This window comes from Rouxiella sp. Mn2063, from assembly GCF_049319665.1.
In the GTDB taxonomy this organism is placed as follows: Bacteria; Pseudomonadota; Gammaproteobacteria; order Enterobacterales; family Enterobacteriaceae; genus JBMOUD01.
Map to the genome: position 1 here is coordinate 57018 of NZ_JBMOUD010000012.1, position 80748 is coordinate 137765.

Here is an 80748-nt window from a genome sequence, read left to right on the forward strand (position 1 = left end):
TTACCTTAGAGATGAAATAGTTATCATTTACTAGCATAGCAATTTTCAGGCGAGGATGGCTGACAAAAAATGGGAACGCCAGTGGAAACCCATTTTTAAGCAGACTCCTATTCTATGAACGGCTAATGGCGATAGAAAATCCTGCCATAAAAAGTTTTTAGCGAAGAATTTTCTTAAAAAGATCGAGAATCACACTTGGTTTATTCCTAAAGAGGATATTAATGCTCACTGCGTGCGGCGAACTCTGTTAGAATGTTTTCAACTGGCGCACTGCAGTTTGTGCCGAATCCTCGTGGTAATGCCTCATTTGCCTCGTCTGATCATCCACTCTTGAAACTGCACCTGACTTCGTCTGGGTTAGAGTGGATTGGAGCTTTTCTCTATATGTCTTTTGATTCCCTCGGCTTAAGTGCCGATATCCTGCGTGCTGTCGAAGAGCAGGGCTATCGTGATCCGACCCCAATTCAGCAACAAGCTATACCTGTTGTTTTGCAACGTCGCGATCTGATGGCTAGCGCCCAAACCGGCACCGGTAAAACGGCCGGCTTTACTTTGCCTCTTCTGCAATTGCTGAGCACTACTCCAGCCCCAGCCAAAGGACGTCGCCCGGTTCGTGCACTGATCCTGACGCCGACGCGTGAATTGGCAGCCCAGATTGGCGAAAACGTCACCGCGTACAGCAAATACTTAAGCTTGCGCTCTTTGGTGGTGTTTGGTGGTGTGAGCATTAACCCACAGATGATGAAGCTGCGTGGCGGCGTCGATATTCTGGTGGCTACACCGGGACGTTTGTTGGATTTGGAGCACCAGAACGCGGTTGATTTATCAAAAATTGAAATTCTGGTTCTCGATGAAGCTGACCGCATGCTGGATATGGGGTTCATCCATGATATCCGTCGCGTGTTGGCTAAATTGCCTGCCAAACGTCAAAACCTGCTGTTCTCTGCAACTTTCTCCGATGATATTAAAAATCTGGCGAACAAGTTGCTGACCAACCCTGCATCGGTAGAAGTTGCGCGTCGTAACACTGCGTCTTCTCAGATTGAGCAGAGCGTGCATTTCGTTGATAAAAAACGTAAAAGAGAATTACTGTCGCAGATGATCGGTACCGGTAACTGGCAGCAAGTGCTGGTGTTTACCCGTACTAAGCACGGTGCTAACCATTTGGCCGAACTGCTTAACAAAGACGGTATTACCGCGGCGGCAATCCACGGCAATAAAAGCCAAGGTGCGCGTACTCGTGCGCTGGCAGATTTTAAAGACGGTGGCATTCGCGTGCTGGTAGCAACGGATATCGCTGCTCGTGGTCTGGATATCGACCAACTGCCGCACGTAGTGAACTATGAATTGCCAAACGTACCGGAAGATTACGTCCACCGTATCGGCCGTACCGGCCGTGCGGAATCGACGGGTGAAGCTATCTCTTTAGTTTGTGTGGATGAACACAAATTACTGCGTGACATCGAACGTTTGCTTAAGCGTGAAATCCCACGCATTGCTTTGCCAGGCTATGACCCAGACCCAACTATCAAAGCCGAGCCTATCGTTAACGGTCGTCAAGGCAGCGGTGGTCGTGGTGCACCTCGTCAAGGCGGCGGCGGCCAACGTTCTGGCGCGCCGCGTCAGGGTGGCAACGGTTCTGGTGCACCGCGTCAGGGCGGTAATGGTGCCGGTGCAGCGCGTCAAGGTGGTAACGGACAGCGCAGCGGCGCAAACGGCTCCGGTGAGAATCGTGGTAATGGGGAAAATCGCCCATCACGTCCTCGCTCCAGTGCTGTGCACGCAGGCCAACGCCGTTCAGCGGGCAACCGTAAACCTTCTGGTGAGTAATTAGCAGCCGTTGGGTATGAATAAACCGCCTTTTGGGGCGGTTTTTTTTTCGCCGAAATTCCGGGCGTGATTTACAGCCATATCCGGTAAGCACAGCGGCGGGCACCCTGTAAGATATGCTCAGTGCGTTCTACATTGGCTTCCAGCGTTTGGCTAAAGACGTCTCGCTCCGCGCGACAAAATCCTTGGCAGGTGGTGGCTGCGGCGCAGATTGGGCAATGATTTTCGACCAGCAGATAGCTATTGTCATCCTGCTTTTCCCATTCGGCCATGTAGCCTTCACGAGTGCGTATTGCCGTCAGGCGCTGCAAGCGCTCCTCTAGCGACTGCGCGCCTTGCATTGCTTGCAAATAGCTTTCTCGTGTTTCACTTTCTCGGGCTGTAATCAACTGATCTAGCGCTTGCTCGCCCAGAGAGCTACGGATCATTCTCAGCAGCTGCACGGTTAAATCGGCATGGCTATCAGGAAAGCGTGCGTGGCCTTGTGGTGTAAGCTGCCAATATTGCACCGGACGGCCAACGCCGTGCGTGACGGATTGCGCCTCAACCAGTCCTTCTTTGGCTAACTTAACAAACTGTTGCCGAGCGGCTTCCCCGGTAGTACCTAAGATTTTTCCCGCATCGCTGGCTTGTAAAGCACCGCGCGTTTTCAACAGCATCAGCAAGCGTTCTGCCACGCTTTGTTTACTGGTTTCTTTATTTTCCAAGTGATCGCTTGACATATTACCTGCTCACATCCTAGATTACTGGGGAATTGCATTATTCCAAGTTTTTTCTTGTTTTAATGTAAAGCAATCGGGTCATCATCTCAACCCGATTTTTCGCGTTCATTACTAGGGACATCGGATATGTCAGAACATCAACACAGCGGCTGGCGAGATTTGTTCAACGCTGAAAACCGCGGTAACGCCATCACGTTAAGCAGCGGCGTTGTGCTATCTGCCACTAACAGCTATATCGTGATCACCATCTTGCCTTCGGTAGTCGAAGAGATCGGCGGGATGGCGTGGTATGCCTGGAACACCACGCTTTATGTGGTTAGCGCCATTATGGGGGCGGCGTTCTCCGCTCGGGTGATGCGTAAGCTCGGGCCAAGAAACGCTTATCTCACCGCGACCGGCATCTTTATGCTCGGTGCATTAATTTGTGCTCTGGCACCGGCGATGCAAGTGTTGTTACTCGGGCGCACGGTTCAAGGGATGGGCGGCGGGCTGCTAACGGCGCTCTCTTACGCGATGATTAATCTGGTGTTTAGTGAACGGCTGTGGCCGCGAGCGATGGCGCTAATCTCGGCGATGTGGGGCATCGCTACGCTGGTGGGACCGGCGGTCGGCGGTATTTTTGCTGAACTTCATGCCTGGCGTTATGCCTTTGGTTTATTGGTACCGGTGACGCTGCTGTTTGCATTATTGATATGGAAAAGCCTGCCTGCCCAGAAGGAGAAATCAGCCAACTCAGACAAATTGCCCATCCCTCAGTTGGTGTTATTGGCCGGATCGGTGCTGGTCGTCTCCGCTAGCAGCTTGTCACCGAGCGGTTGGGTCAATCTGGTCGGTTTTATCGTGACGCTGATGATGGTTGTCATGCTGCGTAAGCTGGAATTGACCTCACACATGCGCTTGTTACCGAAAAACTCTCTAACCCTTGCCTCGCCGCTATGTTGGCTTTATCTGACGATGGCATTGATGATGATTGGTATGGAATGTGAAATCTACATCCCGTATTTCTTGCAGCATTTACATGGTCAAACGCCGCTAATCGCCGGTTATATAACAGCGGCGGCGGCTGGCGGTTGGACAATAAGTGAAATATGGAGTTCTGGCTGGGTTGGCGAGCGCGCGCGTAAGGCTATTATTTGGGGGCCGGTGGTGATGGTTATCAGTCTGATTTTCCTGCTTATCTTTATGCCAGTTCCTTTTAGCCTTCATGCTCTGAACCTTAGCGGTATTGTCATTGGCCTGACATTGCTTGGTTTTGCTACCGGCTTAGGCTGGCCACATTTGTTGACCCGAGTATTACAGCGCGCTGAACCGGCCGATAAAGATATCGCAGGGGCGTCGATCACCGTAGTGCAATCTTTCGCCGTGGCGATGGGCGCGGCGCTGGCCGGTACCATTGCTAACCTCGGTGGCGTTAACTTGCCGGACAATCAAGGTACCAGCAATGCGGCATTCTGGTTATTACTGCTGCTGATTGTTGCGCCAGCCGTTGCGATGTTTACCGCGTTGCGGGCAACGCGCAAACCTGCATTAGTGCCAAGTGAAGAGGCGTTGGTCTGTAAATAATAACGCCGTTGCTATCGCACGCCGTTCCCCCGTATTATTGCCCGTCATTTTTATAGGGTGAACGGCAATGCGTGTATTACTGGCTCCGATGGAAGGTGTGCTCGACTCGTTGGTTAGAGAACTGCTTTCTGAGGTAAACGATTATGATCTTTGCATCACGGAATTTGTGCGCGTGGTGGACCAACTGCTACCGGCAAAATCCTTCTATCGTTTGTGCCCGGAATTGCATCACGCCAGCCGCACGCCATCAGGGACGTTAGTGCGTGTACAGCTCTTGGGACAGTATCCCGAATGGCTGGCTGAAAATGCGGCCCGTGCGGTAGAGCTGGGTTCTTATGGGGTGGACTTGAACTGTGGTTGTCCTTCTAAGCTGGTCAACGGCAGCGGTGGTGGTGCCACCTTACTCAAAGATCCCGAGTTGATTTATCGCGGTGCCAAAGCGATGCGCGAGGCGGTGCCAGCCGATCTTCCCGTCACCGTCAAAGTGCGGCTTGGCTGGGATTCCGGCGACCGGCAATTTGAGATAGCCGATGCGGTACAGCAGGCTGGTGCGACCGAAATTGCGGTGCATGGCCGCACCAAAGAGGACGGTTATAAAGCCGAGCGTATTAACTGGCAGGCTATCGGCGAGATCCGCCAACGGCTGAATATTCCGGTGATCGCCAATGGTGAAATCTGGGATTACCAAAGCGCGCAGGAATGTATGCAGATAACCGGCTGTGATGCGGTGATGTTAGGGCGTGGCGCGCTAAATATCCCCAACCTCAGTAGGGTGGTGAAATATAACGAACCGCGCATGCCGTGGCCAGATGTACTTAAACTGCTGCAAAAATACAGTCATCTGGAAAAGCAGGGCGATACCGGCTTGTACCACGTGGCGCGGATTAAACAGTGGCTAGGTTATTTACGTAAAGAGTACGACGACGCCACTGAGCTATTTAGCCAAATTCGCGCGTTGAAAACCTCCAAAGAGATTGCTGAAGTGATCAATCGCTGACGCTTTTATCCCGGTTTTCTTCGCCTGCCTGGCACCCTTAAAAGGAGAAAATCGTGGATAAAAAAGACGTTGGGCTGACACATATCGCCTTTGTAGTAAAAGACCTGGAAAGCAGCATCGCTTTCTATAAAACTTACGCCGATATGCAGGTAATCCATCATCGTGGTTTATCAGAGGAGGGGGAGTTGCAGGCTGTCGCGTGGTTGTGTGATATGACCCGCAATTTCGCTATCGTGCTAGTGCAATCAAGCACCTTGAACGATACGCCGCTCGGCCCTTTTGGCCATCTCGGCATCGCGTGCCCGTCGAAAGAGGCGATGGATGCTAAACTCCAACAAGCCCGTGACGCAGGCGTCCTGTTAAGAGAACCGGTTGATTCTGGCCCACCGGTTGGCTACTGGGCTTATTTACGCGATCCTGATGGTAATACCTTAGAGCTTTCTTATGGGCAGGAGATGGCTTATTTGATCGAGAGTAGTTAAGGGGTAATGTTATCCCTTTTGTGCTTGAGGTCATCAGAAAGCCAAGATAGACATTCGACAGGGGATGGACGTAAGAATGAAACATCCCCAATTTCGCCATACAAGCCCCTATCCAATTCCGTTATAAGAACTGTGCCAGAGTCAACAATCTCTGAGTAACTTTCGCTGTAACCATCAGCGTCTAGAAGTGTTGTTAAAAATAATTTTTAGATAAATGATTGTTACGGAGTAGCACTAGTTCTTTTTCGTTTCAGATAGACGGAAAGCCAGCGCAGAAATTCGATTAGCGAGGGGGGGAAAGCAGAAACATCACCAACTTCCGGGTAATTCAGTGCTTGAAAAGCAGGGATTGCCGATTCATTGTCTGGGTGTCTTTTTATGAACTCATCAATTTCTTCTATAAGTTTATTACTTATTCCATCAATTATAATTGATGAATCAACGATTTCTTGATAATTATTTCCATATTCATCAGAATCCATTCCGAAGAATACAAGAAAATACATACGAAGGTTATTGTAATTATTAGCTGGCATACTCTTAACCTGAAATTGGGTAGGATGTGACGATATAGTAAGGTTTACCATTGTAGCTTTTTTTACTTAAAATAACCCTCACTCTATAGGCTTTTTGGGCTTTTTCTGCATTCTCGCTGATTATAATCCCTATATGAGAAGTGAAAGATTGTTCTACTTCTAAGTAAGATGTCTCACCGTCACTGCTAGTATTTTTTGCCCAACGCCTGATTTTCCATCTATTATTTTTTATTGCTTGGCTGACTGCTTTTTCTGCTATGTCTAGAGAAGTAAAGGAACTTGCTGATTTACCTGCGGTAAAAGTTCCAGACTGTTTACCTCTAGCTACTTTATCTAACAGTTCTTGCTCGGACATACCAATATGTTTTTTAATTGTATGTCCACCGCCTCTTATCCCTTTTATCGCTTCATGCCTTATCAATTTAACTTGCCCCATTTTTACTGAGGCAACTTTTGCCGCACCCGCAACAGTGAAGGGGATAGCGATATCAACGGCAATACCAATGTTTTTTGCCGTATCATCATCAGCGCCGAGTTCACTGGCGATCCCTGATGCGGCACGAGCAGTCATTGATGTAGTGTTGCGGCCAGTATAAATTTGATAAGCAGAGGCGCTAAGACTATCAATACTGTAAACGCCAACAATGACACATCCTGTTTTAGTGATACCGGTAGGCTCAGGTACCATACAAAGTGCGCTTGCGCCTGCCAGTTCCAATACACCACCAAGAAAACCTACGCCGCCCCAAATACGATTCGTGAAAGTTTGTCCTTCAGTCACCGTCTCATCTGACATCACAGCAGCAAGCTGTACTGGAAACATCACAATTTTAATACCGTTATCCATAACTTTTCCTTTTTAATAAAAACTCCATTGAATAAATACAATATGCTCAAGCTGATAAATAGCAGGGTATGTTGCGATAATTTAATTCTACTGAGCGTGATTTAAATCATCATTGGGGTGATGTTTTCGGTTTTTTTAGTTCTGTTGTTTTGTTTTTTTAATACATTAATAATAACGTACATAAAAATAGGCCATCGCTATATTTTATTATTGATTATGGTTGTTACGTTTAGTTGTTAATTATTACTCCTATGAATAATCTACTATTCTTAACGATCTTATCTCGGCAAATAATCAGTGGCATATGTTGTTCTGATTGGATAGATGACCGATGTTTTCTCATCGTTTGCCGTCGATGGCCAACAAATCAGCACGGCTGGAGATGTGTTAGCCAAAGGTGGCCTGTTTTTTGTGTGCAATATTTTTTATTTACACTCAGTATTAGTGTGGGATTCGGCAATAAGTTGATTAACTAATATGCAAGTAGTCACTAACTCGTAAAGCCTTGTCAACAAAGGAAGTGTGGAGATAAAATTTGTCACAAATCGCTATGCAAATACGGATGCGTTGAGTAAATTGCTCCCTTATAATCCGCCAGCAATATTCATGTTCCTATTAATGACAACCCATTTAAATACAGAGCAATGCACGTGAAAATCCGTATCTTGGCCCTAAGTTTGTTAGCCTTAAATGCAGGCATGATGATGACAACTGCCGCTTATGCCAGCAGCAAAAATCATCCGGTTGTCGCTCCTATTGTTCAAATTGCTTCCGGCAGCGCCATGGTGGTTGATCTTAAAACCCACGAAGTGATTTATTCTCGAGATCCCGATCAGGTCAGGCCGATTGCCTCCCTGAGTAAATTGATGACGGCTATCGTGACGTTAGATGCAAAATTGCCGATGGATCAAGTGATCCCGGTCGATATTCATCAAACCAAAGAGATGCGCGGCGTCTTCTCCCGCGTTAAAGTCGGCAGCGAAATCAGCCGTCGTCAAATGTTGCAACTGGCGTTGATGTCTTCAGAAAACCGCGCCGCTGCGAGTTTAGCAGCGAGTTATCCTGGTGGTTACGCGGCGTTTATCCGGGCGATGAATGCCAAAGCCAAAGCGCTGGGTATGACGCACACTCATTATGTAGAACCAACTGGATTATCAATCCATAACGTATCTACCGCGCGTGATTTGACTAAGTTGCTGATGGCTTCCCGACTTTATCCGATGTTAAGTGAACTCAGCACTACGCAGGAGAAAACGGCGGTATTTACCCATCCTAATTATTCATTGCCGTTCCGCAATACTAACCATCTGATTATGAATCCGAGCTGGAGCATTCAACTCACTAAAACTGGCTACACCGATAAAGCAGGCCACTGTCTGGCAATGCGCACTACCATTAACGGTCGCCCGGTCACTTTCGTCAGCTTGGATGCTTTCGGAAAATACACTGCCTTTGCTGATGCCAGCCGTTTAAGAACCTGGATGGAAACCGGTAAAAATGTCGCTGTTCCGCAAGTGGCGAAAAACTACCGTAAAGTTAAAGATCAACGCCACGGTAAAACCCACGTAGAAGAAGCCGAAGACTAATCCCTTCCTCTTCTTCGTTTGCCCATCAGTTGACCTTAAAAGCGCATCTTGTCGGCCAAGTGAACAACATTGGTCAGGGGAAATCCACCATGGACGGTGGATTTAGGCAGAGCCGGGCAGGGAGGCCCGTCTCTGCCGACCCGTCAGGCCAAGGTGGTGAACGCGGGCAGTCGCGCAGCGACCCGACAAGCTAAGCGCAGGCGTTGGGTGCAGGGGCTTTCGCCGAAAAGCCCCTGCCGGGCGCTTCCGCATTCTGATTATGTTGCTATGCAGTAAAAAAGCGACCGAACCGCCACCATAGTGATATAAAACCAGCGTAAATTATTTCGCGCGATGCCGAGCGTTCGGCAGCTTTCCGCACATTTCTAAAATGTGCATCCTCCCCCGTGCAGGGTATTTTTTATCCACTATACTTACCTTATCGCCAACTTTACTGATGCCCTGTTACGGCTTCTACCCTCAGGGTAAACAGAAAGCTGTTCAACTTACGCTTAACGCCAGCGATAGGTGTTAGACGAAGGGGATTATCATGGTCAATCATGTCTGGGGGCTGATGTCGCGTCCTGGCCCCGAATTGCAACGCATCCAGCGTGAGCACGAAACCGTTCAACACGTTTATTCTCATCATGTGCTGCTGATGGCGGCTATCCCGGTACTTTGTTCATTTATTGGCACCACACAAATCGGATGGAACTTTGGTGACGGAGATAATGTGCGGATAAGCATGTTGACCTCTGCTTCGATTGCTGTGGTTTTCTATCTATTGATCTTATGTGCAGTGGCGGTCATGGGGAGGATTATCCACTGGATGGCGCGCCGCTATGACAGTCGCCCAACGCTAAGTAGTTGTATTGTCTTTGCCGGTTATGTGGCAACGCCGATGTTCTTAAGCGGTATTGTGGCGCTATACCCACTGGTCTGGTTGTGCTTGTTTGTCGGGATTATTGGCCTGTGCTACAGCGGCTATTTGCTGTATTTGGGTATTCCAAACTTTCTTAATATTGACCACCGAGAAGGCTTCCTGTTTTCCAGTTCAACGCTGGCGATGGGGGTATTAGTGCTGGAAATCTTATTGGCACTGACAGTGATTATGTGGGGTTATGGTTCTCAACTGTTTTAAAGTAACGACTTATCTCATCATATAAAAAATAGGTTGGTACGGTTACTGCCAATTTTTGATTTTACTGGTTTTACCTATGCCAGGATTAAAGCTATTGGTTGGATCAGCCTTTTGGTAGAAGGCTTGCAGATGTGGTTTTGCCAGATACAAATGACCGACGTTATGTTCCGCCGGATATTCTGCACCTTTGCTATCGAGCAGCTCTAGCATCTGATGCTTAAGCTTTTTAGTGTCGACGCCTTTTCTGACAATATAGTCTTGATGGAACACATGGCACATAAAGTGGCCGTAATAGAGTTTACCGACGAGTTGTAAATCTATCTCTGGCGGCAAGGTTTCAAACCAGTCGCTTTCATTGCGGCGCAGGGCGATATCTAGTGCCAGAATGTCTTCGACTTCATCTTCATGGACGGCGTGGTAACGCACCGCAGCTCCCGCAGCGGCAAAGCGGTGTAGGAAGGCTTTTTTCCCTTCATCTTCGCTACAGACGAAATATTCCCCTTCGTGTTCGGCGAAGAATTGATTAAGGAATACTTCGGCTTCATGAATACCTTCACCGGACATTTTTAATAGCAGATGATGCTCAAAACGGTCGCGATAGATTTTCATCCGCGGCGGCAGGTGGTTGGGTAATACGCGGCTAACGCATTGCATCACGCGATCGCTGAGGTTTTTCGGCAAGAAAGGCACTTTGCCGATATGCGCGTCAAACTTTCCTTTGGCCGTAAACATATCCGGCATTTTATCGGTGCCGAGTTTATCGATCATCATGAACATGTCTTTGCCGTAAACCTCGGCAATATCAAAAATATCCCGGTGCATATATTCGCCTGCTACCGGCAAATTATTAAAATCACTCAGAATACGACGACGTAATTCGGTCAATACTGCCGTTTGATTGGTGCCAATATAGAAGACCTGCTGATGTGCTTCCGCTGGGAAAGTATCAAGGCGCACGGCGAATATTGCTAATTTACCTGCGCAGCCCGAGGCTTCAAACAGGCGGCTTTGGTCGGCATTAAAGCGGGCGGGGGTATCGGCATCAACATCACGTACGCGTTGGGCATAATCTTGCGCGGAGGCTAAAGCTTTACCGTACTCAATATCGCTGGCGCTATATTGTTTCTTATCCAGTCGGGTGAGGATCTCTTCTGGTGACTCACCCAAATGAATACCCAAATGGTTAATCAGCTGCAATGTCCCGTCGCTGCCAATTTGTGCATAAAGTGCTAATTCGGTATAAGCCGGGCCACGTTTGACCAGAGAACCGCCGGAATTATTGCAGATGCCGCCAACCACCGATGCACCAATACAAGAAGAACCAATCACTGAATGCGGTTCACGCCCGTAGGGTTTGAGCAACTTTTCTAGCTTATAAAGGGTGCTGCCAGGGAAGCCTATAACTTGTTTTCCCTCATCCAACACCTGAATAGTGTCGAGCTTGAGCGTGCTAAAAATCACAATATCGCGATCGTAATCTTCGCCGCTTGGGGTCGAACCTTCGGTCAAGCCAGTATTTGCCGCTTGCATAATCACGATTTTGTCGGCTTCGACGCAGGCTTTTAAAAGCTGCCATTGTTGTAACAAGGTTTGAGGGAAAACTACGGCCAGCGCATTGCCGCCACCGGAGCGAAAACCCCGTCGATAGCGTTCTGTTTCGCTTGGGCGCGTCAGCACATGGCGGCTACCGCTAATCTGTTTTAGGCGGCTAATTAACGCCTGATTGGCTGGACTGTGCTGTTCTTGAAGGCTCATTTTCTCTCCCTTGTTTTTGATATCGACCCTGGGCCTGATGCTCTGTCTATCATAGGAGTAAATTCCCATGAAAGAAGAGGATGGCCATTTTTTGCTGTGATATCGGTCAAATAACGACCTCTTAGTCACGATTTGGCCATTAAAGCATCATCAATGTGTCATGAAACTCCCGCTTAATAAACGCCATTACGTTCAAGTCACCGAGAGATACCATGATGGCGCAAGCGCAGCTGAAATTAGCACCGACTGAATTTACTCAGGCAGTGCCACAATTGCAGAACAAAGTTCTGGATGTGAAAGGTCTGACTAAATCCTATAAAGCCGGTCGTCGTGTTTTGAACGACATCAGTTTTGATTTACACGCGGGTGAATTCGTCGCGGTGATTGGTCGCTCCGGTGCGGGTAAATCCACATTGTTACACGTACTCAACGGCACCCTGCCTTTAAGCGAAGGTAGCGTTCTTTGCCAATACGAAGACGGTGAGCAGCACCAGCTGGCTGGACTTAGCGGTAAGGCATTGCGTCTTTGGCGTGCAAACTGCGGCATGATTTTCCAGGATTTCTGCTTGGTGCCGCGTTTGGACGTGCTGACTAACGTGCTGCTTGGCCGCTTGAGCCACACCTCAACCTTCAAATCTTTCTTTAACCAATTCGACGATGAAGATCGAGCTCGCGCGATTTCATTGTTGGAGTGGCTGCATATGTTGCCGCATGCGTTGCAACGTGCTGAGAACTTGTCTGGTGGTCAGATGCAGCGTGTGGCGATTTGCCGCGCACTGATGCAAAACCCGAAAATTTTGCTGGCCGATGAACCTGTTGCCTCATTGGACCCCAAAAATACGCTGCGCATCATGAATGCTTTAAAGAAAGTTAGCGAAGAAGGCATTGCCGTGATGGTCAACCTGCACTCGGTTGAGTTGGTAAAAGATTTCTGTACCCGGGCAATTGGTATAGCGCACGGCGAGATTATTTTTGACGGTCATCCTGACCAGTTGAATGACGCCATTTTGCACCAACTTTATGGCGAAGAGAGCGATGCTGTTGGTCTATAAGGCTAGAGCTCATAATAGAGTAAAAATTAATATTAACTTTAAGCAACATTTTCTTTTCACCTTTTAATCATCTACACAAGGTTATTTATACATGAAGAAGCTATTACGTCTGGCAGTATTCGTCGCAGGGGCTATGGCTGCAATGAATAGCATGGCGGCAGATGCTCCAAAAGAATTAAACTTGGGTATTTTAGGCGGACAGAACGCAACGCAGCAGATTGGCGATAATATGTGCGTCAAACAATTCTTGGATAAAGAATTGAATGTCGATACTAAAATGCGCAATTCATCAGATTACTCTGGTGTGATTCAAGGTTTATTAGGTGACAAAATCGACATGGTATTAAACATGTCTCCGTCAGCCTTTGCCTCAGTTTATATTAATAATCCGAAAGCTGTAGATTTGGTCGGTATTACCTCTGATGACACTGACAAATCTACTGGTTACCACTCAGTGGTATTAGTTAAAGCCGATAGTCCGTACAAAACACTGGCTGATTTGAAAGGCAAAGCCTTTGGTTTTGCTGACCCAGATTCAACCTCTGGTTATCTGATCCCGAACCAAGCTTTCCATAAAATGTTTGGTGGTAACAGCGATAACAAATACAACAATACCTTCTCTAGCGTGACCTTCTCTGGTGGCCATGAGCAAGATATTCTTGGCGTATTAAACGGTCAATTCGCCGGTGCCGTTGCCTGGTCTTCGATGATCGGCGACCAATCTACAGGTTGGACTGCTGGTGCTTTCACTCGCGTTATGCGTATGGGCCATCCAGACCTGATGAAGCAAGTGCGTATTATTTGGGAATCGCCAATTATTCCTAACGGCCCAATCTTAGTACGTAGCGATTTGCCAGCTGACTTTAAAGCTAAGCTGGTTACAGCAATCAAAAAGCTTGATACCGACGATCACGCTTGCTTTATGAAAGCTGCGGGTGGCTCATTGCATATTGCTGATACCAAATTGGCTGATTTCCAGCATATTATCGATATGAAACGCGAATTAATGAACGGTTCTCGATAGATTAATTAATACGTACAAACATTACTCCCCTGAGAGATATTTCTTTGGGGAGTAATGCTATGTCTTATAGGGAAATCCTATTTTGAATACCGACTTTCATCATTACTACCAGCAGATAAGAAATAAGCAAAAACGCGAGGCACTGGTTTGGTCAGGGCTGATGTTAGCGCTTTATTTATGGTCAGGTAATATTGCAGAATTTAATCTGAAGACCGTATTGGTCTCCGCACCACACTTTTTTGATTATATCGGTCAGACTGTACCGGTATTGCATTGGAATGTTTTATTTGCCGATGGACATACTAAAGGTTCATTGGCTTACTGGGGATATCGCCTCAACATCCAACTACCGTTAATTTGGGAAACTATTCAACTGGCGATTGCCTCAACAATACTCTCAGCGGCCATCGCTGTGGTATTGAGTTTTGTCGCTGCCAGCAATACAGATTCAGCAAAATGGCTGAAATTCTCAGTGAGAACTTTTGTGGCCTTTTTACGCACCATGCCAGAGTTGGCGTGGGCGGTGATGTGTGTAATGGCGTTTGGTGTGGGGGCGATTCCAGGTTTTATCGCCTTGACGCTGCACACGCTCGCCAGCTTGACCAAACTCTTTTACGAAGCGGTCGAAACTGCCTCGGATAAACCGGTACGCGGACTGAAGTCTTGTGGTGCTGGTCGCCTACAGCGCATTCGTTTTGCACTATGGCCACAGGTACAACCTATTTTTGCTTCTTACAGTTTTATGCGTCTGGAAATCAACTTCCGTCAATCAACCATCCTTGGATTGGTTGGGGCGGGGGGGATAGGACAGGAACTGATGACGTCTATCAAACTTGACCGTTATGATCAGGTCAGTATTACCTTGCTGATGATTATTATTGTAGTGTCAGCGATGGATTATATCTCCGGAAAACTAAGAAAGCGCATTGTAGAAGGAGCATTCTGATGCTGACTGAATCCCTTAGCTCCGCAGCTGTCGCCGAAATCAAACGTAGCAATCCCGAGTTGTTTAGTGCCCAGCGCCGTTATTTGCGCAGTCTGGCATTGATGGGGATTGCAGTATTGGCTTATTACCTGTTTTTCTTCCATTTCTATGGTATCCCGTGGGCAACCACGCTACATGGCTTATCCGAAATTGGCCGCTATTTTATCCGCATGTTCGTCTGGCAGAATGTCTCGCAGTGGCCGTTTATGTACTACTTCTCGCAAGTAGGCATCACATTAGCGATTGTTTTTGCTGGTACCATTACCGCCACATTTTTAGCGTTGCCACTGTCATTTTTGGCGGCGCGTAACGTGATGTCCACGCCGCTATTAAAACCTATCGCGCTAATCGTACGTCGTGTTTTGGACGTGTTACGTGGGTTAGATATGGCGATCTGGGGGCTGATCTTCGTGCGTGCTGTCGGGATGGGACCGCTGGCCGGGGTGTTGTCGATTCTGGTTCAAGACTTAGGGCTGTTGGGGAAACTCTATGCTGAAGGTCACGAAGCAGTCGAACGATCGCCAAGCCGTGGATTACGTGCTTTAGGTGCTAATCCGTTGCAAACACATCGTTTCGGTATCTTTACCCAATCTTTCCCTACTTTCCTAGCGCTCTCGCTCTACCAGATTGAATCCAACACCCGCTCTGCGGCGGTATTGGGTTTTGTCGGGGCAGGCGGCGTCGGTTTGGTTTACGCCGAAAATATGCGTTTATGGAACTGGGACGTGGTGATGTTTATCACCATCATTATGGTGGTTATTGTCATGATCATGGATAAAATCTCCTCCATGCTGCGCGCCAAGTACATCAAAGGTGAAGATATTCCGGTTTACGAAGATGTGAATAAGCGCCCAAAACCGATGGCGGTTAAGCACTAAGACTATGCAAATGGTGTTAATCGTATAACGAAACCGGGGCAGAGTTAGCCCCGGTTTTTCATTTTATGTTATCGATAGACAATTAAGAGCTGGCTGCCAACACCACCAGTTTCTGATTAACAAACTCTTTAATGCCCAAATCTGACAGTTCGCGGCCAAAGCCTGAGCGTTTAACACCGCCGAAAGGCAATTCTGGAGCGGTGTTGGTTAGCGAGTTGACATAAACCATGCCGGTTTCAATTTGTGTTGCCAGTTTACGAGCGCGCTGCATATCTTTGGTAAACAGCGCGCCGCCGAGTCCGTAGTGTGAGTCATTCGCCAGTTTCACCAGTTCCTGATCGTCTTTTACGACGTATATTTGTGCCACAGGCCCAAAGAACTCTTCAAAGTAGGCCGGATTGTCGCGAGTGATATGCGTCAGAATGGTAGGTTCAAAGAAATTGCCAGGATTATTGCTAACGGCTTTGCCGCCAAGATGCAGCTTGGCGCCTTTTTTCACCGCGTTTTCAACCTGTTTGCCAAGTGTCTTCTGCGCTTCGGCAGAAGAGAGCGGCCCCAGCGTCGTCTGCTTATCCAACGGGTCGCCCATTTTCAGCGCCTTAAAGTGTGCGGTGAGTTTTTTTAGGAACTCATCGGCGACTTTTTCATGAATAATAAAACGCTTAGCGGCGGTACAGACCTGGCCAGCATTATTGATACGCGCCATCGCCCCTATTTTGGCCGCTCTGTCGATATCGGCATCATCCAATACGGCAAAAATATCGTTGCCGCCAAGTTCCAGGGTCGATTTTTTCAGTTTGTTGGCCGCTTGCGATGCCACGATAGCTCCGGCTTTTTCCGAGCCGGTTAACGCCACACCTTGTATCCGGTCGTCAGCAATAATATTGGCAACCTGCTCGGTAGAGATAAACAGGTTGGTATAAGCGCCTTTTGGTGCACCTGCATCACTGACCAACTTTTCGAAGGTTTCCGCACAGTGTGGAACAATACTGGCGTGTTTAGTGATAACGCTATTACCCGCCGCCAGATTTGGGGCCAGGACGCGCATTAATTGGTAGAACGGGAAGTTCCAAGGTTCAACGGCCATAATTACGCCGATAGGACTATTTTCTACCCAGGCTTCACCTAACTTGGATGGATAGGGCACCGGTTTGAGAAATGCCTCGGCGTTATCGGCGTAGTATTTCGCAATCTCGGCGCACAGCTTCACTTCACTACGGCTTTGCTCAATCAGTTTACCCATTTCGACACTGACGATTTCGGCCAACTCTTCCACTCGTGAGGACATGATCTCCGAGAGTTTACGCAATACTTGCAGGCGGGGTTTTATGTCACCTTGCGCCCAGTCGGATTTATATAACTGATGCGCAGTTTCCAGTGCTTGTTCGATGTGTTGGCTGTTATGAGTGGGATATTCTTTGATCAGTTTATTATTGAAGGGGTTAATGGTTTGGTATGCCATGTCTTGCTCCTTGTTTTGCCGGCGAGTGCGAAGGTTGTTCTCTTTACAGCAAGCCTGAATTGAGGTGCATTGGCCCGTTATTGTTGCCGGGAATATTGTTCAGTCTAGTAGATAAAGAGGCGTTATTTTTCCGCTGTTTATTTTTGGCAACACTTCATTTTTGATGATTCTTAAACGGTTTCTGTTGTTATGCGCTGTGTAAGGGATTGAAGCTCGTTATGCATTTTGTCTGATTTACTTAACTTTTCTTTTGGCGTGGAAATTAAGCAATTCGCTTCCTCTCATCGCTAAATGATCGACGAGTGATGTGTTATCAGACGGTGGAGAGTGGACAAGTACATCAATCTTTCATTGAATGTGGCGCAAAGCTGTTTATTGTCGATTAATCACAGTAAATTAATGGCAATAAAGAATTTCTTAGAACAGCACAAAAATTAAGGGGTTGTAGGTGAGTAAAGTTCGCGTGGGTATTATCTTCGGCGGTAAATCGGCCGAACACGAAGTGTCGCTGCAATCGGCTAAAAATATTGTCGATGCGATCGATAAACAGCGCTTTGACGTGGTATTGCTGGGCATTGATAAACAGGGCGAGTGGCACATCAATGATGCCAGTAACTACCTCATTAATGCTGAAAACCCAGCGCTGATTGCGCTTAATCGTTCTAATCAACAGGTCGCGTTGATCCCTGGCCAAGAACATGACCAATTGATCGATACCAGCAATGCTGCGGCGTTGTCACAGCTAGATGTGGTTTTCCCGATTGTTCACGGCACGTTGGGCGAAGATGGCTCGCTGCAAGGTTTGCTGCGTATGGCTAATATTCCTTTTGTGGGTTCGGGCGTTTTGGGCTCTGCGGTGAGCATGGATAAAGACGTCACCAAACGCTTGTTGCGTGATGCAGGCTTGCTGGTTGCTCCTTTTGTCAGCGTAACCCGTGCCTCGCGCCGTCAATACTCCTTTGAGCAAGTGGTTGAAAAACTTGGCCTGCCGCTGTTTATCAAACCGGCTAATCAAGGCTCATCAGTAGGAGTGAGTAAAGTTACTGACCAAGCGGGCTTTGATAAAGCATTAGATTTGGCGTTTGATTTCGACCACAAAGTGCTGGTGGAGTCGGCGATTAAAGGGCGTGAAATCGAATGCGCGGTGCTGGGTAACGAGCATCCGCAGGCCAGTGTGTGCGGTGAAGTGATCCTGCATGATGATTTTTACTCGTATGACACCAAATATATTAATGAATCCGGGGCGTCTATCGCTGTTCCTGCCGATTTAACCTCTGATGTACAAGAGCAAATCCGCGCTATTGCTTTGCAAGCATTTCAGGTTCTGGAATGTCGTGGTATGGCCCGCGTCGACGTCTTCCTGACCGAGTCAGGTGATGTGGTAATTAACGAAATCAATACATTACCTGGCTTTACCAATATCAGCATGTATCCGAAACTGTGGGGCGCGAGCGGCTTAGGCTATAGCGAATTAATCACTAATTTGATCGAGCTGGCATTGGAACAGCATCATCAGGATGCTCAGCTTAAAAGCTCGACGCGCTGATAGTCATTCCCCTTTTAGCTAAGGGAAAAACAAATAAAATGGGGCAAAAATGTGCCCCATTTTTCATCTCCTTACGCTGAGTTTTTTCCTACTCGGGTTAAGTGCAATAGCACGGCACCGATTGCCAGCGACAAGCCAGACATTAACTCCATCGCCAGTATTGGCCCAAGATAATCGGCTAAACCTCCCGCCAGTATCGATATTCCTCCTACCGTTAGAATTTGCCAACGCCACGCTCTGGCGCTCGCTGAACTGATATGTTGGCGAGAAAAGTTGGCTAATAACCCGAATGTCACCAGTGCGTAGACCACGTTTGAAGCCAAGTGCGCGATGAAAATCAGCCCAAGTGCCAGCAGCGCTATAGGTGAAAAGGGCAGCAGCCAATAGCAACCGAGAAAGATAAGTAGACAGCACAATAAGAGCTTATTGTTATTGGCGTAATTTTTCAGGTTATCAGCGGGCAATAACAATGGTCCACATAACTGGCCTAATCCACGAGCCAGCAAAAGAGGCAAAGCCATGCTGGTAGCGGTTTCTGTGGGCAGCGATCTTGCCAGCGCTGGCATCAATGCCATTGCGGGCGTGCCGACTGATGCCAACATCGGCAGCATCAACATGCTGCGTTGTTGCAACGGCGATAACTTTCGCCACGAGATTGTGCTGACTGCATTGTCTTGATCTTCTTCCTTCAGCTGCTGTTTGTCCGGCTTTTTGCTGGCCGCTGCGAGAAGCGCAATGGCCAGGATAAAACTCAGTGCATCGAGTGCTAATAGCATCAATGGCGGCAAGTGACCAAAAATCAGCACGCCGACGCCAATACCGACCACTACATTTGCCGCAAAAACCAATGTTTCTAGCGCCGTTGCCGCCGGCAGCTCCTCTTCACGTAGATGATATTTTAATAACTGACTCAGCGCGGGGAAGGACATTCCACCAGAGAGTGCAGCGACTGATTGAGCTAGCAACAGTGAGGTACTCTGTTGATGTAATACTCCCCATCCTAGAAATCCTAAGCTGAATAATCCTATCGTTTCCGCCAGGATCAAGATCTGAAAGGGGGATAATCGCTTACAGAGTTTTTCGCCAATAACACTGCCGAACCAGCCAGGAAGGGTAGAAAGGGTATAGGCCAGGACTAATGTTAGCGCTGGAGCCTGCCATTCAAGCAGCAGTCCCATTGTTAGCACCAGTGTTAAACCGCTGCCCAGAGAAGAGAGAAACAACCCCGCGGCCAATAATTTTAGCCAGCGATAGTGGCGCAATGCGCGCAGCAAAGCGATAAGCATAAAAAATCCTCATAAAACAACAAAACGCACCGTGCCGAAAAGGCAAAGCGACAGAAAAAACCGTTGTTATGAGGTTGATTTACATTGGTAGGATTTTTACAGGTAATCAATGAATAGAATAAAACTAGCACAGACTATCAGCGGAAGAAAATCCAGACATGAAAAAGGCGGTAATAACCCGCCTCTTCTTCATACGACTTGGTACAGATTGTTCAATTCTATCTATTAATAACGTTGCATGTGACGTTGAACAACTTTGTTGCTTTGTTGATCGCTACTTGCCATAGGATTCTGGTCTTGGCTCGATGAAGCCGTCACTGTCATCACATTTTGATTATCACTAACCGCTGATTGCACGTTAGAAGCAGCGAATGTAGTGAACGATGCGCTAACCAGCGCAATAGCAGCGAGAGTCATAGTTAAGTTTTTCATGATCTGCGTTCCTTCTTTTTTGATAGCCACTTAGTCCTCCGTTAACGACCTGATGTCGTTTATCTCTCGAATGACTAAGTGATTATCTGGATTTACAAACTTTTTTGTTAATCTATTCTTGTTAATCAATAAGTTACTGCGTGATGAGTGACAGGGCTAATTTTTCAACGCTAAACCTTATTTATAGATTTCAGCGGTACCGTACAGGTAGTTGTCACCACCGGCAGAAATAATGCGGTATGAGCTTGCACCTTGTTTTTCAGCTTTAGCGGCCAGTTTGTGTTCCAAGCTGCCTAAGTCATTGCCTGCAGTTGCACTTACTACGCCAATGCTTTGTTGGCCTGCTGGTGCAGATTGAACTTCTGTTGCAGCAAATGTAGTGAATGATGCAGAAGCCAGTGCGATAGCAGCGATAGTCATAGCGATGTTTTTCATGATGTTTACTCCAATTTAGATAGTGTTTGCTGAATCTGTTTAGTGACTTATTCAGCTTTCTGATTACGTCGTCGTTATTAGTTAACGTTCGATAATTAAATGTTAGACTTGGATCACATCCGACGCAACACATTTTTTTATCAATCGTTAACTAATTGTGCTGATCGCAATTTATCCAAAAAAACATGCGTGAAAACATTATCTTTCCGATGCTGCTATTCCTGTCACAACAATAAGGTTAGCTAGGAAGGTATTTTGGCTATCGGTTGATGGGTGGTATGGTATTGCTGTCATGTGCCGTTACAGGGCGGCAATATTGATAGCAGGGGGAGCGGTTATTACCATAGTTGTCATAATTGCTAAGATTAGTTTTAAGTTTTTCATGATGTTATGTCTTGATTCTTCAAGCAGATACTTTCGTTGCTTGCAGCGATAATCATTTAGTTAATGATTGATAATTTAATGCTAATCTCCGCTGGACTTATGCGCAACATTTTTTGATAATGATCGTTAATTTATTTGTAAGAAGAATCACTTTGGTGGTTTAGGGGAGGGTGTAATGAGTACTGAACAGACAACACCTGTCCGTAAATGTCGCGGGCGTCCAAAACAATTTGAGCGCGAAACGGCGTTGAAAAAGGCGTTAAATTTGTTCTGGCTTCATGGTTATGAAGCTACGTCACTTGCTGACCTGGTTGAGGCTACCGGGGCGAAGGCACCGACTTTATATGCTGAGTTTGGTAATAAAGAAGGGCTGTTTCGCGCCGCAGTTGAGCACTATCTTGATGCTTTCTATAAAAAAAGCTTCAGACTGCTAGATAGAACGGATTTATCTGTAGAACAGACCGTAGAACAATATTTGCGCACTATCGCGGATATGTTTACTGACCGTGACACACCGAGCGGATGTTTTATCATCAATGCCGCCTCAGGTATGTCTTCTTCTTCAAAAGATATTGCAGAGATGCTGCGTTCACTGCATCTTTCTCAAGAAAGTACGCTGCGTAATTTTTTGGATGAAAAGAAACGTAGCCAAGATTTACCACAAAATATCGACTGTGCGCTGATGGCGAAATATATATCCACTGTCGTGCAAGGGATGTCGGTACAGGCGCGAGACGGCACCAGCAATGAGCAGTTAGCGCGGTTGATTGATTTAGTGATGCACAGCTGGCGGCAACTACTGGCTGTACCGTTATAATTTGTAAAATCAGTAAAGCGCCGGGCGGTTGTTCGGCGCTTTTTTGTTAGTGACATCCTTATTCACTTCGTTATCCCCGCCATTTTCTCTATTGTGATCTATCCCAGCGCTCGCAAAATGCGGCAATATCTTCTGACTGAAATGCATTGAGATTGGCAAACAGTTGTTCTGCAGGCCAGTTCCACCAAGCAATTCTCTGCAAACGTTCAGCAATGTCTTTACTAAAACGCAGGCGGATGAGTTTGGCTGGTACACCGCCGACAATGGTATAAGGCGCGACATCTTTACTGACGACGGCACCGGCGGCCAGAATCGCACCATCCCCAACGGTGACACCAGGAAGCACGGTTACGCCGTGACCAATCCACACATCGTTACCAATAATCACTTTGGCATCGCGGCGCGAGGCGAAAAATTCTGTATCGCGTTTGCCATCAACCACGTAATAGTCGGCGCAGTAGGTGAAACGGTGTTGGGATGCCCGGCCCATCGGATGATTAGGCGCACCTAAGCGGACATTGTTCGCAATGGCAGTAAACTTGCCAATCTCACTATCTGCCACGCAGCAATTTTCTCCGAGATATGAGAAATCACCGAGTAGCGAATACTCAACGTAGCTATTACGCAGAATCTCGCAGGATTTACCAATCTGACTTTCCCGCATTCTGACGCTTGGGTCAATGACGGTTTCAGAGAGTTTTGGGGCGGTGGAGGGATTAACGGACATGCTGTATTCACCTGGTTCGTTTTTATTGAGACAAATTTAAAACGACCAGGTGACACCCTGATTACAGTGCTTATCAGGGAGGTTTGAGCCTCCCTGACGGGGCATTATTTTTTCTCTAGAAAATCTTCGGCATCAATGTCGTAACCTGACGGCTCCCAGCGAATAGCTAGTAACGCGATAAGTCCTAGCAGGGGAGCGAAGGCGATAACCCAGAACACGCCAGTACCCAGCGCCGCGGCCAGCACCGGGAATAGAAACAGTGACAAGGTGGAACTGCCGCGCATTAAGGTTTGGTTAAAGCCAACGCCCATTCCACGCAGTGAGGTTGGGTAGCTTAACGAGGCGAATGTCATGGTATGAGAACCGGGACCGAAACCTTGACCAAATAAGAACAGGGCTAACATCGCGATAGAAATTGCCGCTTCTGCACCATCAGCAGGGCGGCCAATCAGCGCCAAACCGATCAGCGCAATAACCTGGCAGCTATAGCCTGCAACCGACATTTTCCATGCGCCAAGCTTAGGGACTAACCTAACCGCCAGCAAACCGCCGACAAAAGCAAAGCCAAGATTCAGCGCCAGTGAAACCAGAATCGTGCTCATCATTGATTGTGCCAGGAAACTGGACAAAATCACCGGCAGGCCAAATGCCACCGCGTTATAGGCGAACGACGAGGCAATAGATGTCACCGTTGCCAAAATAGTACGACGTAAATAAACACCTTGCAGCAGAGTGGCATAATTCTTCCACGCGGCTTTACGCACTTTAACCTGCGGTTGCAAATCAGCGTCTTCGGCAACGACAGCATTGATATTGTACGAACGGCGTAAAATATCGGCCGCTTCGGAAAGATTGCCCTGATTCGCCGCCCATACCGGTGATTCATTCATGTAACGATGGCGAATCGCGATGATCAGCAGGGCAGGAACCGCGCCAAAGCCGAGAATCAGTCGCCATAACCAATCAGTATGCCCGGCAGGCAATACCGCATAAAGCAGTAGCACTAACAGATAGGAAATACTGATAGCGGCGTACCAGGTTGGGCACCACATCGCGATACGTGAGGCTTTATTTCCGCGTCCCGATAATTTAGAGAACTCGGCTAAGAAAGCCATTGCTACCGGCAAGTCCAGGCCAACGCCTAGCCCCATCACAAAACGAGATGCGCCTAGCACCCATTCGTTAGGAGCAAAAGCACAGGCAAGCGCAGCTACGACGAAGAAGAACATATCTGCCATAAACACGCGGTAGCGGCCAATTTTGTCGGTCAGATAGCCGCCAAACAGCGCGCCAATAATAGCACCAAAGGTAATCGCCGAGGCGACCATGCCCGCGCCAGACGGGCTAAGTCCAAACTCGCGGGTGATATCTTTCATGCCAAACGCCAGCGCGCCTAAATCATAGGCGTCGAGGAAAACGCCGCCGAGCGCGATAGCAATAACGATACGCGCATCGCTGAGCGTTGATGCGCCTTGGTTTACCAGGCGAGTAATATCAGCGGCGGAACGGATGATGGCTGGGTTATCGCCTGCTGCTGAGTGAGAGTGGTTCCCTGAAGCTGCGGCGGAAGAGGCCGCAAAAGAAGTCGACATGTCGAGTATTACGCTTATTGGAAAAATTCGAGAATAGAGGCGCTAGCCCTTCCATCACAAGTCTTTTTCCGTATTTTTCGGTTCTAAATTAGAAGCAGAGGTTATTTGAAATAGAACGATTACTCTGAATCGATTTGGTGGAGGCACGTTTACCTATCAGCACGACCTTTCAACGCTCAAATGCTGGATACATGAGTTGTTTTAACAGACATCTCTCTATTAAATTGAAATCATCGATGCAGAGAGATGCCTAATGGGTTTAGGACGCCTCGTCCCACTTAAGTACCGCTTTGATTATGTTGTTGTGATGCATATCTGTCACCGCCTGATTGATATCGGTGATTGGGTACTCACTGATCAGTGCCTCGAGCGGGAACTGACCCGCCTGCCAAAGTGCAATCAGCTTAGGAATAAATGTCTGGGGTACCGCATCCCCTTGAATGACACCAATGACCTTGCGTCCTCGCGATAAGGTTTCGCTACTGGCTTTGGTTAGCGTCACCATAATGCCATCGTTTTTAAGCACATCGCGGCCCAACTCGGCAAGATGGCTAATACCTGTGGTATCAATGACGTAATCCATGCTTGGGCATAGTGTAATCAGCTCATTTTCACTGTCGGCATCGATCACTTCGGTCGCCCCCAACTGCTGAGCTAATTTTAAACGAGAAGCGTGCTGGTCAACGGCAATAATCGTCGTTGCGCCTGCGACCTTAGCAGCCATAATCGCGGCTAATCCCACCGGGCCTACGCCCATGACTAATACGCTTTGTCCGGGTTGCACATTAAGGCTATTGAACACGGTGCCCGCACCGGTTTGCATACCGCAGCCTAAGGGGGCGAGCAGTGATAACGGTAGGGAAGGGTCAATTTTGATCAGGTTGCGTTCAGTCACCAGCGCATGGCTGGCGAAAGAGGACTGACCAAAGAAGTGGCCTTTCACCTCTGATGGATAAGCGCTGCTGCCATCAAGGCGGCTAAAACCAAGGTTAAGCGTAGAGAAGTGCGCACATTCAGCCGGCCTGCCTTCATCACAAGCTGGGCAAGCGCCGCAGGATTGGTAAGATAGCAATACGTGATCGCCGGGTTTAACACTGGTGACATCCTGACCGACTTGCTCAACAATCCCCGCACCTTCGTGGCCCAAAATAGCGCCTTCGCTGCGGCAACCGATATCGATATGGCTAAGGCCACAGGCCTTTATCCGAACGAGGACTTCGTTTTTTTCGGGGGTGTCGATACGAATATCTTCGAAAGTAAATCGCTGATTACTCCCACGTACGACTGCTGCATTGATGATTTTGCTGCCTGCTTTTGTTGTCATATCCATATCTCCCGTTTAGCTATTTTTGTGAAAAGCTAAGCATTAATTGTTAGTTTACTCCGCGTTGCTCTGCTGCTTTGATGACCGCCATTTTATGTTCACCCACAAAAATTAGGCTATTCTTGTAACGTTCTCATTCTATGAAGAGATGCGTTTTCTTTATCTACAAATCTGGCTTACTAATAATTTATAAGAGGCAATAACATGACAGGGCGTGGGCGAGTTAGGGGAATGGTCAGTGCCGTAGCATTGGCGGTGTTAACTACATTGAGTATGTCGGCACAGGCCGCAGATAACGTAACCGTTGGCTCAAAAATTGATACAGAAGGTTCACTGCTCGGTAACCTGATCGTGCAAGTTCTTGATGCTAACGGCATCAAAACGGTGAATAAATTGCAGCTCGGTACCACGAGCGTATTGCGCGGTGCCATCACCTCGGGTGAGATTGATATCTACCCTGAATATACTGGTAATGGGGCTTTCTTCTTCTCTGACGAAAAAGATCCGGCTTGGAAGAATGCTCAAGCTGGCTACGAGAAAGTCAAACAGCTCGATTACGACAAAAATAAAATTGTCTGGCTCTCACCATCACCAGCGAATAACACCTGGACTATCGCCGTTCGTCAGGATGTCGCCAATGCTAATCACCTCAAAACGTTGGCTGATTTAGGCAAGTGGATTGATGGCGGTGGTGATTTCAAATTGGCCGCATCAGCGGAATTTATTGCGCGTCCAGACGCGCTACCAGCCTTTGAAAACGCCTATGACTTCAAACTCAAACAAAGCCAATTATTATCATTAGCCGGTGGTGATACTGCGGTGACTATCAAAGCTGCTGCAGAAAAAACCTCCGGTGTGAATGCGGCGATGGCTTACGGCACTGATGGTCCAGTGGCGGCATTAGGCCTGCAAACGCTTGAAGACCCAAAAGGCGTACAGCCAATCTATGCACCGGCCCCGATTATTCGTGAAGCGGTGTTGAAAGAGCACCCAAATATTCCTGACTTGCTGAAACCTGTGTTCGACTCACTGGATGCGAAAACCTTGCAAAAACTCAACGCTCAGATTGCCGTTGGCGGTCAGGATGCGAAAAAAGTCGCGGCGAAGTATCTGCAAGAGAAAGGTTTTATTAAAAAATAAAAGCTTGTATTAAAAGCACACAGTAGGATGTCTTTTAATCGATAGCGAAACGATGCCTGTGTTGGTGGCGAGCTGCCGCACAGGCTGGGAGTGTTTTTTTGACGTACGCTGTAAAGAATCGCGTGTTGTTAACGCTGGTAGTCTTGTTAATAGCGGCAGGCAGCGGGCTGGCATTTCTTAGTCACGCACCTAACCGTTTGATCTCTGGGCAGGGAATTTCGCTGTTTAGCCTGCTGCACGGCTTCGCCTTATTGCTCGTGATCCCAGTATTTTTCTTGTTGCTGCTATCTTTTATTTCTCCCTCTCGACGCAGCCATTTATTGGTTTTGCTGATGGCTGAGATTTTGTTGGCCGGACTCGTTGGTTTATCGGGACATACCGCGTTAGTTTTAACCGGCGGTGATGAGGATAGCCTGGCACGCACCTCGTTTGGCTCCGGCTTTTGGAGCTGCGCCGCGCTGGCGCTGCTGATCGCCAGTGATGCGATTAGCCGACTTACCCGCAGCCATAGTTGGCGCATTCTGCTTAATGTGCAGATAGCGGTCCCGGTGATCTTGTTATTGGCTAGCGGGCAACTCTCTCAGCTCTCCCTATTGAAAGAATACGATAACCGCTCCGATGTGTTTAATGCGGCACTATGGCAGCATCTGGGGATTCTGCTCGGAACTTTATTGCCCGCCATTTTGATTGGCGTGCCGCTTGGATTGATTTGTACCAACTCTGCACGTTGGAAAGCGGTGATCCTTCCGCTACTTAATATCATTCAAACCATCCCTTCTATTGCTTTATTTGGCCTGCTATTAGCACCGCTTGCCGGATTGGCTAAAGCTTTGCCTTGGCTCTCTGCGATAGGAATTAGTGGCATCGGCGTGGCACCTGCCATTATTGCTCTGGTACTTTATTCATTATTGCCACTGGTACGCAGCGTCATCGCGGGCTTGGGGTCAGTACCTGAAAATGTATTGGAATCAGCGCGTGGTATGGGCATGAGTCGCTCACAGGTCTTTTTTAAAGCACAAATTCCTATCGCCTTGCCGGTGATCTTATCCGGTATTCGTATTGTCGCTGTGCAAACCGTCGGTATGGCCATGGTTGCCGCGTTGATTGGCGCAGGCGGACTAGGTGCCATTATGTTCCAAGGGCTTCTCAGCAGTGCTCTAGATTTGGTACTGCTTGGGGTGATCCCGGCGATATTGATGGCAGTCATTGTCGATGGTTTATTTAAATTTTTGGTCTCAATCTTGGAAACTTCACGCAAATGATTCATTTCAAACAAGTCAGTAAACATTTTGCGGGCAAAGCCGTGGTTCGGGACCTTACGCTGGACATCGCACAAGGCGAGTTCACCGTGCTTATCGGTACGTCGGGGTCGGGCAAATCGACCACACTGAAAATGATTAATCGTTTGATCGAGCACGATCGCGGCAGCATTACTTTTGCGGGTGAGCCGATAGAAAAACTACGAGCACAAGAACTACGCCGCCGAATGGGCTATGCCATTCAATCTATCGGCCTGTTTCCTCATTGGACGGTGGAAGAGAATATCGCTACCGTGCCGCAACTGTTGAAATGGCCGAAAAATAAAATTCGCGATCGTGTGACCGAACTGCTGGAGCTATTGCACTTAGAGCCAGAACAGTTTCGCCATCGTTATCCGCACCAACTTTCCGGCGGCCAACAACAGCGAGTTGGCGTGGCGCGTGCGCTTGCGGCTGACCCAGATGTGTTGTTAATGGACGAACCTTTCGGCGCGTTGGATCCTGTGACACGAACGGCTTTACAGCAAGAGATTGCGCGTATCCACCAGCTTTTGGGACGCACCATTGTGCTGGTTACTCATGATATTGATGAAGCATTAAGCCTGGCAGATCGTATTGTTTTGCTTAATGAAGGACAGATTGTTCAGCAAGGCACGCCGTTGGAGATGCTAACTAAACCGGCAACGCCATTTGTGCGAGACTTTTTTGGTCGCAGTGATATGGGTATCAAATTGCTTTCCCTGGGCTTGGTGAGTGAGCGTGTTCGTCGCGGGCAAACGGCGCAAGGTGAACCTATTCTCGCGTCGATGACGCTGCGAGAAGCGTTATCGATATTCGTCGCACGCCATACGCAACAATTGCCAGTGATTGATGAACAGGGGCAAGCACTGGGCGTACTGCATTTTGCCGATCTGGTGGCAGAAAGGGAGTCGTGATGAAACAACAATCTACAATGTCAGGATCGTCGCTGCTGCGCTGGGTAAAAGATCCGCTGCCGTGGGTCATTTTATTATTGCTGGCGTTGGTTTTCGGCATGACCTCACTGAGCGGTTTTTTTCACTGGTTATTTCCTCATGTCGATCAGCCCGTTTATCTGCAAGATAGTTTTGCTCAACTGGTTGAGGCACATTTAATGCTGGTGGGCATCTCGAGCCTTCTAGCCATTATTATTGGTCTGAGTTCCGGAATTGCTGTCACCCGAGAGGCGGGCAAAGAGTTTCGTTCTATTGTCGAAACCATTGTGGCGGTAGGGCAAACCTTTCCCCCGGTGGCGGTTCTGGCCGTGGCGATCCCAGCGATGGGATTTAGCGAAAAACCGGCCATTATTGCGTTAGTGTTATATGGCCTGTTGCCGATTGTGCAAGGCACATTGGCCGGAGTGGAGTCGGTGCCTGCTTCGGCGCGTGAAATTGCCAAAGGTGTTGGCATGAGCCCTTGGCAAATCCTTACCCGCGTTGAGCTTCCTTTAGCTGCACCGGTGATTCTGTCTGGCATTCGTACTTCGGTGATTATCAATATCGGCACCGCGGCAATTGCTTCCACCGTCGGCACCCAAAGTCTGGGCTCACCGATTATTATTGGATTAAGTGGCTTTAATACGGCTTATGTTTTACAAGGTGCGCTGATTGTCGCACTGCTAGCGATCATCGTAGACATGTTGTTTGAACGAGGCAGTCGCTGGTTACAGCGCTGGCAACCGAACGCATCTCACATAAAATAATTCGCATTAATAACAAAAACGGCCAGCGGTATCTGCAATACCGCTGGCCGTTTTTGTTATCTTTGGGTCTGGCTTGATACCATTGAATCAGGGTATCTAACCAGAGAGCGTACTCAGGACGCAGGGGACGTTTGCGCAGGCTGGCTGGTCGGTGCCGGAGCACTTGTCGGGTGGGTAACTGGTTCTTCAATAACAATGGCATAACCTGCCACCATCACGCCACCTATTGCGCCGAGTGCCATCAATCCAAAGAGGGCGATAAACAGTTTTTTACCGATGTTACTCATTTTAAATCCAGCGTTGGGTCAACATTCAGTCAGCGATTATAGAACCATTCTACAGCTTGGCCCAGACGTTATTTCTACGAATGATATTTATTCGCAAAAACAATCGTTAAACTTGCCATATTCAAGCTTCATTACGCAGAAGTAGATCTAAATCGCATAATATTATTCTATTTAAAAATATTCTCTTGCTCGAGTATCATGCTTTATCGTTCAATCACTTCCATACCCTTTCGGCTGATAAGAAAATCTTATGTCTCGCTCCACTCGTTTGGCATTACCTCTGATTGCTTCTTTATTTGCACTTTATTTTATTTGGGGCTCAACTTATTTTGTGATTCGCGTTGGCGTGGAAAGTTGGCCACCGTTGATGATGGCTGGAATACGCTTTTTAGTTGCCGGTTGTGTGTTGTTTAGCTGGTTGCTGTTTCGTGGTCATAAAGTCCCAGGATTTCGGTTATGGCTGTCAGCGGGAGCGATAGGTATTCTACTGTTGGCGATAGGTAATGGGTTAGTGACAGTGGCTGAACATATGGATGTTCCTTCTGGCATTGCCGCAGTCATGGTCGCAACGGTACCGTTGTTTACTTTATGCTTTAGCCGTTTCTGGGGAATCTCTCACAGCCGTGTCGAGTGGGCCGGTGTTGCTATTGGTCTGTGCGGCATCGTGTTGCTTAATACCGGTTCCAACCTGAGCGGCAATCCGTGGGGCGCGGTACTTATCCTGATTGCGTCTTTAAGCTGGGCGTTTGGTTCGGTATGGAGCGCACGTATAACATTGCCGGCAGGGTTGATGGCCGGTGCGGTTGAAATGCTCGTGGCAGGCGTGGTGCTATTAATTGCGAGCCACTTCACCGGCGAACACCTGAACGCGATGCCAAGCACACGCAGCTTCCTGGCGCTGGGCTATTTGGTGGTATTTGGTTCGATGATTGCGATCAGCGCCTATATGTTTTTACTAAAAACCGTGCGTCCGGCGATTGCGACCAGTTACGCATACGTTAACCCGGTCGTTGCCGTATTGCTCGGTATCGGTTTCGGTGGTGAATGGCTATCACCGGTAGAATGGCTGGCATTAGTCATTATTTTGAGCGCGGTACTGTTGGTGACGCTGGGGCGTTTCGTTTTTAGAAACCGACATCGCGGTTAGGCGATTTTGGAAAGTCGATAACGGTATAAATTGAAGCAATGGCCGTGCTTTGGCGGCGTTTTAACATCAGAACGGTGTAAGTTTTGCACTGAACCCCAGATCTTTTATCCATGATTTGGAGGTTCGATACCATGAAGCATCCTTTTTCAATTCGTCTGGCTGCGGTTCAGCATTACCTTTCAAAAGCCACCCCAAGCCAAGCCAAGCCAGGCTTGGGGAAACGCCTAAACCTCGAGCTAGATTTCATCTTTATTTTGATGTAATCCCTTAATCAATGTTAACTCTGCGATTGGCGCGGTTGCGAGCAGCGCCGCACTGCCAAGTAGCTGCACAGGTAACCCGATTTGTTGCCATTCTTGTAAGCGAATACGCTGAAGCTTTGTTAAACGTCCCTCGGCCCAAACTAGAATTTGTGCGGCTTGGATACCTTCCAACTGAGGTTCTGCGAGAGGTTGAGCCAGTAATTCGATATGTACGCCATCTTGGCTTCGCACAATGGCTTCGAGCCACAGTTCTGTGCTGTCAATGTCCCCCCATCCAAGTAACAACACGTTAATGCCGGGCGTTTTGCGGGCGGCATTAAGGCAGGTAATAGCATGTTCAATCAACATGCCATCAAGCTGGCTGCACATGAGCAAAGTGGAAGGATGGGATTTCAGACGAGTGCGAAGAGGGCGCAGTACATTGTTGACCAATGCGTTAGCTGGATAGTCGCGGCCAAGCTCATTAATTATCTGTCGTGCTTTGCTGGTTTGGAACTCTTGTAGCGCACTAAGTAAACGCTGTTCCGACTGTGACCAACCGCTGGGCAGCGGTGAGAGTGTGCCTTCTAACAGCGCCTTAATCTGGCCAACAGGAACACCTCGATTAATCCAAGCCAGAATAGTTTGAATGGTATCAAGATCAGTATCATCAAATTGACGATGTCCACCTTCGGTGCGCTGAGGTTTTAATAGACCATAGCGGCGTTGCCAGGCGCGCAGCGTGACGGGATTAATACCGCAGATGCGGGCTACTTCACCAATACTGTATAAAGACATAACAAATCCAATGAGTTTTCAACGAGCCATATTACTGTAGTCGGATTTATAAACTTGTACGAATATAAAATTTTAGTACAAGTTTATAAGGTCAAATCTCTCCCTTCATTTTTCAGGCCGGATCGCGTTGCCTAATTGAATTTTATAGCCTAGTTTATCCATTCACTGTCTGGTCTTGAGTCGTTGGAAATCCATTATGTTAACCATTGGCGAATTGAAATTTGGCGAATTTTCTCGAGATTTTTCGCCCGCAGATATAGATGCTTTGGCTGATACGCTTTTTGCCTGCGTTGAGCAAGGGGCAAGCGTGGGTTTTATCCTGCCTTTTAGCAAACAACAGGCACAGGTGTTTTGGCATAAGTTGCTGCCTGCATTTGCTAGTGGAGAAAAACGATTATTGGTCGCGCGGCTGCACGGAAAAATTGTCGGTACCGTACAATTGGTTGTCGGCGCACCGGCTAACGGTAAACATCGTGCCGAGGTGTCAAAACTTTTAGTCCATCCAGAAGCAAGACGCCAGGGGATTGCCAAACAGCTGATGCAGCGTATTGAGACGTTGGCACTGATTGAAGAGAAGAGTTTGCTGGTGCTAGACACCGATACTCACGGTAGTGCTGTTGCTCTGTATGAAGGTCTTGGCTATCAGCTGGCCGGAGTGATTCCAGATTACGCCCTTTCTGTAGGGGGTGAATTACACGCCACCAGTGTGATGTATAAAAAACTTACCGCATAAGCCTCGTTTTCATATCAAATCTTAATTATCTTTTATATCAACTAGTTGTCTGTTTTTTGTGTTGTCAGCTAGTTGATTTCCATCTTGCTATATTCTGCTTGTAATCGGCCTTCCTTGTCGCGTTTTGTGATCTCTGCTGGAATTTTTTTGAACAGCGAATAAATACTCTTTTTTTTAATTGAACGGTCGTTCAATTAAATATAGGATTCATTTTGTAAAAAGTATGTCAATTTTTAGTAACCATAATGTTATTAGTGATATTCCATTGTTGTATGAAACGGATGGAGCAAAAAATGACAGTGATGAGTCAAAAAACCGACGATGAACATCCTATACGTCTAAACCTGCCAGTATTTATCACCTCTGCAATTGTGCTACTCACGCTTGGTATTCTTATTGTTTTATTTCCGCAAGGGAGTCAGCTTTGGCTAAACCGTGCCCAAACTTGGGTGGCTGACGTGTTTGGTTGGTATTACATGCTATTGATGAGCGCTTGTATGGTGTTCGTTTTCTGGCTGGCTTTCTCTCGTCACGGTCATATTCGTCTTGGGCAAGAGGATGAAAAACCAGAATTTAGCTACCCATCTTGGGTGGCGATGCTGTTTTCTGCCGGTATAGGTATTGCGCTGGTCTATTACGGCGCCTACGAGCCGCTGGATCATTTTCTTTCTCCGCCAGAAGGCGCAGGAGGAACGGTGGAAGCCGCACGCCAGGCGATGGCGATTACTTTTTTACACTGGGGCTTACATGGCTGGGCGCTTTACGCGCTGATTGCTACCGCCTTAGCTTATTTTGCCTACTGTAAAGGTCTGCCCTTAGCGTTACGCTCGGCGTTATATCCCATTTTTGGTGAGCGAATTCACGGTTTACCCGGACATGTAGTTGATAGTTTTGGCATATTAGTAACCGTGATTTCCATGGTGACCAATTTGGGAATTGGCGCGTTATTGGTGAACTCTGGGCTAAGTTATCTTTTCCATATCGACCAAAGTTCACATGTGTTGGTAGTACTTATTGTTGTCATGATGATCGTAGCGACCATTGCGGCCGTTACTGGTGTTGAAAAGGGCATTGCCATGTTGTCCAACATTAACGTTGGCTTCTTATGTCTATTGCTGCTGTTTGTTTTCCTCACCGGCCCGACATTAGATTTAATCAACGGAATGGTGCAAAACGTTGGTGATTATCTGACATCGATTGTCGATAAGAGCTTTGATCTTTACCTCTATGGTAAAGCGCAAAGATGGCAGGGGGCCTGGACACTATTTTACTGGGCATGGTGGGTTGCCTGGGCGCCGTTTGTTGGCTTGTTTATTGCCCGCATATCTAAAGGCCGTACCATTCGCGAGTTGATTTTAGGCGTACTGCTGATTCCGCTGGGCTTTACGTTGGCCTGGCTATCTATTTTTGGCAATACCGCTATCAGTTTAGTGCTGGAACAGGGGCAAGCTATCTTGGGTTCCGTGGCACAAGCCGATCCTCCAATGGCAGTATTCAAACTATTTGAGTATCTACCTTTTACTGAATTCACCGCCGGTTTTACCATTCTAATCAGCTTCTTGCTGTTTATGACCCCGGTTGATTCAGGTACGTTAATGATCGCCAATCTTTCCTGCAAAGGCGGAACATCCAGCGACGATGCGCCGGTATGGTTACGAATATTCTGGGCCGTTGTCACCACGCTTGTTTGTATTGGCTTGCTCTATAGCGGTAACTTCAGCGCTATGCAGACGGCAGTGGTACTCTGCGGTTTACCATTCTCGGTGATTATTTTGATGTATATGGTGAGCCTTTCAAAGGAGCTGAGCCGCAGTAATCCGGGGATGGCCGTTCGAATCAACGGCGGGATTAGTCGTTAGAATCAACAACGGGATTAGTCGTTCGAATCAACGACGGGATTTTTAAAACCAGTACGGTGAATATTTCAGTTGAGGAAGCAATAACCGTTGCTTGTTCGGTTTTGTAAAACCGGAACGGTGTAAATTTCGGTTGAGGAAGCAATGACCGTTGCTTGTTCGGTTTTTAAAACCAGAACAGTGTAATTTTCGGTTCTTCAAATGTGGTGTTCAATGTTGCTCCATTGACCGAACCGACCAAAGAGGAAATGGGGCTTTCCTCTTTGGAATCTCCAGCCCTTTCAATACATTGGCCTCCATTCCAGCGGAGGCCATGTTTCAGAAACCTCAGTGATAGCGCAAATTTCATCCCATCCGGGATGCCCGGCTGCGGGGTCGAGCCAATGATAAAACTATTGTCTCTCACCTCTTGCCGGTGAAATTTTGAGTGCGCTTAGCGGCTTTTAAGGTCAAGTTCAAAGGCAGAGGCAGTTTTTGACGTTAAAAAAGCCTGGTGGCGCACTCAAAATTTCACTGACGAGTGGTGGAGAGATAACGTCTTTATCGTTAGCTCGAACCCGAGGAAGGCATGGCGGAGCCATGAAATTTGCGCCTGTCGCTATGGCACCTGAAACATAGTCTAATTGGAATGAGATATAACACCATGAAAAGGCGCAGGATTGTAAAGGAACGCGCCTTCGTTCCTTTACTCGGTTTAGGCTGCGGGGCAGCATTGAACACCGTACTTCGGAAACCGAAAAATCACTGTTCCGGTTTTAAAAACCGAATAAGCAACGGTCATTGCTTCCTAAATCGAACATTACACCGTTACGGTTTTAAATAGCGATATCAACGCTTCGCAAAAGCGTTAAAAAAAATGCCCGGTCAGCATTCCCTGACCAGGCATTTTTATTCAGCACGTTAACTGCTTAACTTATTTCAGTAAGCCCTGCGCCTTAGCAACAATATTCTCTACGGTGAAACCGAACTCTTCGAACAAAAGCTCCGCAGGCGCCGACTCACCGAAGGTGGTCATCCCAATGATGGCACCATTCAGGCCAACGTATTTGTACCATGCATCCGCGATACCCGCTTCAATCGCCACGCGAGCAGTCACGGCAGCTGGCAGCACAGACTCGCGGTAAGCGGCGTCTTGCTTGTCGAAAGCATCGGTAGACGGCATAGAAACCACGCGCACTTTGGTGCCCGCAGCGGCCAGTTTGTCGGCGGCTTCTACTGTGATACCCACTTCTGAACCGGTCGCAATCAGGATAACGTCCGGGGTGCCTTCTGAATCTTTCAGAATATAACCACCGCGGTAGACGTTCGCCAGTTGCTCAGCGGTACGTGGCTGCTGGGTCAGGTTCTGACGAGAGAAAATCAGCGTGGTCGGGCCGTCGTTGCGCTCGATACCGTACTGCCAGGCAATCGCTGATTCTACCTGGTCAGCAGGACGCCAGGTGCTCATGTTTGGCGTGACGCGCAGGCTGGCGATTTGCTCAACCGGCTGGTGCGTCGGGCCGTCTTCGCCCAGACCAATAGAGTCGTGGGTGTAAACGAACACGTTGCGCAGTTTCATCAGCGCCGCCATACGTACCGCGTTACGCGCGTATTCTACAAACATCAGGAAGGTGGCAGAGTACGGCAGGAAACCGCCGTGCAGCGCGATACCGTTGGTGATGGCGGTCATGCCGAATTCACGCACGCCGTAATGGATGTAGTTACCCGCTGCGTCGTCGTTCAACGCTTTAGAGCCAGACCACATGGTCAGGTTGCTTGGTGCCAGGTCAGCAGAGCCGCCGAGGAATTCAGGCAACACTTTACCGAAGGCTTCCAGCGCGTTTTGTGACGCTTTACGGCTGGCGATGTTCGCCGGGTTAGCCTGCAGGTGCTCAACAAATTTCTTGGCGTCAGCTTTCCAGGTGGCAGGCAGTTCACCGTTCACACGGCGTTTGAACTCAGCAGCCAGCTCAGGGAAGGCTTTTGCATAGGCGGCAAATTTCTCATCCCATGCCGCTTCTTTCGCTTTGCCTGCTTCTTTCGCATCCCACTGCGCGTAGATATCCTGTGGGATTTCAAACGGTGCGTATTTCCAGCCCAGCGCTTCGCGAGTTGCCGCAACTTCGGCGGCACCCAGAGCAGCACCATGCACGTCGTGAGTGCCGGCTTTGTTTGGCGAACCGAAACCGATGATGGTTTTGCACATCAACAGAGAGGGTTTGTCGGTTACTTTACGGGCGTCTTCGATTGCGGCTTTAATGGCGTCTGGATTATGGCCATCAACACCGCGCACAACGTGCCAGCCGTAGGCTTCAAAACGCTTAGCCGTATCATCGGTGAACCAGCCTTCTACGTGGCCGTCGATAGAGATACCGTTGTCATCATAAAACGCGGTCAGTTTGCCGAGTTTCATGGTGCCAGCCAGTGAACAGGCTTCGTGAGAGATACCTTCCATCATACAACCGTCACCCAGGAACGCGTAGGTGTGGTGGTCAACGATGTCGTGGCCTGGTTTATTGAACTGTGCAGCCAGCGTACGTTCTGCGATAGCAAAACCTACGGCGTTAGCAATACCCTGGCCCAATGGGCCCGTGGTGGTTTCAACACCTGGGGTGTAGCCGTATTCTGGGTGACCTGGAGTTTTAGAATGCAGTTGACGGAAGTTTTCCAGTTCTTTGATTGGCAGCGCGTAACCGGTGAGGTGCAGCAGGCTGTAAATCAGCATAGAACCGTGTCCGTTAGACAGGACGAAGCGGTCGCGGTCTGCCCAGTGTGGGTTGGTCGGGTTATGGTTCAGGTAGTCGCGCCATAACACTTCGGCGATGTCCGCCATGCCCATTGGGGCACCAGGGTGGCCAGAGTTTGCTTTCTGCACGGCGTCCATGCTCAGGGCGCGGATAGCGTTGGCCAGTTCTTTACGAGAGGACATATTCAGCTCCGATTAATTACAGTTGAGCGGACAGCATATCTTCCAGCTTCTGCTGGTCGACGGCGAATAGGCGAATACCTTCAGCCAGTTTTTCAACCGCCATCGGATCTTGGTTATGCTGCCAGCGGAATTCAGATTCACTTAATGGTGCCGGTGGATTGAACGCCTCTGTTGATGGGGACAGTTTGCGTTCAAACGGTGCCGTATTGTTTTTCAGCTCTTCTAACAGATTTGGTGCGATGGTTAGACGATCGCATCCAGCCAGGGCCAAGATTTGTTCCACTTTACGGAAACTGGCCCCCATGATCACCGTCTGATAACGATGCTCTTTGTAGTATTTGTAGATAGCGCTGACGGATTTAACGCCGGGATCCTGTTCTACATTGTAGGCGGCATTTGGCTCTTTCGCCTTGTACCAATCATAGATGCGGCCAACAAATGGAGAAATCAGATAAACGCCAGCTTCTGCACAGGCACGTGCCTGTGCGAAGGAGAACAGCAGAGTCAGGTTACAGTTGATCCCTTCTTTTTCCAGCTCTTCCGCGGCTTTGATGCCTTCCCAGGTTGACGCCAGTTTGATAAGAATTCTTGATTTATCAATTCCATGAGCCTGGTACATGCCAATGAGCTTGCGGGCTTTCGCAACACACATTCCGCGATCAAAGGACAGACGGGCGTCAACTTCGGTTGAAATACGCCCCGGTACACTTTTCAGAATTTCCAGGCCAATATTAACAGCCAGTTTATCGCTGGCATTGATCAGTTGGGTTTCTTTATTGCCGCCCTGCAGCCGGGCATATTCCAGCGCTTCTTTTATTAGAGAGTTATATTGCGGGAGTGCGGCAGCTTTAAGAATCAAAGAGGGATTGGTCGTGGCATCTTGCGGTTCAAACTGACGAATAGATTCGATATCTCCACTATCAGCGACAACGGTGGTGACCTGTTTGAGGGCATCTAATTGGTTCATTCCAAGCTCCTTAAGAAAAATCCATGCTGCTATATGTAAAATAAGTCCGAATGTAAAATAAATCCGATTTGTAGGGTACATAAGCTGCATCATTTTATTAACACTTTGAATGCGCTTTTTCTTATCGTTGTGATGGGCTATGGCTATGTTTAAATAAAACAATAGTTTAGGTTTTTTTTGGTTGTTGGATTGTTAAAGCTTGGTGAGCGATCGGGTTGAAACTGACCAGTCATTTATCGCATAGCGATGCGCTAGCAACATAATATTGTACGCATTGTTGCTAGCGAGGATGCAGACCGAAGGGAAAGTGGGTTCGACCTGACGATAGAAGGGGGAAAGTTAACCGCGTTTGGCCTGTACCAGCCATTTATCGAGTTCATTGGCAAACTGTTGGCGATCGCGCTGATTCATGGTGGCCGGCCCGCCGGTTTGGATACCGCTGGCGCGCATGGTATCCATAAAATCGCGCATATTGAGGCGCTCGCGAATGGTCTCTGTGGTGTAACGTTCACCGCGAGGATTGAGCGCCATTCCGCCTTTTTCAATCACTTCAGCCGCTAAAGGGATATCAGCAGTGATCACCAGATCGCCGGTTTCGACCCGCTTGACGATCTCGTTATCCGCGACATCAAAACCGGATTCCACGCGCAAGGTGCGCACAAACTTGGAAGGCGGTGTACGAATCGTTTGGTTGGCTACTAATGTAACCATGATTCCGGTGCGTTCAGCGGCACGAAATAACACCTCTTTAATAACGTTTGGACAGGCGTCGGCATCAACCCAAATTTGCATCAGTAATCCTCCGCTAACCAGTCGCGGACCGGCAAGAAGTCACGATATAACGCGGCTTCCTGACTATCTGGTTCGGGGTGGAAGTTATACTCCCAACGAACCAGCGGCGGCATCGACATTAAAATGGACTCTGTGCGCCCACCTGTTTGTAAACCGAATAGCGTGCCGCGATCCCACACCAGGTTAAATTCAACATAGCGGCCACGACGATAAAGTTGGAATTGGCGTTGGTGCTCGGTCCAGCTCAGTGATTTACGTTTTTCGACGATAGGTAAATACGCGTCGGTGAAACCATTACCTACTGCCTGCATAAAAGCGAAAGCCGTGGTGAAGTCCGGGGTATTCAGGTCGTCAAAGAACAGGCCACCAATCCCACGCGCTTCATTGCGGTGCTTGATAAAGAAGTAGTCATCACACCATTTTTTATACTTAGGATAAACCTCATCACCGAACGGCTGACACAATTGCTGGGCAGTAAGGTGCCAATGACGGGCGTCTTCTGCAAAACCGTAATATGGCGTCAGATCAAAACCGCCGCCAAACCACCACACCGGCGCTTCACCGTCTTTCTCGGCGATGAAAAAACGCACGTTTGCATGGCTAGTCGGAATAAAAGGGCTCAACGGATGAATAACCAGTGACACGCCCATAGCTTGAAAACTGCGTCCGGCCAGCTCAGGGCGATGCGCGGTAGCTGAAGCCGGTAGTGTGGCGCCATAGACGTGGGAGAAATTCACGCCGGCTTGTTCAAATACCGCACCATTCGTCAGCACTCTGCTGCGACCGCCACCGCCTTCTTCACGCACCCATTGATCTTCAGTAAATTGCACCTGCCCATCGGCGGCAGCCAGCTGCTGGCAAATCGTATCTTGTAATGACAACAGGTAGTTTTTAACTGCAGAAATGTTTACTGGCGATGAAGAGATGCTGGACTGCGGTAGGCTCACGGTGAACTCTCTGGCTTAATCGAAGAATCAGTGCCCGGTGTTTCCCCGGGCAAAAGGAGCGACAGTATACTCTCTTTAATGCTCGCGCGTCAGCCTCAGCGCGGCATTTGCTCATGGGTGTCAAAGTATTTGAAGAAATTGACGATCCCCTGAGAAATGGCTTGGGCAATCTCACGGCGAAACGCGGTGGTGCCAAGCAACTGCTCTTCATGGTGATTGGTAATAAATGATGTTTCGACCAAAATCGATGGAATTGACGGTGATTTCAGTACCACAAAGGCTGCTTGTTCGGTCTGTTGACTGTGTAGACGGTGCATTGGGCGGATCTGATCCAATACGTGATGGCCCAGCGTCAGACTGTTTTTGATCGTGTCGGTTTGCACCAGATCAAATAGCACCTGCTGTAAGTAGTTTTTATCCTCTTTGGCATATTTAGAGCCAGCCACTAAATCCGCATCGTTCTCTTTTTGCGACATATAGCGCGCCATGGCGCTGCTTGCGCCACGGTTTGATAGTGCAAATACCGATGCGCCAGCTGCTTTCGGGCTGGTATAGCCATCAGCATGAATAGACACAAACAGGTCAGCCTGATGTTGGTGGGCGATATCGACACGTTGATATAGAGGAATAAAATGGTCGCCATCGCGGGTCATTTTCGCTTCCACGTGGCCGTGTGCATTGAGATATTCCCTTACATAGTGGGCAATCTCTAATACCACGTGTTTCTCTTCTGTTCCTTCATGACCGATAGCACCGGAGTCAATGCCGCCGTGGCCTGGGTCAATCATCACTAATTTCTTTGCACCCGGCGGTTTAGGCTTCGGCGCCGTTTTTGTAATGTGTTGCGTCTGTGCAGCAGCAGCCTGGCGACCTAACGCGCCAAAAGCCAGGCCCAGGCCGGTAAGCAACACTTGTCTGCGGGTTGCAGAACGAGGGAGTGGTTGGAAATTAAGGTATTTATTAAGTGGGTTTAACATCAGACCACGATCTCATCTATGAGCACAATGTGCATCTTATATAGGATCTGTCGCAGACGATCGAGATGATAACTATTACTGTTTATTAACGCTTTCGCGTCATATTGATGCCGTGATGCTCTATTTGCCAGATAACCTGCGGCAGAACTGGGATAAAAAACGCGAAATTTGATATTGCGTATCGGGCCGATCCCGCGATAATTAAGAAATAACTGACTAATAATGGCGAACAATGATGGAAATTCGCATATTCCGGCAAGAAGATTTTGAAGAGGTGTTAACTCTGTGGGACCGCTGTGATTTGTTGCGGCCATGGAATGATCCTGAAATGGATATCGAGCGTAAGATGAACCACGACCCGGAGCTGTTTTTGGTTGCCGAAGTCAGTGGTGAAATCGCCGGTTCAGTGATGGGGGGATACGACGGCCATCGAGGTTCAGCTTATTACCTTGGTGTTCACCCTGATTACCGCGGCCGCGGTATCGCCAATGCGCTAATGAACCGCTTAGAGAAGAAGCTTATTGCCCGTGGATGCCCAAAAATCCAACTGATGATTCGTGCTGAGAATGACACAGTATTGAGCATGTATGAGAAGCTGGATTATGAAGTCCAAGATGTCATTAGTATGGGGAAACGATTAATCGTGGATCAGGAGTATTAATGCTTGAGCGAGCATTGAGCGCTTTATTCAAGTTTGACCGAGCTTGAGGCGGTTTTGTAAAACCGGGAACGGTGTAAATTTCGATTTTTACACCAGTCAGGCGAATGTTTCGGTTTATCAGCGACTGTTCTCAATAGTGCATCGCCGCCTAAACCGACCGAAGGGGCGGTAAGCGCCGCCCCTTCCGGCTTCCCGCGCTTTTTGCTACTTCAACTCCGCATCCAGCGGAGGCTATGTTTCAGGTGCCACGGTGACAGGCGCAAATTTCATGGCTCCGCCATTCCTTCCTCGGGTTCGAGCCTGCTTCGCCGTCTCTCCACCACTTCGTCAGTGAAATTTTGAGTGCGCCACTAGGCTTTTTTAATTCAAATTTGTCTTTGTCTTTCTGTTTGTGCTGTTGATTTAAAAGCCGCTTAGCGCACTCAAAATGCCACCGCTGGAGTGGTGAAAGACAATGGGATTATCGTTGGCTTGAACCCGCAAGCGGGAAGCCTGGAAGGCTGGCATTTGCGCTATCACGGAAGTTTCTGAAACATAGCCTCCGCTGGTTCGGAGGCTAATGTATTGAAAGGGCTGGGGATCCCGAAGGGGAAAGCCCACTTTTCCCCTTCGGTCGGTTCGGTCACTCATGTGACATTAAACACTGCATTTGAAGAACCGAAACATTCATCGTTCTGGTTTTACAAAACCGAACAAGCACGGTTTGCTTGTACAATCGCAACACTCATCGTTCCCGGTTTTACAAAACCGTAAAACCTTCATCTGGTATTAAAATTGCTCTGGCTCCACCTGTTTACAGGTGGTAAATCTTCCTGCTTGAGATTTTTTCTCTTCATTGCACTGATGTTTAGAAAAATAAGGTTTAATATCACCTGCGATATTGCCCCTGACGCGGAAATGAATCCGCCATCAACAAGGAAGCTTTTTCCAGGTTATGAATCCTGATGATTACAATCACCACGGTATGTTGCGTTTGCCGCTGTGGTTCTGGACTATTTTGATTTTGCAGGCCCGTACTTGGTTGATATTCATATTGGCAGGAGCTTCTCGCCAGGAGGGGAATGAGCTGTTGGCGTTGTTTTATCCCGATCAGCATGCTTTTTGGTACGGCATGTTGCTGGGATTACCCCCGGCGCTAATCTTTGTGTTGAGCGGTCGGCGTCATCTTATTCCTCGAGTCTGGCAGGCTGGATATTGGCTGCTGTTGGCCGGGATGTTCGTGACCTTTGCGCTGCAAGCCCTGGGGTTATGGCAAACATCGGGATCGCTTTCGATTGTCGATATTATTTTGGCACTGTTAGATGCCGGAGCCTTGGCCTATTGGTTGCTAAGTCGCCGTTTACGCGCCTGTTTTGACGAGGCTTGCCGTCTGGCGGTGTAATGCTGTCAGCGAGTATATTAATTTTTTGCCGCTTTTTTGCGGCACTTTTCATCTTGGCGGTACTCCAATAGCCGCTAAAAGATGAAACGGTAGTCCATCAGGATGGCCGAAATGGACATGAAAGGAGTGAATTGAATGACTATCCGCCCACTATTGTTGGCGCTGCCGCTGTTACTGACCGGCTGTTCCACCTTGTCGTCAATGCATATGCCACATATGTCTTGGTCAAGTTTTAATCCAATGAACTGGTTTGGCAGTAGCTTTAAAGTAACCGATCAAGGTGTCGGCGGTATTACTGCTGATACGCCGCTAACTGAAGACGCGATTAATGATGGTCTTAAAGGTGACTTTAAGCTGCGTAGCGGTATGTCGATGAGTGCCAATAAGATCCGTACCTTCTATCAGGCGATGGATGATAAACAGGTCAAAATCACGATTAGCGGTGAGCCGAAAGGCAAAGTTACACGCATTGACGTAACAGACAGTGATATTCCTAGCCAGTGGGGCGTGAAGATTGGTTCACCTTTCAGCGATATCTACAGCAAAGCTTTTGAGCATTGTTCGAAAGGTCAGGGGGACGATAGGTTGAATGTCGTTTGCGCTGCGCCAAATAGCCAACATGTTAGCTATGTTTATAGCGGCATGTGGAATGGACCAGAATCGTTGATGCCGTCTGATGATACGCTTAAGTCATGGAAAGTAAGCAAAATTATCTGGCAGGCTAACCGCCAATAATCACCGGTGCCTTGCTTTGTTGTGGCAGAAATCGACAGGTTTCTCACCTAAATGTGCAAGGCAAATAGCCTCGAATCCGGTATGATATCCGACAAAATAATACCCGTTTCCCCCGCCGATATTGCGCTAATTTGCGGGGGAAAAGAAGAAGGCTTGTAGCCCTCTCTTGATTTAAGGACTATTTGATGACTGAGATTCAGAGCGGTACTTTGCTTGAGCATTGTCGTTTTGCCATTTATATCGAAGCTAATGCACAAGGCAGTCTTGATGCGTTACGCGCCGGGGCTCGTACTTTTTGCCATTCACTGCGTGAGATCCAGGCTAAATTCCCTGATGAAAAAGTCGGTGCGACGCTGGCTTTCGGCCATAGCGTATGGCGAGATCTTTCCGCAGGCCAAGGTGCTAGTGAGTTAAAACCTTTTACCCCGCTGGGTAAAGGCTTGGCTCCTGCAACGCAGCGCGATGTTTTAATCCATATCCAATCATTACGTCATGACGTTAACTTTGTGTTGGCGCAGGCTGCATTGGCTGCATTCGGTGACAGCATTCAGGTTGAAGAGGAAACTCACGGTTTTCGCGGCATTGAAGAACGCGATCTCAGCGGCTTTGTTGATGGCACTGAGAACCCGAAAGATGAGCAACGCGCGATTGTTGCTACCATTGCGGAAGGTGAGGAAGACGAAGGCGGTAGCTATGTGATGGTGCAGCGTTGGAAGCACAATCTTAAACAGTGGCAGCGTATGCGTGTTGAGCAACAAGAGCAAATCATCGGCCGCACTAAGTTGACTGATGAAGAGCTGCCATCTGACCAGCGTCCAGATACGTCACACGTCAGCCGCGTTGATCTGAAAGAAGAGGGCAAAGGCCTGAAAATTCTGCGCCAGAGCCTGCCTTATGGCACGGCAAGTGGTGAGCATGGCCTGTATTTCATTACCTATTGTGCACGTTTGCACAATATCGAAAAACAGCTGCTCAGCATGTTTGGTGAGTTGGACGGCAAATACGATGGGTTGCTGCGTTTTACCCGCCCGCTGACCGGCAGTTATTACTTTGCTCCTTCCTTAACCCGTCTGCTTTCTCTGTAATATCTTCTTTAATCCGGCACAACGTTTTTTCCGGCACACAATATTTTCTGGCACACAATGTTGTGCCGGAATCTTCCTCGTATTCCCTTATAGCATTTGAGACTTAAAAATCGCCAAATGGTATATAAAACCGTTACTGCTCTGCCGGTACTTCTAAATACACTGTTAACTATCTAGTGGCCTCTTTGTGCCGCGCCGCATGTGTATTAAGGATGGTAGGGCATGAAAAAACGTGGGATCAAAAAGGCCATTCAGCAAGGGGCACTTGCTGCCGTTCTGTTGGCTAGCGGTGTGGCGTCGGTTTCAGCGACTGAACTGCTTAACAGCTCTTATGATGTTGCTCGGGAATTGTTTGCCGCACTCAACCCGCCGTTTGAACAGCAATGGGCAACGCAAAACGCCGGAGATAAACTGGTAATCAAGCAATCCCATGCAGGCTCATCAAAACAAGCACTGGCGATTCTACAAGGGTTGAAAGCTGATGTTGTCACCTATAACCAGGTGACGGATGTCCAAGTGCTACACGATCGCGGCAATCTTATTCCAGCAGATTGGCAAACGCGCTTACCCAACAATAGCTCGCCGTTCTATTCCACCATGGCCTTCTTGGTGCGCAAAGATAACCCGAAACACATTCACACTTGGGAAGATTTGACCCGTGATGATGTGAAATTGGTTTTCCCTAATCCTAAAACGTCTGGCAATGGCCGCTACACCTATTTGGCGGCACTAGGGGCATTCAATATTCAAGACGGTAATGACCAAGCGAAAACGCAACAGCTAATGGGCCGCTTTATCAAGAACGTGGCGGTGTTTGATGTTGGTGGGCGTGGCGCAACGACGACATTTGTCGAACGCGGTATCGGTGACGTGTTGATTAGTTTTGAGTCGGAAGTGAACAACATTCGTAAAGAATACGGTAGCGATAAATATGAAGTTATCGTGCCGCCGGTTGATATTTTGGCCGAATTCCCCGTCGCTTGGGTGGATAAAAATGTAGAGAAGAACGGTACAGAGAAAGCGGCGAAGGCTTATCTCAACTATTTGTGGAGCCCACAAGCGCAGAAAATCATTACCAGTTTTAACTATCGTGTTTATGACAAACAGGCAATGGCCGCTGCAGCGGGTCAGTTCCCAACCACTAAGCTCTTCAAGGTTGAGGACCAATTTGGCAGTTGGCCACAGGTTATGCAAACCCATTTCAGCAGCGGTGGTCTGCTGGATAAGTTGATTGAACAAGGTCACCAATAATGTTGTTGTCCAGTAAACGGGTATTGCCCGGTTTCACATTGAGTCTCGGCAGTAGCCTGCTGTTTGTCTGTCTGGTGCTGTTATTGCCACTTAGCGCACTGGTTATGCAGTTATCACATATGACGCTGGCTCAATATTGGTCAGTAGTCAGCGATGGGCAGGTCGTGGCCGCTTATAAAGTCACGCTGCTGGCGGCGGCTGTTGCCAGCCTGTTTAACTGTGTTTTCGGCATGCTGATGGCGTGGATACTGACCCGTTATGAGTTTCCGGGAAAAAGCGTTCTCGATGGCTTAATGGATTTGCCTTTTGCGTTGCCAACCGCGGTTGCGGGCTTGACGCTAGCCGGACTGTTTTCAGTCAACGGTTTTTACGGTGAATGGCTGGCCAAGTTTGATATCAAAGTGGCTTATACCTGGCTGGGGATTGCGGTTGCCATGGCCTTTACCAGCATTCCTTTTGTCGTGCGCACGGTGCAACCGGTGCTGGAAGAGTTGGGCCCAGAATATGAAGAAGCGGCAGAAACCCTCGGTGCTTCGCGCTGGCAGAGTTTCCGTCGCGTGGTGTTGCCAGAAGTGATGCCGTCATTGCTGGCAGGAACTGCGTTGTCATTTACACGCAGTTTGGGTGAGTTCGGCGCGGTGATTTTTATCGCCGGTAATATCGCCTGGAAGACTGAAGTGACCTCGTTGATGATTTTTGTGCGCTTGCAAGAGTTTGATTATCCGGCGGCTAGCGCTATCGCCTCGGTGATCCTCGCTGCGTCATTACTACTGCTCTTTAGCATTAACACATTACAAAGCCGCTATGGCCGCCGTTTAGGAGGCAAATAATGGCTGATATTTCGCTGCTAGAACAGGGCCAGCGTCGCCGCATCGACTGGGTTAAATGGCTGTTGATTGGCATCGGCGCCCTGATAACGTTCCTGCTGTTAGTGGTGCCGCTGATTACTATTTTTGGTCTGGCATTTTCTGAAGGTATTGCTGCCGTTGGACGTAATCTGGCCGATACCGATATGCTGCACGCTATCTGGCTCACGCTATTAATGGCGCTGATTACCGTGCCGGTTAATTTGATTTTCGGTACCTTGCTGGCCTGGCTGGTGGCGCGATTTAACTTCCCCGGCCGCCAGTTGTTATTAACCTTAATCGATGTGCCATTTGCTGTCTCACCGGTGGTGGCGGGCCTACTGTACCTGCTGTTTTATGGTTCTAACGGTCCGCTTGGTCACTGGCTTGATGCACATAATATTCAAATTATGTTCGCCTGGCCGGGAATGGTGCTAGTCACCATTTTTGTCACTTGTCCTTTTGTTATCCGTGAATTGGTACCGGTGATGCTGAGTCAAGGCAGTCATGAGGATGAAGCGGCGGTGCTATTAGGTGCCTCCGGCTGGCAGATGTTCCGCCGGGTAACTTTACCTAATATTCGCTGGGCGCTGTTATATGGCGTGGTATTGACCAACGCGCGAGCAATTGGTGAGTTTGGTGCGGTATCGGTGGTATCAGGTTCTATTCGTGGTGAAACCTTTACCTTGCCGCTACAGGTTGAATTACTCCATCAGGATTACAATATTGCCGGTGCGTTTACTGCCGCCGCGTTATTAACTCTGTTGGCGATCGTAACCCTATTTTTGAAGAGTGGCTTGAAGTGGCGTTTAGCCCGCCACAATGTCCAGCTTGGACAGGAGGAACGTAATGAGCATTGAAATTAATGGCATCAACAAATTCTTTGATCGCACTAAGGTGCTCAATGATATTTCGCTCGATATTCCTTCTGGCCAAATGGTGGCGCTACTCGGGCCTTCTGGCTCAGGGAAAACCACATTGCTGCGCATTATTGCCGGTTTGGAGAATCAATCTAGCGGGCAACTGAGCTTTCACGGCAAAGATGTGACCAACCTGCATGCTCGCGATCGCCAAGTGGGCTTTGTGTTCCAGCATTACGCCCTGTTCCGCCATATGACGGTGTTCGACAATATTGCTTTTGGCTTGACGGTCCTACCGCGCCGCGAGCGGCCTAATGCAGCAGCGATTAAACAAAAGGTCACGCAACTCTTGGAGATGGTGCAATTAGCCCATCTTGCTAATCGCTACCCAGCGCAACTTTCTGGCGGGCAAAAGCAGCGCGTTGCGTTGGCGCGAGCCTTAGCGGTTGAGCCGCAAATTCTATTGCTTGATGAGCCCTTTGGCGCATTGGATGCACAGGTGCGTAAAGAGCTGCGTCGCTGGTTGCGCCAGTTACATGAAGAGTTGAAATTCACCAGCGTCTTCGTCACTCATGACCAAGAAGAAGCGATGGAAGTGGCGGATCGCGTGGTGGTAATGAGTCAGGGTAATATCGAGCAAGTCGGTACGCCGATTGAGATTTGGCGCGAGCCTGCAACGCGTTTCGTATTGGAATTTATGGGAGAAGTTAACCGTATTGGCGGTGAGATTCGTGGTTCCCATTTATACGTTGGCGATTATCACTGGCCGCTGGCGATCACTCCATTACATCAAGGCAGCGTGGATCTGTTCTTACGTCCATGGGAGCTAGAAATCTCGGATCAGGAAACACCGCGTTGCCCACTGCCGGTACAGGTGTTAGAAGTCAGCCCACGCGGCCATTTCTGGCAACTGATCGTTCAACCTAAAGGGTGGCACGGTGAGCCTATTTCAGCCGTATTGACTGAAGTAAACGGCCAGCAAGCACCGCAGCGCGGTGATAATTACTTTATTGGTGGACTCAACGGGCGTTTGTACGCAGGCGATAGAGCACTGCAACCCGTTGCGTTAGCCAAGACGGCCTGATAATTTGGTAATATATCGGTAATGTGGCGACTCAATGTCGTCAGTAGTCTGAGGCGGTTATCAAACCGCCTTTTTTATCGCCTAATACTCGTTTATTCGTTTTTAATCGAACGATATATTTTATTGAAATAAGGTTTGCATAGTGAGTACGCTCGAACACTTTATTGGAAATACACCGCTGGTGAGATTACAGCGTCTGTCTCAAGGGCTAGATAGTGAAATCTGGGTTAAACTTGAAGGCAATAATCCAGCGGGATCGGTAAAAGATCGAGCGGCATTGTCCATGATCACGCAGGCCGAACAGCGTGGTGAAATTTCTCCAGGTGATACGCTTATTGAGGCCACCAGTGGGAATACTGGCATTGCGTTGGCGATGATTGCTGCGGTTAAAGGCTACCGGCTGAAACTGCTTATGCCTGACAATATGAGCATGGAAAGGCAAGCATCGATGCGCGCCTATGGTGCGGAGCTGATTTTAGTCACCCGGGAACAAGGCATGGAAGGCGCACGCGATTTAGCGCAAGAAATGGCACGCCAAGGGCAAGGCAAAGTGCTGGACCAGTTTAACAATCCTGATAACTCTTTGGCGCACTTTACGACTACCGGACCCGAGATATGGCAGCAAACGGCAGGACGTATCAGCCATTTTGTTTCCAGTATGGGCACCACCGGAACGATTAGCGGCGTCAGTCGTTATCTGAAGAGTCAAAATGAACAGGTCAAAGTTATCGGTTTACAGCCTGCCGATGGCAGTAGTATTCCCGGTATCCGTCGTTGGCCTGCGCAATATATGCCAGGTATTTTCCGACCGGATTTGGTCGATAGCATTATTGATATGGGGCAGCGTGAAGCGGAAGACACCATGCGACTGCTTGCACAACAGGAAGGCATCTTCTGTGGTGTCAGTTCTGGCGGGGCGGTTGCGGGAGCGTTACAGGTTGCTAAAGCTAATCCGGGAAGCGTGATTGTAGCCATCGTTTGTGACCGAGGCGATCGCTATTTATCAACCGGCGTTTTTTCTGTTTAGCATTGAAATTTAAGACTATTTAATTCTGTCGGGTTGCTGTCAGATTGTTGTCACGTTGATGCCGTGCTGCTGTCGTGTTGTATTGATAGCATTAGCATCACACTGCGAACTGATTCAATTCTACTAATGGTGGTGTTTATGAATAGCAGCAATCTGATACGTGACCTTCGTCTTTCTCGTGCCTGGTCACAGGAAAAACTGGCAGAACTTTCTGCTCTCAGTGTCCGCACTATTCAACGTATTGAAAACGGCGAGCAGGGCAGCCTGGAAACCTTGAGCGCATTAGCCGCTGTTTTTGGTGTTAACGTTGCTGAACTGTCTCCTGCACCTGATGCCAGCTCATCTAATAACGAGGCGCTTGATAAGCGTGTTTATGATGCGCGGCAGCGCCTGGCGGAGGAAAATAAATTCTACCGCCGTCTTTTCGCGGCTGTCGTGGTCTGCGTTATTTTATTCGTAGTGAACCGACTGACATCACCAGAGCAGAACTGGTTTATCTGGCCGGCTATTATTTGGGGACTTTTGCTGCTTATTCGTGGCGTAAGAGTCTTTGTCTTGCGCGACTGGTTGCAGCGCTGGCAGCAGGCTCGATTGCAGAAAATCCTGCGTAAATAGTGTGCAAGGCTCCACCGTCTTACTTTCTCGCAGTTGTGAAAATTAAGCCCGAATCTATGGTGAATAGGTTCGGGCTTTGTTGTTTTTATCTCGGATAAAAAATATCGCTGGGTTCTTCTCTGCCCGGCGCAATCTTTGCACTCAAGTAGTTGCTTCGGAATCTTCACTATTTTGTGATGTCATCTCTATGGCTTTAATCCGATGCTATGGTTAATGAAGCGGGCCGATAGCTTGAATTATCTGGATAATCACGTTCGGCGCGGGTGTGATATGTAAAAATAGAGTAAAAGCTACTGCGCAGAATGAGCTTAGGGGTAAATATGTCTGTAATTCAGTTAGGCGAGAAAAAAATGATGAAAATTCTATTAGTCGATGATGACCTCGAATTAGGCACTATGCTCAGTGAATACCTTATTGCCGAGGGATTTAATGCATCGCTGGTGCTGACCGGAAAGGCTGGCATTGAAGGCGCTATGTCCGGCGAATATAGCGCAATGATCCTCGATATCATGCTGCCAGATATGAGCGGCATTGACGTGTTGCGTCAAGTGCGTAAAAACCGCCGTTTGCCGATTATTATGCTGACGGCCAAAGGGGATAATATTGACCGGGTGATTGGCCTGGAAATGGGCGCTGATGATTATATGCCCAAGCCTTGTTACCCTCGTGAGTTGGTCGCTCGCCTACGTGCAGTATTGCGTCGAGTAGAAGAACAGCATGAGAATCATTCTGATGCATCAATCATTACCTACGGTGATTTAACACTTAACCCAGCGACCCGCAGTAGCGAATGGCGTGGTGCGATGTTTGATTTGACCGCTTCAGAATTCAATTTGCTCGAGCTGCTATTGCGTTCTCCTGACCGCGTTGTCTCTAAAGATGAACTTTCAGAAAAAGGCTTGGGTCGCCCGCGTGAGGCTTACGACCGCAGTATTGACGTGCATATTAGTAATATTCGCCAAAAATTAGCGTCACTGGATGGCGGCGATATTATGACTATTGAAACGGTGCGCAGTATTGGATATCGAATCAGGTAATTTTATGCGCGGCAGATTGTTTTGGAAAATTTTATTAGGCTTTTGGATAACGCTCATTGCCATTACTCAGGTGCTTTGGCTGGTTTTCACTTTCTATAGCCACCATGAGCGTCCTGAGAGCGGCATAGCACAGCGTTACGCCTCAATGCAGGTCAATACCGCGGCGGTAGCTTTACAGGGCGGGGGACTCCCCGCTTTGGATGAGGTGATTAACCAATGGTCTGATGGTGATAAACAGTTGCTCACCGTCGAACCGGTAAGCGCCAGCGATGATCAAGACACCTTAGATAATAAACCCGCTCATAATCTTGGACGAAGAGGAGTCACGCCTGATTTCGTTACGTCAGTACAAGGCCCAGATGGTCAAAGTTATCGGCTTACTTATAATGTTGAACATCTGATAGCCGAGTATGCGCCTAAGCATCGTTCGCAGCGTTTTCTTAATATTCCGCCGCCATTTTTATGGATGGGGGGCGTTGGCGGGCTACTGTTTAGTGCGGTGTTGGCATTCAACCTGACGCGTCCGATGCTGCAAATGCGTAAGGCATTTGATCGGGTGGCACAAGGTGATTTATCAGTACGTTTATATGCCAGTATGGCAAAACGACACGATGAAATATCAGTAGTTGCGCGGGATTTTGACTCAATGGTTGAGCGCTTACAGGTGTTAGTCAAAGCGCGTGAGGAGTTGCTGCACGATGTGTCGCACGAGCTGCGCTCACCGTTAGCCAGATTGCAGTTAGCCATCGGCTTGGCGCGGCAAAACCCTTCTAATGTCGAAAGCTCGTTGACGCGTATCGATCATGAAGCCGGACGGTTGGATAAAATGATTGGTGAACTGCTGGTGCTCTCGCGTACGCAAAATAGCAGTATTCCTGATGAAGAGTACTTTGATTTGCTTGGCCTGGTCGAAGCGGTGGTTTTTGACGCGCGTTATGAAGCACAGATTCCAGAAGTTGAAATTGAGTTGAATGTAAATGACGCCGCAGTGGAAGATTACACGGTGAAAGGTAATGCCGAGTTGATGCGCCGAGCAATTGATAATGTGGTACGTAACGCACTACGTTTTTCTGGCCGCGGGCAAACAGTCAGTGTGACGTTGACCAGCACCGATCATGTATTAAAAGTAGATGTTGCCGATCAAGGGCCGGGTGTGGAAGAAGATAAGTTGTCGAGTATCTTCGACCCCTTTGTCCGGGTGAAATCGCCGCTGTCAGGCAAAGGCTATGGGCTAGGGCTGGCGATTACTAAAAAAGTTGTGGTAGCGCACAGAGGGAAGGTTGAAGCGCATAACGGTGCGTCTGGTGGGCTGGTAATCAGCCTGCAGGTGCCACATTGGAAAGTGACGGCCTAAGCGAAACAAAGAAGCAAAACAGTAGCAACAAAAAACGGCGCATTAAGCGCCGTTTTTATTAATAGAACCTGACTTATTTTTTGATACGGATGATTGGTGTTTCACCAACAACAACGTTACCGGTCAGTTTAGTCAGTTCTTTGATCTCATCCATGTTAGAGATAACCACTGGTGTCAGAGTAGACTTGGCTTTCTCTTCCAGCAGCGCCAGATCGAATTCGATAACCAGATCGCCTTTCTTCACACGCTGGCCTTCTTCAGCGATGCGTTTGAAGCCTTCGCCTTTCAGTTCAACGGTATCGATACCGAAGTGCACGAATAATTCGATGCCGCTATCGGATTCAATTGAGAAAGCATGATTAGTTTCAAAGATTTTACCGATAGTCCCGTCTACCGGAGCCACCATTTTGCTGCCTGATGGCTTGATAGCAATACCGTCACCAACGATCTTTTCAGCAAACACGACATCTGGGACATCTTCAATATTGACAATTTCACCAGACAATGGCGCAACGATTTCGATGGTGCCAACGTCTTTTTTATCATCAGAAACTAATGATTTCAGTTTATCGAACAAACCCATGATCTTCTCCTAAGCATTATTTTGGGCAGCTTTCCAGCAGTGCGCAATTAGCAGAGTGTTTTCTCTTCAATGAATTTGTTAACCAAATTCATCAACTCTTGCGCCGTAGGTTGAGCCAGAGCCTGATCTGCCAGCGCTTTCACATCTTCGAAGTTTGTATTACGAATAATTTTCTTGATGCGTGGGATAGAGATAGCGCTCATGCTGAACTCATCTAACCCCATACCCAATAGCAGGAGTGTAGCACGTTCATCACCTGCTAGCTCTCCACACATGCCAGTCCATTTACCGGCGGCATGAGATGCATCAATAACTTGCTTAATAAGTGCGAGTACTGATGGCGACATTGGGTTGTAAAGATGAGAAATCAGCTCGTTACCGCGATCCACTGCCAAAGTATACTGGGTAAGATCATTTGTACCAATACTAAAGAAATCAACTTCTTTAGCCAGATGATGAGCAATCATCGCCGCAGCAGGTGTTTCTACCATTACGCCCACTTCGATAGACTCATCAAAGGCTTTATTTTCTTCACGTAACTGAGCTTTCAGCATTTTCAGCTCGGCGTTCAGTTCACGGACTTCTTCAACAGAGATGATCATCGGATACATGATGCGCAGCTTGCCGAATGCCGATGCACGCAGAATCGCACGCAGCTGGTCGTGAAGAATTTCTTTACGATCCAAACAAATGCGGATTGCACGCCAGCCCAGGAACGGGTTTTCTTCTTTCGGGAAGTTCATGTATGGCAGCTCTTTATCGCCGCCAATGTCCATGGTACGGATGATAACCGCTTGCGAGCCCATTGCTTCAGCAACAGCTTTGTAAGCCTGGAACTGTTCTTCTTCGGTTGGCAGGCTTTCGCGATCCATGAACAGGAATTCTGTACGGTATAGACCAACACCTTCTGCGCCGTTACGTTCTGCACCGGCGACATCACGCACGGTACCGATGTTGGCGCAAACTTCAACCTGATGTCCGTCCAGCGTGATAGCTGGCAGATCTTTCAGCTTGGCGAGTTCGTCTTTTTCGCTAATGTACTGATTCTGAGCTGCTTTCAACTCATCAATCACCGCAGGGGTTGGATTGACGTAAATCTTGTTGTTCACCGCATCGAGGATCAGATAGTCATCATTCTTCACTTGCTTGGTCACGTCGCTGGTGCCGACGATAGCCGGTAATTCCAAAGAACGCGCCATGATTGAGGTGTGCGAAGTACGGCCACCCAAATCGGTGATGAAACCCAGCACTTTGTTGAGGTTCAACTGTGCGGTTTCTGATGGTGTTAAATCGCTAGCAACCAGAATAACTTCATCCTGGATGGAGCTCAGGTCAACAATTGCCAACCCTAAAATATTTCTCAACAGACGCTTACCGATATCACGCACGTCAGCCGCACGTTCTTTCAGGTATTCATCATCGAGTTCTTCCAGTGCTTTAGCCTGACCTTCGATGACTGCGTAGGCCGCCGCGTCAGCAGTGGATTTATCATCTTTGATAAGGGCTATGATTTCCTGCTCAAGCTCTTCGTCTTCCAACAACATGATGTGACCTTCGAAGATAGCTTCTTTCTCTTCGCCAAAGGTCTCGCCAGCCTTGGTCTTGATCGTTTCTAACTGCGCAGATGCTTTCGCACGGCCAGACAGAAAACGCTCAACTTCCTGATCGACACTCTCAGGAGAGATTTTTTTCCGGTCGATGACAATTTCATCTTCTTTCAACAGAAGTGCTTTGCCGAAAGCGATACCGGGTGATACTAAAATGCCTGAAATCATAACCCTACCTTTCTATTGACTGGTTTAAACTATGTGAACTGGGCTTCTTATTCGAGCTCAGCCATCAGTTTTACCAAGTGCTCAACGGCTTTCTGCTCGTCTTCACCTTCTGCAGAAAGGGTAACAACGGTACCTTGGGTCAGGCCGAGGGTTTGCAATTTGAACAGGCTTTTCGCGCTAGCGCTTTTGCCGTTAGAAGTCACAGTGATGTCTGAAGTGAAGCCTTTAGCTTCTTTCACGAACTGTGCTGCAGGACGAGTGTGCAGGCCATTTGGTGCAGTAATAGTAACTTCTTGCTGGAACATTGGTGATTTCCCCAACTTAATTTAAAAGTAATAATATGGAGCTAAAGTCTAGCGTAAAACGCTAGATTTGGCTTATGAGACTCGCGCCTGACTATGGTCCAGCGACAAGCTCCGATCAACAGGAATAACAAAAATCCGCACTGAGTGCCTAAACTCTGACTCACAGATTCTGTGCTTTCCCGCCATTTGGCTATTATGCCGTGATTACCTAGTGTGTAACAAATAAGTAAATCGATTCAGCGTGTGACAAAACTACGCGGGATTAATTTTTCGCTTCGAAATAATTGCACGGTTAAATACTAAACCTGGCGGGTAAAATCAATCACAGACTAATACAAACTTTGATCTCGCCCACAAAAAAGCACCCTGACAGGTGCTTTTTTATACTTAAATAGTGTTGTGGCACTATTATTGCAGTTCTTTTTCTGTAAACAAATCTGCAAACAATGCGGTACTCAAATAGCGCTCGCCGGAAGATGGCAAAATCACCACGATAGTCTTGTCTGCAAACTCAGGTTCTTCAGCAAGTTTAACCGCTGCTGCCACTGCTGCACCTGAAGAAATCCCGGCCAGAATGCCTTCTTCTTCCATCAGGCGGCGCGCCATGGCAAAAGATTCTTCATTGCTGATAAGCGACACACGATCGACTAATGCCAAGTCAAGGTTGCCTGGAATAAAACCAGCGCCAATACCTTGGATTTTATGTGGGCCTGGTTTGATCTCTTCACCGGCTAATGCCTGGGTGATAACAGGGGAGTCAGTAGGTTCTACAGCGAGCAATGTTACGCTGCTTTTTTTGCTTTTCAGATAACGACCCGTACCGGTGATAGTGCCGCCTGTACCGACGCCAGCAACTAACACATCGACGTCGCCGTCAGTATCTTCCCATATTTCTGGACCCGTTGTTTTCTCATGAATTGCCGGGTTTGCTGGGTTGCTGAACTGTTGCAGAATCAGATAACGGCTAGGATCGCTGGCTTGAATTTCTTCCGCTTTTGCAATTGCTCCTTTCATGCCCTTGGCGCCTTCGGTTAACACCAGGTTTGCGCCCAGCGCTTTCAGCAGTTTGCGGCGCTCAACGCTCATGGTTTCAGGCATGGTCAAGGTCAGTTTATAACCGCGGGCTGCAGCAACGTAAGCGAGGGCAATCCCGGTGTTTCCGCTGGTCGGTTCAACCAGTTCAATGTCCTTGTTGAGGATGCCGCGCTGTTCTGCATCCCAAATCATGTTGGCACCAATACGACATTTGACACTGAAGCTCGGATTGCGTGACTCGACTTTAGCCAGGATGCGACCGTTGCCGATACGGTTCAGTCGAACCAGTGGCGTATGGCCGATTGTTAATGAATTGTCTTCATAGATCTTGCTCATAGCCTATCCTTTAACTGTATGAAATTTTAGGGGAACGTGAAGAGCATACTCGAACGCGTCCCCTAGTGAAGTAAGCAATTGGTATATTATATGTGATAAAGAAATAAGTTTCCGACACACCAATAAGCCCATCATTAACATCAAAAATGTTTAAATCCGCTTGGCTTTTATGCGTTTTATCGCGCCATTTATACGCTATGCCGAACGGTATTATTCTTAGCAATATCATTATCGGTAACATAACGTGAACGGTAGCGATCGACCCACATTGCTGTCGCGCCACAGATTGATACCGGCAAAATCACTAAATTGAGTACTGGGATCAGCGTAAACAAGCTGACTAACGATCCAAATTGCAAGTTATCGACCTTATCGCGTTTGAGTGCGCGGCGCATTTCGACAAAGCTGACTTTATGATTATCAAACGGGTAATCACAATATTGAATTGCCAGCATCCAGGCGCTAAAAAAGAACCACAGCACCGGTGCTAAGGTTTGCCCAACGGCCGGAATGAAATACAAAATTAACAGTAGCAATGCACGTGGCAGATAATAGGCCAGCTTTTGCCATTCGCGTTTCATGATGCGCGGCAGGTCTTTGGTTATCTCCCATATGCTGACATCGGGAGGGGCTTTGCCAGTTAATCTGGCCTCGAGCTGTTCAGCTAACAACCCACTAAAAGGGGAGGCGATTAAATTAGCCAGAGTGCTGAAGAAATAGCCGAATATCAGCAGCACGGAAATCACCGCCAGCGGCCAGAGTAGATAGCTCAGCCAATCTAGCCAACGAGGCACATGCGCCATCATTGCCGGGATCCATTCACCCAACTTGCTAAACAGCCACCAGAATGTGCCGCCCATAAGAATAATGTTCACCAGCAAGGGCAGGGCGACAAAGCGACGGATGCCTGGAAGGGAGATTAATTTCCATCCCTGTACAAAATAATGCACACCGTTGCGTCGATTGTTGTCTTGCGAAACAGACATAACAGAAATTTTCTCTCACAATTGAATAGGCTGGGCTATCATATCGATATGATTTTCCACTGGCTAGCAGCCTGTTGGCTGAAAAAACAGCAAAAAGAGGGCCGCAACCATGTTTATTAGCAGAAAAGTACGTACAGACTTGCACTTATCTACTCAGGCAAATAGAGTTAGAGAGGTGAATGTTTGCCGTGTTGGCAATGAATTAGAACAACAGAGATAGCAATGATGCAGGATTTGCGTCTGATATTAATCGTCGTTGGTGCGATCGCCATAGTAGCGTTGTTGTTACACGGTTTGTGGACCAGCCGTAAAGAACGTTCTTCGCTTTTTCGCGATCGTCCAGCTAAACGTGTGAAAAAAGAACGAGAGCAGTCTCCGAACGAAGATTTCGTTGATGGAGTGGGTGAAGTACGCGTGCGTGCTACACATCCACAGGACGAACCTTTCAGCGGACACTATGACGAACCTGAAAACTTTGCTCCGCAAAGTCATCAGCCTTCGCCTGCGCGCCATGCGCCTACTGCTCCGATACATCAACAACCGGTTCATCACTCGCCTGCGCCTGCGCAACAGCCTGTGAATCGTCAAGCGGCGCAGCCTTATGCGTCTCCTGTGCAACATAATGACGATCCGCTGTTATCTGGCTACGGTGCTTCTGAACCAAGCAGGCCTTCTGTGCCGCATGAGCCTCAGAGCAGTTATTCCGCTCAGCCTGCGCCAGTGCAATCAGGGCATGGGCACGCTCCGGTTCATCAGCCAACTGCACAACAGTTACCGACTCAACAGCCAGGTGCACAACCTGTTCCTGCGCAACAGATTCGTCCTGATGCGGTTCCGGCAGCGCAAGCACAACCAGTGGTTGCTGCCCAGCCAGAACCGAAAGCCGAGCCTGTTAAAGAGAAACTGAAAGAAACCGTGTTGGTGTTCCACGTTGCTGCACATCAAGGTGGCGCTATCGGTGGTGAAGTTCTGCTACAAAGCGTGTTGCAGGCTGGTTTCCAATTTGGCGCGATGAATATTTTCCATCGTCACGTGAGTCCAGCAGGTAGCGGCCCGGTACTATTCAGCTTAGCGAATATGGTTAAACCTGGTTCGTTTGATCCTGAGAACATGTCTGACTTCTCAACGCCGGGTATTACGTTGTTTATGATGGTGCCTTGTTACGGCGATGCACATCAGAACTTCAAACTGTTGCTGCAATCAGCTCAACGTATTGCTGATGATGTGGGTGCGGTGGTGTTAGATGATGAACGTCGTATGATGACGCCACAGAAGCTGGAAACCTATAAAGCGCGGATCCGCGAAGTACTCGAAGCAACCGCGTAGATAAATCGACTCTGAGTAAGTCACATATATCTCCTAACCCCCGCTAGTCGGGGGTTTTTTATCTGTATGGTGAGTCATGGCCACAATCGAAGAACAAATCAATCAATTGCGCAGCCAACTGCGTCATCATGAACATCAATACCACGTACTTGATGCCCCCGAAATTCCTGACGCCGAATATGACCGTTTGATGCAGGCATTGCGCGCACTGGAGCAACAACACCCCGAACTGATCACCGCTGATTCACCGACTCAGCGCGTTGGGGCAGCACCTTTGTCGGCGTTTGAGCAAGTTCGTCATCAGGTGCCCATGTTGTCGTTGGATAATGTGTTCGATGAGGAAAGCTTCCTGGCGTTCTATAAAAGAGTGCAGGACAGGTTGAAAACCAACGATCCTCTGACTTTCTGCTGTGAGCTAAAACTTGATGGACTGGCGGTCAGTTTACTGTATGAGAATGGTGAACTGGTGCAGGCGGCAACGCGTGGCGATGGTACCACCGGTGAGAATATTACCGTCAACGTACGTACCATCCGTGCGATCCCTTTGCGCTTGCAAGGCGATAATATTCCTGCTCGTCTCGAAGTACGCGGCGAAGTATTTATGCCACAACCTGGCTTTGAAGCGTTAAATGAAGAAGCCCGTCGTACTGGCGGCAAGGTGTTTGCCAACCCGCGTAATGCCGCTGCAGGGTCATTGCGTCAATTGGATCCTCGTATTACGGCTAAACGCCCATTGACCTTCTTCTGTTATGGTGTTGGCGCGGTGGATGACGGTGTCTTGTCGGATAGCCATCTTGGCCGTTTGCTGCAATTCAAAGAGTGGGGCTTACCGGTGAGCAATCGCGTAAAACTCTGCACTGGCAGCGATGAAGTTTTGGCGTTTTATCGTCAGGTCGAGCAAGACCGCCCATCGTTAGGTTTTGATATCGATGGTGTGGTTATCAAGATTGATGCACTAGATGTGCAAGAAACCTTAGGATTTGTCGCGCGAGCACCGCGTTGGGCAACGGCTTTCAAATTCCCGGCGCAGGAACAGCTGACCGTGGTCAAAGAGGTCGAGTTCCAGGTAGGTCGTACCGGCGCAATTACCCCGGTAGCGCGTCTTGAACCCGTGCAAGTCGCTGGGGTGATGGTCAGCAACGCGACATTGCATAACGCCGATGAAATTGAACGTTTAGGGTTACGTATCGGCGATACGGTGGTTATTCGTCGTGCTGGAGATGTCATCCCACAAGTGGTTGGCGTTGTGTTAGCTGAACGGCCCGAAGATGCGCGAGAAGTGGTGTTCCCTACGCATTGCCCAGTTTGCCATTCTGACGTGGAGCGGGTGGAAGGCGAAGCCGTGGCACGTTGTACCGGCGGTTTGTTCTGCGGCGCGCAGCGCAAAGAAGCACTTAAGCATTTTGTGTCTCGCCGTGCGCTAGATGTCGATGGTATGGGTGATAAAATCATCGATCAACTGGTAGATAAAGAGTACGTCAAAACACCAGCCGACCTTTTCCGTCTCAGCGCCGGTAAACTCACCGGGCTGGACCGAATGGGGCCGAAATCGGCACAGAATCTGGTTGCCGCCTTGGATAAGGCACGGGAAACGACCTTAGCGCGCTTCTTATATGCGCTAGGTATTCGTGAAGTCGGAGAAGCCACCGCCGCCAACCTGGCAGCACATTACGGTTCTATCGAGGCGTTACGCGCTGCTGATATTGAATCGCTCAAACAGGTGCAGGATGTGGGCGAAGTGGTGGCAAAACACGTGGTTAATTTCCTGGCCGAAACTCATAACCAGCAGGTTATTGACGAATTGCTCAGCCCGGAAATCAATATACATTGGCCTGCGCCACAGGTCATTGTCGCTGAGGAGATCGACAGTCCGTTTGCCGGTAAGGTTCTGGTGCTCACCGGATCACTGTCGATCTTATCGCGTGATGAGGCTAAAGATCGTCTGACCGCTTTGGGGGCCAAGGTAACGGGCAGCGTATCGAAAAAAACCGATATGGTGATCGCCGGTGAAGCGGCAGGCTCAAAACTGGTCAAAGCGCAGGAACTCGGTATTCCGGTCATCGATGAAGCAGAGATGATCCGTTTGCTCGGAGATGCATAAGCGATGGAAAAAGAGAACCTGATTGAAATCGCCAATACGGTGATGCCATTTGGTAAATATCAGGGGCGGGTATTGATCGATCTGCCGGAAGAGTATTTGTTATGGTTCGCCCGTAAGGGCGAATTTCCAGAAGGCAAACTGGGCATGTTGATGGAATTGACGCTGGCGATAAAAGTTGAAGGGTTGCAAGATTTACTGACGCCGCTAAGAAAAAATAGAGGCGGAGAATAGCTCTCCACCTCCGATTATGCTTACGCTGAGCAGCCAATAATGGCTGCTCTTCTTCTTAGTTGAGCTGGAACATTGCCACCGTATCGTTAAGATCATGCGCCTGTTTTTCCAGTTCTGCAGAAGAGAGTACCGATTTCTGCACCAGATTAACGTTTTGCTGGATAACGTTATCCATCTCTTTTACTGCCATGCCGACTTGCCCAATGCCTTGGCTCTGTTCTGACGAGGCGCTGGCGATCTCACCCATAATATCGTTAACCTGCGTGACGGCTTTTAGGATCTCATCCATCGCTTCACTGGCTTTTTTAACCTGTCCCGAACCGGCATGAATATTATTGACCGATTCATTGAGTAACGTTTCAATCTCTTTTGCCGCCGCCGCACTTCGACTTGCCAGATTACGTACTTCGCTCGCGACAACCGCAAATCCTTTACCTTGCTCGCCAGCTCGTGCAGCTTCAACGGCAGCATTCAGCGCCAGAATATTGGTCTGGAAAGCAATGCCGTTGATGACACTGGTGATATCAACGATTTTATTCGCGCTGCTCGCGATAATGTCCATGGTACTCATCACTTGTTTTACTGACTGGCCGCCATTGACTGCCGTATTAGTGGCGTTCTGTGCCAGCTTACTTGCGTGGTGAGCGTTTTCTGCGTTGAGCTGCACCGTACTACTGAGCTGTTCCATACTCGCACTGGTTTGTTCCAATGCCGCTGCTTGCTGCTCTGAGTGGGAAGAAAGCGCGGTGTTTACACCAGAAACTTCTGTGGCATTGGCGCGAATGGCATCTGCGCTTTGGTGAATATTACTGACCGCCTTCTCCCAATTAGCCTGCATCAGTTGCATCGGCGGTACCATTACACCAATACAGTTACGGCCAAGATCGGGCAGTTGAGCAATCAGCTCGCCACGCGCAAGAACTTGCATATGATTGCGCAAAACATTGACCGGCTTTACCAGGCAGAACCAAAGATAGCGCTCGGTAAAAATAGTAATACCAATACTGATAAACACAGAAATAATTAGCAGGGATTGTGCGGTATTGACCCAGCCTTTTTGAATATTATCCAGCTGTGTTTCATGTTCGATATGATGCAAAAGCCATAAAATACCGCATGCCACGCTAATCCAGGCAAGGGTTGAGATAATCTGTATTAAAATCACCATGACGCGGATTTTGATATTGCGAATAATATTCATCTATTTGTTTTCTCAGTAAAAGTTGATGGCCCTCCCTAGACAGTTTTAAACGACACTTATCCTGATTTATCCGCTTTTAAAAATGCATAAATGAAACTAAATCGTATCGTTGCGGCATTATCGGCTCGGTATGGGGAAACTTGATGTACGTTGAAGAAATAGTTCGCAGAGTGTTTATGGAGAGTTGAGTTTAGCCGTGGGGAATATTCATCGAGCGGAGATGAATAGGGGAGAAATATTGATTGGAGCAATATGAGCAGGCGGAGAAGTATTTTCCGCCTGCTGGTGAATAAATACGGTATTACCAGCTATAGCCAACTGAGGCAATAATACTGCGCCCGCTGCCGTAGAAGCAGGCTGCGGTATTGCTACACGAAGAAACATAATGCTTATCAGCAATATTATTAACATTCAGTTGCAGCGTTGTGCCGCGCAGGGTTGATATAGCTTCACCTACTTCATATTTCACCATTGCGTCATAGAGGGTGTAATGCGGGACTTTGAAGCCGCCTTTTGAATCTCCCCATGTATCGCCGGTATAACGCACACCGGTTCCTACGCTCAGACCATTGAGCGGGCCATTTAGGAAACTGTAGCTGCCCCAACCGGATGCCGCGTGGCGCGGAATTGCCGACGGGCTATGGCCGACTTCTGCCGCATTATTGCTCTCTTTGGTTACCACATCAGTATAGGTATAAGCTGCTAGCAGTTTAATTTCGGGTGTTATTTGCGAGTGAATTTCCGTTTCAACCCCTTTGGAACGTACCTTACCTATTTGCTCATAGTAGCTGGTGGCATTGTTATAGGAGCTGATATTTTTTTGCGTAATATCAAAAGCAGATACCGTTAATACAGTATCGTACCCCTTCGGCTGATACTTGATACCCACTTCGGTTTGTTCACCGGTGGTTGGTTTAAAAGCCGCGCTGCCAGGTGCGCCGGTATGCAAGTCTGGCTCAAACGAGGTGCTGTAGCTGATGTAGGGCGATAAACCATTATCAAAGGCATACAGTAACCCGGTACGACCCGTAAATTTATTATCGTTTTGCTGATGTTTGGTATTGGCCAGATTGTCTTGCATGCGTTCTTCGGACCAGTCCTGACGACCGGACAGCAGCAAATTCCAGTTATTCCACTCCAATTGATCCTGCAAATAAAGACCGATCTGATCGAGTTTCTTACGTTCGCTGGTCCACGGGGTGAAGGTGGCTTCATCAATGTTCATTCGCGTTGGATGCGCCCAATCGAGAATGTATTGATCGCCGCTATCGCGCCATAGCTTGCTGTTGACGTCACTCCATTTGTAATCCAGGCCACCGATCACCGTATGATCAACATCTGCGGTTGAAAACAGCGCTTTTACCTGATTATCCAAGCCCAGTTCTGACGACTTTATTTTGTCATGCTGTGGCCGGCGATTGATTGAGTGGTCGTTACGATCTGAGTCGAAGGTATAAACCAGATACTTGTAGGACTCATCCATGCTGGTATAGCGGAAATTCTGTTGAAAACTGAATACGTCATTGATGACGTGTTCGAAAATATAGCCAATCGACGTCTGCTCACGTCTTGCCTGGCTGTAGCTCGGGTCGCTTAGGTTAAAGTCGTAAGGGATATAACCCGCGCTAGTGTTAAACACCGTTCCGTTGGCTGGGAAAAAGTTGCGATAACCGGCTTTGGGTTCATTTTGATAGCTGGTTAACAGGGTGAAGCTGGTCTCTGGATTCGGTAGCCAGGTAATGGCCGGGGCAATGGCGATACGCTGTTGTTTATTATCTTTAATAAACTCATCCTTGCTACTGGCAACGCCATTAAGACGGTAAAACAGCGTGTTATCGTCGTTAAGCTTGCCGCCAAAATCAAATGCCGCTTCACCAAAGTGCTTGTTACCGGTGCTGAGCTGAACTTTATGGATACTTTCAGCCGTCGGACGCTTGCTGGTCATGCTGATAAGCCCACCAGGCGTAACCTGCCCATAAAGCACGGATGCTGGTCCGTGTACAATCTCTACTCGCTCAAGGAGCCAAGGATCCATTTGCCCTGCGGCCCCTTCCTGTCCTGATAAGCCGTAACTCAAGCCGTCAAGGAATTTAGTCATATAGCGGAAACCACGGGAAATAACTTCATCGTTACGGTTTGAGCTGCCGCGATAGTTGGTGAGCACACCGCTGGAATAGCTGAGTGCGTCCGATACGGATTGCGCCGCCTGGTCATCCATTTGCTGACGAGTGATGACCGAAATCGATTGCGGCGTTTTTCTAAGCTGGGTAGGCGTTTTGGTTCCAGATGCACTTTCCTTGGCCACAATGCCTTTCATCGGGGCGGTAACACTCTCTGCCTCTGCTGTTACGGTAATGGTTTCTTCTGCTAGCGCGCTATTTGGTAGGGCAGATAGCAGGGGCAAGGAGGGGGGAAGTAACAGACAGAATAAATATTTTGCAGAAAGAGTTTCGGAACCTTTCTTTATCATCCCTTTGTTTTTAAAAGCCATTTCATTACCTGTGTGAATTTTATTTTCGCTAGATAAAGGCACCTATATTCCTAGAGATGCCGTTCCTTGTTTCCCAATGCCGCTTTAGAGAGGCGCAATCTTTGGTTGCTGGCTCAAACCTACTTTTTCCGTAAAGCTAATCGAAATGATATTGAAAGTAAGAATCGTTATCAATACTATTGTTAGGATTTGTATCAATACTCATTTTTAAGTAAGGATTTGTATGGATGTCTTTCCTGGTATTCACAGGGAGCAGGAAAAAGGAACGGGGGCTGCGAAGTGCCAAGGCACCCTTGAAATAGCCGGTTCGGCTGCCAAGAGGCTATCGGATGATACGGCAGGGGAGCAGGAATGGTGGCAGCAAATTGCTGAGCTAGGTAGCCCCATTGCTGAGGCGCTGGATAAAGATCGTATCAAAATGACCTGGTTCTGGCGTGATCCGCAGGGAAGCGAAGCGCATTCAGCAACGCGCCGAGTGTATGTCGATATCAATGGCGTCACCGATCATCACAGTACGTCGCCAGCCAGCATGCAGCGTTTGCCAGACACTGATGTCTGGCATTGGTCAACGACGGTTGAGCATGATTGGCGAGGGAGTTATAGCTTAATTCCCATTTCGGATTCGCATCTTCCACCCGTTTTTAGTACTGATGACGGTGAACGCAAGCGCCAGCAGCGAGCATGGTGGATATCGTTATTTCCCTTAGCGATTGCTGACCCATTGAATCTATATCCTGCTAATTTCACCCGCTACAGCTACCCACATTGTGTGGCTCAAGCCCCCTCAGCCCCAGATCAAAGTGTGTGGCTAGCCGCTGATAAGGCTTTTAAATCTCAGCGATGTCAGCACTTTGTCTGGGAAAGTTCTCAACTTGGTAATCGGCGTGATATCTGGCTATACGCCAGCGGTGAAGCCGAGGATGACGCGCGACGTCCATTGGTCATTTTGCTCGATGGGCAAAATTGGATTGATGGTTACCCCTTATTACCAGTGCTGGAAAGCGCAACGACTAACGGCACATTACCTGCCGCCTGCTATCTGTTCATTGATGTGATCGACTCAGCGCATCGAGAAAAAGAGCTGCCCTGTAATGCGGAGTTTTGGCAAGCGATACAGCACGAGCTGTTACCGCTGGCAAAGCAACGAATGGCATTCAGTGATGATGGTGAGCGCACGATTGTGGCAGGCCAAAGCTATGGCGGATTAGCGGCGATGTACGCCGGGTTGCACTGGCCAGAACGTTTTGGCCGCGTACTGAGTCAATCAGGTTCTTTTTGGTGGCCCAATTTGCAATTGATGACCCACTTTGAACAGCGCCACCGGCTCGAGGCTGGCTGGCTGACGCAGCAGCTACAACGCAGCGATGTGGCTCCTGCCTCACTCAGTATCTTTATGGAAGCAGGCAATCGCGAAAGCGATATCGAATTTGTTAATCAACAGCTTTATCAGGCGTTAAAGGCTGCCGGGCACCGCGTGAGCTATCGGGTGTTTTCTGGTGGGCACGATGCACTTTGTTGGCGGGGAGGGCTCTTGGATGGATTGCATCAGCTGCTTTCCGACATGGATAGCTAACCCCTTTTTTAATCACAGGTAACTTATATGAGCCAGGAACAACTCAATCCTTTCGACGATGAAAGCTTGTCTTTTTTAGTGTTGATCAATCAGCAACAACAATACTCATTATGGCCGCTGTTTGTCGAGGTACCGCAAGGATGGAGCAGTGAGATGGGGCCGGCATCGCGTGCCGAATGTATCCAATACATCGAAACTCACTGGCTGGATATGCGTCCCGCCGCGCTAAAAAAACCTGTGACCATACAGCGCTAACCATTTGTTGTTCAGTACCGGGACAGATTCCGTTGAAGGAAAAGGACAAATAGCATGTCAGAAACCCTGTTAGTACCTGCAATTACCGCCGAATATCAAGAATATCCATTGGTTGCCGCCCAGCCTGGTATCTGGGTCGCTGACCAAATTGCCCGCCGACGCAATAGCTTTGCTGTGGCGCACTATACGCAGTTGCCCGGTAATATTGACCGCCAGGCATTGGATTTAGCGATTCGGCAAGGATTGGCGGAAGCCGATACGGTACAGGCCCGTTTTTATGAATCGGCCAACGGAATCCCGGTACAGCAGTTGCCACAATATATTGATGCCAAACGCGTACATGCACCTGAGTGGCTCGATTTTAGCCAGCAGCAAGATGGCGAGAGTGCTGCACTGGCATTGATGGCCGAGGATTTAGCGCAGGATTTACCTGCCGATGGCGAACGTGCATTGTATCGCCATGTCGTCATCCGTGTGAGCGACGATTGTTGGTTTTGGTATCAGCGCTTTCATCACTTAACGTTAGATGGCTTCAGCTTTGATGCCATTACCCGCCGTATTGCCGATATTTATCAGGCGTTACGCAGTGGTCGGGCATTGACTGCATCGCCCTTTACGCCATTTTCTGTGGTGGTCGAAGAATATTTAAATTGGCTGGAGTCACCGGCAAAAGAGCGTTCGGCACAATTCTGGCGCCAGCATCTGCAAGCGCTGCCGCCAACGCTCTCACTGGCCAGCGAAACCTGTCATGTTGAGGCAGGCGCCCGGCCACTCAAGCAGTCGGTGGCATTACCAGCTTCAGTACTGGCAAACCTGCAAAACAATGCGGCATTACAACAGCAGCAACCTGCCGATATTGTGACGGCGGCATTAGCCATTTATTTGGCGAGAATGAGCGGTGAAACGCACTTGTCGATTGGTTTTCCGTTTATGCGCCGCATGGGGTCGCAAGCGCTATCGGCAATCGGTCCGGTGGTGAATGTGCTGCCATTGCAACTGACCATCACAGCGGATATGTCGCTAATAGAGGTGTGTCAGTCGGTCGTGGCAGAAATAAAGCTGGTTCGTCGCCATCAGCGTTATGAAGCGGAACAGATTAAACGTGATCTTGGATTGGTTGGCGCGGAGCAGGAGCTTTATGGCCCGGTGGTGAATGTCAAAGTCTACCATAGCGAATTGGCCTTTGATGGCCAGCCTGCATTGACGCACACCCTAGCCATGGGGCCGGTTGATGATCTTGAATTCGAGCTGGGTTTCCGCGAAGGAGAATTATCGCTATCGCTGGTGGCGAATCCTGAAAAATACACGCCGCGCACTTTGCAATACCATGCCGAACGTATCGCGCATCTTCTCCAACAACTCGTTGCACAGCCGCAGCAGATTATCAGTGCTCTGCCTCTGCTGAGCGAGTCTGAGCTGCAAGACCTCTTCTCTTGGGGACGTGGCGTAGAACTTTTCCCGCCGGCGGGCGCGATATCGATTATTGATATGCTGCTAACTCGGGTTGAACAACAACCTGACGCACTGGCGGTTGTGTGTGGACGTGAAAGTCTAACCTATCGCCAGCTTGCTAACCGGGTGATGCAATTAGCACGGGTACTGATTGCCAAGGGCATTGGCGCAGAAGACGTGGTAGCAATTGGTATTCCACGTTCGGTAGACACGCTCGTTGCACTGTTTGGTGTGTTAGCGAGCGGTGCAGCATACATGCCGCTGGACCTTGATTATCCGCGTGAACGTTTGGCATTGATGTGTGATGACGCCAGCCCGGTGATGCTGTTGACGCATATGGACACGCAAGAAAAAATGCCGGCCTTAGCGCAGGTGCTTTGCCTGGACGATGCACGCTGCCGCGCATTATGCGATGCCGCTTCATCGCAGCCTCTAACCGATGCTGAACGCAAGACGCCTCTGCACGGCGCGCATCTGGCTTATATGATTTATACCTCTGGCTCGACCGGCAGGCCAAAAGGCGTCATGTCGACCCATCGCGGTTTGTTGAATCTGTTTCTTTCCCATCAGGCGACATTATTTGGCCCGGCTATCGCTAAATATCAGGCCAAACATGCCCGCCGGATGCGCGCGGGCCATACCGCCTCTTTCTCTTTCGACTCCTCATGGGAGCCGCTGTTTTGCATGATCATGGGCTGCGAGCTACAAATTTTTGATGAGGAGTTGCGGCGTGATGCCTGGGCGCTGTTGGAGCAAACCAAACAAACGCCGGTCGATTTACTCGATATTACCCCGTCTTTCTTCTCGCAAATGATTGATAGCGGACTCTTTGACGATGGCTATCCGCTGCCGTCCTTCGTGATGATTGGCGGCGAAGCGGCGACGCCGACGCTATGGAATCTGATGCAGCAGCATCCAGAAGTAGAAATCCATAACTACTATGGCCCATCGGAATATACCGTGGATACGCTGGGCGCCAATGTGAATGCCGCTGAACAACCGGTGATCGGCCGTCCGCTGGCGAATACCGAGGTGTGGTTATTAGACAAAGACTTACAGCCGGTACCAGTAGGGACAGCGGGAGAACTGTATATTTCAGGGGCAGGGATCGCCCGCGGCTATTTGCGCCGCCCGGATTTAACGGCTGCACGTTTTGTTGCCAATCCTTTTCAAGCCGGGGAGGTGATGTACCGCACCGGCGATTTGATGCGTTGGCGTAGCGATGGTCAATTAACCTTTATCGGGCGTACCGACCACCAAATTAAAGTACGAGGCTTCCGCGTTGAGTTAGGTGAGGTGGAAAGTGCGCTGGTGGCCTTGCCGCAGGTAGGCCGAGCGGTGGTAATTGCTGAATCAGTCGGTGCAACCCATCGTTTGATTGGCTACTGCTCAGTGCAAGATGCCGCGCTGAGAAACTCGCCAACGGTACAAGCGCAGTTGCTCAGTGAGCTGGCCCTCAGCTTACCCGACTACATGGTGCCCGCTATTTTGGTAGTGATGGAAGAGTTGCCGCTGAACGTCAACGGTAAAATTGACCGTCAGGCCTTACCTAAGCCGCAGCAAACGGCAAGTCGAGCGATCCGCGAACCACAAACTGAACCAGAGCGGCTGATTTGCCAGGCCATCGCCTCGGTGCTATCCATCGAACATGTCGGCGCTGATGATGATTTCTTTGCGCTCGGCGGCGACAGTATTTCGGCGATGGGACTGGGAACCGCGTTGCGGCATGCGGGTTATCTGCTGCGTCCGCGCGAAATTTTTGCTTTGCATACCCCGGCGCGGATGGCAAAAGAGATGCAGCCGCTGGCGAATAATCGTCGGGCCAATCAGGGCGTACAGCACGGGCCGGTGACTGGGTTGCCGATAGTACATTGGTTTGCCGGGCTGGGGGATATCAATCGTCGTTTTGCCCACGGCGTCTTCCTCAACGTCCCTGGCGAGCTGTGCGTCGAACAGGTACAACAGGCGTTAACTTGTCTTGCCGAGGCTCATCCGGTATTACGCGCCTCGACGCGTAATAATCAATTAGTGGTGGGAGAGCCGAGCCAGCGGCCCATTGTGGTTCACACACAATCGTCAACCGATATGTCGCCAGAGATGGCGGCTGAACAGGCGTTTACTCTGGCGCTAGATGCGCTTGATCCCGCAGCGGGCGTGATGATGCAGGCGGTATTGCTACTCGATAAATCGATACCAGGCGATCTACCGTTACAAAACGATTTACCGTCACAAAACAGGCAACGTGCGGTTGGTTTAGTGCTGGTGATCCATCACTTAGCAATAGATGGCGTATCGTGGCGCGTGTTGCTTGATGAGTTACCGCAGGTGGCACAAGCGCTGATGCGTGGTGAAAAGCCAGTATTGCCAGCGGAAGAAACCTCGCTGCACGATTGGTCGGCGCGCCTGCTGGCGGATAGCACCATGCGTGACAAAGAGTTGCCATTCTGGCAATCGATGCTCAACGAATCGTTACCGCGGCTTGGTCTGCGCCAACTCAACTCATCGACCGACCGTCATGATACGCAGCGTGAACAGCGTATGCTGCTGAATACGGCGCTAACGACCGCGCTCCTTACCGAGTTACCGCGGGCGTATCAGGCCAATGTTGATGAAGTGCTATTGTGTGTTTTATCTCTTGCCTGTCGTCAGCATTTTAATGCCAGCAAGCTACGTTTTACCTTTGAATCTCATGGCCGGGCCGATGTGGATAACGGCATTGATTTAGCCCGGACTGTAGGCTGGCTTACCGCTGAATATCCGCTACTGATTAACCTAGACGGTCAGCAGCCGTCAGACGCCGTTCGTGCGGTAAAACGCGTGGTGCGTGCGGTATCGGATAAAGGTATTGGTTATGGTCAGCTGCGTTACCTCAATAGCAAACATGCCCAGACGCTAGCCGCTTTAGCTGAACGCAATGCGCCAGAAATCCTCTTCAATTATCTCGGGCGTTTCAGTCAAGCTGAAGGTGAATGGCAACCACAGCGAACACAACATGAGTTCCGCGATACTTTCGCCGTTGCTCAGGATCGGCAGCAGATACTGACGCATGGGCTGGAAGTGAATATTTTTGTCGATGAGCAAAAAGCCGATGCACAGCTCGCGATTAACTGGAGTTGGGTGCCGGGTATTTTTGAGCAGCAGGATATTACTGCACTGTTTGCGGGTATCGAGCAGGCGACACAAATTCTGTTGGCTTTCGCTCGACAACAGCCTAATCAAGCGGCGGCGACCTTGGTGGCTGCGGATATCTCAATCGACGAGATAACGGACAAGGCGCTCTCAACGTTGGAAACACAATATGGTCCGCTCAACGCCGTATTGCCGCTGCTGCCGCTGCAAACCGGGTTGTTGTTCCATGCGCAAACTACCTCGAGTCAGGGCAGTTATAACTCACTGACTCGCCTGAGCCTCAGCGGAGAGCTGGAGGTTAACACACTACAAGCGGCACTCGAGGCGGTCGTCCGTCGCCATCCGCAATTAGCGGCACGTTTCGCTAGCGAGCAAGCGGCAGTACCGCTTCAACTGCTGCCGCACCTGTCTGCGGAGCAGATTTATTGGCAACTAGACTGCCAGCAATTACCCGCGTTGACTGCTGAACAAGAACGTTTGGCGTTAGCTGAGCTTGAGCAACAAGAGCTGGCGCGTGACTTGTTCAACCAGCCGCAGGCGATGTTGCATGCTTTGCTGGTACAGCATGGCTCGTCGGCTGAGCACAATGCCAATCGCTTTACACTGTTCCTCAACGCCCACCATCTTATTGTCGATGGTTGGTCTACACCGCTGGTGCTCAATGACCTGTTGACGGTGCTGCACGAAGGCGAACAGGCCTTGATGGCACCGCGTTCTCACTATGCTGATATCGTGCGCCAGTTGGCATCTCGTGACGGCGATGCATCTCGCCAACTTTGGGGGAAAGTGTTGCAAGATGCTCGGCCAACGCTGCTGTTTGGCAATCAGCCGGATGAAGATAAGGTTAGCGAAATTGAGCTCACGCTGGACCCGGTGCTGGAACGAGAACTGATGTTGCTGTGCCGCGAACGCGGCCTGACGTTAAACACGGTGATGCAGGGGATATGGGCGATGCAGTTGGCCAGTACCAGCGGCCAGTTTGATGTGGTCTTTGGTTCGCCGGTGTCTGGGCGGTTTGGTACGGTTGCCGGTGTTGAGGAACATGTTGGGTTATTCAGCAATACCTTGCCAGTGCGCGTTAAATTAGACGGACATCGTTCGCTGACCGAACAGCTGTTGGCATTGCAAACACAGCAGATTGAACTGCTCGAGCATGATGATTTAGGTCTGGGTGAAATCCAACATATTGCCGGGGCCGGAACCCTGTTTGATACGCTGCTGGTGGTGGAGAACTACCCTGATAATCAAACCTTGCTTGGCGGTTCTTGGCCGCTGCGTTGTGACGCGATCAACAACCGCGGTTATACCCACTACCCATTGACGCTACTGGTGCTTCCCGGTGAGCGCTTGCGTTTGCTGATGGAGTACCGCCAGTCGGTGACTCAGCCTCAGCGTTTTGCCGCGCGTTTACTGTCGCTGTTGGCGCAGTGGATCAACGATCCCGATTTGCCGTTGCAACATTGGCAGCTACAAACTCAGCCTGAGAAGATGCTGGTGGAGAAGTGCAATCAGACTGCGCGCCCGCTTATTGCCACTACCTTGCATCAAGCCATTGCACAACAATCCGCAAGCACGCCTGATATTCTGGCGCTGTCGGATAATCAACATCGTTTGACCTATCGCCAGATGCAGCGACAAGTCGACCTGTTGGCCGAGCGTCTGATAATCACAGGCATCAAACCGGGGGATATTGTTGCCGTCGCGCTACCGCGTTCGGTGCGTTTAAGCCTGTCGCTGGTGGCGATTGTGCAAGCCGGCGCGGCGTGGTTGCCGCTGGATACCGGTTATCCAGATGAACGTTTGGCTTATATGGTTGAAGATGCCAAGCCTGCGCTAATTATTACTGACGCTACGCTAAGTACTCGTTTTGAGAAACTGGCCCCGGTCCTGATCTTTGACACATTGGCTGAAAACCATCACCAGGTAGCACGGCGCGAGTGGCCGACCATTGATGTGCAACAAGCGGCATATGTGCTCTACACCTCGGGGTCAACGGGGCGTCCGAAAGGCGTTGTCGTCAGTCACCAGGCGATCATTAACCGCTTGTACTGGATGCAAAATGAATATCCTCTTGCAACGGATGACGTTGTCTTACAAAAAACGCCGTGCAGCTTTGACGTTTCAGTGTGGGAGTTCTTCTGGCCATTGATGGTCGGGGCCCAGTTGGTGATGGCACCGCCAGAGGCACATCGCGATCCGCAGGTATTGGTACAACTGATTGATCACTATGCCGTCACTACCATGCACTTCGTGCCATCGATGCTAGCTATTTTTGTCGAAACCTTGGCAGAACAGGCATCTGAACCTCCTTGCCTTAGCCTGCGCCGGGTATTTTGTAGTGGGGAGGCCCTTTCTTGTGAACTGGCTTCGCGTTATCAGACGTTAATTGCTGCACCGCTGCATAATCTTTACGGGCCAACAGAAGCGGCGGTAGATGTCACCTATCAACCGGCCTTTGGTACTGCGCTTGCCGAGTGTGAAGGGGCTGGCGTGCCGATTGGTCGCCCGGTGTGGAATACCCAACTCTATATTCTCGACTCATTATTGCGTCCGGTGCCGATTGGCAGCGCCGGCGATCTTTATCTGGGCGGTGTGCAACTGGCTGAAGGCTACTTGCGCCGCCCAGATTTAACCGCCCAGCGTTTTGTCGCCTCGCCTTTTGTTGAGGGAGAGCGTATGTATCGCACCGGTGATATTGCCCGCTGGCTGGAAAATGGTACGGTCGAGTATCTCGGACGCGGCGACGACCAGCTAAAAATTCGCGGTCAGCGCATTGAACTGGGCGAAATCGAACAGGCTTTGTTGGCACAACAGGGCGTGGCGCAGGCGGCGGTACATGCGATTGATTTAGGCAACCAAGACACGCGTATTGGCGGGGCCGATGCTCGCCAACTGGTTGCCTGGTTAATTGCTCAGCCCGGCGTGACACTCGATATTGATCTCTTGCGCCAGTCACTAGCACAACGTCTGCCTGCGCATATGATGCCGGTCAGTTATGTCGTGACCGACGTTTTCCCGCTCAGCGCCAATGGCAAATTGGATCGCAAAGCATTACCGCGCCCGCAGCAGCATAAAAAGCAAGGTCGCGCGCCGGCCAATGAGCATGAACAGCAGCTTGTTACGCTGTTCTCGCAAATACTCGAGCGTGACGATATCTGCGCCGACGATGATTTCTTTGAGTTGGGCGGTCATTCGCTGTTGGCGATGCGTCTGGCGGGTGAAGCCCGTCGTCATTTGGGCTTCCCGCTATCCGTTGGCCAGATTATGGCGGCGCGCAGTGTGGAGAACATTGCGCGGCTGTTAGCTGACAAGCAACTGGCTGGGTCAGAGGAGAGTCGGGGGCTGGGAGAAAGTATGCTATTGCGTACCGGTCATGGCCCGGCGCTGTTCTGCCTGCACCCAGCATCTGGTTTCGCCTGGCAGTATTCTGCATTGACCCGCTACATCTCAGGCAAGTTCCCGATTGTCGGCCTACAGTCGCCAAGGCCCAATGGCGTGATTGCCAGCTGCGATAATTTAGCGCAGATGGTTGAGCGTCATTTAGTGACGCTGCGTCGTTTACAACCGCAGGGGCCGTATTACCTGCTGGGCTATTCACTGGGTGGCACCTTGGCGCATGCCATGGCGGCACGCCTGCAACAGCAAGGGGAGCAGGTGGCGTTTCTCGGCATGTTGGATACTTATCCACCAGAAGGGCAAGACTGGACCGGGCCGAGCGAGGAACAGGCACAGCAGGAAGTGGCGCAAGAACAGGCAGAGTTCCTGGCGGCGGAAGAAGAAACCGACGCGGTGTTACTGGCTGAGAAAGAGGCGATGTTTGCCACCATCGTTGCTAACTATAAAGACGCCGTCCGACATTTATCTGCCGCCAGCAGCGCGCGTTTCAATGGCAACGCTACGCTATTTGTTGCCCGCAAAACTCTGCCCGCCGAGATGGATATCGAGGCGACCTGGGCACCTTTCGTCGAGGGATTAACCTGCTATCACCAGGATTGCGAACATGCAGATATTCTTTCACCGGCATCGTTGGAGAATCTGGGGCCGTTGTTAGATAGCTTGTTAGCTCAGCAATTGACCTTGTAAACACTCATCCCCGGCGAGCGCTGTTCGCCGGGAGCCTAGCGTTGCTGGCCTATGCGACGTTCTCGAGTGCTAATTGACTGGCGCTCGAGATAATATTGAACACTTATATTTGGAACATCATGGCTAAACCCTCTTTTCTCCTTGATTTTAGTTTGCTCAAGAACAATGCCCATTTCCGCGCTATCTTCTGTGCCAGAATGCTCTCGGTATTCTCGCTAGGGATGTTGGCGGTTGGGGTACCGATTCAAATCCAGAGTATGACCGGTTCGACGCTACAAGTGGGTGTCGCCGTTGCGCTCGATGGTTTGGGTATGTTTATTGGTCTGATGCTCGGTGGTGTGCTGGCCGACCGTTACGATCGGCGCAAATTGATTCTCTTTGCCCGCGGCACCTGTGGGATTGGTTTTGTTGCGTTGAGCCTCAACGCATTTTCGGCTTCCCCTTCGCTGTGGGCGCTCTATTTACTGGCGGCATGGGACGGCTTTTTTGGCGCATTAGGCATGACGGCGTTGATGGCGGTGATCCCGTTGATCGTGGGGCGAGGCAATTTGGCAGCGGCAGGTGCGCTTAGCATGTTGACCGTGCGACTGGGCGCGATTCTGGCGCCTGCGCTGGGCGGGGTGATTATTGTCTTCGCGGGTGTCGGTGCCGCGTTTGCGGTGGCCGCCGTGGGAACGTTAGCCACGCTGATTCCGCTGACACGTTTGCCTTCTTTGCAGCCAGAACCCCAGGAGCCGGAACATCCACTGCGCGCGTTAGCCAGCGGTGTACAGTATGTTTGTCGACATAAAATTGTTGGTTCGGTCGTGCTGTTAGGCATGCTGATGAGTATTGTCGGCGCGGTGAGGGTGTTATTCCCAGCCTTGGCACAAGACTCCTATCATGTGGACAGTTCAGCGATTGGTTTGATGTATTCTGCGGTACCGCTAGGGGCCATGCTTGGGGCCTTTACCAGCGGTTGGGTACCGGGTTTCTCCCGTCCAGGTTTGTTGATGCTCGTCTCGGCAATTTGCGCCTTTTTGGCTATTGCTTCGCTTGGCATGTTCGCTAGCCTGATACCTGCACTGATTGCTCTGGTTTGTTATGGCTATGCCAATGCGATTGCCTCTTTGCTGCAATTTATGCTGATTCAGAGTAATACGCCGGATCATTTGTTGGGTAGGGTGAACAGTTTGGGAACCGCACAGGATGTGACCGGGGATTCGCTGGGTGCGCTGGGATTGGGCGTAGTGGGGCGGGTTCTTGCCCCGCTGATGAGCGTATTGTTTTTTGGTTCGTTCGCTGCGCTGCTTGGCCTGTTGGTCGCCGCCAGCGTGCGTACTTTACGCGACTACCGGCGACAGGATGACATTATCGACGTCGATGAGCAGCCAGAACAGGCCAACAGCCACCCTTAAGCATTGATTTGATTATTTCGTCGCGCCAAATTGACGTTCGATACTGTCGAGCATATTGCTGGCGCTGTAATAATCGAGGCGGAAGGTATCCATCCCCATGGCATATATGTGATGCCCAAGTACCGCATCAATATGCACGAGGAAAGGGTTGGCGCTAAATTTTTCAACGGTGCGGTCATCGGCAGAAAATAGCAGGACGCTTTTTCCCGTTACCGCACTGGCCATGTTCTCACCGCTAGTTTGAATAATATCATTGCGTATCCCCATCCCCGTTTCTGCATTAAAGCCTGCCTGTGGCTGCGCCAGCGTGAAACCAAGCTCAGTCAACAATTGGCCTTGAGCCGAAACGGGTGTCCAAATATTCATACCGCGGCCGTCTTCATAATAAACCAGCGCTGAGGTGGGCTGTGGCGGCAAGGTAATATTCTTTTTCACGGTTTGTACGCGTTGCTCAAAGTGAGCAATAACATCCTGTGCATCCTTTTCATGACCGGTTATCTCGCCCAGCTGCAGCGTAAGTTGTTGCCAGCTTTTGTCGCCATAATCAATCACCAGAGTCGGCGCGATAGCGGAAAGCTGGCTGTAAAGTTTGAGCGCTGAATCCCCACCGGTAGCGGCGATAATAATTAAGTCGGGAGCCTGCGCGGCAATCGCTTCGGCATTCGGTTCACTAATATACAGCGCCTGTAAATTGCGTGCCTTTGCCACTTTACTCCATTGAGTGAAGAAGCCTTGGCTGTCCGAGACGGTGGAATTACGTGCTGTTGCGCCCGAACCGACCAGCGGAGCATTAACGGCAAGCAATGGGCCAGTTAGCGTAACGCTGGTGGAAACAATACGTTCAGGGGCATGTTGCAAGGTCACGGGTCCTTTAGCCGTTTCTACCGTGCGGGGCCAACTTGCTGATTGCGCTGGCTTATCTTCGGCATGGCTGGGGAAGCTAAAGAGAGAAAAGAGAGCTAGCAGCAACATGGCGTAGTGTTTGGGCAGGACAGATAAATTCATCGGTTTTCATTCCATTGCTAAAACGCATCATAAGACAGACTTAACCCTGAAACGGTACTCAGTATGTTTGCTGAGTTTTTCCAAAAGGAATTATTCCCCGCGAAGGAGTAAGGGTTTATCTGATTAAAATTAGAGGGTTATCTACTTTGTTGAGTATAGCTTATGTTGTTTTTTACGGCAGGTTTTTAGCGCAAATTTGCCGCATGAAATCCGAGCGGGGATAAAGTGATCCCATTCGAAAAATATCGCTTTCGAATGGGTTATCGATTAGAGATAGATATCGATTTTATGTTTTTTATTTTTCTGATCTATTCCACTCACGTCAGCCGAAGCATTTTTGACTGCTTCTTGCTCTGCTTTTTCCTGAGCTTTCTTAGCATCTTGCTGAATGAGTTGATTGATTTGTTGCTGCAATAGCTGTATCTGCTCTTGCAGCGCTGCCGTTTGTTTGCGAATGACATCTAGCGGCAGCCCACTTGTGGCCAAATCTTTTATTTGTTGGGTTAGTTTGAGAATTTGTGCATTTAATCGGGAAATTTTTGCCGCCGTACTGTTCCCACTCTCGCCAGTGGCAGAGTGAGCGTTGCCGACTTTAGGTGGATCTACGCTGATGCTGGTCATAATATGCCCTTATATTTATGTTACGAAATATATCGGCTGGCAGCAGAAAAACTTGAGAGCTTTCACGATCCCTTTATGATCGATGGTATTAACAGGTAATGAAAAGTCGTTGTGTTGTTCTAATTAGAATTTAATTCTGCAATCTGTAACCGCGGCCAGCGGGTCAACCAACCTTTGTTGAGTGCGCGCTCGCGTAATATCCAGGGTTGTGAATGGCGGCTGTTATGACTAATAGTGAAGTTAAACAGCGATTCGATACCCAGCGGCGCAACCAGCTCAATCTCGCCCGCTGTATTTAGCTTGGCTCCTACCGCCGTTTCAATCTCAACCCAATGGCTGATCGCTTCTGCGGTTCCAGAATAAGGTGCGTGCCCGTGGCGTAGATGCATCCGAGCCTGATTTTTTACCGACCAAGGATGAGAGGAGAGGGCACAGAGCTGTTGTTCGTAGTTTATATCGGCATCAGATGAGGAATTATTGGGATCAAAATAGACCACATCGATATCATTTAGCGGCGTGTTTTCTTGGTATTGATGCAAGCGATCCCAGACTAAATTACGCACAAAACCCGCGCCCAAACACCAATCACGCAGTTGCAATTGGCTCACCAACTGCAACGCCTCCATCCGATACGCATCCTGCTTAATCCACGTAATAATCTGTTTTTCTAATGATTCCATTACCAAAACCCGCTAAAACAGCAATAAGTAACAAGATTATAGCCGACGAAGGCTAAGTGATGAGATGGAATTATGTTGGTTTGGGATGGCGGTAGATCAATGACGCCTTACTGATCGAGATACCCGGACATAGCGTACCTACGGGCACTCCGGCAGACAAGCTGCTACGGCCCGAACGGTGGGCTCTCCCTAATAACAGGCTTGGTGAGTTGTCTGTACGTAATGTTGCCTTACTGACCGAGATACCCGGGCATAGCGTACCTACGGGCACTCCGGCAGACAAGCTGCTACGACCCGAACGGTGAATAACAGGCTTGGTGAGTTGTCTGTACGTCATGTTGCCTTACTGACCGAGATACCCGGGCATAGCGCACCTACGGGCGCTCCGGCAGACAAGCTGCTACGGCCCGAACGGTGCGCTCTCCCTAATAACGGGCTTGATGAGTTGTCTGTATTCCAAGACGTCGACCTTGAAGTTGATCTTAATCTTTTGACCTTTAATAGCGCATCTTATCGGCCAAGCGAACGAATAAGGCCAGGGGAAAGCAGACAGGGACGTCTGCTTTAGGTTGAGCCGGGCAGGACGCCCGTCTCAGCCGACCCGTGAGGCCGAAGCAGTGAGTGCGGGCAGTCGCGCAGCGACCCGATAAGCTAAGCGCAGGCGCGGGATGCAAGGGCTTTCGCCCTAAGGCCCTTGCCGGTCGCGTTCGGCAATGCTGATATATTCCACTTCATTGATAAGCGACCGAACCTGCGCAGTGCCACATGATAATTAAGAAATATTTTGGGACAAGCTTAAGTGCCTTGTCTGCACTCCGCATTTGCGGGATTGACTCGTCCTTTGGACTCGCCCTCCGGGCAACGCTGTCGCGTTGTCGTCTCGCTTCGCTCGGCTCGAACCTGAGCGCAGTTTCTCACCCACACTCCCTTCCGTGGTCTCACATGATAATGTGCCGGTAAGAATTACTGTGGCGTAGAAACGAAAAAAGCGCCACAAGGGCGCTTTTTTCTAAATAAGTGGTGGGTCGTGCGGGATTCGAACCTGCGACCAATTGATTAAAAGTCAACTGCTCTACCGACTGAGCTAACGACC

67 protein-coding genes and 1 other RNA gene are annotated in these 80748 nt (G+C 49.2%); 38 read left to right on the plus strand and 30 right to left on the minus strand.

Features of this window, described 5'->3' with window-relative positions; translation table 11 throughout:
• The first annotated feature begins 384 nt into the window (after nt 1–384).
• On the plus strand, nt 385–1830 hold the full coding sequence (gene rhlE / locus ACL9RG_RS16740) for an ATP-dependent RNA helicase RhlE (RefSeq protein ID WP_422793766.1): 1446 nt from the start codon (nt 385–387) through the stop codon (nt 1828–1830).
• A 71-nt stretch (nt 1831–1901) separates the two neighbouring features.
• Here the strand turns inward: rhlE and ACL9RG_RS16745 are convergent, their stop codons facing one another.
• A complete protein-coding gene (locus ACL9RG_RS16745) occupies nt 1902–2552 on the minus strand; it encodes a helix-turn-helix transcriptional regulator (RefSeq protein WP_422793767.1) in 651 nt (216 codons plus the stop codon).
• A 126-nt stretch (nt 2553–2678) separates the two neighbouring features.
• Between ACL9RG_RS16745 and ACL9RG_RS16750 the strand changes: the two genes are divergently transcribed.
• From ACL9RG_RS16750 to ACL9RG_RS16760, 3 genes are all read left to right on the plus strand, one after another.
• Nucleotides 2679–4115: an MFS transporter gene (locus ACL9RG_RS16750; protein WP_422793768.1), complete on the plus strand. Its 1437-nt coding sequence runs from the start codon at nt 2679–2681 to the stop codon at nt 4113–4115.
• A 67-nt stretch (nt 4116–4182) separates the two neighbouring features.
• Nucleotides 4183–5112, plus strand: a complete 930-nt coding sequence (gene dusC, locus ACL9RG_RS16755) for a tRNA dihydrouridine(16) synthase DusC (RefSeq protein WP_422793769.1) — start codon at nt 4183–4185, stop codon at nt 5110–5112.
• 53 nt (nt 5113–5165) lie between these two features.
• Complete coding sequence (locus ACL9RG_RS16760; RefSeq protein WP_422793770.1) at nt 5166–5594, plus strand: VOC family protein; 429 nt, start codon at nt 5166–5168, stop codon at nt 5592–5594.
• Nucleotides 5595–5815: 221 nt separating this feature from the next.
• Here the strand turns inward: ACL9RG_RS16760 and ACL9RG_RS16765 are convergent, their stop codons facing one another.
• Both ACL9RG_RS16765 and ACL9RG_RS16770 read right to left on the minus strand, forming a co-directional pair.
• Nucleotides 5816–6130, minus strand: a complete 315-nt coding sequence (locus ACL9RG_RS16765; RefSeq protein ID WP_422793771.1) for a hypothetical protein — start codon at nt 6128–6130, stop codon at nt 5816–5818.
• 4 nt (nt 6131–6134) lie between these two features.
• The gene (locus tag ACL9RG_RS16770; protein ID WP_422793772.1) at nt 6135–6977 is read right to left on the minus strand and encodes an RNase A-like domain-containing protein; all 843 of its coding nucleotides are present in this window, start codon (nt 6975–6977) and stop codon (nt 6135–6137) included.
• Nucleotides 6978–7621: 644 nt separating this feature from the next.
• Between ACL9RG_RS16770 and pbpG the strand changes: the two genes are divergently transcribed.
• Both pbpG and ACL9RG_RS16780 read left to right on the plus strand, forming a co-directional pair.
• Nucleotides 7622–8563 carry a D-alanyl-D-alanine endopeptidase gene (pbpG, locus tag ACL9RG_RS16775; RefSeq protein ID WP_422793773.1) on the plus strand — a complete coding sequence of 314 codons (942 nt, stop codon included), beginning with the start codon at nt 7622–7624 and terminating at the stop codon, nt 8561–8563.
• A 529-nt stretch (nt 8564–9092) separates the two neighbouring features.
• Nucleotides 9093–9683 (plus strand): Yip1 family protein, encoded by a 591-nt coding sequence (locus ACL9RG_RS16780; RefSeq protein ID WP_422793774.1) that lies wholly within the window; start codon nt 9093–9095, stop codon nt 9681–9683.
• Nucleotides 9684–9725: 42 nt separating this feature from the next.
• On the opposite strand, the gene dld is transcribed toward ACL9RG_RS16780, so the two are convergent.
• Entirely contained in the window at nt 9726–11438 is a 1713-nt protein-coding gene (gene dld, locus ACL9RG_RS16785; protein ID WP_422793775.1) for a D-lactate dehydrogenase, read from the minus strand.
• 215 nt (nt 11439–11653) lie between these two features.
• Here dld and phnC point away from each other — a divergent pair, with 215 nt between their 5' ends.
• The 4 genes from phnC (at nt 11654) to phnE (ACL9RG_RS16805) (ending at nt 15377) form a co-directional block, all read left to right on the plus strand.
• Complete coding sequence (gene phnC / locus ACL9RG_RS16790; RefSeq protein WP_422793833.1) at nt 11654–12490, plus strand: phosphonate ABC transporter ATP-binding protein; 837 nt, start codon at nt 11654–11656, stop codon at nt 12488–12490.
• 91 nt (nt 12491–12581) lie between these two features.
• Nucleotides 12582–13514, plus strand: coding sequence for a phosphonate ABC transporter substrate-binding protein (phnD, locus tag ACL9RG_RS16795; RefSeq protein ID WP_422793776.1), 933 nt, complete (start codon nt 12582–12584; stop codon nt 13512–13514).
• Between the two features lie 82 nt (nt 13515–13596).
• Nucleotides 13597–14460, plus strand: coding sequence for a phosphonate ABC transporter, permease protein PhnE (gene phnE, locus ACL9RG_RS16800; protein ID WP_422793777.1), 864 nt, complete (start codon nt 13597–13599; stop codon nt 14458–14460).
• Nucleotides 14460–15377 (plus strand): phosphonate ABC transporter, permease protein PhnE, encoded by a 918-nt coding sequence (gene phnE / locus ACL9RG_RS16805; RefSeq protein WP_422793778.1) that lies wholly within the window; start codon nt 14460–14462, stop codon nt 15375–15377. Before phnE (ACL9RG_RS16800) ends, phnE (ACL9RG_RS16805) begins: the two co-directional genes overlap by 1 nt.
• A gap of 82 nt (nt 15378–15459) precedes the next feature.
• Here the strand turns inward: phnE (ACL9RG_RS16805) and ACL9RG_RS16810 are convergent, their stop codons facing one another.
• Nucleotides 15460–16839, minus strand: coding sequence for an NAD-dependent succinate-semialdehyde dehydrogenase (locus ACL9RG_RS16810; RefSeq protein WP_422793779.1), 1380 nt, complete (start codon nt 16837–16839; stop codon nt 15460–15462).
• Between the two features lie 448 nt (nt 16840–17287).
• On the opposite strand from ACL9RG_RS16810, the gene ddlA reads away from it, so the two are divergent.
• The gene (gene ddlA, locus ACL9RG_RS16815) at nt 17288–18385 is read left to right on the plus strand and encodes a D-alanine--D-alanine ligase (RefSeq protein ID WP_422793780.1); all 1098 of its coding nucleotides are present in this window, start codon (nt 17288–17290) and stop codon (nt 18383–18385) included.
• A gap of 71 nt (nt 18386–18456) precedes the next feature.
• On the opposite strand, the gene ACL9RG_RS16820 is transcribed toward ddlA, so the two are convergent.
• The 3 genes from ACL9RG_RS16820 to bhsA form a co-directional block, all read right to left on the minus strand.
• Nucleotides 18457–19671: an MFS transporter gene (locus tag ACL9RG_RS16820; protein WP_422793781.1), complete on the minus strand. Its 1215-nt coding sequence runs from the start codon at nt 19669–19671 to the stop codon at nt 18457–18459.
• Nucleotides 19672–19896: 225 nt separating this feature from the next.
• The gene (locus tag ACL9RG_RS16825; RefSeq protein ID WP_422793782.1) at nt 19897–20103 is read right to left on the minus strand and encodes a multiple stress resistance protein BhsA; all 207 of its coding nucleotides are present in this window, start codon (nt 20101–20103) and stop codon (nt 19897–19899) included.
• A gap of 177 nt (nt 20104–20280) precedes the next feature.
• Nucleotides 20281–20538: a multiple stress resistance protein BhsA gene (bhsA, locus tag ACL9RG_RS16830; protein WP_422793783.1), complete on the minus strand. Its 258-nt coding sequence runs from the start codon at nt 20536–20538 to the stop codon at nt 20281–20283.
• A 559-nt stretch (nt 20539–21097) separates the two neighbouring features.
• Between bhsA and ACL9RG_RS16835 the strand changes: the two genes are divergently transcribed.
• Nucleotides 21098–21739, plus strand: coding sequence for a TetR/AcrR family transcriptional regulator (locus ACL9RG_RS16835; protein ID WP_422793784.1), 642 nt, complete (start codon nt 21098–21100; stop codon nt 21737–21739).
• 88 nt (nt 21740–21827) lie between these two features.
• Here the strand turns inward: ACL9RG_RS16835 and ACL9RG_RS16840 are convergent, their stop codons facing one another.
• The 3 genes from ACL9RG_RS16840 to ACL9RG_RS16850 all read right to left on the minus strand — a co-directional run bounded on the left by ACL9RG_RS16840 (nt 21828) and on the right by ACL9RG_RS16850 (nt 25382).
• Complete coding sequence (locus tag ACL9RG_RS16840) at nt 21828–22466, minus strand: DapH/DapD/GlmU-related protein (protein ID WP_422793785.1); 639 nt, start codon at nt 22464–22466, stop codon at nt 21828–21830.
• A 104-nt stretch (nt 22467–22570) separates the two neighbouring features.
• Nucleotides 22571–24058, minus strand: coding sequence for an MFS transporter (locus ACL9RG_RS16845; protein ID WP_422793786.1), 1488 nt, complete (start codon nt 24056–24058; stop codon nt 22571–22573).
• A gap of 259 nt (nt 24059–24317) precedes the next feature.
• Nucleotides 24318–25382: an NAD(P)-dependent alcohol dehydrogenase gene (locus ACL9RG_RS16850; protein ID WP_422793787.1), complete on the minus strand. Its 1065-nt coding sequence runs from the start codon at nt 25380–25382 to the stop codon at nt 24318–24320.
• Nucleotides 25383–25586: 204 nt separating this feature from the next.
• Between ACL9RG_RS16850 and osmF the strand changes: the two genes are divergently transcribed.
• From osmF to ACL9RG_RS16870, 4 genes are all read left to right on the plus strand, one after another.
• The gene (osmF, locus tag ACL9RG_RS16855) at nt 25587–26522 is read left to right on the plus strand and encodes a glycine betaine ABC transporter substrate-binding protein OsmF (protein WP_422793788.1); all 936 of its coding nucleotides are present in this window, start codon (nt 25587–25589) and stop codon (nt 26520–26522) included.
• Between the two features lie 98 nt (nt 26523–26620).
• A complete protein-coding gene (locus ACL9RG_RS16860) occupies nt 26621–27784 on the plus strand; it encodes an ABC transporter permease (RefSeq protein WP_422793789.1) in 1164 nt (387 codons plus the stop codon).
• Entirely contained in the window at nt 27781–28716 is a 936-nt protein-coding gene (locus ACL9RG_RS16865; protein ID WP_422793790.1) for an ABC transporter ATP-binding protein, read from the plus strand. Before ACL9RG_RS16860 ends, ACL9RG_RS16865 begins: the two co-directional genes overlap by 4 nt.
• A complete protein-coding gene (locus ACL9RG_RS16870; protein ID WP_422793791.1) occupies nt 28716–29501 on the plus strand; it encodes an ABC transporter permease in 786 nt (261 codons plus the stop codon). Before ACL9RG_RS16865 ends, ACL9RG_RS16870 begins: the two co-directional genes overlap by 1 nt.
• Before the next feature lie 113 nt (nt 29502–29614).
• On the opposite strand, the gene ACL9RG_RS16875 is transcribed toward ACL9RG_RS16870, so the two are convergent.
• Nucleotides 29615–29788, minus strand: a complete 174-nt coding sequence (locus ACL9RG_RS16875) for a hypothetical protein (RefSeq protein WP_422793792.1) — start codon at nt 29786–29788, stop codon at nt 29615–29617.
• A 250-nt stretch (nt 29789–30038) separates the two neighbouring features.
• Between ACL9RG_RS16875 and yedA the strand changes: the two genes are divergently transcribed.
• Nucleotides 30039–30935, plus strand: a complete 897-nt coding sequence (gene yedA, locus ACL9RG_RS16880; RefSeq protein ID WP_422793793.1) for a drug/metabolite exporter YedA — start codon at nt 30039–30041, stop codon at nt 30933–30935.
• Between the two features lie 236 nt (nt 30936–31171).
• On the opposite strand, the gene ACL9RG_RS16885 is transcribed toward yedA, so the two are convergent.
• On the minus strand, nt 31172–31975 hold the full coding sequence (locus ACL9RG_RS16885; RefSeq protein WP_422793794.1) for a MerR family transcriptional regulator: 804 nt from the start codon (nt 31973–31975) through the stop codon (nt 31172–31174).
• A 196-nt stretch (nt 31976–32171) separates the two neighbouring features.
• Here ACL9RG_RS16885 and ACL9RG_RS16890 point away from each other — a divergent pair, with 196 nt between their 5' ends.
• Both ACL9RG_RS16890 and ACL9RG_RS16895 read left to right on the plus strand, forming a co-directional pair.
• On the plus strand, nt 32172–32708 hold the full coding sequence (locus ACL9RG_RS16890; protein WP_422793795.1) for a GNAT family N-acetyltransferase: 537 nt from the start codon (nt 32172–32174) through the stop codon (nt 32706–32708).
• Nucleotides 32709–33001: 293 nt separating this feature from the next.
• Nucleotides 33002–34567, plus strand: a complete 1566-nt coding sequence (locus ACL9RG_RS16895) for a BCCT family transporter (protein WP_422793796.1) — start codon at nt 33002–33004, stop codon at nt 34565–34567.
• 910 nt (nt 34568–35477) lie between these two features.
• Here ACL9RG_RS16895 and tkt read toward each other — a convergent pair.
• The 5 genes from tkt to amiA form a co-directional block, all read right to left on the minus strand.
• Nucleotides 35478–37472, minus strand: a complete 1995-nt coding sequence (tkt, locus tag ACL9RG_RS16900; RefSeq protein ID WP_422793797.1) for a transketolase — start codon at nt 37470–37472, stop codon at nt 35478–35480.
• A 16-nt stretch (nt 37473–37488) separates the two neighbouring features.
• On the minus strand, nt 37489–38439 hold the full coding sequence (gene tal, locus ACL9RG_RS16905) for a transaldolase (protein ID WP_422793798.1): 951 nt from the start codon (nt 38437–38439) through the stop codon (nt 37489–37491).
• A 339-nt stretch (nt 38440–38778) separates the two neighbouring features.
• Nucleotides 38779–39231: a YaiI/YqxD family protein gene (locus tag ACL9RG_RS16910; protein WP_422793799.1), complete on the minus strand. Its 453-nt coding sequence runs from the start codon at nt 39229–39231 to the stop codon at nt 38779–38781.
• Nucleotides 39231–40178: an oxygen-dependent coproporphyrinogen oxidase gene (gene hemF, locus ACL9RG_RS16915; protein WP_422793800.1), complete on the minus strand. Its 948-nt coding sequence runs from the start codon at nt 40176–40178 to the stop codon at nt 39231–39233. The genes ACL9RG_RS16910 and hemF overlap by 1 nt, the downstream gene beginning before the upstream one ends.
• Before the next feature lie 95 nt (nt 40179–40273).
• The gene (amiA, locus tag ACL9RG_RS16920; RefSeq protein ID WP_422793801.1) at nt 40274–41155 is read right to left on the minus strand and encodes an N-acetylmuramoyl-L-alanine amidase AmiA; all 882 of its coding nucleotides are present in this window, start codon (nt 41153–41155) and stop codon (nt 40274–40276) included.
• Nucleotides 41156–41390: 235 nt separating this feature from the next.
• Between amiA and ACL9RG_RS16925 the strand changes: the two genes are divergently transcribed.
• From ACL9RG_RS16925 to ACL9RG_RS16980, 12 genes are all read left to right on the plus strand, one after another.
• On the plus strand, nt 41391–41816 hold the full coding sequence (locus ACL9RG_RS16925; protein WP_422793834.1) for a GNAT family acetyltransferase: 426 nt from the start codon (nt 41391–41393) through the stop codon (nt 41814–41816).
• A gap of 934 nt (nt 41817–42750) precedes the next feature.
• On the plus strand, nt 42751–43197 hold the full coding sequence (locus tag ACL9RG_RS16930) for a DUF2919 domain-containing protein (RefSeq protein ID WP_422793802.1): 447 nt from the start codon (nt 42751–42753) through the stop codon (nt 43195–43197).
• Nucleotides 43198–43332: 135 nt separating this feature from the next.
• Nucleotides 43333–43932 (plus strand): RpoE-regulated lipoprotein, encoded by a 600-nt coding sequence (locus ACL9RG_RS16935; protein ID WP_422793803.1) that lies wholly within the window; start codon nt 43333–43335, stop codon nt 43930–43932.
• Between the two features lie 185 nt (nt 43933–44117).
• Nucleotides 44118–45017: a Dyp-type peroxidase gene (locus tag ACL9RG_RS16940; RefSeq protein WP_422793804.1), complete on the plus strand. Its 900-nt coding sequence runs from the start codon at nt 44118–44120 to the stop codon at nt 45015–45017.
• A gap of 222 nt (nt 45018–45239) precedes the next feature.
• Nucleotides 45240–46268, plus strand: coding sequence for a sulfate ABC transporter substrate-binding protein (locus ACL9RG_RS16945; protein WP_422793805.1), 1029 nt, complete (start codon nt 45240–45242; stop codon nt 46266–46268).
• The gene (gene cysT / locus ACL9RG_RS16950) at nt 46268–47098 is read left to right on the plus strand and encodes a sulfate/thiosulfate ABC transporter permease CysT (protein WP_422793806.1); all 831 of its coding nucleotides are present in this window, start codon (nt 46268–46270) and stop codon (nt 47096–47098) included. The genes ACL9RG_RS16945 and cysT overlap by 1 nt, the downstream gene beginning before the upstream one ends.
• On the plus strand, nt 47098–47973 hold the full coding sequence (cysW, locus tag ACL9RG_RS16955; protein ID WP_422793807.1) for a sulfate/thiosulfate ABC transporter permease CysW: 876 nt from the start codon (nt 47098–47100) through the stop codon (nt 47971–47973). Before cysT ends, cysW begins: the two co-directional genes overlap by 1 nt.
• Nucleotides 47963–49057 carry a sulfate/thiosulfate ABC transporter ATP-binding protein CysA gene (cysA, locus tag ACL9RG_RS16960; protein WP_422793808.1) on the plus strand — a complete coding sequence of 365 codons (1095 nt, stop codon included), beginning with the start codon at nt 47963–47965 and terminating at the stop codon, nt 49055–49057. Before cysW ends, cysA begins: the two co-directional genes overlap by 11 nt.
• Before the next feature lie 142 nt (nt 49058–49199).
• Complete coding sequence (gene cysM, locus ACL9RG_RS16965) at nt 49200–50084, plus strand: cysteine synthase CysM (RefSeq protein ID WP_422793809.1); 885 nt, start codon at nt 49200–49202, stop codon at nt 50082–50084.
• 138 nt (nt 50085–50222) lie between these two features.
• Nucleotides 50223–50699 carry a 2TM domain-containing protein gene (locus ACL9RG_RS16970; protein WP_422793810.1) on the plus strand — a complete coding sequence of 159 codons (477 nt, stop codon included), beginning with the start codon at nt 50223–50225 and terminating at the stop codon, nt 50697–50699.
• A 353-nt stretch (nt 50700–51052) separates the two neighbouring features.
• Nucleotides 51053–51736 carry a response regulator transcription factor gene (locus ACL9RG_RS16975; protein ID WP_422793835.1) on the plus strand — a complete coding sequence of 228 codons (684 nt, stop codon included), beginning with the start codon at nt 51053–51055 and terminating at the stop codon, nt 51734–51736.
• A 4-nt stretch (nt 51737–51740) separates the two neighbouring features.
• Nucleotides 51741–53090: an ATP-binding protein gene (locus tag ACL9RG_RS16980; RefSeq protein WP_422793811.1), complete on the plus strand. Its 1350-nt coding sequence runs from the start codon at nt 51741–51743 to the stop codon at nt 53088–53090.
• A gap of 73 nt (nt 53091–53163) precedes the next feature.
• Here the strand turns inward: ACL9RG_RS16980 and crr are convergent, their stop codons facing one another.
• The 5 genes from crr to cysZ form a co-directional block, all read right to left on the minus strand.
• Nucleotides 53164–53673, minus strand: coding sequence for a PTS glucose transporter subunit IIA (gene crr, locus ACL9RG_RS16985; RefSeq protein ID WP_422793812.1), 510 nt, complete (start codon nt 53671–53673; stop codon nt 53164–53166).
• 47 nt (nt 53674–53720) lie between these two features.
• Nucleotides 53721–55448 (minus strand): phosphoenolpyruvate-protein phosphotransferase PtsI, encoded by a 1728-nt coding sequence (gene ptsI, locus ACL9RG_RS16990; protein ID WP_422793813.1) that lies wholly within the window; start codon nt 55446–55448, stop codon nt 53721–53723.
• A gap of 47 nt (nt 55449–55495) precedes the next feature.
• Nucleotides 55496–55753 carry a phosphocarrier protein Hpr gene (gene ptsH, locus ACL9RG_RS16995; protein ID WP_003038086.1) on the minus strand — a complete coding sequence of 86 codons (258 nt, stop codon included), beginning with the start codon at nt 55751–55753 and terminating at the stop codon, nt 55496–55498.
• A gap of 408 nt (nt 55754–56161) precedes the next feature.
• Nucleotides 56162–57124, minus strand: coding sequence for a cysteine synthase A (gene cysK, locus ACL9RG_RS17000; RefSeq protein ID WP_422793814.1), 963 nt, complete (start codon nt 57122–57124; stop codon nt 56162–56164).
• A 188-nt stretch (nt 57125–57312) separates the two neighbouring features.
• A complete protein-coding gene (gene cysZ, locus ACL9RG_RS17005) occupies nt 57313–58110 on the minus strand; it encodes a sulfate transporter CysZ (RefSeq protein ID WP_422793815.1) in 798 nt (265 codons plus the stop codon).
• A 222-nt stretch (nt 58111–58332) separates the two neighbouring features.
• Here cysZ and zipA point away from each other — a divergent pair, with 222 nt between their 5' ends.
• The 3 genes from zipA (at nt 58333) to ACL9RG_RS17020 (ending at nt 61768) form a co-directional block, all read left to right on the plus strand.
• Nucleotides 58333–59436 (plus strand): cell division protein ZipA, encoded by a 1104-nt coding sequence (zipA, locus tag ACL9RG_RS17010; RefSeq protein WP_422793816.1) that lies wholly within the window; start codon nt 58333–58335, stop codon nt 59434–59436.
• A 76-nt stretch (nt 59437–59512) separates the two neighbouring features.
• On the plus strand, nt 59513–61537 hold the full coding sequence (gene ligA, locus ACL9RG_RS17015) for an NAD-dependent DNA ligase LigA (RefSeq protein ID WP_422793817.1): 2025 nt from the start codon (nt 59513–59515) through the stop codon (nt 61535–61537).
• Nucleotides 61538–61540: 3 nt separating this feature from the next.
• A complete protein-coding gene (locus tag ACL9RG_RS17020; protein ID WP_422793818.1) occupies nt 61541–61768 on the plus strand; it encodes a DUF3820 family protein in 228 nt (75 codons plus the stop codon).
• A 55-nt stretch (nt 61769–61823) separates the two neighbouring features.
• Here ACL9RG_RS17020 and ACL9RG_RS17025 read toward each other — a convergent pair whose 3' ends face one another.
• Both ACL9RG_RS17025 and ACL9RG_RS17030 read right to left on the minus strand, forming a co-directional pair.
• Nucleotides 61824–62969: a methyl-accepting chemotaxis protein gene (locus tag ACL9RG_RS17025; RefSeq protein ID WP_422793819.1), complete on the minus strand. Its 1146-nt coding sequence runs from the start codon at nt 62967–62969 to the stop codon at nt 61824–61826.
• A gap of 301 nt (nt 62970–63270) precedes the next feature.
• On the minus strand, nt 63271–65460 hold the full coding sequence (locus ACL9RG_RS17030; RefSeq protein ID WP_422793820.1) for a TonB-dependent siderophore receptor: 2190 nt from the start codon (nt 65458–65460) through the stop codon (nt 63271–63273).
• Between the two features lie 223 nt (nt 65461–65683).
• Between ACL9RG_RS17030 and fes the strand changes: the two genes are divergently transcribed.
• The 4 genes from fes to entS all read left to right on the plus strand — a co-directional run bounded on the left by fes (nt 65684) and on the right by entS (nt 77349).
• Nucleotides 65684–67033 (plus strand): enterochelin esterase, encoded by a 1350-nt coding sequence (gene fes, locus ACL9RG_RS17035; RefSeq protein WP_422793821.1) that lies wholly within the window; start codon nt 65684–65686, stop codon nt 67031–67033.
• A 27-nt stretch (nt 67034–67060) separates the two neighbouring features.
• Complete coding sequence (locus tag ACL9RG_RS17040; RefSeq protein WP_422793822.1) at nt 67061–67288, plus strand: MbtH family protein; 228 nt, start codon at nt 67061–67063, stop codon at nt 67286–67288.
• Between the two features lie 54 nt (nt 67289–67342).
• Complete coding sequence (locus ACL9RG_RS17045) at nt 67343–75952, plus strand: amino acid adenylation domain-containing protein (protein WP_422793823.1); 8610 nt, start codon at nt 67343–67345, stop codon at nt 75950–75952.
• A gap of 119 nt (nt 75953–76071) precedes the next feature.
• On the plus strand, nt 76072–77349 hold the full coding sequence (gene entS / locus ACL9RG_RS17050; protein ID WP_422793824.1) for an enterobactin transporter EntS: 1278 nt from the start codon (nt 76072–76074) through the stop codon (nt 77347–77349).
• Nucleotides 77350–77361: 12 nt separating this feature from the next.
• Here entS and fepB read toward each other — a convergent pair whose 3' ends face one another.
• From fepB to ACL9RG_RS17075, 5 genes are all read right to left on the minus strand, one after another.
• On the minus strand, nt 77362–78354 hold the full coding sequence (gene fepB / locus ACL9RG_RS17055; RefSeq protein ID WP_422793825.1) for a Fe2+-enterobactin ABC transporter substrate-binding protein: 993 nt from the start codon (nt 78352–78354) through the stop codon (nt 77362–77364).
• 267 nt (nt 78355–78621) lie between these two features.
• The gene (locus tag ACL9RG_RS17060) at nt 78622–78975 is read right to left on the minus strand and encodes a FlxA-like family protein (RefSeq protein WP_422793826.1); all 354 of its coding nucleotides are present in this window, start codon (nt 78973–78975) and stop codon (nt 78622–78624) included.
• A gap of 119 nt (nt 78976–79094) precedes the next feature.
• Nucleotides 79095–79655 carry a nucleotidyltransferase family protein gene (locus ACL9RG_RS17065; protein WP_422793827.1) on the minus strand — a complete coding sequence of 187 codons (561 nt, stop codon included), beginning with the start codon at nt 79653–79655 and terminating at the stop codon, nt 79095–79097.
• Nucleotides 79656–79725: 70 nt separating this feature from the next.
• Nucleotides 79726–79992, minus strand: a complete 267-nt coding sequence (locus ACL9RG_RS17070) for a hypothetical protein (protein WP_422793828.1) — start codon at nt 79990–79992, stop codon at nt 79726–79728.
• 485 nt (nt 79993–80477) lie between these two features.
• Nucleotides 80478–80578, minus strand: a non-coding RNA gene (locus ACL9RG_RS17075) — RtT sRNA.
• Nucleotides 80579–80748 lie beyond the last annotated feature (170 nt).

Bases quoted from the DNA above. Each gene is read 5' to 3' on its own strand.
- rhlE (WP_422793766.1), top strand. From the start codon at position 385: ATGTCTTTTGATTCCCTCGGCTTAAGTGCCGATATCCTGCGTGCTGTC.
- ACL9RG_RS16745 (WP_422793767.1), bottom strand. From the start codon at position 2,552: ATGTCAAGCGATCACTTGGAAAATAAAGAAACCAGTAAACAAAGCGTG.
- ACL9RG_RS16750 (WP_422793768.1), top strand. From the start codon at position 2,679: ATGTCAGAACATCAACACAGCGGCTGGCGAGATTTGTTCAACGCTGAA.
- dusC (WP_422793769.1), top strand. From the start codon at position 4,183: ATGCGTGTATTACTGGCTCCGATGGAAGGTGTGCTCGACTCGTTGGTT.
- ACL9RG_RS16765 (WP_422793771.1), bottom strand. From the start codon at position 6,130: ATGCCAGCTAATAATTACAATAACCTTCGTATGTATTTTCTTGTATTC.
- ACL9RG_RS16770 (WP_422793772.1), bottom strand. From the start codon at position 6,977: ATGGATAACGGTATTAAAATTGTGATGTTTCCAGTACAGCTTGCTGCT.
- pbpG (WP_422793773.1), top strand. From the start codon at position 7,622: ATGCACGTGAAAATCCGTATCTTGGCCCTAAGTTTGTTAGCCTTAAAT.
- ACL9RG_RS16780 (WP_422793774.1), top strand. From the start codon at position 9,093: ATGGTCAATCATGTCTGGGGGCTGATGTCGCGTCCTGGCCCCGAATTG.
- dld (WP_422793775.1), bottom strand. From the start codon at position 11,438: ATGAGCCTTCAAGAACAGCACAGTCCAGCCAATCAGGCGTTAATTAGC.
- phnC (WP_422793833.1), top strand. From the start codon at position 11,654: ATGGCGCAAGCGCAGCTGAAATTAGCACCGACTGAATTTACTCAGGCA.
- phnD (WP_422793776.1), top strand. From the start codon at position 12,582: ATGAAGAAGCTATTACGTCTGGCAGTATTCGTCGCAGGGGCTATGGCT.
- phnE (WP_422793778.1), top strand. From the start codon at position 14,460: ATGCTGACTGAATCCCTTAGCTCCGCAGCTGTCGCCGAAATCAAACGT.
- ACL9RG_RS16810 (WP_422793779.1), bottom strand. From the start codon at position 16,839: ATGGCATACCAAACCATTAACCCCTTCAATAATAAACTGATCAAAGAA.
- ACL9RG_RS16820 (WP_422793781.1), bottom strand. From the start codon at position 19,671: ATGCTTATCGCTTTGCTGCGCGCATTGCGCCACTATCGCTGGCTAAAA.
- ACL9RG_RS16825 (WP_422793782.1), bottom strand. From the start codon at position 20,103: ATGAAAAACTTAACTATGACTCTCGCTGCTATTGCGCTGGTTAGCGCA.
- bhsA (WP_422793783.1), bottom strand. From the start codon at position 20,538: ATGAAAAACATCGCTATGACTATCGCTGCTATCGCACTGGCTTCTGCA.
- ACL9RG_RS16835 (WP_422793784.1), top strand. From the start codon at position 21,098: ATGAGTACTGAACAGACAACACCTGTCCGTAAATGTCGCGGGCGTCCA.
- ACL9RG_RS16840 (WP_422793785.1), bottom strand. From the start codon at position 22,466: ATGTCCGTTAATCCCTCCACCGCCCCAAAACTCTCTGAAACCGTCATT.
- ACL9RG_RS16845 (WP_422793786.1), bottom strand. From the start codon at position 24,058: ATGTCGACTTCTTTTGCGGCCTCTTCCGCCGCAGCTTCAGGGAACCAC.
- ACL9RG_RS16850 (WP_422793787.1), bottom strand. From the start codon at position 25,382: ATGACAACAAAAGCAGGCAGCAAAATCATCAATGCAGCAGTCGTACGT.
- osmF (WP_422793788.1), top strand. From the start codon at position 25,587: ATGACAGGGCGTGGGCGAGTTAGGGGAATGGTCAGTGCCGTAGCATTG.
- ACL9RG_RS16865 (WP_422793790.1), top strand. From the start codon at position 27,781: ATGATTCATTTCAAACAAGTCAGTAAACATTTTGCGGGCAAAGCCGTG.
- ACL9RG_RS16870 (WP_422793791.1), top strand. From the start codon at position 28,716: ATGAAACAACAATCTACAATGTCAGGATCGTCGCTGCTGCGCTGGGTA.
- ACL9RG_RS16875 (WP_422793792.1), bottom strand. From the start codon at position 29,788: ATGAGTAACATCGGTAAAAAACTGTTTATCGCCCTCTTTGGATTGATG.
- yedA (WP_422793793.1), top strand. From the start codon at position 30,039: ATGTCTCGCTCCACTCGTTTGGCATTACCTCTGATTGCTTCTTTATTT.
- ACL9RG_RS16885 (WP_422793794.1), bottom strand. From the start codon at position 31,975: ATGTCTTTATACAGTATTGGTGAAGTAGCCCGCATCTGCGGTATTAAT.
- ACL9RG_RS16890 (WP_422793795.1), top strand. From the start codon at position 32,172: ATGTTAACCATTGGCGAATTGAAATTTGGCGAATTTTCTCGAGATTTT.
- ACL9RG_RS16895 (WP_422793796.1), top strand. From the start codon at position 33,002: ATGACAGTGATGAGTCAAAAAACCGACGATGAACATCCTATACGTCTA.
- tkt (WP_422793797.1), bottom strand. From the start codon at position 37,472: ATGTCCTCTCGTAAAGAACTGGCCAACGCTATCCGCGCCCTGAGCATG.
- tal (WP_422793798.1), bottom strand. From the start codon at position 38,439: ATGAACCAATTAGATGCCCTCAAACAGGTCACCACCGTTGTCGCTGAT.
- ACL9RG_RS16910 (WP_422793799.1), bottom strand. From the start codon at position 39,231: ATGCAAATTTGGGTTGATGCCGACGCCTGTCCAAACGTTATTAAAGAG.
- amiA (WP_422793801.1), bottom strand. From the start codon at position 41,155: ATGTTAAACCCACTTAATAAATACCTTAATTTCCAACCACTCCCTCGT.
- ACL9RG_RS16925 (WP_422793834.1), top strand. From the start codon at position 41,391: ATGGAAATTCGCATATTCCGGCAAGAAGATTTTGAAGAGGTGTTAACT.
- ACL9RG_RS16930 (WP_422793802.1), top strand. From the start codon at position 42,751: ATGAATCCTGATGATTACAATCACCACGGTATGTTGCGTTTGCCGCTG.
- ACL9RG_RS16935 (WP_422793803.1), top strand. From the start codon at position 43,333: ATGACTATCCGCCCACTATTGTTGGCGCTGCCGCTGTTACTGACCGGC.
- ACL9RG_RS16940 (WP_422793804.1), top strand. From the start codon at position 44,118: ATGACTGAGATTCAGAGCGGTACTTTGCTTGAGCATTGTCGTTTTGCC.
- ACL9RG_RS16945 (WP_422793805.1), top strand. From the start codon at position 45,240: ATGAAAAAACGTGGGATCAAAAAGGCCATTCAGCAAGGGGCACTTGCT.
- cysT (WP_422793806.1), top strand. From the start codon at position 46,268: ATGTTGTTGTCCAGTAAACGGGTATTGCCCGGTTTCACATTGAGTCTC.
- cysW (WP_422793807.1), top strand. From the start codon at position 47,098: ATGGCTGATATTTCGCTGCTAGAACAGGGCCAGCGTCGCCGCATCGAC.
- cysA (WP_422793808.1), top strand. From the start codon at position 47,963: ATGAGCATTGAAATTAATGGCATCAACAAATTCTTTGATCGCACTAAG.
- ACL9RG_RS16970 (WP_422793810.1), top strand. From the start codon at position 50,223: ATGAATAGCAGCAATCTGATACGTGACCTTCGTCTTTCTCGTGCCTGG.
- ACL9RG_RS16975 (WP_422793835.1), top strand. From the start codon at position 51,053: ATGAAAATTCTATTAGTCGATGATGACCTCGAATTAGGCACTATGCTC.
- ACL9RG_RS16980 (WP_422793811.1), top strand. From the start codon at position 51,741: ATGCGCGGCAGATTGTTTTGGAAAATTTTATTAGGCTTTTGGATAACG.
- crr (WP_422793812.1), bottom strand. From the start codon at position 53,673: ATGGGTTTGTTCGATAAACTGAAATCATTAGTTTCTGATGATAAAAAA.
- ptsI (WP_422793813.1), bottom strand. From the start codon at position 55,448: ATGATTTCAGGCATTTTAGTATCACCCGGTATCGCTTTCGGCAAAGCA.
- ptsH (WP_003038086.1), bottom strand. From the start codon at position 55,753: ATGTTCCAGCAAGAAGTTACTATTACTGCACCAAATGGCCTGCACACT.
- cysK (WP_422793814.1), bottom strand. From the start codon at position 57,124: ATGAGCAAGATCTATGAAGACAATTCATTAACAATCGGCCATACGCCA.
- cysZ (WP_422793815.1), bottom strand. From the start codon at position 58,110: ATGTCTGTTTCGCAAGACAACAATCGACGCAACGGTGTGCATTATTTT.
- zipA (WP_422793816.1), top strand. From the start codon at position 58,333: ATGATGCAGGATTTGCGTCTGATATTAATCGTCGTTGGTGCGATCGCC.
- ligA (WP_422793817.1), top strand. From the start codon at position 59,513: ATGGCCACAATCGAAGAACAAATCAATCAATTGCGCAGCCAACTGCGT.
- ACL9RG_RS17020 (WP_422793818.1), top strand. From the start codon at position 61,541: ATGGAAAAAGAGAACCTGATTGAAATCGCCAATACGGTGATGCCATTT.
- ACL9RG_RS17025 (WP_422793819.1), bottom strand. From the start codon at position 62,969: ATGAATATTATTCGCAATATCAAAATCCGCGTCATGGTGATTTTAATA.
- ACL9RG_RS17030 (WP_422793820.1), bottom strand. From the start codon at position 65,460: ATGGCTTTTAAAAACAAAGGGATGATAAAGAAAGGTTCCGAAACTCTT.
- fes (WP_422793821.1), top strand. From the start codon at position 65,684: ATGGATGTCTTTCCTGGTATTCACAGGGAGCAGGAAAAAGGAACGGGG.
- ACL9RG_RS17040 (WP_422793822.1), top strand. From the start codon at position 67,061: ATGAGCCAGGAACAACTCAATCCTTTCGACGATGAAAGCTTGTCTTTT.
- ACL9RG_RS17045 (WP_422793823.1), top strand. From the start codon at position 67,343: ATGTCAGAAACCCTGTTAGTACCTGCAATTACCGCCGAATATCAAGAA.
- entS (WP_422793824.1), top strand. From the start codon at position 76,072: ATGGCTAAACCCTCTTTTCTCCTTGATTTTAGTTTGCTCAAGAACAAT.
- fepB (WP_422793825.1), bottom strand. From the start codon at position 78,354: ATGAATTTATCTGTCCTGCCCAAACACTACGCCATGTTGCTGCTAGCT.
- ACL9RG_RS17060 (WP_422793826.1), bottom strand. From the start codon at position 78,975: ATGACCAGCATCAGCGTAGATCCACCTAAAGTCGGCAACGCTCACTCT.
- ACL9RG_RS17065 (WP_422793827.1), bottom strand. From the start codon at position 79,655: ATGGAATCATTAGAAAAACAGATTATTACGTGGATTAAGCAGGATGCG.
- ACL9RG_RS17070 (WP_422793828.1), bottom strand. From the start codon at position 79,992: ATGACGTACAGACAACTCACCAAGCCTGTTATTCACCGTTCGGGTCGT.